Source organism: Nocardia sp. NPDC051833 (genome assembly GCF_040681225.1).
In the GTDB taxonomy this organism is placed as follows: Bacteria; Actinomycetota; Actinomycetes; order Mycobacteriales; family Mycobacteriaceae; genus Nocardia.
In genome coordinates this window covers 338,173-451,273 of sequence record NZ_JBFAYK010000004.1, presented here as the reverse complement: position 1 = coordinate 451,273, position 113,101 = coordinate 338,173, and the positions used below count along the sequence as shown (strand labels likewise).

The 113,101-nt window shown below is 70.2% G+C and carries 109 protein-coding genes and 1 tRNA gene (2 of these 110 running past the window's edge); 48 read left to right on the top strand and 62 right to left on the bottom strand.

What is annotated here, in order from left to right; genetic code table 11:
* The 3 genes in view from AB0L91_RS30515 to AB0L91_RS30505 are tightly spaced (at most 53 nt apart) and all read left to right on the top strand, a layout consistent with a single transcriptional unit that may run on beyond the window.
* Positions 1-823, top strand: the 3' portion of a protein-coding gene (locus AB0L91_RS30515; protein WP_365015889.1) for a hypothetical protein. 56 nt of this gene lie to the left of the window's left edge; only the last 823 of its 879 coding nucleotides appear in the window; its start codon lies beyond the left edge, outside the window; its stop codon occupies positions 821-823.
* Between the two features lie 53 nt (positions 824-876).
* Positions 877-1,962: an S-(hydroxymethyl)mycothiol dehydrogenase gene (locus AB0L91_RS30510; protein WP_365015887.1), complete on the top strand. Its 1,086-nt coding sequence runs from the start codon at positions 877-879 to the stop codon at positions 1,960-1,962.
* Positions 1,959-2,585 carry an MBL fold metallo-hydrolase gene (locus AB0L91_RS30505; RefSeq protein ID WP_365015885.1) on the top strand — a complete coding sequence of 209 codons (627 nt, stop codon included), beginning with the start codon at positions 1,959-1,961 and terminating at the stop codon, positions 2,583-2,585. Before AB0L91_RS30510 ends, AB0L91_RS30505 begins: the two co-directional genes overlap by 4 nt.
* A 134-nt stretch (positions 2,586-2,719) precedes the next feature.
* Here AB0L91_RS30505 and AB0L91_RS30500 read toward each other — a convergent pair whose 3' ends face one another.
* On the bottom strand, positions 2,720-3,112 hold the full coding sequence (locus tag AB0L91_RS30500; RefSeq protein WP_365015883.1) for a DUF6223 family protein: 393 nt from the start codon (positions 3,110-3,112) through the stop codon (positions 2,720-2,722).
* A 212-nt stretch (positions 3,113-3,324) separates the two neighbouring features.
* Between AB0L91_RS30500 and AB0L91_RS30495 the strand changes: the two genes are divergently transcribed.
* Both AB0L91_RS30495 and AB0L91_RS30490 read left to right on the top strand, forming a co-directional pair.
* Positions 3,325-4,425, top strand: coding sequence for a sensor histidine kinase (locus AB0L91_RS30495; RefSeq protein ID WP_365015881.1), 1,101 nt, complete (start codon positions 3,325-3,327; stop codon positions 4,423-4,425).
* Positions 4,422-5,090: a response regulator transcription factor gene (locus AB0L91_RS30490; protein ID WP_365015880.1), complete on the top strand. Its 669-nt coding sequence runs from the start codon at positions 4,422-4,424 to the stop codon at positions 5,088-5,090. Before AB0L91_RS30495 ends, AB0L91_RS30490 begins: the two co-directional genes overlap by 4 nt.
* An 18-nt stretch (positions 5,091-5,108) precedes the next feature.
* Here the strand turns inward: AB0L91_RS30490 and AB0L91_RS30485 are convergent, their stop codons facing one another.
* From AB0L91_RS30485 to AB0L91_RS30465, 5 genes are read right to left on the bottom strand one after another with little or no spacing between them, the layout of a single operon-like run.
* Positions 5,109-5,708 (bottom strand): isoprenylcysteine carboxylmethyltransferase family protein, encoded by a 600-nt coding sequence (locus AB0L91_RS30485; protein WP_365015878.1) that lies wholly within the window; start codon positions 5,706-5,708, stop codon positions 5,109-5,111.
* 15 nt (positions 5,709-5,723) lie between these two features.
* Positions 5,724-6,395: a cation transporter gene (locus AB0L91_RS30480; RefSeq protein ID WP_365015877.1), complete on the bottom strand. Its 672-nt coding sequence runs from the start codon at positions 6,393-6,395 to the stop codon at positions 5,724-5,726.
* Complete coding sequence (locus tag AB0L91_RS30475; RefSeq protein ID WP_355278857.1) at positions 6,395-6,724, bottom strand: metalloregulator ArsR/SmtB family transcription factor; 330 nt, start codon at positions 6,722-6,724, stop codon at positions 6,395-6,397. Before AB0L91_RS30475 ends, AB0L91_RS30480 begins: the two co-directional genes overlap by 1 nt.
* 43 nt (positions 6,725-6,767) lie before the next feature.
* Positions 6,768-7,247 (bottom strand): DUF1772 domain-containing protein, encoded by a 480-nt coding sequence (locus AB0L91_RS30470; protein ID WP_365015876.1) that lies wholly within the window; start codon positions 7,245-7,247, stop codon positions 6,768-6,770.
* A 17-nt stretch (positions 7,248-7,264) separates the two neighbouring features.
* Positions 7,265-7,657: a nuclear transport factor 2 family protein gene (locus tag AB0L91_RS30465; RefSeq protein ID WP_365015874.1), complete on the bottom strand. Its 393-nt coding sequence runs from the start codon at positions 7,655-7,657 to the stop codon at positions 7,265-7,267.
* Between the two features lie 76 nt (positions 7,658-7,733).
* Between AB0L91_RS30465 and AB0L91_RS30460 the strand changes: the two genes are divergently transcribed.
* On the top strand, positions 7,734-8,318 hold the full coding sequence (locus AB0L91_RS30460) for a TetR/AcrR family transcriptional regulator (RefSeq protein WP_365015872.1): 585 nt from the start codon (positions 7,734-7,736) through the stop codon (positions 8,316-8,318).
* A 48-nt stretch (positions 8,319-8,366) separates the two neighbouring features.
* Here AB0L91_RS30460 and AB0L91_RS30455 read toward each other — a convergent pair whose 3' ends face one another.
* On the bottom strand, positions 8,367-8,972 hold the full coding sequence (locus tag AB0L91_RS30455) for a TetR/AcrR family transcriptional regulator (RefSeq protein ID WP_365015870.1): 606 nt from the start codon (positions 8,970-8,972) through the stop codon (positions 8,367-8,369).
* An 87-nt stretch (positions 8,973-9,059) separates the two neighbouring features.
* On the opposite strand from AB0L91_RS30455, the gene AB0L91_RS30450 reads away from it, so the two are divergent.
* Positions 9,060-9,953, top strand: a complete 894-nt coding sequence (locus tag AB0L91_RS30450; protein WP_365015868.1) for a sterol desaturase family protein — start codon at positions 9,060-9,062, stop codon at positions 9,951-9,953.
* On the top strand, positions 9,950-10,477 hold the full coding sequence (locus tag AB0L91_RS30445; protein WP_365015866.1) for a DoxX family protein: 528 nt from the start codon (positions 9,950-9,952) through the stop codon (positions 10,475-10,477). Before AB0L91_RS30450 ends, AB0L91_RS30445 begins: the two co-directional genes overlap by 4 nt.
* Here the strand turns inward: AB0L91_RS30445 and AB0L91_RS30440 are convergent.
* Positions 10,474-13,710 carry a BTAD domain-containing putative transcriptional regulator gene (locus tag AB0L91_RS30440; protein ID WP_365015864.1) on the bottom strand — a complete coding sequence of 1,079 codons (3,237 nt, stop codon included), beginning with the start codon at positions 13,708-13,710 and terminating at the stop codon, positions 10,474-10,476. The two genes, AB0L91_RS30445 and AB0L91_RS30440, sit on opposite strands and share 4 nt — an antisense overlap.
* A gap of 110 nt (positions 13,711-13,820) precedes the next feature.
* Between AB0L91_RS30440 and AB0L91_RS30435 the strand changes: the two genes are divergently transcribed.
* From AB0L91_RS30435 to AB0L91_RS30425, 3 genes are all read left to right on the top strand, one after another.
* Entirely contained in the window at positions 13,821-14,717 is an 897-nt protein-coding gene (locus AB0L91_RS30435) for an alpha/beta hydrolase (protein WP_365015862.1), read from the top strand.
* A complete protein-coding gene (locus AB0L91_RS30430; RefSeq protein ID WP_365015861.1) occupies positions 14,717-15,298 on the top strand; it encodes an NAD(P)H-dependent oxidoreductase in 582 nt (193 codons plus the stop codon). The genes AB0L91_RS30435 and AB0L91_RS30430 overlap by 1 nt, the downstream gene beginning before the upstream one ends.
* A 69-nt stretch (positions 15,299-15,367) precedes the next feature.
* Positions 15,368-16,234, top strand: coding sequence for an alpha/beta hydrolase (locus AB0L91_RS30425; protein WP_365015860.1), 867 nt, complete (start codon positions 15,368-15,370; stop codon positions 16,232-16,234).
* Between the two features lie 12 nt (positions 16,235-16,246).
* On the opposite strand, the gene AB0L91_RS30420 is transcribed toward AB0L91_RS30425, so the two are convergent.
* From AB0L91_RS30420 to AB0L91_RS30400, 5 genes are all read right to left on the bottom strand, one after another.
* The gene (locus AB0L91_RS30420; RefSeq protein ID WP_357347881.1) at positions 16,247-16,456 is read right to left on the bottom strand and encodes a TOBE domain-containing protein; all 210 of its coding nucleotides are present in this window, start codon (positions 16,454-16,456) and stop codon (positions 16,247-16,249) included.
* A gap of 143 nt (positions 16,457-16,599) precedes the next feature.
* On the bottom strand, positions 16,600-17,826 hold the full coding sequence (locus AB0L91_RS30415; RefSeq protein WP_365015858.1) for a serine hydrolase domain-containing protein: 1,227 nt from the start codon (positions 17,824-17,826) through the stop codon (positions 16,600-16,602).
* A gap of 207 nt (positions 17,827-18,033) precedes the next feature.
* A complete protein-coding gene (locus tag AB0L91_RS30410; protein ID WP_365015856.1) occupies positions 18,034-18,231 on the bottom strand; it encodes a hypothetical protein in 198 nt (65 codons plus the stop codon).
* A gap of 216 nt (positions 18,232-18,447) precedes the next feature.
* On the bottom strand, positions 18,448-19,602 hold the full coding sequence (locus tag AB0L91_RS30405) for a S8 family serine peptidase (protein ID WP_365015855.1): 1,155 nt from the start codon (positions 19,600-19,602) through the stop codon (positions 18,448-18,450).
* Between the two features lie 11 nt (positions 19,603-19,613).
* Positions 19,614-20,633 (bottom strand): trypsin-like peptidase domain-containing protein, encoded by a 1,020-nt coding sequence (locus AB0L91_RS30400; RefSeq protein WP_365015853.1) that lies wholly within the window; start codon positions 20,631-20,633, stop codon positions 19,614-19,616.
* Positions 20,634-20,910: 277 nt separating this feature from the next.
* On the opposite strand from AB0L91_RS30400, the gene AB0L91_RS30395 reads away from it, so the two are divergent.
* Positions 20,911-21,732: a sterol desaturase family protein gene (locus tag AB0L91_RS30395; protein WP_365015851.1), complete on the top strand. Its 822-nt coding sequence runs from the start codon at positions 20,911-20,913 to the stop codon at positions 21,730-21,732.
* Positions 21,733-21,813: 81 nt separating this feature from the next.
* Positions 21,814-22,578 (top strand): ABC transporter permease, encoded by a 765-nt coding sequence (locus tag AB0L91_RS30390; protein ID WP_365015849.1) that lies wholly within the window; start codon positions 21,814-21,816, stop codon positions 22,576-22,578.
* Positions 22,579-22,688: 110 nt separating this feature from the next.
* On the opposite strand, the gene AB0L91_RS30385 is transcribed toward AB0L91_RS30390, so the two are convergent.
* Positions 22,689-22,761 (bottom strand) — tRNA-Asn (locus AB0L91_RS30385).
* A 214-nt stretch (positions 22,762-22,975) separates the two neighbouring features.
* Here AB0L91_RS30385 and AB0L91_RS30380 point away from each other — a divergent pair.
* Positions 22,976-23,221: a hypothetical protein gene (locus AB0L91_RS30380; RefSeq protein ID WP_355278813.1), complete on the top strand. Its 246-nt coding sequence runs from the start codon at positions 22,976-22,978 to the stop codon at positions 23,219-23,221.
* A gap of 1 nt (position 23,222) precedes the next feature.
* Here the strand turns inward: AB0L91_RS30380 and dnaG are convergent, their stop codons facing one another.
* From dnaG to AB0L91_RS30360, 4 genes are all read right to left on the bottom strand, one after another.
* Positions 23,223-25,157, bottom strand: coding sequence for a DNA primase (gene dnaG / locus AB0L91_RS30375; protein ID WP_365015847.1), 1,935 nt, complete (start codon positions 25,155-25,157; stop codon positions 23,223-23,225).
* Positions 25,158-25,182: 25 nt separating this feature from the next.
* The gene (locus AB0L91_RS30370) at positions 25,183-26,436 is read right to left on the bottom strand and encodes a deoxyguanosinetriphosphate triphosphohydrolase (protein WP_355278807.1); all 1,254 of its coding nucleotides are present in this window, start codon (positions 26,434-26,436) and stop codon (positions 25,183-25,185) included.
* A gap of 6 nt (positions 26,437-26,442) precedes the next feature.
* On the bottom strand, positions 26,443-27,135 hold the full coding sequence (locus tag AB0L91_RS30365; protein WP_365015844.1) for a YdcF family protein: 693 nt from the start codon (positions 27,133-27,135) through the stop codon (positions 26,443-26,445).
* Between the two features lie 762 nt (positions 27,136-27,897).
* Positions 27,898-28,575 (bottom strand): MBL fold metallo-hydrolase, encoded by a 678-nt coding sequence (locus tag AB0L91_RS30360; protein ID WP_365015842.1) that lies wholly within the window; start codon positions 28,573-28,575, stop codon positions 27,898-27,900.
* Positions 28,576-28,647: 72 nt separating this feature from the next.
* On the opposite strand from AB0L91_RS30360, the gene AB0L91_RS30355 reads away from it, so the two are divergent.
* Both AB0L91_RS30355 and AB0L91_RS30350 read left to right on the top strand, forming a co-directional pair.
* Entirely contained in the window at positions 28,648-30,666 is a 2,019-nt protein-coding gene (locus tag AB0L91_RS30355; protein ID WP_365015841.1) for a TPM domain-containing protein, read from the top strand.
* 45 nt (positions 30,667-30,711) lie between these two features.
* The gene (locus AB0L91_RS30350; protein WP_365015839.1) at positions 30,712-31,530 is read left to right on the top strand and encodes a MerR family transcriptional regulator; all 819 of its coding nucleotides are present in this window, start codon (positions 30,712-30,714) and stop codon (positions 31,528-31,530) included.
* A gap of 18 nt (positions 31,531-31,548) precedes the next feature.
* Here the strand turns inward: AB0L91_RS30350 and AB0L91_RS30345 are convergent, their stop codons facing one another.
* Complete coding sequence (locus AB0L91_RS30345) at positions 31,549-32,820, bottom strand: acyltransferase (protein WP_365015838.1); 1,272 nt, start codon at positions 32,818-32,820, stop codon at positions 31,549-31,551.
* A 149-nt stretch (positions 32,821-32,969) separates the two neighbouring features.
* Positions 32,970-34,355, bottom strand: a complete 1,386-nt coding sequence (locus AB0L91_RS30340; protein ID WP_316573924.1) for a glycine--tRNA ligase — start codon at positions 34,353-34,355, stop codon at positions 32,970-32,972.
* Between the two features lie 205 nt (positions 34,356-34,560).
* Between AB0L91_RS30340 and AB0L91_RS30335 the strand changes: the two genes are divergently transcribed.
* The 10 genes from AB0L91_RS30335 (at position 34,561) to AB0L91_RS30290 (ending at position 42,295) form a co-directional block, all read left to right on the top strand.
* Positions 34,561-35,466: a hypothetical protein gene (locus AB0L91_RS30335; protein ID WP_365015836.1), complete on the top strand. Its 906-nt coding sequence runs from the start codon at positions 34,561-34,563 to the stop codon at positions 35,464-35,466.
* An 82-nt stretch (positions 35,467-35,548) separates the two neighbouring features.
* Complete coding sequence (locus tag AB0L91_RS30330) at positions 35,549-35,899, top strand: metalloregulator ArsR/SmtB family transcription factor (RefSeq protein ID WP_355278787.1); 351 nt, start codon at positions 35,549-35,551, stop codon at positions 35,897-35,899.
* A 4-nt stretch (positions 35,900-35,903) separates the two neighbouring features.
* On the top strand, positions 35,904-36,353 hold the full coding sequence (locus tag AB0L91_RS30325; RefSeq protein WP_355278784.1) for a Fur family transcriptional regulator: 450 nt from the start codon (positions 35,904-35,906) through the stop codon (positions 36,351-36,353).
* Between the two features lie 127 nt (positions 36,354-36,480).
* The gene (locus AB0L91_RS30320) at positions 36,481-36,771 is read left to right on the top strand and encodes a type VII secretion target (RefSeq protein WP_365015834.1); all 291 of its coding nucleotides are present in this window, start codon (positions 36,481-36,483) and stop codon (positions 36,769-36,771) included.
* Complete coding sequence (locus AB0L91_RS30315) at positions 36,771-38,627, top strand: alpha/beta hydrolase (RefSeq protein WP_365015832.1); 1,857 nt, start codon at positions 36,771-36,773, stop codon at positions 38,625-38,627. Before AB0L91_RS30320 ends, AB0L91_RS30315 begins: the two co-directional genes overlap by 1 nt.
* A gap of 20 nt (positions 38,628-38,647) precedes the next feature.
* Positions 38,648-39,127, top strand: coding sequence for a hypothetical protein (locus AB0L91_RS30310; protein ID WP_365015831.1), 480 nt, complete (start codon positions 38,648-38,650; stop codon positions 39,125-39,127).
* 128 nt (positions 39,128-39,255) lie between these two features.
* Positions 39,256-39,840, top strand: coding sequence for a DUF3558 domain-containing protein (locus tag AB0L91_RS30305; protein WP_365015829.1), 585 nt, complete (start codon positions 39,256-39,258; stop codon positions 39,838-39,840).
* 10 nt (positions 39,841-39,850) lie between these two features.
* Positions 39,851-40,231 carry a hypothetical protein gene (locus AB0L91_RS30300; RefSeq protein WP_365015828.1) on the top strand — a complete coding sequence of 127 codons (381 nt, stop codon included), beginning with the start codon at positions 39,851-39,853 and terminating at the stop codon, positions 40,229-40,231.
* A complete protein-coding gene (locus tag AB0L91_RS30295) occupies positions 40,228-41,538 on the top strand; it encodes a hypothetical protein (RefSeq protein ID WP_365015827.1) in 1,311 nt (436 codons plus the stop codon). Before AB0L91_RS30300 ends, AB0L91_RS30295 begins: the two co-directional genes overlap by 4 nt.
* On the top strand, positions 41,525-42,295 hold the full coding sequence (locus AB0L91_RS30290; protein ID WP_355278765.1) for an ESX secretion-associated protein EspG: 771 nt from the start codon (positions 41,525-41,527) through the stop codon (positions 42,293-42,295). The genes AB0L91_RS30295 and AB0L91_RS30290 overlap by 14 nt, the downstream gene beginning before the upstream one ends.
* A 6-nt stretch (positions 42,296-42,301) precedes the next feature.
* Here AB0L91_RS30290 and AB0L91_RS30285 read toward each other — a convergent pair whose 3' ends face one another.
* Entirely contained in the window at positions 42,302-43,177 is an 876-nt protein-coding gene (locus tag AB0L91_RS30285; RefSeq protein WP_365015824.1) for a hypothetical protein, read from the bottom strand.
* Positions 43,178-43,287: 110 nt separating this feature from the next.
* On the opposite strand from AB0L91_RS30285, the gene AB0L91_RS30280 reads away from it, so the two are divergent.
* Positions 43,288-44,898 carry an FAD-dependent oxidoreductase gene (locus AB0L91_RS30280; protein WP_365015822.1) on the top strand — a complete coding sequence of 537 codons (1,611 nt, stop codon included), beginning with the start codon at positions 43,288-43,290 and terminating at the stop codon, positions 44,896-44,898.
* A gap of 18 nt (positions 44,899-44,916) precedes the next feature.
* Here AB0L91_RS30280 and AB0L91_RS30275 read toward each other — a convergent pair whose 3' ends face one another.
* The 3 genes from AB0L91_RS30275 to AB0L91_RS30265 all read right to left on the bottom strand — a co-directional run bounded on the left by AB0L91_RS30275 (position 44,917) and on the right by AB0L91_RS30265 (position 47,566).
* On the bottom strand, positions 44,917-45,435 hold the full coding sequence (locus AB0L91_RS30275) for a MafI family immunity protein (RefSeq protein ID WP_365015820.1): 519 nt from the start codon (positions 45,433-45,435) through the stop codon (positions 44,917-44,919).
* Positions 45,436-45,451: 16 nt separating this feature from the next.
* On the bottom strand, positions 45,452-46,456 hold the full coding sequence (locus AB0L91_RS30270; protein WP_365015819.1) for a DUF1152 domain-containing protein: 1,005 nt from the start codon (positions 46,454-46,456) through the stop codon (positions 45,452-45,454).
* A gap of 141 nt (positions 46,457-46,597) precedes the next feature.
* Positions 46,598-47,566, bottom strand: coding sequence for a hypothetical protein (locus AB0L91_RS30265; RefSeq protein WP_365015818.1), 969 nt, complete (start codon positions 47,564-47,566; stop codon positions 46,598-46,600).
* Between the two features lie 103 nt (positions 47,567-47,669).
* On the opposite strand from AB0L91_RS30265, the gene AB0L91_RS30260 reads away from it, so the two are divergent.
* Both AB0L91_RS30260 and AB0L91_RS30255 read left to right on the top strand, forming a co-directional pair.
* Positions 47,670-48,278, top strand: coding sequence for a TetR/AcrR family transcriptional regulator (locus AB0L91_RS30260; protein WP_355278751.1), 609 nt, complete (start codon positions 47,670-47,672; stop codon positions 48,276-48,278).
* Between the two features lie 105 nt (positions 48,279-48,383).
* The gene (locus tag AB0L91_RS30255; RefSeq protein ID WP_365015817.1) at positions 48,384-49,127 is read left to right on the top strand and encodes a hypothetical protein; all 744 of its coding nucleotides are present in this window, start codon (positions 48,384-48,386) and stop codon (positions 49,125-49,127) included.
* 3 nt (positions 49,128-49,130) lie between these two features.
* Here AB0L91_RS30255 and AB0L91_RS30250 read toward each other — a convergent pair whose 3' ends face one another.
* The 5 genes from AB0L91_RS30250 to AB0L91_RS30230 form a co-directional block, all read right to left on the bottom strand.
* Entirely contained in the window at positions 49,131-49,484 is a 354-nt protein-coding gene (locus AB0L91_RS30250) for a YbjN domain-containing protein (RefSeq protein ID WP_355279261.1), read from the bottom strand.
* Between the two features lie 74 nt (positions 49,485-49,558).
* The gene (locus AB0L91_RS30245) at positions 49,559-50,371 is read right to left on the bottom strand and encodes an isoprenyl transferase (RefSeq protein ID WP_355278746.1); all 813 of its coding nucleotides are present in this window, start codon (positions 50,369-50,371) and stop codon (positions 49,559-49,561) included.
* Positions 50,372-50,440: 69 nt separating this feature from the next.
* A complete protein-coding gene (recO, locus tag AB0L91_RS30240) occupies positions 50,441-51,211 on the bottom strand; it encodes a DNA repair protein RecO (protein ID WP_365015815.1) in 771 nt (256 codons plus the stop codon).
* Between the two features lie 54 nt (positions 51,212-51,265).
* Positions 51,266-51,868 carry a TetR/AcrR family transcriptional regulator gene (locus AB0L91_RS30235; RefSeq protein ID WP_365015813.1) on the bottom strand — a complete coding sequence of 201 codons (603 nt, stop codon included), beginning with the start codon at positions 51,866-51,868 and terminating at the stop codon, positions 51,266-51,268.
* Positions 51,855-52,721, bottom strand: a complete 867-nt coding sequence (locus AB0L91_RS30230; protein WP_365015811.1) for an alpha/beta hydrolase — start codon at positions 52,719-52,721, stop codon at positions 51,855-51,857. The genes AB0L91_RS30235 and AB0L91_RS30230 overlap by 14 nt, the downstream gene beginning before the upstream one ends.
* Positions 52,722-52,872: 151 nt before the next feature.
* Between AB0L91_RS30230 and AB0L91_RS30225 the strand changes: the two genes are divergently transcribed.
* The gene (locus tag AB0L91_RS30225) at positions 52,873-54,300 is read left to right on the top strand and encodes an amidase (protein ID WP_365015809.1); all 1,428 of its coding nucleotides are present in this window, start codon (positions 52,873-52,875) and stop codon (positions 54,298-54,300) included.
* Position 54,301: 1 nt separating this feature from the next.
* Here AB0L91_RS30225 and AB0L91_RS30220 read toward each other — a convergent pair whose 3' ends face one another.
* The 12 genes from AB0L91_RS30220 to hrcA all read right to left on the bottom strand — a co-directional run bounded on the left by AB0L91_RS30220 (position 54,302) and on the right by hrcA (position 69,373).
* Positions 54,302-55,885: a protein kinase gene (locus tag AB0L91_RS30220; protein WP_365015807.1), complete on the bottom strand. Its 1,584-nt coding sequence runs from the start codon at positions 55,883-55,885 to the stop codon at positions 54,302-54,304.
* Positions 55,882-57,090, bottom strand: a complete 1,209-nt coding sequence (locus AB0L91_RS30215) for a hypothetical protein (protein ID WP_365015805.1) — start codon at positions 57,088-57,090, stop codon at positions 55,882-55,884. The genes AB0L91_RS30220 and AB0L91_RS30215 overlap by 4 nt, the downstream gene beginning before the upstream one ends.
* On the bottom strand, positions 57,077-58,744 hold the full coding sequence (locus AB0L91_RS30210; protein ID WP_365015803.1) for a serine/threonine-protein kinase: 1,668 nt from the start codon (positions 58,742-58,744) through the stop codon (positions 57,077-57,079). The genes AB0L91_RS30215 and AB0L91_RS30210 overlap by 14 nt, the downstream gene beginning before the upstream one ends.
* Positions 58,745-58,902: 158 nt before the next feature.
* On the bottom strand, positions 58,903-61,734 hold the full coding sequence (locus AB0L91_RS30205) for an ABC transporter substrate-binding protein (protein WP_365015801.1): 2,832 nt from the start codon (positions 61,732-61,734) through the stop codon (positions 58,903-58,905).
* Positions 61,735-61,824: 90 nt separating this feature from the next.
* A complete protein-coding gene (gene era, locus AB0L91_RS30200) occupies positions 61,825-62,730 on the bottom strand; it encodes a GTPase Era (protein ID WP_357347953.1) in 906 nt (301 codons plus the stop codon).
* Positions 62,723-63,058, bottom strand: coding sequence for a cytidine deaminase (locus AB0L91_RS30195; RefSeq protein ID WP_355278718.1), 336 nt, complete (start codon positions 63,056-63,058; stop codon positions 62,723-62,725). Before AB0L91_RS30195 ends, era begins: the two co-directional genes overlap by 8 nt.
* The gene (locus AB0L91_RS30190) at positions 63,051-64,424 is read right to left on the bottom strand and encodes a hemolysin family protein (RefSeq protein WP_365015799.1); all 1,374 of its coding nucleotides are present in this window, start codon (positions 64,422-64,424) and stop codon (positions 63,051-63,053) included. Before AB0L91_RS30190 ends, AB0L91_RS30195 begins: the two co-directional genes overlap by 8 nt.
* Positions 64,421-64,975 (bottom strand): rRNA maturation RNase YbeY, encoded by a 555-nt coding sequence (gene ybeY / locus AB0L91_RS30185; protein WP_189033070.1) that lies wholly within the window; start codon positions 64,973-64,975, stop codon positions 64,421-64,423. The genes AB0L91_RS30190 and ybeY overlap by 4 nt, the downstream gene beginning before the upstream one ends.
* A 63-nt stretch (positions 64,976-65,038) precedes the next feature.
* Positions 65,039-66,100 carry a PhoH family protein gene (locus tag AB0L91_RS30180; RefSeq protein ID WP_336083603.1) on the bottom strand — a complete coding sequence of 354 codons (1,062 nt, stop codon included), beginning with the start codon at positions 66,098-66,100 and terminating at the stop codon, positions 65,039-65,041.
* Positions 66,101-66,308: 208 nt separating this feature from the next.
* Positions 66,309-67,049, bottom strand: a complete 741-nt coding sequence (locus AB0L91_RS30175) for a 16S rRNA (uracil(1498)-N(3))-methyltransferase (RefSeq protein WP_365015797.1) — start codon at positions 67,047-67,049, stop codon at positions 66,309-66,311.
* A 4-nt stretch (positions 67,050-67,053) separates the two neighbouring features.
* The gene (dnaJ, locus tag AB0L91_RS30170) at positions 67,054-68,208 is read right to left on the bottom strand and encodes a molecular chaperone DnaJ (RefSeq protein WP_355278709.1); all 1,155 of its coding nucleotides are present in this window, start codon (positions 68,206-68,208) and stop codon (positions 67,054-67,056) included.
* A gap of 130 nt (positions 68,209-68,338) precedes the next feature.
* A complete protein-coding gene (hrcA, locus tag AB0L91_RS30165) occupies positions 68,339-69,373 on the bottom strand; it encodes a heat-inducible transcriptional repressor HrcA (protein WP_218717363.1) in 1,035 nt (344 codons plus the stop codon).
* Between the two features lie 318 nt (positions 69,374-69,691).
* Between hrcA and AB0L91_RS30160 the strand changes: the two genes are divergently transcribed.
* Both AB0L91_RS30160 and AB0L91_RS30155 read left to right on the top strand, forming a co-directional pair.
* Positions 69,692-70,057 (top strand): hypothetical protein, encoded by a 366-nt coding sequence (locus AB0L91_RS30160; RefSeq protein WP_365015795.1) that lies wholly within the window; start codon positions 69,692-69,694, stop codon positions 70,055-70,057.
* A complete protein-coding gene (locus tag AB0L91_RS30155) occupies positions 70,054-72,003 on the top strand; it encodes a hypothetical protein (RefSeq protein WP_365015793.1) in 1,950 nt (649 codons plus the stop codon). The genes AB0L91_RS30160 and AB0L91_RS30155 overlap by 4 nt, the downstream gene beginning before the upstream one ends.
* A gap of 90 nt (positions 72,004-72,093) precedes the next feature.
* Here AB0L91_RS30155 and AB0L91_RS30150 read toward each other — a convergent pair whose 3' ends face one another.
* The 4 genes from AB0L91_RS30150 to AB0L91_RS30135 all read right to left on the bottom strand — a co-directional run bounded on the left by AB0L91_RS30150 (position 72,094) and on the right by AB0L91_RS30135 (position 74,829).
* Positions 72,094-72,318 (bottom strand): hypothetical protein, encoded by a 225-nt coding sequence (locus AB0L91_RS30150; protein WP_355278702.1) that lies wholly within the window; start codon positions 72,316-72,318, stop codon positions 72,094-72,096.
* A 201-nt stretch (positions 72,319-72,519) separates the two neighbouring features.
* Positions 72,520-73,062 carry a DinB family protein gene (locus AB0L91_RS30145; RefSeq protein ID WP_365015791.1) on the bottom strand — a complete coding sequence of 181 codons (543 nt, stop codon included), beginning with the start codon at positions 73,060-73,062 and terminating at the stop codon, positions 72,520-72,522.
* Between the two features lie 42 nt (positions 73,063-73,104).
* A complete protein-coding gene (gene hemW / locus AB0L91_RS30140; protein WP_355279259.1) occupies positions 73,105-74,292 on the bottom strand; it encodes a radical SAM family heme chaperone HemW in 1,188 nt (395 codons plus the stop codon).
* A gap of 108 nt (positions 74,293-74,400) precedes the next feature.
* Positions 74,401-74,829 carry an SgcJ/EcaC family oxidoreductase gene (locus tag AB0L91_RS30135; RefSeq protein ID WP_365015789.1) on the bottom strand — a complete coding sequence of 143 codons (429 nt, stop codon included), beginning with the start codon at positions 74,827-74,829 and terminating at the stop codon, positions 74,401-74,403.
* Positions 74,830-75,263: 434 nt separating this feature from the next.
* Here AB0L91_RS30135 and AB0L91_RS30130 point away from each other — a divergent pair, with 434 nt between their 5' ends.
* The 5 genes from AB0L91_RS30130 to AB0L91_RS30110 are packed head-to-tail and all read left to right on the top strand — an operon-like array spanning position 75,264 to position 80,827.
* Positions 75,264-77,054 (top strand): nitrite/sulfite reductase, encoded by a 1,791-nt coding sequence (locus tag AB0L91_RS30130; RefSeq protein WP_365015787.1) that lies wholly within the window; start codon positions 75,264-75,266, stop codon positions 77,052-77,054.
* Positions 77,055-77,074: 20 nt separating this feature from the next.
* The gene (locus tag AB0L91_RS30125; protein ID WP_365015786.1) at positions 77,075-77,794 is read left to right on the top strand and encodes a phosphoadenylyl-sulfate reductase; all 720 of its coding nucleotides are present in this window, start codon (positions 77,075-77,077) and stop codon (positions 77,792-77,794) included.
* Complete coding sequence (cysD, locus tag AB0L91_RS30120) at positions 77,791-78,750, top strand: sulfate adenylyltransferase subunit CysD (protein WP_365015785.1); 960 nt, start codon at positions 77,791-77,793, stop codon at positions 78,748-78,750. The genes AB0L91_RS30125 and cysD overlap by 4 nt, the downstream gene beginning before the upstream one ends.
* The gene (locus AB0L91_RS30115; RefSeq protein ID WP_355278692.1) at positions 78,750-80,045 is read left to right on the top strand and encodes a GTP-binding protein; all 1,296 of its coding nucleotides are present in this window, start codon (positions 78,750-78,752) and stop codon (positions 80,043-80,045) included. The genes cysD and AB0L91_RS30115 overlap by 1 nt, the downstream gene beginning before the upstream one ends.
* The gene (locus AB0L91_RS30110) at positions 80,045-80,827 is read left to right on the top strand and encodes a sirohydrochlorin chelatase (RefSeq protein WP_365015784.1); all 783 of its coding nucleotides are present in this window, start codon (positions 80,045-80,047) and stop codon (positions 80,825-80,827) included. Before AB0L91_RS30115 ends, AB0L91_RS30110 begins: the two co-directional genes overlap by 1 nt.
* 10 nt (positions 80,828-80,837) lie before the next feature.
* Here the strand turns inward: AB0L91_RS30110 and AB0L91_RS30105 are convergent, their stop codons facing one another.
* Complete coding sequence (locus AB0L91_RS30105) at positions 80,838-82,343, bottom strand: hypothetical protein (protein ID WP_365015782.1); 1,506 nt, start codon at positions 82,341-82,343, stop codon at positions 80,838-80,840.
* Between the two features lie 107 nt (positions 82,344-82,450).
* Between AB0L91_RS30105 and AB0L91_RS30100 the strand changes: the two genes are divergently transcribed.
* On the top strand, positions 82,451-83,095 hold the full coding sequence (locus tag AB0L91_RS30100) for a hypothetical protein (RefSeq protein ID WP_365015781.1): 645 nt from the start codon (positions 82,451-82,453) through the stop codon (positions 83,093-83,095).
* A 110-nt stretch (positions 83,096-83,205) separates the two neighbouring features.
* Complete coding sequence (locus AB0L91_RS30095; RefSeq protein ID WP_365015779.1) at positions 83,206-84,144, top strand: hypothetical protein; 939 nt, start codon at positions 83,206-83,208, stop codon at positions 84,142-84,144.
* Positions 84,145-84,207: 63 nt separating this feature from the next.
* Here AB0L91_RS30095 and AB0L91_RS30090 read toward each other — a convergent pair whose 3' ends face one another.
* Positions 84,208-84,816: a TetR/AcrR family transcriptional regulator gene (locus tag AB0L91_RS30090; RefSeq protein WP_365015777.1), complete on the bottom strand. Its 609-nt coding sequence runs from the start codon at positions 84,814-84,816 to the stop codon at positions 84,208-84,210.
* A 103-nt stretch (positions 84,817-84,919) separates the two neighbouring features.
* Between AB0L91_RS30090 and AB0L91_RS30085 the strand changes: the two genes are divergently transcribed.
* Together AB0L91_RS30085 and AB0L91_RS30080 are read left to right on the top strand one after the other, a co-directional pair.
* On the top strand, positions 84,920-86,338 hold the full coding sequence (locus tag AB0L91_RS30085) for an MFS transporter (RefSeq protein WP_365015776.1): 1,419 nt from the start codon (positions 84,920-84,922) through the stop codon (positions 86,336-86,338).
* Positions 86,339-86,348: 10 nt separating this feature from the next.
* Entirely contained in the window at positions 86,349-87,038 is a 690-nt protein-coding gene (locus AB0L91_RS30080; protein WP_365015774.1) for an SGNH/GDSL hydrolase family protein, read from the top strand.
* 44 nt (positions 87,039-87,082) lie between these two features.
* On the opposite strand, the gene AB0L91_RS30075 is transcribed toward AB0L91_RS30080, so the two are convergent.
* Entirely contained in the window at positions 87,083-88,021 is a 939-nt protein-coding gene (locus AB0L91_RS30075; protein ID WP_365015772.1) for a YafY family protein, read from the bottom strand.
* A gap of 91 nt (positions 88,022-88,112) precedes the next feature.
* Between AB0L91_RS30075 and AB0L91_RS30070 the strand changes: the two genes are divergently transcribed.
* Positions 88,113-88,535 (top strand): VOC family protein, encoded by a 423-nt coding sequence (locus tag AB0L91_RS30070; protein WP_365015770.1) that lies wholly within the window; start codon positions 88,113-88,115, stop codon positions 88,533-88,535.
* A 4-nt stretch (positions 88,536-88,539) separates the two neighbouring features.
* On the opposite strand, the gene AB0L91_RS30065 is transcribed toward AB0L91_RS30070, so the two are convergent.
* Entirely contained in the window at positions 88,540-89,340 is an 801-nt protein-coding gene (locus AB0L91_RS30065) for an HAD hydrolase family protein (protein WP_355278666.1), read from the bottom strand.
* Between the two features lie 263 nt (positions 89,341-89,603).
* Positions 89,604-91,886 carry an Hsp70 family protein gene (locus tag AB0L91_RS30060; RefSeq protein WP_365015768.1) on the bottom strand — a complete coding sequence of 761 codons (2,283 nt, stop codon included), beginning with the start codon at positions 91,884-91,886 and terminating at the stop codon, positions 89,604-89,606.
* A gap of 526 nt (positions 91,887-92,412) precedes the next feature.
* Here AB0L91_RS30060 and AB0L91_RS30055 point away from each other — a divergent pair.
* Positions 92,413-93,174 (top strand): SDR family oxidoreductase, encoded by a 762-nt coding sequence (locus AB0L91_RS30055; RefSeq protein ID WP_365015766.1) that lies wholly within the window; start codon positions 92,413-92,415, stop codon positions 93,172-93,174.
* Positions 93,175-93,231: 57 nt separating this feature from the next.
* Here AB0L91_RS30055 and AB0L91_RS30050 read toward each other — a convergent pair whose 3' ends face one another.
* The 8 genes from AB0L91_RS30050 to AB0L91_RS30015 form a co-directional block, all read right to left on the bottom strand.
* Positions 93,232-94,818: an FAD-dependent oxidoreductase gene (locus AB0L91_RS30050; protein WP_365015764.1), complete on the bottom strand. Its 1,587-nt coding sequence runs from the start codon at positions 94,816-94,818 to the stop codon at positions 93,232-93,234.
* A gap of 12 nt (positions 94,819-94,830) precedes the next feature.
* Positions 94,831-95,835, bottom strand: a complete 1,005-nt coding sequence (locus AB0L91_RS30045; protein ID WP_355279256.1) for a diiron oxygenase — start codon at positions 95,833-95,835, stop codon at positions 94,831-94,833.
* 327 nt (positions 95,836-96,162) lie between these two features.
* Positions 96,163-97,560 carry an FAD-binding oxidoreductase gene (locus AB0L91_RS30040; RefSeq protein WP_365015763.1) on the bottom strand — a complete coding sequence of 466 codons (1,398 nt, stop codon included), beginning with the start codon at positions 97,558-97,560 and terminating at the stop codon, positions 96,163-96,165.
* A gap of 172 nt (positions 97,561-97,732) precedes the next feature.
* Complete coding sequence (locus tag AB0L91_RS30035; protein ID WP_355278652.1) at positions 97,733-98,728, bottom strand: TOBE-like domain-containing protein; 996 nt, start codon at positions 98,726-98,728, stop codon at positions 97,733-97,735.
* Entirely contained in the window at positions 98,725-99,531 is an 807-nt protein-coding gene (gene cysW / locus AB0L91_RS30030) for a sulfate ABC transporter permease subunit CysW (RefSeq protein WP_355278650.1), read from the bottom strand. Before cysW ends, AB0L91_RS30035 begins: the two co-directional genes overlap by 4 nt.
* On the bottom strand, positions 99,528-100,379 hold the full coding sequence (gene cysT / locus AB0L91_RS30025; RefSeq protein WP_355279253.1) for a sulfate ABC transporter permease subunit CysT: 852 nt from the start codon (positions 100,377-100,379) through the stop codon (positions 99,528-99,530). The genes cysW and cysT overlap by 4 nt, the downstream gene beginning before the upstream one ends.
* A 92-nt stretch (positions 100,380-100,471) precedes the next feature.
* Positions 100,472-101,524, bottom strand: a complete 1,053-nt coding sequence (locus AB0L91_RS30020) for a sulfate ABC transporter substrate-binding protein (RefSeq protein WP_355278647.1) — start codon at positions 101,522-101,524, stop codon at positions 100,472-100,474.
* Between the two features lie 212 nt (positions 101,525-101,736).
* Positions 101,737-101,826: an Ms4533A family Cys-rich leader peptide gene (locus AB0L91_RS30015; protein WP_019045829.1), complete on the bottom strand. Its 90-nt coding sequence runs from the start codon at positions 101,824-101,826 to the stop codon at positions 101,737-101,739.
* 74 nt (positions 101,827-101,900) lie between these two features.
* Between AB0L91_RS30015 and AB0L91_RS30010 the strand changes: the two genes are divergently transcribed.
* A complete protein-coding gene (locus tag AB0L91_RS30010; protein ID WP_357348002.1) occupies positions 101,901-102,950 on the top strand; it encodes a M48 family metallopeptidase in 1,050 nt (349 codons plus the stop codon).
* 81 nt (positions 102,951-103,031) lie between these two features.
* Here AB0L91_RS30010 and AB0L91_RS30005 read toward each other — a convergent pair whose 3' ends face one another.
* A complete protein-coding gene (locus AB0L91_RS30005; protein WP_365015761.1) occupies positions 103,032-103,295 on the bottom strand; it encodes a hypothetical protein in 264 nt (87 codons plus the stop codon).
* Positions 103,296-103,402: 107 nt separating this feature from the next.
* Here AB0L91_RS30005 and AB0L91_RS30000 point away from each other — a divergent pair, with 107 nt between their 5' ends.
* Entirely contained in the window at positions 103,403-105,370 is a 1,968-nt protein-coding gene (locus AB0L91_RS30000) for a glycoside hydrolase family 15 protein (protein ID WP_357348006.1), read from the top strand.
* A 3-nt stretch (positions 105,371-105,373) separates the two neighbouring features.
* On the opposite strand, the gene AB0L91_RS29995 is transcribed toward AB0L91_RS30000, so the two are convergent.
* On the bottom strand, positions 105,374-107,176 hold the full coding sequence (locus AB0L91_RS29995) for a hypothetical protein (RefSeq protein WP_365015759.1): 1,803 nt from the start codon (positions 107,174-107,176) through the stop codon (positions 105,374-105,376).
* A gap of 60 nt (positions 107,177-107,236) precedes the next feature.
* A complete protein-coding gene (locus tag AB0L91_RS29990) occupies positions 107,237-109,165 on the bottom strand; it encodes a hypothetical protein (RefSeq protein ID WP_365015757.1) in 1,929 nt (642 codons plus the stop codon).
* A 278-nt stretch (positions 109,166-109,443) separates the two neighbouring features.
* Here AB0L91_RS29990 and AB0L91_RS29985 point away from each other — a divergent pair, with 278 nt between their 5' ends.
* Genes AB0L91_RS29985 through AB0L91_RS29975 form a run of 3 tightly spaced genes read left to right on the top strand, consistent with a single transcriptional unit; the run spans position 109,444 to position 111,805 of the window.
* The gene (locus AB0L91_RS29985; protein ID WP_365015756.1) at positions 109,444-109,815 is read left to right on the top strand and encodes a hypothetical protein; all 372 of its coding nucleotides are present in this window, start codon (positions 109,444-109,446) and stop codon (positions 109,813-109,815) included.
* Positions 109,816-109,850: 35 nt separating this feature from the next.
* On the top strand, positions 109,851-110,543 hold the full coding sequence (locus AB0L91_RS29980) for a response regulator transcription factor (RefSeq protein WP_365015754.1): 693 nt from the start codon (positions 109,851-109,853) through the stop codon (positions 110,541-110,543).
* The gene (locus tag AB0L91_RS29975; protein ID WP_365015752.1) at positions 110,540-111,805 is read left to right on the top strand and encodes a HAMP domain-containing sensor histidine kinase; all 1,266 of its coding nucleotides are present in this window, start codon (positions 110,540-110,542) and stop codon (positions 111,803-111,805) included. Before AB0L91_RS29980 ends, AB0L91_RS29975 begins: the two co-directional genes overlap by 4 nt.
* 8 nt (positions 111,806-111,813) lie before the next feature.
* Here the strand turns inward: AB0L91_RS29975 and lepA are convergent, their stop codons facing one another.
* A protein-coding gene (lepA, locus tag AB0L91_RS29970) for a translation elongation factor 4 (protein ID WP_357348020.1) crosses the window boundary here: on the bottom strand, positions 111,814-113,101 show its 3' portion. 560 nt of this gene lie beyond the right edge of the window; the window shows 1,288 of its 1,848 coding nt (coding positions 561-1,848); its start codon lies off the right edge, out of view — the gene reads right to left on this strand; it ends in the stop codon at positions 111,814-111,816.

Genomic DNA, 113,101 nt, shown 5'->3' with positions numbered 1-113,101 from the left:
TGACTCGGTGCGCTTCCGTCCCGACGACCCAACCCTGTGGGACCGGGTGGGCGGCCCGCACCGGGTGAAGCGCAATGCCTCCGGTGCCGCGCAGCTGCGCCTGGACGGCATCGACTCGCTGGAGACCCACTACACGCCTCGCCACGGCACCCGCACCCATCAACCGCTGCCGTTGGCGCGCTCGGCGGCTGCGGAGCTGCTCGCCTGGCTCGGCTTCACCGGCGTCGTGCGGGACGCGAACGAGACCGTGACCAGCACCGATCAGACCGCGGTGCCCGGGTTCATCCTGACCAGGGGCGCCGATCTGCACGGCCGCTGCGTCGCTTTCGCCGGGCGCGGCGCGTCCCCCGGCAGCGCGGGCACCGAGATGTTCGTCGACGTGGCCCTACTGCGGCTCACCCTCAACCACCACCAGCTGGCGACCGGCCTGGCCTACCCGACGTTCTATCGCAGCCTGTTCCCCGCCCTGCGCGCCGAATTCGCCGCCGTCGCCACGGCCGCCGCGACCGCGCCGACCCCGCTCGGCGTCTGGGCGGCCGACGCCACCACCAGCGGCGCCGCGATCACCACGCCGACGTCGCTGTCCGACGACGTGGTGATGCTGCCGAAGCTGTTCCGCCGCCTCGCCGACTACCTCGCCCTCGGCGACGGCGATCTCTCGCTCGACGGCTTCCCCGCCTTCCTCGCCCAGGCCGCCGACCGCTTCTTCATCCTCTCCGCCGGCCACTCCACCACCGGCCTCGACGCGATCACCGTGGTCGACGGCCCGACCGTGCGCCTGACCCACCCGCCGACCGATCTGGTCTTCGACGAGAAGGTGTGATCGGTGGCTGGACCCCGCTAGCGTTGGCGGCGACGTCAACCTAGGAGGTCCGCATGCCCGACACCGTCCGCGGAGTCATCGCCCGCGCGAAGAACGCGCCGGTCGAAACCGTCGACATCGTGATTCCCGATCCGGGGCCGCACGATGTGGTCGTCCGCGTGCAGGCGTGCGGGGTCTGCCACACCGACCTGCACTACCGCGAAGGCGGCATCAACGACGAGTTCCCGTTCCTGCTCGGGCACGAGGCGGCGGGTGTCGTCGAGTCGGTCGGCGCGGCGGTCACCCATGTCGCCGAGGGCGATTTCGTCGTCCTGAACTGGCGCGCGGTCTGCGGCGAATGTCGGGCCTGTCGGCGCGGTCGCCCCTGGTACTGCTTCGACACCCACAACGCCAGCACGCCGATGACGCTCACCGACGGCACCCCGCTCACCCCGGCGCTCGGCGTCGGCGCGTTCGCCGACAAGACGCTGGTGCACGAAAAGCAGTGCACCAAGGTCGATCCCGAGACCGATCCGGCGGTAGCGGGCCTGCTCGGCTGCGGCGTGATGGCGGGTATCGGCGCGGCGGTGAACACCGGCGCGGTCTCGCGCGGCGACAGTGTCGCGGTGATCGGCTGCGGCGGCGTCGGTGACGCCGCTATCGCCGGCGCCCGTCTCGCCGGCGCGGGCACGATCATCGCGATCGACCGCGACCCGCGAAAGCTGGAGTGGGCCAGCGACTTCGGCGCCACCCACACCATCGACGCGAGCAGCACCGACGTGGTCGAGCGGATCAAGGAGCTCACCGACGGTTTCGGCGCCGACGTGGTGATCGACGCGGTCGGCCGTCCGGAGACCTGGAAGCAGGCCTTCTACGGCCGCGACCTCGCGGGCACCGTGGTGCTCGTCGGCGTCCCGACCCCGGACATGACCCTCGACATGCCGCTGATCGACCTGTTCTCGCACGGCGGTTCGCTGAAGTCGTCCTGGTACGGCGACTGCCTGCCCGAACGCGACTTCCCGATGCTCGTCGACCTGCACCGCCAGGGCAGGCTGCCGCTGGATCGCTTCGTCACCGAGCGCATCGGCGTCGACGAGGTCGAGCAGGCGTTCACCGCCATGGGCGAGGGCAAGGTGCTGCGCTCGGTGGTGGTCTGGTGAGCGCCCGCGTCGAGAAGGTCGTCACCTCGGGTACTTTCGCGCTCGACGGCGGCACCTGGGACGTCGACAACAATGTGTGGCTGATCGGCGACGACACCGAGGTGCTGATCGTCGACGCCGCCCACGACGCCGACACCATCGCCGCGGCGGTCGGCTCCCGGCACGTCACCGCCATCCTGTGCACGCACGGCCACAACGACCACGTGACCGTCGCGCCGGAGTTGTCGCGGCGCCTCGACGCCCCGGTGCTGCTACACCCCGGCGACGAGCCGCTATGGCGGATGACCCACCCCGACGCCGCCTACCGCTCGCTGGCCGACACCGGCCGGATCACGGTGGCGGGCACCGATATCGATGTGCTGCACACCCCCGGCCACTCCCCCGGCTCGGTGTCACTGCACCTGCCGGAACTGTCGGCGTTGTTCACCGGCGACACCCTGTTCGCGGGCGGACCAGGCGCGACCGGCCGCTCCTTCTCCGATTTCGGCACCATCATCGATTCCATCCGCGACCGCCTGTTCGCCCTTCCGGACGACACCACGGTGCACACCGGCCACGGCCCCGACACCGCCATCGGGACCGAACGGCCCGCGCTCGCGGACTGGATCGCCCGCGGCCACTGAGTCGGTCCAGGAGTGTCCGCCACGCCTGTCCGCGGGCACTCCTGGCACCGAACCTGCCCCACCGTCGACCGCCACCGGCGCGTCGCCACGGGCGGTCCGCCTCGAATTCCGCGGCACCGCAGCCAGCGCGGCGATCAGCCTGCTCGACGGACGCGGACCAGCCCCAGGCCACCCAGCGCCGCGCCGAGGACACCGAGGACCAAGGCGATATACCCGCCCGCGATCCCGTTGCCGGTGCCGAGACCACCGTCGGCGGTGACCACCACGAACACCCCGACCACGGCGGCGAGCACCCCGGCGCCCGTCGCGAACGCGGCCAGGGAGATCGACGGCCGCGCCAGTGCGACGCCGCCCAGGATCGCCCCGAACAGGGCGAGGAAGGCGGCCGAGGTCGCGATCGCGCGGTCGGCGGTCAGTCCGTAGGCGTCCGCGACCAGGACGGTCGAGGCCGAGGCGGGCGCGGCCGCGACGAGACCGGCGGCCAGGACGGCGGCGACGGCAGCGGGGAGGTGACGAAAAGACGACATGACGTGCTCCTTCGATCGGCTGTCTACCGCTCGATCTTCGGCCAGGGCTCCCAGTCCGGTCGTCGTGCGACCGTGGACAATTCGCGCTGCCACGCCCGCGGTATCGGCTGCCGCCGAGGCGGTAGGACCGGCGCGGATACCGCGGGCGCGGTAGTCGCGAGATCAACCCGTCGGCGGACTCGCCGCGCCGCGCAGCGGGCTAGGGTGCTGACATGAGCAGGGCATGGATCGGCGACGCGGCGATCGCGGTCGGCGTCGCGGCCGTGCTGCTGGTCACCGCGCTGACCCGGCAACCGTCCCCCGACGACCTGCGCCCCCTCGGGTACGCGCTGCTGGTCGCCGGTGGGCTGGCGCTGGCGGCCCGCCGCCGGGCGCCGGTGGCCGTACTGGTGGTGACCGGCGCGTGCGCGCTGGGCTCGCAGGCACTCGGGTTCGATGTGCCCGCCGTGGCTTTCCTGTTCGCGGTGTACTTCGCCATGCGCGCGGGCCACCGCTGGATGACGCTCGCCGCCGGGCTACTGCTCCTGGCGACCCTGCCGTTCGCCGCGATGCTCTCGCTGCACGACACCGCCGCCGCGCTCGCCCGGTCCCGCGACGCGCTCGAGATCGCCTGGCTGATCGCCGCCGCCGCGGCCGGGGAGGCACTGCGGCAGGCCGAGCGCCGCGCCGACGAGGCCGAACGCACGCGCGAGGAGACCGCGCGCCGCCGCGCCGACGAGGAGCGCCTGCACATCGCCAGGGAACTGCACGATTCGCTCACCCATCAGATCTCGGTGATCAAGGTGCAGTCCGAGGCGGCCGTGCATGTGGCGCGCAAACGCGGCGAGGACGTCCCCGAGGCGCTGCTCGCCATCCGGGATGCCGGACGCGAGGCGGCCCGCGAACTCCGCGCAACCCTGGAAGCGCTGCGCGATGACGGCGCGCCCCGGCCCGGTCTCGCTCAGGTCGCCGAATTGGTGGAGCGAGTGCGCCTTTCGGGGATCGAGACGACCTTGACCATCGCGGGCACCCGCACCGATGTGCCCGCCGCGGTCGACCGGACCGGCTACCGGATCGTGCAGGAATCGCTCACCAATGTCACCCGCCACGCGAACGCCGCCACCGCCTCGGTGCGCATCGACTACGGCCCCGACACGCTCGTGGTCGACGTGGCCGACGACGGTCGCGCCACCACCGCCGACGCGCCACCGCCCGGCGTCGGTCTGCTCGGGATGCGCGAGCGGGTGACCGCGCTCGGTGGGCACCTGCGCGCGGCGCCCCGCGCGGGTGGCGGATTCGCCGTGCACGCCGAATTGCCGGTGGTGCGATCATGATCCGGGTCCTGCTGGTCGACGACCAGCCACTCATCCGCAGCGGATTCCGCGCGCTGCTCGAAATCGAGGACGATATCGAGGTCGTCGCCGAGGCGGCCGACGGCGGCGACGGTGTCGAGCTGGCCCGTCGCCACCTGCCCGACATCGCCCTCGTCGATATCCAGATGCCGGTGGTCGACGGCATCGAAGCGACCCGCCGCATCGCGGCCGATCCGGTCCTGGCGGGGGTGCACGTCGTCATCCTGACCAACTACGGCCTCGACGAATACGTCTTCGACGCGCTGCGCGCCGGCGCGGCGGGCTTCCTGGTCAAGGACATCGAACCCGAGGACTTCCTGCACGCGATCCGGGTGGCCGCCCGCGGTGACGCGCTGCTCGCCCCGTCCATCACCCGGCGCCTGATCGCCCGCTACGTCACCCAGCCGCCGCACGCACCCGCCGCGGATTCGGCGCTGCGCGAACTCACCACCCGCGAACGCGAAGCCGTCGCCCTGGCGGCCCACGGGCTGTCCAACGACGAGATCGCCGCCCACATGGTGATCAGTCCGCACACCGCGAAGACCCATATCAACCGCGCGATGGCCAAACTCCACGTCCGCGACCGGGCTCAGCTCGTCGTCGTCGCCTATGAATCCGGGTTGGTCACGCCGCGCACGCGACCGTGATCGCGAACGGCCCCGGGACTAGCGTCCGATGCCCGGGACGAATCTGCCTGTCGCGGCGCAGTACTCGCGGTAGCCGGCGCCGTGGACGCGGGCCAGATACGGCTCCTCGACGACCCGGACCTGGAGCTCGATCGTCGCGAGCAGCAGGACGAACCCCGCGATGGCCACGATGTTCGGGATGATCAGCGCGATACCCGCCCCGAAGACGAGCATCGCGGTGAAGATCGGGTTGCGTACCAGCGCGAACACGCCGGTGCGCACCAGCGCCGTCGTCTCGTCGGCATCGACCCCGATCCGCCAGGACTCGCCCATCTGGACCTGGGCGAGGAGAGTGGCGCCGATGCCGACGACGGCCAGCACGATCCCGATCAGCTGAATCGGTGTGGCGGTGAGGAATTCGAGCGGGTCCAGGACACCGCTCAGCTGGAGCGCCACCCCGGCCAGGCCGACGACGATCGCCGCGACGAAGCCGACCCCGGCCAGCCATTCGAGCGAGCCGGGCCGCCCGCTGATGCCACGGAACCCGGTGGAACCCGTCGTCCGATACTGCCGCCAGCTGCGCCACCCGAAGCCGAGCGCGCCGAAGATCACGTACAAGACCAGTGCCGTGACAGCCATGGCCGGTGTCCTTTCTCATTCATCGCAGCGGTCGCGGGTCGCGACCGTGCCGAGCGGCGGTGCCGGACAACAGGTGTCGCCCCGCCAGGCATCGCGCCCTTCCTTGACGGCGATGACCGCGATCACCAGCGCGGCGATCGGGTCGGCCCACGACCAGCCGAGCAGCGCGTTGAGGACCAGCCCGACCAGCAGCACCGCGGACAGGTAGGTGCACAGCATGGTCTGCCGGGAATCGGCCACCGCCGAGGCCGACCCGAGTTCGCGGCCCGCCCGGCGCTGCGCGGTCGACAGCACCGGCATGATCACCAGGCTCAGCGCCGCCAAGGCGATGCCGACCGGTGAGTGCCGCGCGTCGTCCGCGCCGGTCAGCGCGCGGATCGCGTCGACGGTGACATAGGCGGCCAGGCCGAAGAACGAGAACGCGATGATCCGCAGGGCGACCCGCTCCCGCGCGTGCGGATCCCGGCCGGCGAATTGCCAGGCCACCGCCGCCGCGGACGACACCTCGAGCACCGAATCTAGCCCGAACCCGATCAGCGCCGTCGAGGACACCCGCGTTCCTTCGGCCAGCGCGATGCTCGCCTCGACCACGTTGTAGGTGATCGTCGCCGCCACCAGCCGGCGGATCCGGGTCGCGAGCGCCCGGCGCCGGTCCGGAAGCAGCAGCGGCACACCGAGATCGGCCATCAGCAGCAGTCCTGCGTGGCAGCTGCCGGACAGCAGGCCGGGTCGACCGCGAGCACCAGTCCGACCAGGTCGTCGAGGGCGCGCCCGATGCGCGGATCGGCCAGTTCGTAGCGGCTGCGCCTGCCCTCGGGCACGGCGACGACCAGCCCGCAGCCGCGCAGGCAGGCCAGATGGTTCGACAGGATCTGCCGCGACACCCCGATCTGGTCGGCCAGCTCCGAGGGATACCCGGGCGCGGAGCGCAGGCTCAGCAGGATGCGCGTCCGGGTCGGGTCCGAGAGGGCGTAGCCGAAGCGGGACAGCGCGTCGCCGTGCATCGCGGTGCTCATGCTCCGAATAGTACAGCTGATTCTGTATTCAGAAAAGGATGTATCAATTCGGCCGGTCGGCGCGTCCATCGGCCGACTGCCACAGTCCCACAACCAGCGCGATGACCAGGGCGAACGCCGCGAAAGCCGTTCCGGTGCGCAGGAAATGGAACAGATCCCATCGGGTGAGGATCGCGGCGTAGTCGGCCGGCGGCCCGTCGATCACCCACTGGTTGATCCGGTGATTGATCGGCACATTGCCCAGGCGGGTGATCAGGAACGAGGCGACCACCAGCACGGTGGCGACCGCGGCGACGACCCGGCGCCGCCCCGAGGACAGCACCGCGAGAACCAGACAGCTCAGCGCCGCGGCGGCCATGGTGGCCTGCATGCTGATGCTGTTGTTCTGCATGAGTTCGGTATGGAACTCCAGGCGCATCCGCAGCGGGACGCGATGGAAGGTCGGGACCAGATTGGCGGCGCCGTAGCCGAAGGCGCCGGCGAGCAGGCCGGTGGTGAACAGGGCGAGCGAGCGGATGAGCACGGGTCCTCCTCGGCCGATCACGCGGCCGCGACGGGACGGGTGAGCTGGTCGGCGCGCAGGAGCTTGCCGTCCGGCGTGAACTCACCGAACAGGAAGACCTCGGTGGCCACGGTCCCCGTCGTGCGCATCGTGGCGTGGATGGTCAGGCGGGCGGCCATTCTGGCACCGTCGGCGATCACCTCGTGCACCTCGAAGCGATAGTCGCGCAGGTTCTTTCGCATGGGCCGCAGGTGCGCGACGAGCCGGTCGCGGTCGAGCCGGATCCCGTCGGCGATCTGGACCACCTCGGGCGCGTGGAACCGGTCGACCACCTCGGCCGGATCGGCGTCGGCCGCGAGGGCCGCGGCGGTGAATTCGGTGAAGAAGTCGGCGATGAACCGCTCGGGCGAGCGGGGGGATGCGGGATCCATGACACTCCAGTCGTAGAATTCTTACAGCGATGTAAAGGTTAAACTCGATCGGATAACTTTGACAAGGGTGTAAGATTTGACCGGATCACGGGAACCGAAGCGGCGCGCCGACGCCACCCGCAGCCGGGCGGCTGTCCTCGACGCCGCCACCCGGCTGCTCGCCACCCAGCCGGACGCCGGCATGGCCGCCATCGCCGCCGAGGCGGGGGTGACCCGCCAGACCGTCTACGCCCACTTCGCCTCGCGCGACGACCTGATCAACGCGGTCGTCGAGCGCACCACCACCCGGGCCGCCGAAGCCATGCGCGCCGCTGACCTCGACAACGGCCCGGCCACCGCCGCCCTGCTCCGGATGCTCGACGTCGGCTGGCAGTTCTTCCGCGTCTCCCCGCTGGCCCACCACGTGGGCGCATTCGCCCGGCAACGCGACGAGGACCGCCAGCTCCCCATCAACCACCGCCTGCTCCGCCTCGTCACCCGCGGTCAGCAGGCAGGCGAATTCACCGACGCCGTCACCCCCGAGTGGCTGGTCACGGCGATCGTCGCGGTCAGCCACGCGGCGGGCGACGAGGTCAGAGCAGGCCGGATGACCCAACCCGAGGCCCAGATCGTGTTGCGCGACAGCGTGCTCCGCCTCGTCGGCGGCGTCGACCAGACGTGAGGCGATCCGGCCCACCCGCGACATTCCCGGCGCGGGGCCGGGTGCCGTTCAGCGGGTGACGGCGGCGACCAGCGCCTCGATCAGGCGGTGGCTGCGCGCGCTCATCTGCGCGGCGGACTGATCGGGGTGCCGTAGCCACCACTGGATCAGCGAGGTCACCGAGCCCATCCAGACATCGGTCAGCGCCGACAGATCAGCGGGATCGGTGAGCTCGACCGTACCGAGGACATCCGCGACTCCCCTGGCCGCCTGAGCCGCGATCCCCCGCCGGGCCGCACGGGCAGCGTCGGCGGCCTCGCCGTCGTCCGGATGGGATCGATCGAACACGACGCTCCAGTCGTGCGGGCGCGGTTCCAGTGCGGCGAAGATCGCGTCGAGGGTCCGTCGAGCCATCGACAGGTCGTCACCGGCGGTGATGGCCGACTCGATCGCCGCGTGCAGGAGGGCGGCAGCGCGCGTCACACACGCGATGTACACCTCGTCCCTGGATCGGAAGAACGTGTAGACCAGCGGCTTGGACACGCCGGCACGCTGGGCGACAGCGGTGAGCCCGAGCCCGGCGTAGCCGACCCGGCCGATCTCGGCCACGGCGGCGTCGAGGATCAGCTGTTCGCGCTCGGCGCGGGGGACGCCCTTGGTTCCGGCAGTGCTCACTCCCCCATCCAACCATCGCCGGCGTCGGCCATTGACTCCAAATTGACCATTTAGTAAATTACCCCTACGTCTATATTAGGAGCCGGTATGTTCTCCGCGGTCTGGGACCACATCAACAACCCCCTGCTCTACGCAGTCCCGTTCTTCGTCGTCTTCATCGCGATCGAGGCGGTGAGCCTGCGGCACGCGAGCGCCGACGCCGGCCCGCGCGCGTACTCGCCGATCGACACCCGCACCAGCCTCAGCATGGGCTTCGGCGCGCTGGGGGCGATGGCGCTGTTCAAACTGCTCACCCTGGTCCTGTTCGTGATCCTGTGGACCGAGCTGGCGCCCTGGCATCTCCCGACAACCGTATGGTGGTACTGGCCGGTGCTGATGCTCGTCGTCGACCTCGCCTGGTACTGCAATCACCGGTTCTCACACCGCGTGCGCATCGGCTGGGCCGCGCACCAGGCGCATCACTCCAGCGAGTACTTCAACCTCGGCACCGCGCTGCGGCAGAAGTGGAACCCGTGGTCGGAGGCCATCTTCTGGGCGCCGCTCCCGCTACTCGGCTTCGCGCCGTGGACCATCTACGTCGCCTTCGCCCTGAATCTCATCTACCAGTTCTTCACCCACACCGAGACCATCGACAAGCTGTGGCGCCCGGTCGAATTCGTGTTCAACACACCGTCGCACCACCGGGTCCACCACGGCAGCGACCCGGAATACCTCGACCGCAACTACGGCGGCATCCTGATCGTCTGGGACCGGATGTTCGGCACGTTCCAGCGGGAACTGCACACCCCGTCCTACGGACTCACCACGCCGGTCGGCACCTACAACCTGCTGCGCCTGCAGTACCACGAATACGGCAACATCATTCGCGATGTCCGCGGCGCCACGCGATGGCGTGATCGGCTCGGTTACGTGTTCGCCCCGCCCGGCTGGCAGCCCGCGGGCCGGACCTCCGCCTCGGCCGCGCGAAAGCAGGCGGCGTGAGTTCGGCCGACCTCGCGGCACTCGTCCTGCGCTTGACCCTCGGCGCTGTCCTGCTGGCCCACGGCATCAATCACGCCTGGGGCGGCGGCGGGCTGGCCGGCACGGCGCGCTGGTTCGGCTCGATCGGCCTACGCCCGGCGATACCGCACGCGGTCCTCGCCACGGCGACCGAGATCACCGCCGGAGCGCTGCTCTCGGTCGGGCTGTTCACCCCCTTCGCCGCGGCGGCCGTCGTCTCGACGATGACCGTCGCCCTGATCACCGCACACCGACGCAACGGGTTCTTCGTCTTCCGGCCCGGCCAGGGCTGGGAATACACCGGCGTCCTCGTCGCGACCGCGGCGGCCGCCGCCACGCTCGGACCGGGTCGATGGTCGGTGGACCACCTGCTCGGCATCGCCGCGGACGGCGGTGCGGCGCTGACGATCGCGCTCGGGCTCGGGCTGATCGCCGCGACCCTGCTGCTCGGCGTCTGCTGGCGTCCACCACGCGAAGAATCCCGCGCCGCGGCGACGTCCGCCTAGGTCGCGGGTGACGCCGCGACCGTGTCGACGAGTGCGCGCGCAGCGGTGGCGGTCAGGGCGAGTCCGGCGGTGTGGGCGGTGGTGAAGGCGGTCGCCCCCAACCCGGCGCGAACCATGGCGGTGGCGCGGTCGATATCGGGTCGTTCCGCGGGCAGCAGCGGCATGCCGGCCTTGCTCCGTAGGGCCTCGGTGGCGCCGAGCAGGCGCGCGGCGGTGTCGAATTCGCCGAGGGCGGCGGTGGCGGCGGCCGCGCCGCCGAGGGCGAACGCGGCGTCGCGGGGGGCATCCATGCGCTGGGAGCCGTCGAAGGCGCGCAGGTGTTCGGTCAGGCCCGCGGCGGGTTCGCCGCGCTGTTCCAGCAGATAGCCCAGCTCGACCTGGAGCATCGGGACGAACAGCGGGATCTCCTCCTCGGCGGTGGGGTCGGTGGCCGCGTCGGCGAGCAGGGCGCGCACCAGCCGCTCCGCCTCGTCGGGACGACCGTCCCGGCGCGCGGTGAAGGCCAGCACGATCGAGGCGAACAACCGGCCCGCGCCGTCGCCTTGTTCGGACGCGAGCACCATGGCCTGCTCGGCGAAATCGCGGGCCGCGTCGAACTCGGTGTGCTGCATGGCGATCCAGCCGAGCCAGCACAGATGCGAGGCCGCCTGCCCCCACAGTTCCAGCTCTCTGGCCAGCACCAGGGCTTCCCGATGGATCTCGGCGGCACCGGCCAGATCGCCGGTCAGCTCGGCCAGGCCGCCGAGCCACTCCGCGGCTTGCAACCGGCCCCACCGATCGCCGAGCTCGGCGAACAGCCGCGCGCCCTCCTTCGCGTAGCGGTCCAGGGCCGCCACGTCGGCCCGGCTGTGCGCGGACTTCGCCAGCGCCACCTGAATGGTCGCGACACTCCAGCGGTCACCGAGGTCCCGGCACTGCGAGAGCAGCTCGCGCACCGAGGTTTCCAGGTCCTGGTCGGCGCCCGCGTCCAGCGCCGAGATCAGCAGGACGACTTCGGCTCGCACCCGCACGGCCGGGTCGTCGAGTTCCGCGAGCCCCGCCGACACCGCGGCGCGGCGCGCGCTCGCGTCGGTGAAGTCGCCCTGCTGGAAGGCGGCGGTGAGCTGCCACGCCGCGACCGGTGCCCGACGACGCGCGGTTCCGCCCAGCGCGAGTACCGCGTCGAACCACCGGCGGGCGAGGCCGAGCCTGCCGCGCAGCAGCCAGTACCACGCCAGCGCGTCGGTCAGCCGCAGTCCCGTCTCGGCGTCACCCTCGCGCAGCGCGTCGTCCAGCGCCATCCGCAGATTCGCGTCCTCGCTGTCGAGCTGCACCAACCATCGGTGCTGGTCGGCACCGTAGAGTTCCGGCGCGGCGCGCTCGGCCAGCGCGAGGTAGTACGCGTGATGCGCCCGGCGCACCGCGACGTCCTCGCCCGCCTCGGCCAACCGGTCCAGGCTGAACGCGGCCACCGACTCGAGCAGCCGATACCGGCGACCGCTCTGCTGGACCAGCGATCGGTCCACCAGCCGCGCGATCACATCGGCGATCAGCGCGGGCGCGACCGGTGCCGGAGCGCCGTCGACCTCGGCGGCGCACACGGACTCGGCCGCGTCGAGCGTGCACCCGCCCGCGTGGACGGCCAAGCGGCGCAGCACGACTCGCTCGTCCTCGTCGAGCAGCCCCCAGCTCCAATCGATCATGGCGGCGAGGGTCTGCTGACGCGGCGGAGCGCCACGATGCCCGGTCGCCAGCAGCCGGAACCGGTCGTCGAGCCGGGCCACCATCTCGTGCACGCCGAGGGCGCGCACCCTGGTGGCGGCCAGTTCCAGGGCCAGCGGGATGCCGTCGAGCCTGCGGCACAGCGTGGCGACCGCGTCGGCGTTCCCGGCGTCGAGCGCGAATTCCCTGGCACCGGCCTGCGCGCGCGTCACGAACAGCCGCACCGCGTTCGACTCGGCGATCGCGGTCACGTCGCTGCCGGGCGACGGCACGGTGAGCGGTTCGACGGTGACGACGTCCTCGCCCGCCAGGCGCAGTTGTTCGCGGCTGGTCGCCAGGATGCGCAGCCGGGGGGCCGCGCCGAGCAGCGCCTCGGTGAGGTCGGCCACCTGCTCGACGATGTGTTCGCAGTTGTCCAGGACCAGCAGCATGTCCTGCTCGGCCAGTGCCTCCCCCAGCGCGATCGCCGAGCCTGCGCCGTCCTCGAGCCGCATGCCGACGACCTGCGCCACGGTATCGGCGACACGATCGGTGTCGGTGGTGGCCGAGGCCAGCGGCGCGAGCTCGACGAGCCAGGTTCCGTGCGGATGGCGTTCGGCGCGGCCCGCCGCCGTCGCCGTCGCGAGGCGGGTCTTGCCGACGCCACCCGGACCGATCAGGGTCACCAGCCGTGACCCGTCGACGGCCCGGCTCAACGCGTCGAGATCGGCTGTCCGGCCGATCAATTCGGTGCGCGGCGCGGGGATGTTGGTCGTGCGTCTGCGGACGACGGCGCGCGGGCGGGTGACCACCAGGCCGGGGTCCTGGCCGAGGATCGACCGGTGCAGGTCGACCAGTTCCGGGCTCGGGTCCAGCCCCAGTTCGTCGGCGAGTTGCCTGCGCAGGTCCTCGTAACTGTCGAGCGCGTCGGCTTGCCTGCCCGCGCCGTACAGTGCCCGCAGTTGGGCCGCGCGCAGCCGTTCCCGCAGTGGGTGTTCCGCGACGAAGTGGGTGAGTTCGCCTACCACCGCACCGTATTCGCCCTCGGCGAGCCGGGCCTCGGCCAGCTCCTCGACCGCGACCAGGCGCAGTTCTTCCAGCTGGGCGACGGCCGAGCGGGTGAACTCCGCGTCGCGGAAGTCGTCGAAAGCCGGTCCGCGCCACAGTCCCAGCGCCTCGGTCAGCGTCGCGATCCGCGGTCCGGTGTCGGTGTGGGTGCGTGCTTCGGCCAGCAGTGCCCGGAACCGCTGCGCATCGACCGCGGTGGTGGCCAGGCGGTATCCGGGCGGCGGCGACACCACCAGATCGCGGCTGCCGGGTTCGGCGTCCTCGAGCGCGCGGCGCAGTTGCGAGGCCTTGGCGGCGAGGGTGCCCGCGGGGTTGCCGGGCGGGTCCTCGCCCCAGATGTCATCGATCAGCCGGTCGGCCGACACCGGCTGACCGGCGGCGAGCAGCAGATCGGCCAGCAGGGCCCTGACCTTGGTCCCGGGAACCGCGACGACGTCACCACCGTCGGTCCACACCGTCAGCGGACCGAGCACACCGAAACGCATAACCGCACCCTAGCGGGTTCCGGGCACACCGGAATCCGACCGTAAACAAACCGGAAGGCCCCGGGCGCACTGTTGGTCCCAACGAGATCGACACCCCACAGGAGAACGACATGAAACTCACCGCCCTCGCCCTGATCGCCGGGATCGCCGCCACCGCGCTGCTCACCGCCTGCGGCGCCGACCAGGCCCCCGCGCCCGCGTCGCCCGGCGCCTACGCCGAGGTCAACGGCCTGCGCATGTACTACGAGCGCCACGGCGTCGCCACCGAGCAGCCGCCGCTGGTGCTGCTGCACGGCGCGCTCTCCGGCATCGGCACCGACTTCGCCGAGCTGATCCCCGAGCTGTCGAAGACCCGCGAGGTGATCGCGATCGAACAGCAGGCACACGGCCGCACCGCCGATATCGACCGTCCGCTGCGGACGCCGCAGATGGCCGACGACACCGTCGCGCTGCTCGGTCAGCTCGGGATCCGGCGCATCGACCTGCTCGGCTACAGCATGGGCGCCGGCGTCGCGCTCGACATCACGCTGCGCCACCCGGAGTTGGTGCGCAAGCAGATCCTGCTCTCCGGCGGGCTCGGCGCCGAGGCCATGCACCCCGGCCTGATGGAAGGAATGGACGAACTGCAGCCCGAGCACCTGCACGGCTCCACCTTCCACACCGACTACCTGGCCAACGCGCCGCGCCCGGCGGACTTCCCCCAGCTGGTGGCCCGGGTGATCGACCACGACGTCAACGGCATGCCGTCGGTCTCCCCGGAAGCCGCCCGCACGATCACGGCCCCGACACTGACCGTGATCGGCGACTCCGACATCGTCCGGCCCGAGCACGCCGTGGAGATGTTCCGGCTCTTCGGCGGCGGCATCATGGGCGACACCCCCGCCGGCCTGCCCAACGCCCAGCTCGCGATCCTGCCCGGCACCTCCCACATCACCGCGCCGCATCGCCCCGAGCTGCTGCTGCCGATGATCCCGGCCTTCCTCGACGCGCCGGTCGAGGACGCCTGATGCGCGAGCCGATGCGGGTGGCCCTGATCGTCGGGTCCACCCGCACAGGCCGTTTCGGTCCGCTGGTGGCCGACTGGTTCGCCGGTCGCCTCGCCCGCCGCCGTGACCTGAGCCTCGACCGGATCGACCTGGCCACCGCCGCTCTTCCCCACCAGCTCCCCGACTTCGACGAAGAACATCCGGACACGGTGCGCGCGTTGGGTTCCCGGCTCGCAGCCGCCGACGCGTTCGTGCTCGTCACCCCCGAGTACAACCGCAGCTTCCCGGCCGCGGTGAAGAACGCGATCGACTGGTTCGACACCGAATGGGCCGCCAAGCCGGTCTGCGTCGTCACCTACTGCCGCGACACGGAGGGCGGCCACGGCGCCGCGCAGCTCCGGCAGGTCTTCGGCGAACTCAACGCCGTCCCGATCCGCCGCACCGTCACCGTCACGAAAGCCTGGCAGCGCTTCGCCGTCGACGGATCCTGGCCCCGCCGCGACGCCGAACTCGACGACACCGTCGAGTCCACCCTCGACCAGCTCACCTGGTGGGCCACCGCCCTGCGCACCGCCCGCACCGCCGCCCCGTTCGTACCGTGACGACCACCGATGAATTCCGGGGGTGGGAGCCGTCTGTTCCAGGGAGACGCAATCAGCAGAGGAGTCGTCATGCCATCTCCCGTCCGACAGTCACCCGAGCGGCTGGTCTCCGTCGGCGATGCCGACCTGTGTGTGACCACCTTCGGTGACCGGCGGCACCCCGCGATCGTGCTGCCGTGCACCGCGCGGCTGTTCTGGGAGGACTCCTGGTGCGAACAGCTGGCCGACGCGGGCCGGTTCGTCCTGCGCTACGACATCCGCGACACCGGCCGGTCGACCGCCTACCCGACCGGCTCCCCCGGCTACACCCTCCGCGACCTGGTCGCCGACCTCATCGGCCTGCTGGACGCCCTCGACCTGCCGCGGGCCCAGCTCGTCGGCTACTCCCTGGCCGGGTGGATCTGCCAGCTCGCCGCCCTCGACCACCCCGACCGGGTGTCCGCCCTGGCCCTGATCAACACCCGCCCGGCCGCGCCCGGCCCCATCGACCCTGACCTGCCCGAACATGCCGACCGGGTCATGGCGTTCTTCAAACGGACCGCGCCCCCGGACTGGTCCGACCGAGCGGCGGTGATCGACTACCGCGTCGAACAGGCCCGGGTACTGGCAGGCACCCACGGATTCGACGAACCGACGGCACGGCTGCACGCGACCCGGATGGTCGACCGCACGACCGACATGTCCGCCAGCGTCCTCAACCTGGCCTACGTCGACTCCGGCGACCGCTGGCGCGAGCGACTGGGCGAGATCACCGCGCCGACCCTCGTCGTCCACGGCACCGACGACCCCTTCTTCCCCTACGGCAACGGCCTCGCCCTCGCCCGGGAGATCCCCGGCGCCGAACTGCTCCCCCTGGACGGCATCGGCCACGAGCTCCCGGCTATCACCTGGGACCGGGTGCGCACCGCCCTCGTGGCACAGCAGCCGGACAGTTGACCGCGCCGCCGATCATTCGATCCCCAGCGTCACCTCGGTCGACTTGATCAGCACCTTCACCACCGACCCCTCGGCCAGCCCGAGATCGTCGACGGCGTCCCGGGTGATCGACGAGGTGATCTCGTCGCCACCGGCGAGGCGCACCCGCACCACCGCCATCGCCTCCCCGCGCGTCACCGAGACCACCGTGCCGTCGAGTTGATTCCGTGTGCTCAGTCGCATGCACCGCAGCCTAGATCGATCACCTGCGGTTTCGGGCCGACACGCGTCGGTGGGTGCCGATCTCGTCAGAAGAGGAAGAGCATCGGCCCGAAGAGGGTCTCTCCGTCGGATTCCCGGCATCGCCGCCGATGCCGGGTTTCGGGTCAGACCGCCAGCGGCAACTCGACCGGATCGCCGGCTTCCGCACCCGCGCCGCGCACCACCGCGGCCAGCAGACCGAGCAGGACGAACTGATCGCGCGGCAGCAGCAGGGCCTCGGGCGCCCAGTTGTGCACGAACCCGACGGCCAGGCCCGAGGCGGGATCGGCCCAGCCGCCGGAGCCGACGAAGCCGATGTGCCCGAAGGCATTTCGCGCGCCGGGCACCGGCATCGAGTGGTAGCCGAGCCGCCAGCCCATCGGCAGCAGCAGGTTACGGTCCGGCAGGACCGATTGCAGGCGTGCCATGGCGCGCACCCGCTGTCGCGAGAACAGGGGCGATTCGGTGGCGATCGCGTTGTAGACGGCGGCCAGGGAGCGAGCGGTGAACACCCCGTTCGCGCCGGGGAGTTCACCCCGCAGGATGGCCGGGTCGGCGCCGTGGGCCAGGCGGTCGATGCCCTCGGTGTAGATCGATCGCAGGAAGCCCGCGCCGGGGACCGGGGTTCGCGCGGCGAACCGGATCATCATCTCGGCCTGGGGAATTCCGAGCGGAGTGGTCGATCCGTGCGTCGCCGCCACCGTGGCGCGCGCATCGGGACCGGGAGCCCCGAGGTGCAGACCGTCCACCCCCAGCGGTTCGGCCAGCTCCGTGCGATACAGCTCGCCCATGCTCTTGCCGGTGACCGCTCTGGCGATTCCCGCGATGATGGTTCCGTACGAAATCGCGTGGTAGGCGGGGATTCCGCGGAATCGGTCCGGCGCCGCGGCGGCGAGGCGTTCCTCGATCAGCCGGTGGTCGGCGAGGTCGTCGGCGGTGTGGGCGAAGACGCCGATCCGCGACAGCCCGGCCCGATGACTCATCGCCTCCGCGACGGTGATCCGCGCTTTGCCGTTCACACCGAATTCCGGCCAGTACTCCGCGACCGGCGCCCGGTAGTCCACCAGCCCGCGCTCGGCCAGCACGTGCAGCACCGTCGAGGTGACGCCCTTCGACGTCGAGTACGACAGCGCCGCGGTGTTCTCCTGCCACGGCGTCGCACCGGTGGCGTCCGCGTACCCGGCCCACACGTCGACGACCCGCCGCCCGTGCTGATAGACCGCCAGCGCGCCGCCGCCTCGCTCGCCGTCGAACAGCCGCCCGAACCGATCGATGGCTTCCTGGAACTGGGGTGCGGCACTACCGCGAATCGCGGTGGTCGGCGGCCCCGGACGAGACGATGCTCCAAGCATTAGAAAACCTCACATGTCACCATTGACAGACGAATTCCGGATCACCGTCCGCAATCAGTCGGAGGGTTTACGTTACCCGAGATCAACAGGCATTTCGAGACTGCGAGGCCGGTTCGATACCCGTCCGTACGCATTCCTCTCGAACGGAGAATTTCACCGGCGAAATTTGTCTCAGACGACCAACTAGTCGCCATGTCGCGACGTCGGCTACCGCCCGGAGCCGCTCTCGATGAACTCACGTACGAAACACAACGGGCAGATGGGATCGAACGGAGCCGTGATCGCGGTCGCGGCGGTGGGGGCCGATCCCGACGCGTCCGAGGCCGCCGCCGCAACCGTCGGCTGCGCGGCGATGGCCAGCGCGATCGCCCCGACGGCGGCGATCTCGAGCATCTTGCGAGTCATCCGATCCTCCACGTTCGGCGATGTGCCGCCACGATATCAAACGCCTATGATGCGGGCTCGCCGATGCCGACGGCAACGGCCCCACCAGTTGAGTTGCAGCTCAGCACAATTCGGATCGACACTCGACGTCGCCGATCCATCCGATCACGCTGTCGGATCGCTGCGCCGAGCGCGGGTCGACCCCGCGCCCGGCGCTGCGATCGGCGTTCACGGTGGTCAGGCCCTGGAACGGTCGATGCCCGCTTCGATCAGTGCCGTCCGCGCGACGTCCTTCGCGCACGCGGTGAGCGCACCGAACGCGCTGATCCGGCTGAACGTCTGCCCGGTGTGCACGACATTGTCGTGCTCGTCGTCGCCGTCCACGATCGGCACGGCACCGGCCAGCAGCCACTTGCGGACGTCGGCGACCGACGGCATCGTCCCGGTCGCCCGCAGATGCAGCTGCTGCACCAGCAGGATGACCCCGGCGACCACGGGCGTGGCCTGACTGGTGCCGTGCTGGATCGACTCACCGGTGTCGTTGCGGATTCCCGACGAGGTCGTCGGGGCACCGGGCGCGAAGATGTCGGTCGCGCAGTCGCCGCCCGCGGTCGCGTGCAGGCGCTGCGAGAACGGCGTGATCCGGTCCGGTGCCGTGGACAGGGCGGTCGCCCCCGATCCGTAGCTGAACGATCCCTCGTCGGCGTCGTACACGGCGCCGACACTGATCGTCTGCCGGAAGATCGCCGGGTAACTCATCCCCTGGGCACTGCTGTGCCCGAAGTAGTCGTTACCCGCCGCGACACAGCAGGCGACCCCGGCGTCGGTGAGTTTGCGCAACTCCACGCCGACGCCGTCCCCCGCGAATCCGGCGTCGGTGGTGTTGTTGTCCGAGGCGCCCAGCGACATACAGACGACGGAGATCCCGAGCGCCGCCCGATTGGCCAGCACCCAGCGCAGGGCATCGCGGATCGCGAGAAAGCTACCGCCGCCGGAGTTGTCGAGCACCTTGACCGGCACGACATTCGCGCGCGGCGCCATCCCGGTGTGCACGCCGCCCGCGCAGATGATGCCCGCGACATTGGTGCCGTGGCCCTGCCCGTCTTTCGCGTCGGTGGGTGAACCGTTGTTGTCGGTGGTGAAATTCCGGCTCGCCTTGACCCGTCCGGCGAAATCGACGTGGGTGGTGCGCAGACCGGTGTCGAGGACGGCGACCGTCAGACCGGTTCCGTCGACATTGAACTTGGCGCGCGCCTCGGCCGCGCGAACCAGCAGATCGACCTCGAGCAGTTCGGGCAGCACCGACAGGTCGGACTGCAACGGCTTCTCGACGGGCACGACCGTATCGAACGCGACGCCGGCTTCCGGCTCGGCGGAAATGATGTCGGACATGATGATTCCTCCTACAGCGCCGAGTACTCGACGATGAAGTCGAAGACGTCGCGGGTCATCCGCCTGCCGAAATTGGGCTTCGAGTTGTCGCCGATCGCACCGGTGGCACCGCGCAGCACGCCGACGACATAGGGCCAGCCGTCGGTGTCGTAGACGTAGAGGCCGGAACCGCTGTCGCCGTACCACGCGTCCATGAAGAAGTTGATGTACTGGCCGTTGAGCAGGCCGTTGCCCTCGTTGCCCCAGATCTGCGGCTGCGCCTTGTCACTCGGGTGCCCGTACAGATACATCCGGTTGCCGGTCACCACATTGTCGGGCGCGACCCACAGGCCCTTCCATCCAGACGCCCGGCCGGGGAAGTCACCGTAGCCGGAGAACTCGATGACGGCGTAGTCGAAGCGTGCGTCACCGCCGGCGTTGTTGACCCAGCCGCCGGGCACCGTCACGTTGTAGCCACCGTGGCTGCCGAACGGCATCGGGGTCGCGTCCTGACGGTCGGTACCGGGCGCGAAGGAGGCGAACGGCAGCCAATTCGTCCCGTTGTGCACGACGTGTGCCGCGGTCAGCGCGGTCGACGGCCCGATCATCGTCCCGGACCCGGAGTAGCTCCCACCCGGCAGCGCGAGATAGGTGACCGTGCTCATCGGATACGCGGTGTTGTCGCGTCGCACGACCCGGTTGTCGGGGCCGATGATGCCCGAAAGCGCGTGCAGCGACTTCGAATCGATGAGTTCGGACTCCGAGCGCGGCAGCGCGGTGTAGGACGACGTCTGCCGGGCGCGGTCGGCCCGCAGCAACTCGACGAGCGAGGTGTTCGGCGCGTCGGTCGTGTACTCCTTGCCCTCGTTGTAGATCACCGGCCGCAGCGCTTCGGCGAGCTCGTAGTCCGACAGTTCGAGAACGGAGCCGAGCTCGTCGCCGTACGGCGGCTCGACGCGGGGGTACACCGAGTTCGGTGACACCTTCGCGTCGCCGACCAGCGTCAGCGGTTTGCCTTTGGGCGAGGTCAGGGTGGTCATGGCGGTAGACATGCGGACTCCTCGGTTCCGAGCGGCTTCCGATGCCCATCGCCACGTCAGCCGCGGATTGTTTGGCCGCTCTCAACGTACGAAGTTGCGCGCCGGGCAACGCGAGTACACGGCTACCCCAATTCCCGGGCGTACTACCTGCGTACTACGCGACCGGATCATGCGGCCCGGCCCGGCAACGAGGTGGCTATCGGCCACCCCTTGGGTACCTGGTCCGGTGCGGCGCCGTGGACGACAGTTGACCTATGACTGGAACGACATCGACCCCCCAGGTGTGGTGATGGACGTCTCGACCCTGCTGATCTGGCTGGCGATCCCGGTGTTCGTCGTCGCCGTCGTGGCGGAAATCGTGTACCTGAAGTGTCACGGCAAGTCCTACGACTTCCGTGACTCGGCCACCTCCCTCGCCGCCGGCCTGGGGTACCAGCTCCTCAACATTCCCTGGGCACTGGTGGAGCTCGCGATCTTCGCCGCTGTCTCCTCGCTGGTGCCGTGGCAGCTCGAGGGTTGGGTCGCGTGGGTCGTCGCGCTGATCGGGGTCGACTTCGCCTACTACTGGTTCCACCGCGCCCACCACGAGATCCGGGTGTTCTGGTCGGTCCACGTGGTGCACCACTCGAGCGAGAGCTTCAACCTCACCACCGCACTGCGGACGCCGTGGCTGGTCGTCACCTCGCTGCCGTTCCTGGTGCCACTGGCCCTGACGGGAATCGACGGCAGGATCATCGCCGCCGCCTACGCGATCAACCTCCTGTACCAGTTCGGCATCCACACCGAGGTCATCGACAAACTGTGGGCGCCTGTCGAATTCGTGTTCAACACTCCGAGCCACCACCGCGTGCACCACGGCTCCAACGCCGACTACCTCGACCGCAACTACGGTGGCGTGCTCATCGTCTGGGACCGCGTCTTCGGCACCTTCGAGCCGGAGGGCGAGCGGGCGGTCTACGGCCTCACCAGCAACGTCGACACCTACAACATCGCGAAGATCAACGCCCGCGAGCTGATCGCGATCTGGCGGGACGTCCGGAACGCGTCGTCCTTCTCGGACAGGCTCGGCTACCTCTTCCGTGGGCCAGGGTGGCAGCCACAGCCGACCTGAGCCGCCGGGATCCGATCCGGCGATCCCAGCCCACGCCGCACGATCCGTAGGATTCGGGTGATCTCGCGGTGAGGAGACAGCATGGTGGTCACGCCCGGTCTCGGCCTTGCCCTGCTCTGCCTGGGACTGGTGGCCGCCGCGGCCCTGGTCTACCGGCTGGCCCACCTGGGTGGACCGGCCGTGGTGCCCGCAGCGGCGGGACGAGCAGTACTGCAACTGGGCGCGGTCGCGCTGATTCTCGCCGCGGCCGTGCGGCACGTGTGGTCGGCGGTGCTCGTGGTGCTCGTCATGTTCGGCGCGGCGGCCGTCACCGCCGCGCGACGCGCCGAGGCGGGCCGGTCGGGATCCTGGCTCGGACTGGCCATCGCCGCCGGTATCACCGCGGTGCTGCCCGCGACACTGCTCAGCGGAGTCGTCCCGATCCACGGAGTCACCCTCGTAGCGATCGGCGGCATCCTGCTCGGCGGCACCATGACCGCGACCTCGCTGGCCGCCCGCCGGGGCCTGGACGCCGTCACCCGACGCCGGGGTGAGGTCGAGGCCGCGTTGAGCCTGGGATTCGGCGCCAGGACGGCCCGCCTGGTGGTCCTCGGCGACACCGCGATCGACGCGCTGATCCCCGGCGTCGACCAAGCCCGCACGGTCGGATTGGTCACTCTCCCCGGCGCTTTCATCGGCGTGCTGCTCACCAGCGGATCGGCCGTTCAAGCCGGCGCCGTACAAATCCTGGTCCTGATCGGATTGATGCTGTCACAGGCCTGTGCGGTAGCGGTGACGGTCGAACTGGTCGCCCGGGGTCGGGTGCACCGCGACCATCCAGGCAAGTCCGGCAGCCGCCTGTCGTGAGACTGCCGCGGCCGGGAAATTCGCACCGGAATTCTCGGCATTCCGCTGGATCACAGCCCATAAACTGAAACAGGCCAGGCACGATAATCGCGCCTGGCCTGGTGGTTATGCTCCCCCATCTGGACTCGAACCAGAAACCTGCCGATTAACAGTCGGCTGCTCTGCCAATTGAGCTATAGGGGAATACTCTCCTGAACCGTTAGACTCAGGCGGTCTGCCTTGGCGGGCTGACCGAGATGAAACTTTAGCGCATGGCATCGCAGGTTCCCAAATCGGGCCGCTACCTGCGGACATGCGGCGTATAACGATGTGCTGACGAACGGTGGCCGGATCGACAGGGGTGGGGCCACTGGGGCAGGATGGAGCCCGCACACAGACGTGGGAGGAGCTCCAGGAGATGCTGCGGTTGATCATCGGCGTAGCGGCCGGTTATGTGCTGGGCACCAAGGCCGGGCGCGCGCGCTACGAGCAGATCAGTGCGGCGACGCGCGCCGTCGCGGGGAGCCCGGTGACGAAGAAGCTGGTGTCGGTGAGCCGGCAGAAGCTGTCCGACAAGTTGAGCACGCAACCGAAGCTGGAGCCGATGACGCCGATCGACGAGCGCACCACGGTGCTGGTGCCGCACAACCAGCTGCGCCGCTGACTCAGGCGCCCGCCGCGAAGCCTTCGCTGCCCATCGCCTGGGCGGCGAGGCTCTTGCGGTACTGCTCGAGCGCGACCAGGTCGCCGAACAGGGTCATGTAGGTGTCGGGCTCTTCGCTGGCCGACAGTCGCTGCAGCTTCGACTTCAGCTCGGCGATCTGACGGCCGACCCAGGCTTCCTGGGTGCGCGCCAGCACGCCGGTGATGAAGCGCGGGATGTCGTTCTGAGAGCGCACCGGCAGCTGCTCGTTGGCGAGCTCGGAGACCAGCGCGCGCGTCATCAGATCGTCGGTGTGGTCGGCCACCGCCGCGACCCACTCCGCGCCGCCGAGCCCGGCCGCCGTGCCACCGGCTTGCGCGATCATGATGCGCACGGCCACATAGGCCGGATGGGTGAACGCGGCGGTGTCGATGGAGTCGAACACCACACCCGCGATGCCGGGGTATTGCAGTGCGGCGCTGAGGGTTTGGCGCTGCGCGAGCAGCACCGGGTCGTTGGGCGCCGGGCGCACCGACGAGCTCTCCTCGACCCGCGGCGCGGAAATCGGTTCGGCGCTCACCTTTCCGGCCTGCTTGCCCGGACCGGCGGCACCGCCCATCCGGTTCTTCTTGGCTTCCTCACCGACGCGACGGACGACGAGCTGGATGTCGTCCCAGCCGACCCAGCCGGCCAGTTTGGTCGCGTAGCCCTTGCGGGTCGCGTTGTCCTTGATCTGGGCCACCACGGGCACGGTGCGGCGCAGCGCCTCGACCCTGCCCTCGACGTCGTCGAGGTTGTGTTCGGCGAGTAGGCCGCGAATCACGAACTCGTAGAGCGGGGTCCGGCGCGCGACCAGATCGCGGACCGCGGCGTCGCCGGAGTGCTGGCGCAGTTCGCACGGATCCTGGCCGTCGGGGGCGACGGCGATGTAGGTCTGGCCGGCCAGGCGCTGATCGCCGCTGAACGCCTTCAGGGCGGCGGCTTGGCCCGCCGCGTCACCGTCGAAGGTGTAGATGATCTCGCCGCGCCAGAAGTTGTCGTCCATCAGGAGCCTGCGCAGCACCTGGAGGTGCTCCTCGCCGAAGGCGGTGCCACAGGAGGCGACGGCGGTCTTCACTCCGGCCAGGTGCATCGCCATCACGTCGGTGTAGCCCTCGACGACGACGGCCTGATGCCCCTTGGAGATCTCGCGCTTGGCGTGGTCGAGCCCGAAGAGCACCTGGGACTTCTTGTACAGCAACGTCTCCGGCGTGTTCACGTACTTGCCGGGCATGGTGTCGTCGTCGAAGAGCTTGCGCGCGCCGAACCCGATCACCTCGCCACCGAGGTTGCGGATCGGCCACAGCAGCCTGCGGTGGAACCGGTCGATCGGCCCGCGCTTGCCCTGCTTGGACAGCCCGGCCGCTTCCAGCTCCTTGAACTCGAAACCCTTGCGCAGCAGGTGCTTGGTGAGCGCGTCCCAGCCGCCGGGCGCGTAGCCGCAGCCGAACTGCTGGGCGGCGGCGCCATCGAAGTTGCGGTCGGTCAGGTACTTGCGCGCGGTCTCGGCCTCGGGCTCGCGCAGCTGCGCCATGTAGAACTCGTGCGCGGCCGCGTTGGCGGCGACCAGCCGGGAGCGGGTACCGCGGTCGCGCTGGACCGAGGTGCCGCCGCCCTCGTAGTTGATCTGGTAGCCGATGCGGTCGGCCATCTGCTCGACGGCCTCGACGAAGCCGATGTGCTCGATCTGCTGCAGGAACTTGTAGACGTCACCGCCCTCACCACAGCCGAAGCAGTGGAACAGGCCGTGGTTGGGCCGCACGTGGAACGACGGCGACTTCTCGTCGTGGAAGGGGCACAGGCCCTTGATCGAGTCGGCGCCCGCGCGCTTGAGCGCGACGTACTCACCGACGACATCTTCGATCCGGACCCGGTCACGGATCGCCGCGATATCGCGATCTGGGATTCGTCCGGCCACGATCAGTGAGTCTAGTCGGGCCGGCTCAGCGGCAGTCCAGCGAGGCGGCGACGCGCTCGAAGCGGCTCTCGGTGTAGGAGGCGATCTGGTCGATCACCACGCGCACCCTGGCGGTGTCGTCGGTGGCGGCGTTCCACCAGGGCAGCATCTGGTCGTCCAGGTGGGCGGGCGCGGTGGTGAGCAGGCGGTCGGCGACGGCCTGCACCCGTTCGCGCTGGGTCTGCTGGCGGGCCAGGTGGCCGCGGTCGGACCGCACGTAGCGCAGGGCGACCGTCTTGAGGACGGCCACCTCGGCGGCCACGATCGGCGGCACGATCAGGTCGGCCTCGTAGCGGATGAGCGGGCCCGGCCCGTACCGCTCGTGGGTGGCGGCGATCGCGGCCGTCGCGAACCGGCCGACCAGCTCGCTGGTGAGCCGCTTGAGCGCCACCGAGGCGGCGAAGGTGCCGTCGTAGTCCACCGCATCGGCGACGACGTCGAGTTCGGACAGGCGCTGCGCGGCGGCGGCCAGCGCGTCGATCGACTGGTCCGGGTGCTGGCCGTGGCCCTGTTCGGCGAGGGCGGCCTGTTCGCTGGGGTCGGCCAGGGCGCGCAGGTCGATCCGGCCGACGATCACGCCGTCCTCCACGTCGTGCACCGAGTAGGCGACGTCGTCGGACCAGTCCATGATCTGGCATTCCAGGCTCTGCTTGCGGTCCGGCGCGTCCTTGCGCACCCAGGCCAGGCGCTCGAGGTCGTCCTCGTAGGCGCCGAACTTGGTGCCGGAACCGCTTCTGCCCCAGGGATATTTGAGGGTCGCGTCCAGGGCGGCGCGGGTCAGGTTGAGCCCGGCGCTCTCCCCCGCCGGGTCGAGCACCTTCGGTTCGAGGCGGGTCAGGATGCGCAGGTTCTGCGCATTGCCCTCGAAACCGCCGTATTCGTCGGCGAATTCGTCGAGGGCGCGTTCGCCGTTGTGGCCGTAGGGCGGATGGCCGATGTCGTGGGCGAGGCCGGCCAGGTCGACGAGATCGGGGTCGGCGCCGACGCCGTCGGCGATGCTGCGGCCGATCTGGGCGACTTCGAGCGAATGGGTGAGCCGGGTGCGCGGGGTGTCGCCCTCGCGCGGGCCCATGACCTGGGTCTTGTCGGCGAGGCGGCGCAGCGCCGCCGAGTGCAGCACGCGGGCCCGGTCGCGCGAGAACTCACTGCGGTGGCCCTTGTCCGCAGCGCCCGGCCAGGCGGTCTTCCCCGGCTCGTGGACCATCCGTTCCCGGTCGTGCGGGGTGTAGCTGTCGCTCATCGAATCTCACTGTCCCGCCGTGTAAGAGAAGTCTGCCGAGAAATGGGTCAGCTGGTACCAGAGCAGCGCGCCGGTCTCGCGGGCGATGCCGTGGAACTGCGATTCCCTGGTGTAGACCGCCGGTCCGGTGCGGGTCGGCGCGGTCCACGCGTCCAGTCCGGCGTCGCGAGCCATCGTCCTGGTCCGCAGTGAATGCCACGGATCGCTGACGAGTACGGCCGATGACATCCCGCGCGCCTGCATGGCGGTCGCGACCGCTTCGACGCTGCGCAGCGTGTCCGATCCGGTCTCCACCGCGAGGATGTCCTCGCTGGGGACGCCCTTGTCCTCGAGGTAGCGCTTGCCCGAGGCGGCCTCGGTGTAGAGGTCGCCCTCCTGTTTGCCGCCGACGGTGATCACCCGGGGCGCGACGCCGACCTCGTAGAGCCGCCACGCCTGGTACAGCCGTGCCTCGAAGACCGACGAGGGGGTGCCCGAGTACTGCGCGGCGCCGAGCACCACGATCGCGTCGGCCTTGGTGTAGTCGTCGATGCGGGCGACCTGCCACACCCGGAAGGCGGTCCCGGCCACCAGGACCACGCCCATCAGCACCGCACCGGCGATCAACCGGCCGATCCATCGCGAGACCGACGACGCGAGCCCGTGCGGGCGACGAGCATCCGGGGCAGGTGCGGCCGTGCGCGGGAAACCCGATTTCATCCTGATCAGTGTGCCAGGTCCGGCCGACGACCGATCATGCCAGCGGTCACCACCGGATTCCGGTCCGGTGAACGACCGACAGCGGGACCGTCCGCCCAGGCGATCCGCGCGGCGATCTCGACCATCGAACGGACCAGCGGGCTGTGTGTCGACCAGCCCGGCAGGGGGTAAGTTTCGCGCCGAATGCCGCGGTGTCCGGCGCCGGTGTGGTCACGGCTGTGGCGGGAACGAGCGCGCCGCTTCGATTCGAGTAGTCCAACTACTCGACAATTGCCTGGTCAGGGGCGTGTACTGAAAAAGGTGGCCTGCTACGACACCAGGACACCTCTGCTGGGTGGTCCGGGCAACCGGGTGTCCCTCCCACGGTCGCCCGCGCACCGGGCGGCATCGGTCGATCCCCGCGGACCGGCCGCAGAAGGTTCCACATAAGGGTTTCCCACAACCAGGATGCGCGAACCTGATTTGTTGTGTTTTTCACGGCTCCTCGAAGGGGGTGCCCGCCCTAACAGGTAAATCTCCGCGCGACCTCCCCGAATCTCCATTCCGGAGCGGCCACGTGACCCAGCTAGACAACGAGACCTTCGCGGTGACGGTGTCCCGCGGAGATTCAGTCATCTTCCACTGGATATTCCGTCCCCGGACCATCAAGAAGGTCCATCGGGTCGGCGGTGTGATCACCGTTTTGGAGTAGGCGGCGTCAGAACCGTCGGAGCAACGGCATCAGGGCCCGGGCCTGGTGCCGTTGTTCCGTCTCGGGCCGGTTCACCAGCCTCGTTCCCGCCATTCGGCGAGGTGCGGGCGCTCGTCGCCGAGCGTGGTGTCGTCACCGTGGCCCGGATAGACGACGGTGTCGTCGGCGAAGCGGTCGAACAGCTTGGTGGTGACGTCGGTGAGCAGGGTGTCGAAATCGGCCGGGTTGTGGGTCTTGCCGACGCCACCGGGGAACAGCGAGTCGCCGGTGAACAGGTGGGCGCGGCCCGCGCCGTCGACGAGCGCCAGGGCGATGGAACCGGGCGTGTGGCCGCGCAGGTGGATCGCTTCGAGGACGATATCGCCGACCTGGACCGTGTCACCGTCGGCGAGCAGCCGGTCGGGCCGCACCGGCAGGGGGTCGGCGTCGAGGGGGTGGGCCGCGGTCTCGACACCGAGCGAGTCGGTGACCTCGGACAGTGCCTGCCAGTGGTCGGGGTGCTGGTGGGTGGTGACGATCAGGTCGATCTGGCCGGGGGTCTCCTGACCGGTGAGCTCGAGGATGCGGGCGGCGTCGTTGGCCGCGTCGATCAGGATCGCGGCGCCGGTGGCCGTGCTCTGCACGAGGTAGGTGTTGTTGTCCATCGGACCGACCGACATCTTCACGATGCGGGCGCCGGGGACATCCCGCTGCTGGGCGGCTCCGGTCGCGGTGACATGCCCGGTGTAGAGACGATCGACTGTGGCCATCCGCCGATCGTAGAAGGCACGCTGCGCGCTGTCGTACCCGCGTGGTTGCCGTGCGCCCGTTAGATTCGACACATGCGGCAGTCGAGGAAGAGTTCGGCCCCACGATCGGTCCCGGTGCGCGCCACGGCCGGTGTGTTCTGCGCGGTGCTGGCCGCGTTGAGCCTGCTGTGCGCGGCGGGCGCGACCGCCGAGCCACCCGCGCGGATGGGACCGCAGGTGGTCGACACCGCCGAGGTGCTCAGCGGCGCCGACGAGGCCAGGGTGCTCGCGGCCGTCGATCAGCTCTACCGCGATCACCAGGTCAAGCTCTGGGTGATCTACGTGCGGAACTTCGCCGCGCAGGCGCCGCGGGACTGGGCCGCCCGGACCGCCGAGCTCTCCGGCTTCGCCGACCGCGATCTGCTGCTCGCGGTCGCCGTCGACGATCGCGGCTACTGGCTGCACGGCACCCTGCCCGACGGCGTCACCGACGGCGAGCTGGACACGCTGCTGGCGAGCACGGTGGAACCCGATCTGCGCGACCGCAAATGGGCGCAGGCCGGGGTCGACACCGCCGACGGCATCGGCGCGGCGATGCGCGGCGCCGGCGTGCCGTGGGGCTGGCTGGTCGGCATCGGGCTGGTGGTCGTCGTCGGGGTGGGCGGGCTCATCCTGTTCTCCCGCAAGCGTCGTCGCGATCGGGACCGGGCCGAACTGAGCAATGCCCGCGCGGTCGACCCGGCGGATTCGGGTGCGCTGGCGAAGCTGTCACTGCCGACGCTGCACGCGCTCTCACGCGAACGGCTCGTCGAGATCGACGACGCCGTGCGCACCAGCACCGAGGAACTGGCCTTGGCCACCAGCGAATTCGGCGAGACCGCGGTGACACCGTTCCGCACCGCGCTCGACGCCGCCCGCGCCGCGACCGCGAAGGCATTCACGATCCGCCAGCAGCTCGACGACGCCGTCCCGGAAACCCCGGACCAGCAGCGCGGCATGCTGATCGACCTGATCTCCACCGCGGGCAAGGCCGACCGCGAACTCGACGCCCAGGTGGCCGATTTCGACGCCATGCGCGATCTGCTCATCGACGCGCCCGCCCGGTTGGACGGGCTGACCCGCGACATCGTCGACCTGACCGCGCGCACACCAGCGTCCGACACCGAACTGGCCCGGCTGGATTCGGCCTACCCCGCCTCGGTGCTGGCGCCGATCCACGACAACGTGCGGATGGCGACGGAACGGATCACCTTCGCCGAGCAGAACATCGACACCGCCCGCACCGCGCTGACCCAGCCGGTCGGGCAGCAGGGCGGCGCGGTCGCGGCGATCCGCGCGGCCGAGGGCGCGATCGGCCAGGCCCGCACGCTGCTCGACGCGGTGGACCAGGCCGCGACCAACATCCAGCAGGCGCGCGACGGCCTGCCCGCCGCCCTCGACGAACTCCGCGCCGACCTCGCGGCCGCGGCGGCCCTGACCGAGTACGGCGGGCCCGAACTGGCCGCCGCCGTCGGCGCGGCCACCACGACGCTGAACACGGCCGCCACCGGCGCCGAATCCGATCCACTCGACGCCTTCCACGACGCCGTCACCGCCGACGCCGAACTGGACCGGGCCATCGCGGCGGCCTCGGATCGCAAACTCGCCGTGGAGGATCTGCGGCGCAGGCTCGATCGGACGCTCACCGACGCGGCCGCCCGCATCGACGCCGCGTCCTCGTTCATCACCACCCGGCGCGGTGGCGTCGACGCCGAGGCGCGGACCCGGCTCTCGGAGGCCCAACGTCATCTCGCCGAGGCCCGCGGGCTCGCGGCCACCGCGCCGGAGCGCGCGCTCGTCAGCGCGCAGACCGCCGCCGATCTGGGTGGACAGGCCTTGCAGCAGGCGCAGGCCAGCGTGCGCGCGTGGGAGTCGCGACAGCCCGTGGCGGGCAGTTCGCAGGCCGGTGCGGTGCTCGGCGGCATCCTGCTCGACGGGTTCCTGCGCGGCTCGATCGGCGGCGCGACCCGGCGCGGTGGCGGCGGTTTCGGTGGTGGCGGCGGCGGGTACCGGCCGGGTTCCTACGGCGGCTCGTCGGGGTCGCGCCGGGTCAGCCGGGGCGGCCGATTCTGAGCGCTTGACCCTCACACCGTGTGAGGCCGTACACCGGAAGGCGTCATGTTCAGTATCGGAGATTTCGCCAGACACGGTCAGGTGTCGGTGCGCATGCTGCGCCACTACGACGCCGTCGGATTGCTGCGGCCGGCCCGGGTCGACCCGGCCACCGGCTACCGGTTCTACGCGGCCGCCCAGCTGGCCCGGCTCAACCGGCTCGTCGCGCTCAAGGAGCTCGGGTTCACGCTCGAACAGGTGGGCCGGATGCTCGACCCCGGCCCCGGACCCGACGAGCTGCGCGGCATGCTCGCGGTGCGCCGGGCGGAGCTGGAGCAGCGGATCGCGGCCGACGGCGCCCGGCTGACCGAGGTCGAGGTGCGACTCCGCATCATCGAGAAGGAGGGCGTCATGCCCGATCAGGATGTCGTCGTCAAGTCGCTGCCCGCGGTCCGGGTGGCCGAATCGACCGGGGTCGCCGCGGGATTCGAGCCCGCCGCGATCAGCCCCGTGATCCAGCCGCTGTTCGGCGGGCTCTGGGAGAAGATCACCGAGGCCGGGATCCCCGTGGTCGGGCCCGCCATCGCGTACTACCGCGAGCTGCCCGACGGCACCGTCGGTATCCACGCGTGCGTGCCGGTCGACGTGGAACCCGATGCCGCGCCCGGATTCTCGATCGTCGACCTGCCCGCCCAGGGCCGGGTGGCGACCACCATCCACCGCGGCAGTGTCGACGGGATCGGCGCGGCCTGGCAGGCGCTGGGCCGCTGGGTGGAGGACAACGGGTACCGCACCGCGGCCCCGGTCCGCGAGGTCACCCTGGAGTGGACGCCCGACCCCGCCGGATGGGTCACCGAGCTCCAGGAACCGATCGCGCCGCGCTGATTGCCGCGGAAGGCCCGGTCAGGCGCTGGCCGCCTCCGCCGCCGCGGGGCGGCCGGTCAGCTCGGCGGCGAGCGCGGGCAGCAGTTCGCTCGCCCGCGGTCCGCCGCCGAGCCTGGCCAGGGTGAGCCGGCCGAGGTAGGTGTAGACGAGGAAGGTCACGGCCGCCGAGGCGCCGGTGGACGGGCGGGGGTGGGCCGAGAGGTAGACGATCTCGTAGTCGTCGAGGATCAGCCCGGTCGGCGCGCGGAAGGTGGGCACGGTGCCGGTATTGGTCAGGGCGATGTGCCCGGCGGTGGAGTGCACGCGGGTGGGACCGAAGAAGTCGGGGAAGTGCAGTACCGACTGTTCGATCACACCACCGGCCAGGTCGTCGTGCAGCGCGGTGCCGATCCGGCGGGCCAGCGCGACGATGTCGTCGGTCTCGGTGACGTCGGTGGTGAACGCGGCCAGGCCGGAGATGTTGGTGCCCGCGGCGGCGGCGAGCGGCGGGTCGAGGCGCCTGCGCATATCGACCGGGTAGAGACAGCCGACCTGCGCGACGTCGTAGAGCGCGGCGAAGGCGCGCAACGCCGCCGCGGTGACCAGCCCGTTCACACTCACCGCGTGGGTGCGCGCCAGTTCCAGGACCCGCGCCGTCTCGATGGGGTCCAGGTGGATCCGGTCCGGCCGCGCCAGCGCGGGCGTCGCGGGTGGCGAGGGTTCGACGACCCCGACCGCGTCGGCGACGACCAGCGGCCGGATCACGGCTTCGAGCCCCGACTTCGGTCCGCGGGTGGTCCCCCGCCGTGCCAGCAGCGACTCCAGCGACACCGGGTACTCGCGGGCGGCGGCCGCGATGGTGCCGGTCTCCACGTGGTCGGTGTAGTACCCCCACAGCCGCTCGAACAGCTCCACACAGTGCCCGGCATCGGCGACACTGTGGTGCACGAACAGCGTGACCCTGGCCCGATCCTCTTCGGCGAGAACCACATCCAGATAGCCCAGCTGGGCGCCGGGATCCATCGACTCGGTCGGGATGCGCACCTCGTCCGGATCACCGAAACTCACCCAGGCGCCGACCGGCTCGATGTGCCCGGGGCGCACCAGGATTCCGGTCTCGGTGTCGTCCTCGACGATCCGGCAGACCAGGATCGGGAAGGCGTGTTGCAGGGCGGCGAAGGCCGCGCCGAGGGCGGCCGCGTCGAGTTCACCGCGCAGGGTCACCGAGCGTCCGGTGAAGGTGGCGTGCCGAACGAATCGTTGTTCCGACGGGTCGAGCTCCCGCAGCACGTCTTCCGGTTCCCACAGCACAACGGAAAGAGTGAGGCACGCGGCCCACCGACGCAAACCGCCGGGTACGCACTGTGATCACCTGCACGCCGCCGCGCGTGCGCGATCGTCGCGTGGGAACGCGCGGAGCCCGCGTCGCACGTGGCGACGCGGGCTCCGGGCGGTCGGTATCAGGCGCCGAGGAGGCGGGTGGCGAGGTAGGACTCCACCTTGTCCAGGGCGATGCGCTCCTGCGCCATCGAGTCGCGCTCGCGGATCGTGACGGCCTGATCGTCGAGGGTGTCGAAGTCGACGGTGATGCAGAACGGGGTGCCGATCTCGTCCTGGCGACGGTAGCGGCGGCCGATGGCACCGGCGTCGTCGAAGTCGACGTTCCAGTGCTTGCGCAGCTGCGCGGCGAGGTCCTTGGCCTTGGGCGTCAGGTCGGCGTTGCGCGACAGCGGCAGCACCGCGGCCTTGACCGGCGACAGCCGCGGGTCCAGCCGCAGGCTGATCCGCTCCTCGGTGGTGCCCTTGGCGGTGGGCACCTGGTCGACGGTGTACGCGTCGACCAGGAACGCCATCAGCGAGCGGGTCAGACCGGCCGCCGGCTCGATGACGTACGGGATGTAGCGCTCACCGGAGGCCTGATCGAAGTAGCTCAGGTCGGTGCCCGAGTGCTCCGAATGCGTGCGCAGGTCGTAGTCGGTGCGGTTGGCGATGCCCTCGAGCTCGCCCCACTCGCTGCCCTGGAAGCGGAAGCGGTACTCGATGTCGGTGGTGCCGGCCGAGTAGTGCGACAGCTTTTCCTTGGGGTGGTCGTAGAGGCGCAGGTTGTCGGGATCGATGCCGAGGTCGGTGTACCAGGCCAGGCGGGTCTCGATCCAGTACTTGTGCCACTCGGCGTCTTCGCCGGGCTTGACGAAGAACTCCATCTCCATCTGCTCGAACTCGCGGGTCCGGAAGATGAAGTTGCCGGGGGTGATCTCGTTGCGGAAGCTCTTGCCGATCTGGGCGATGCCGAACGGCGGCTTCTTGCGCGCGGTGGTCTCGACGTTCTTGTAGTTGACGAAGATGCCCTGCGCGGTCTCGGGGCGCAGGTAGTGCAGGCCCTCTTCGTCGTCGACCGGGCCGAGGAAGGTCTTGAGCAGGCCGGAGAAGTTCTTCGGCTCGGTCCACTTGCCCGGCTGGCCGGTCTCGGGATCGTTGATGTCGGCCAGGCCGTTGGCCGGCGGGTGGCCGTGCTTCTCCTCGTACGCCTCGAGCAGGTGATCGGCGCGGTAGCGCTTGTGCGTGTGCAGCGACTCGACCAGCGGATCGGAGAAGGTCTCGACGTGGCCGGAGGCCTCCCAGACCTGGCGCGGCAGGATCACCGAGGAGTCGAGGCCGACGACATCGTCGCGGCTGGTGACCATGGTCCGCCACCACTGCCGCTTGATGTTCTCCTTCAGTTCGACGCCAAGCGGACCGTAGTCCCACGCCGACTTGGTGCCTCCGTAGATCTCACCGCACGGGTAAACCAGGCCCCGGCGCTTGGCGAGGTTGGCAACGGTGTCCACCTTCGACTTGGGTGCCACGCGAGATTTCTCCATCCCTTGGGAGTCGGACAAGTATGTCGACAAGGGTATCGGCACCGGCCAACCGGTTTTGCACCGCACGGGCGAAGTAGCGCCGCGACGGCCGCTCGGCGCCAGGTTCGGCACTTTCTCGGACAACCGGCGGGCCTGGTGTCCGCCGATGTTCTTCAATGGAGGCAGTCGAGTTCGAACCGGGGGGTTCGTCATGCATCAGCTGCCACCTGATCCGTTCGATGCCGCGGCCCCGCGTCGCCCGGCCGAGTCCGTGCGCCCGCGGTCGAAACGGGCGGCCGCCGTCGCCGTCCTGACACTGGTGGCGACACTGCTGCTCGCGGTGACCCTGGTGCTGCTGTGGATGGACCGCGGCTCCGCGCCCACGCTGGTGCTGCCGACGGTCCCCGAGCGAGCCGCGATCGATCCGGCGCGGCCGTTCCTGAATACGCCCGCGATCACCTGGGCCGAAGGCGAGGCCGGAATCGTCGTCGCCCCGGCGACACCGGTGGGCCGGTATCCCGCCGAGCAGGTGGCCGCGGTCATGGAGCGGGTGCGGCAGGTGATCGTCGCCGCCCGGTTGAATCGCCATGTGCTCGAATCCCATGACGCCGAGCCGGTACTCGCGCTGCTGTCGGCCCAGGCGGCCACCGGCGCGCGCGAGCTGATCCGGCCGGGCAACGAGGCCGAGACCTGGTGGGTGTCGGCCAAGATCGCCGAGGGCTACTCGCTGCTGCCCGCGACGCCCCGGGTGATCGGCACGATGACGGCGCGCGTCGGCCCCGACGGCGAACTGGTGATCAGCACCAACTACCTGGTGGCCTACGCCTTCGAGGCCTGGAACGTGACCCAGCTCGACGATCCACTCGATATCGTGGCCGTCGACCGCTGGGAGGTCGACTACGAGTGGGTCGAGGATTCGCGGTACGCCGAGGAGTCCCAGGGCCTGCACCTCGGCGCGACGCGCGGGTTCACCTTCGGCGCCAATTGCGCGATGGTCCGCGCGGGGTTCCTGGCGCCGGGCTACAGCGACACCGGCCTGGCCACCGGCCCGAGCAGCCAGCCGGTGGAGGCGTACTTCGATCCGAACGCGCCGCTGGACGAGCACAGCAACTGCTGATCGTCCCAGCTCAGCGCGCCACGTTCGACATGCGCACGTCTGCATGTCAAAATGGCATCGGTTTCCATTAAGGAGTTGGTTGATGACCACCGATGCCACGGCCGCACACGCGCACAGCCCGTATCACTCCCCCGCCCCCGCTACGGTGCCCGCGCGCCAGGTGCTCGAGGACGCGGGCGAGCTGCTGCGCGCGCTGGCCGCTCCGGTGCGGATCGCGATCGTGCTGCAGCTGCGCGAGTCGCCGCGCTGTGTGCACGAACTGGTCGACGCCCTCGGGGTCACCCAGCCGCTGGTCAGCCAGCACCTGCGCATCCTCAAGTCGGCGGGCGTCGTGCACGGCGAGCGCTCGGGCCGCGAGGTGCTCTACGAACTCGTCGACGACCATCTGGCACACATCGTCGTCGACGCCGTCGCCCACGCCGAGGAAGGGTAATCCGGTGGCAGACAATCCCTCCGGCAAGCAGGTCGGGATCCGCAGCACCCGCCAGCGCAGCGCGATCTCGGCGCTGCTCAGCGATATCGACGAATTCCGTTCCGCCCAGGAACTGCACGACGAGCTCCGCAAGCGCGGCGAGGGCATCGGCCTGACGACCGTCTACCGCACCCTGCAATCACTGGCCGACGCGGGCATGGTCGACGTGCTGCGCACCGACTCCGGCGAGTCCGTCTACCGCCAGTGCTCGAGCGGGCACCACCACCACCTGGTCTGCCGGCACTGCGGCCGCACCGTCGAGGTAGAGGGCCCGACGGTCGAGGCGTGGGCCGCGACCATCGCGGGCGAGCACGGCTTCACCGAGGTCAGCCACACCCTGGAGATCTTCGGCACCTGCCGCGAGTGCGTCGACGCCCGCGCCCGCGCCGAGAAGGACGAGACCGCGACGGTCTAGCCATGTGACTCACGTCACATGATGGAACCCCCGGTTCGACTGCCCCGTCCAACCTTCACGAAGAGACCGATCCGCGCGGTGGTACCGACGGCCCCTGGCCGCCTCGGCGCCGAAGGAGGGGGCAATCGTGAGCACACTCGGTGTCGAACCCGATCAACTGAAATCCCTGGCGACGACGTGGCGGCAGGAGGCCGACGCGGTCGGCACGCTCGCCTGGTCGGCCATGGGCGAGGCCACCGGCGACGGCAGCGATGTCCTCGCCACCGTCCGCGCCATGACCGACCCCGCGCAGCAGGCGATGTCCTCGATCTCGACCAGGTACACCACCCTGGCCGACCTGATCGACAAGTTCTCCGCCGACATCCAGGCGAAGGACGCCGAGATCGCGGGCGAGATCGGGAAGCTGGGTTCCCGCTGATGCGCCCGACCCTCCCCCAGCTCGACGGCTGGAACCTCGACGGCCTGCACCGCGCCGCCGAGGCCGCACGCGCCAATGCCGATGTCGTGTCCACCTCGGTCGACGACTGCTCGCGCGCCATCGCCACGGCGGGCGGCTGGCACGGCCGGACCAGGGACGCGGCGGGCAGCCGGATCGACGAGGAAGTCGACCACGGCTACGAAGTACGCACCGTGCTGCTGCGGATCGCCGACGACGCCGAAGACGCGTACCAGGGCCTGAAGCACGCCCGCACCTACGTCCTCGACCAGCGAACCTCGGCCGTTGGCCAGGGTTTCCAGGTCGAACCCGACGGCCGGGTCTCGCACTCCGATCCCGCGAAGGAGGGCGCGGCGGGTGTCTTCCAGCTGAACCTGTTCGGCGGCCTGGACGAAATCGAGCGCCTGGACAGCCAGTTCGGTACCCGTCTGAAGGAATCGCTGGCCGACCTGACCGCGATCCGCGACGGCCAGCCCGACATCACCCTCGCCGACGGCACCGTCCGCGACCCCGATGCCGTGGCGATCCAGCTGGCCGCGATGTCGGACGACGAGCGCGCGACCTTCCTGGCCGGGCTGAGCCCGGAGGCGCAACGTCAGCTGGTGATCGCCGCGCCGGAGAAACTCGGCAATCTCAACGGCGTGCCGTTCGCCCTGCGGATCGAGGCCAACGAGATCAACATCCGCAACGCGCTGACGACGGAGAAGGCGAAACCGGATCCCGACGAATCACGGGTCAAGCAGTTGGAGGCGATGCTCGCGCCGATCCCGAATCCCGAGGGCACCGGCACGCTCACCGCGGCCGCCGCCGCGACCGGCGACAACGCGACGCCCCGGCTCGACATGGTCGACCGCAAGTTCGTCATGTTCAGCACCGAGGGCAACGGCCGGATGATCGAGATGCTCGGCTCGATGAAGGCGGGCTCACCCGGTGTCGGCGTGTACGTCCCCGGCACCTCGACCAACCTGAACGGGTCCGGTTCCAATCACGTCGCCGCGTGGAATCTCGCCGACAAGACCAGCAGCCCCGTCTTCCTCTATATGGAAGGCGATTTCCCGCAGAGCCTGACCAGCCTCTCCGACGGTGCGCCGAGCCCCCGGTTCGCCGCCGACATGGCACCGAAGCTGGTGGAGTTCGGTCAGGAGATCGACCGGGAGGTGGCCGCGAGCACCCCCGGCACTCCGGTGACCTACGTCGGCCACTCCTACGGCGGTTCGATCGTCGGCTCCGCCGAGCAGCTCGGTCTGCGCGCGGATCGCATCTTGCACGCCTCCTCCGCGGGCACCGGCGTGTTCGATACCGGCTGGAACAACCCGAACCCGAACGTGCAGCGGTACTCGATGACGGCGCCGGGCGATCTGATCGGGGTGGTGCAGTCGTATCCCGAAGGGGGACTGAACATTCCGGGCGGAATCCACCTCCCAGGCAATCCGCACGCGTCCGAGGCGCTGGGTGGGGATCCGGACGAGGCCCCCGGGGTGATCCGGCTCGACACCGGGTACTACAGCCGAACCTCCACCGACGAACCACCCGAGGTCATCTTCGGAACCAACGGCCACGGACGGTACTGGGACGATCCCGGCTCGACCGCCTTCCGCAATATCGTCGGTGTCATCGAGGGATCGTCGGCGGCCGCCTACGTCGAACGCGGGATCGAGACCCCCTATGTGGATATCGGCTTGGGCGACAACGGAAACGGCGGCAAGGAGTCCTTCGATGCCGCGAAGGCCGCCGCTGCGGAACAAGCAGCCGCTGTGCTCGGCATCGATATCGACCCCGACGCCAGCCCACGGGTCACCGACAATCCGGACACCGGCGCGCAGATCGGGATCCGGTGAAGGCCGCCGCACTACTGGTCATGGCGGCGGTAGTGCTGTCCGGTTGCACGATTCTGGAAGAGCAGGGCCCGACGAACGAGGACGTCTTGAAAGGGACCGGCCTGACCGTCGCGGCGGCCAAGCCGATCGTCGCGGACAATTTCGAACTCATCTGGCCCGCGCCACTGTCCGTCGACCCGGAGACGGTCAGTGTGCGCACCGGCTGCCGATCCAGCATGACCTCCATCAGCGGTGAAGGTCCGCCATGGCGCCCGAGATACGAGCGAGAGGTGGTCGATCCCTCGCAGGAATTCATCGACCGCGCCATGGCGAATCTCGAGGCGATGACCGCCCGCGGCTTCACCCTCGTGCCCAGCCAGAATCCCTCCGAAGACCCGGTGAGCAGGTACTACCGGGACTCCCGCGGGTTCTCGGTGGCGTCGTCGCGGACGCGGGTCGGCAAGAACAACGAGGAGGTGCGGTTCATCATGGCCTCCACCTCCCCGTGCGCGGCGGAGTGACGGCCGACCGGCCGGGCACCGCACCGCGCGCCATCGGACGACCCGGCAGTGCGATCGAGGTTCGGACTAGACTCTGCACAGCCGTCATCGCTCGGGCACGAGCGCACAGCTGTCTACACCAGGAGGGGATGGTCGAGATGACAGTGGGAGGCCATGTGTGGAAGGCCGTCGGCATCGCCGCCATCGGGCTGGTGGTCGCCGGTTGCGGAGACAGCGGAGGGGGGACCGCCGCGCCGACGACGACCGCGGTGAGCGTGGCGGCGAGCCCGACTTCGGTGGATGCCGAGGCGAAGGTGTGGGATCCGTGTTCGCTGCCGGATTCGGCGATCAGCGGGGTGGGGCTGAATGCCAGCAGCAGGAAGAAGGACGTCGCGGGCGTGGACTTCACCGGGTGGAAGGTCTGCAGCTGGACCGATTCGGACAAGAAGTACACCTTTGCGGTCATGGCGTCGGAGCACACACTGGCCGAGTCCCGACAACGAACCAGCGAATACACCGGGTGGACCGAACTCGAGATCGGATCGCACAAAGCACTCGAGTTCCGGCCAATCGGTTCCGCCAATGATGTGGCCTGCTACGTCACCGTCGAGGTACCCAACGGTTCGGTCGACTTCAAGGTTCAGAATCGCGTCAGCGCGGTGGGAGCCGCCGAGCCGTGTGGTGAGACTCGGCGACTGAGCACGGCACTGGTCCAGTACCTTCCTGCGAACTGACGGAGAGCAGATGGTTCTCGGAATCAACCCAAATCAGTGGAATCAGCTACTCACCCAAGCGAATGCTGGTGAGCTGTCACTCGATCCTGAGATCGGTAGGGACCTGGATCGAGTGTGCGACGACCATCTGGACCGACTCGAAGAGGTCTACGAGCTCGTCGACCGTGTGAAACGCATTGACGGGTTCGGCTCTTTCAATTCGAGTCAGACCCTGGCGAGCAAGTTCTCCCAGACCGCGTCCGGCGGCGACCGAGCACTGGACACAGTCCTCCGCCAGCACATCGAAGCTGTCCAGACCGCGAAAGAGGTTGTCGCCAAAGCGATTGCCAACTTCGTCGCCCAGGACGGCGCCCTCGCCACCGAGATCTCCGCGACAGGAGAACCGCAGTGACCTACGACGAGTACAAGAGCAGGGTCATCGCCGCGCAGCAGCAGTGGAACGACGAGCGCACCCGCATCTACGACCGGCAGCAGCAGGGCAACTACGCCACGATCTTCGGCGGCGACACCCAGCCCCCGCACATCACCACGCCCGACAGCTACGACAGCATGTCGCTCGCGCAGATGCAGGCCGCGGTGGCGGCGATGAAGCCGAAACTCGTCGACGACGCGGTGACGGCGTGGGCCAATATCGGGATGAACCTGATGGGGACGTTCTACAAGTTCAATCAGGAGTTCGCCCGCACCGTCACCGGCGCGAACGGGCACAGCGGGTGGACGGGCGCCGCCGCGTCGGCGGCGGTGACCGCGGTGAACAACTATGCGGAGCAGTCGATTCCGCTGTCCCAGGCGGCGACGGCGATCAGCCTGAAACTGTCCGAGATGCGGACCGGGATCGAGGAGACCCAGGCGCTCATGCCGGGTCTGACCGCGCGGGAGTCGGTCACCGGCAAGACCCTGCCCGGCGACGGGGTGATGAAGGTCGACGAGCACAACCAGAAGGAAGCCGAGGACGAGGGTCGCCGGATCCTGCGCACCGTCTACGGTCAGGTGGCCGTCCAGACCGACAACGGTGTCCCCTTTCTGCCCTCCGCGCCGACGATCACCAGCGGGACCGGTGACACCGGCGTGACGGGCGGCAACGGCGGCACGAATACCGGTGGGACCCAAGGCGGGACCACGACCGACGGTGCGACCACCGACGGCACGGTGCCGGAGACGCCGGGTGAGGGCACCTCCCCCGAGGACACCGACACCTCGTCGTCGACCACGCCGTCGTCCACCGACGCCGGGTCGACCACGGCGCAGAGCACCACGCCGCAGTCCACCACGCCGAACACCACAACCCCGGGTTCGACCACCCCGGGAACGACGACCGCTCCCGGGACGACGACCCCGGGCACGACCACGCCGGGAACAGGTCGCCCCACCGGCACCGGGCGCGGCTCGGGCGGTTCACCCGGCGGCGGGTCGCCGTCGACGCCGGGAACGGGTCGCAGTACTCCCGGCAGCCAGTCCCCCGCCGCCGCGGCCGCCGCGGCGGGTCGCGCGGGTGCGGCGACCGGGGCGCGCGGTGCGGCGGGCATGGGCGGGATGGGTGCGCCGGGCGCGGGTCGCGGCGGATCCGACGACGAACGGACGAAGGGCGTCCCCGACTACCTGATCACCCAGGAAAACGGCGAACTACTGATCGGCACGGACGGGCTCCGGACCGTGCCCCCGGTGATCGGCGGAGACAGCGACAGTGCAGCGGGCTGAATTCACCGGCATCGAGTTCGAGATCCTGTGGTCGGGTTACGGTCGGGACCGGCTGCCCTACCCGTTGCAGTACCGCACCGACATCACCGACTTCGACGAGTTGAAGCGGCACCGGGAGGCGGCGGTCGAGAAGCTGCTCGGCAAGTACGACCCCGCCGTCGAATACGCTCTGGCCGTGCTGCTCGAACCCGAGGCCAGGGTCGAATCCAAAGGCTATGTCGGGCAGGACGACTCGAATGTCGTGCGCTTCCACGGCGCGATCCGCGGCCGCGCGGGCGCGACCCTGACGCAGGCCCGCGGTCCGGCCGAGGACATCGGCGGCGACGTCGTCATGACGTACTGCACCGCCGATCAGGTCGCCGCCCTCGCGGTCGCGGCCCTGCCCCGCGCGAAGGCGGGGACCAAGCCGCCGGTGGAGGTCCGGCGCGAACAGCTCGCCGCCGAAGAGGAACACTTCGAATACCGGGCGGGCCAGCTCAGCTCGGCCGACCAGCTCAATCGCGTCTTCCGCCGCAAACGCCACGCCTTCGGCGAGATCTCCGCCTTCTCCGGACCCGCCGTGGACGCCCGGCCCGGTCCCGGCCGCACCTTCTGGTGGATGGACTACGACGACGGCCGCTACTACGTGAAAACCGGCGACCCGATCATCGCCGAACCGCTGCCCACCGACCGGATGATCGCCGGCATCCGCCGCATGCTCGCCCGGGCCCAGCGCTACCACCAGGAATTCGGCGAGCCCGACGAACGCCTCGCCTGAGCGCCGTCACCACCCACCGTCGAACAGTGCTTGCAGCGCGGGCAGCGGTTCCGCGACCGTCGTCGTATTCGCCACCGCGACAACGGCGAACACCACGGCCAGCCCCATCGCGAGCAACCCGAGCCCGGCGAGCACCGCCCGCTCCCCCGACGACTTCCCCGCCCGCCGTGTCCACAGCACCATGGTCGCGATGCCGAAGCCCACCGCGACCACGGACGAAATCACCACCATCGCCACGTGATAGCGCGTGAAGTCATCGATCATCACCTCGAGCGCGGGCGAGGAACCCACCTCGGCCGACACCGCCAACTGCTGATTCACCTCCGCCAAGGTCCCGGCCAATTCGGGCCCGACGGGATCGTCGAACAGCATCGGCAAGACCGACGCGTAGGGCGCCACCGCGCCTTGCGCATTCGCCATCACCGCGAGCAGGGCGAGCACCGCGAACAGCGTGACCACCGCACCGGCCGTGCCGAGCACGAGCCGACGCACGCACCCCGCATCGCTGTCCCGCCCGACGGCATCCCACAGCACCGCGGCCAGCACCGCCAGCACCCCCAGCAGCACAACGGCGATCAGCCCTTTGACCAGGTGGTACCGAAACCAGTACTCGACCACGTCGTTCAGCGCGGGCGAGAACTCCCCGTCCCCGGAACTCCAGTACCCGGCGAAGGCCACCCGCAGCGCCCGTCGCAGCTCTCCTTCACTGCCGATCCCGCCCTCGGATCCCCATCCCGCCACGATCCCCGGAACGAGCACGAACGCGATGCCGAGCAGCACCGCCACCCCACCGAGCCCCGCGACCCCACGCCCGGACAACCGCATCCCGCGCGGCGCCACCGCCACACCACCCACGACGATTCCTCCGATCAGAATCGGCAACTACGACACCGTCGGTCGCCCACTCCGATGCTAGCGAGACGTTCCCGACGCGAGGGAGATCGCGATAGAATTCGGGGTTCGTAGAGGTCGACTCCTGACCGGAGAACACTGTGACCGAAGCCGACTACATCGTCGTGGGAGCGGGGAGCGCGGGCTGTGCGGTCGCGCGCAGGCTCGCCGACAGCGGCGCGGCCGTGGTGCTGATCGAGGCGGGTACGGCCGATGACAAGGGTTGGGCGAAGGCGCTCTTCCGGATTCCCGGCGCGATCAATGTCATGCACTCGACGCCGCAGCTGAAGAAGCTGTTCGACTGGGGCGACAAGTCGACACCGCAGCACCATGCGCTCGATCGCCGGATTCCCATGACACACGGCCGGGTGCTGGGCGGGTCGAGTTCGGTCAACGGCATGCTCTTCGTCCGGGGTAACCGGAAGAACTTCGACGACTGGGCCGCCGAAGGCTGTCGCGGGTGGGCCTACGAGGACGTGCTGCCGTACTTCCAGCGGATGGAGGACTGGGAGGGCGGCGCGAACGCGTGGCGTGGGGCGGGCGGCCCGATCAAGGTCACCCGCCAGCACCGCATCACCGACGCGGCACGTGCCTTCATGGACGCCACCGTGGCACGCCTGGGTGTGCCGGAGCTCGACGACTACAACGGGGCGAGCCAGGAAGGTGTCGCGGTCTTCCAGCAGAGCGCCGCGCACGGTGTGCGGTACTCCGCGGCCAAGGGCTACCTGCACGACGATTCGGTGCCCGGTCTCGTCGTGCTCACGGAGACGACGGTGACGAGGATCGTCATCGACGGCTCACGGGCGACGGGGGTGGAGATCCTGGTCGACGGCGGTACGCGGGTGATCGGGGCCTCGCGCGAGGTCATCGTCTCGGCGGGCACGTTCGGGTCGCCGCAGATTCTGCAACTGTCGGGAATCGGCCCCGCCGCGCACCTGGCCGAGCACGGCATCGCCGTCGTCGCGGATCTGCCGGTGGGCGACAACCTGCACGACCATCTGTTCGTCCCGCTGTCGTTCCGGATGCGGTCGGCGTTGCGTAAGCCGACAGCGCCCTATTTCCTGCGCGGATTGGCGGCCGAACAGCTGCGTCCGGGATCGTCGTGGGCGGCCGGTTCCTCGTTCGAGTCCGTCGCCTTCGTGCGCACCTCGCACGCGCGCGAGATCCCCGACCTGCAACTGCTCAGTCTGTACTGGGTGTATCCGTCGCCGAATCAGGACTCCGACAAGCGCGTCGTCCCGGCGACCAAGAAGCCGGGTCAGAGCGTCTTCCCCGCGCTCATCTACCCCGAGAGCCGGGGCACCGTCCGCTTGGCCTCGGCCGATCCGGGGGCCGCGCCACTCATCGATCCGGCCTATCTGACGGCGCCCGCAGACACCGAGGTGCTCCTGGAAGGCATCGACATGGTCCGCGCGATCATGGCGGGAACCGGCGACAACCAGGGCGAGATCATCCCGGGCGCGGACTTCACCGACCCGGCCGCGATGCGCGCGGAACTACCGAACCGCATCCACACCGTCTATCACCCGGTCGGCACGGTCCGCATGGGTGTCGACGACCGCGCGGTCGTGGATCCCGACCTCCGCGTACGCGGCATCGACGGCCTCCGCGTCGCCGACGCCTCGATCATGCCGACCGTCACCGGCGGCAACACCAACGCCCCCACAATCATGATCGGCGAGAAATGCGCCGCCCTGATCCTGAACAGCTGAGACGGCAGAAGTTCCGGACTAGTCGCGCTTCGCATAGGGAAGCGCGATCTTCGCCGACTTCATCATGTCCTCGTACGAGGTCTGTAGACCGTGCATCGTTCGAGTCAATTCGCCGAGGACGAAGGTGGCCTCCTCGATGTCGCCGGTGTTCAGGAGGTCTTTCAGTTCGGCGAGGGTCTCGTTCAGGACGCTGAGCGTGTCACCCTGAACGAGCAGACCGGGAAACTTGCGTCCGAACCATCTGAGCAGCGCGTAGTCGCCGCGTGTGGCCATCGCTTCGATGCTCGTGTCGGCTATCAGTTCGCACAGGCCATCGGTAGTTCGAGGAAGGTAGAGCGACTTCGCCGCAGCCTGGAGCCGCTCGAAATACGCACGAGTGATCTGGTGTTCGTCCTCGTACAGCGACGAACACAGAGTGTCGAAGGCGATTCCGTACTCGCCCGCCCCGACCAACTCCCGAATGTCGTCACGGATCGCGGACGAGGTGATCGGTGAGTCGTCGACCAACCCGAGCAGCATCGTGTCGTCTTCGTTCATCGCAGCTCCATGGGTGTCAGACGGGGAGGTCGCGCCAGGGGCGGAGGGGGATGGTGGTGCGGAAGGCTTCGATGGCGGCGGCGACCTCGAAGGGGGTGGTGGCGTGGGTTAAGTGGTCGGTGTAGAGGACCCGGCTGGCGACGGTGTCGAGGTCGAAGCCCCAGGTCATCGACATCAGGGGGTTGATGAAGAGGTCGGAGTTGTTGGTGCGGGTGCGTTCCAGGGAGTGGTGATTGCCGAATGCGCCGCGGGCGGCGTCGGTGATGGACGCGCTGACGATGCTCTCGCGGCCGGGGGTGTGGCGTTGGGTCCAGGCGACGGCGTCGAGCCAGGCGTCGACGGCGGGTGTGCCGGGGGTGAGGGCGAAGACGCCGTGGTAGGCGCCGAGTTCGGCCAGGGCGGCGACGTTTTCGAGGAAGTGGGCGTGGCAGACGCCGTGGTAGGTGTCGATGCCGAAGCCGACGCAGGTGGCGAGTTTGACGGGGAGATCGAGGGCGGCGGCGGCGAGCAGGCTGGTGACGTCTTCCACCGGGGTGCCGAGGCCGGCTTCGTCGCCGGTCATCAGGAGATCGGTGCCGCCGTCGACGAGGACGACGGCGTCCAGGCGCAGTTCCCGGGCCAGCCATGCGTAGGCGGCGCGCACCGCCGCCGGTCCACCCTTGCGGATCAGATAGACCGTGTCGGGGTGGCCGTGGTCGGCCAGCCAAGTGGCGACGTGTTTCTCCGGGAAGTAGTGCTGCTGGCCTTCCGTGTCGGCGTCGACCTCGAACACCCCGGGCGCGACGGGTTTCGCCGTGGTGCGGGTGGCGGCGGTGAAGGTGAGGTTCGCCAGGAAGACGGTCTTGCCGCGTTCGTGGAGGGCGAAGGCGATCGGCAGACCGCTGAGGAGGTCGAAGCCGCCGCCCGCACCCGCGATCAGGATTCGCTCGGAGTCGCGGAGCGGGAACAGGACCGAGGAATCGAGGAGGGAGGGGGATGCCGTCGCGTGGGTTGATGCGGGTCGGTTCCGGTCCGCACTCATGACTTCCCCCTCGGACTCCGCTTTCTTCGCCACCGTAGCCAAGTCGATCCCGGCGTGCCACGGCTGCATCGACGTGCGGACCGCTGACACGGCGATGCTCCGCACGAAAGTCGTTCGTGCGGAGCATCTTCGCGAGGGATCTCAGGCGGGAACGGCGACCGGTGCCGGGGTGGCCTCCGGGGCGGCCGAGGAGCGCAGTGCGCCGATTCCGAGCAGGGCGAGACCGGCCGCCGACCAGGTGAGCAGCACCGCGAGCGGAGCCGGCGCGCCCGCACCGTCGAAGTAGGCGACCGAGCGCAGCAGCGACGCGGCCGCGCCGGGCGGGCACAGCTGGCCGATGGCGCCCCAGGGCTGCGGCAGGAGTTCGGGGGCGGAGGTGGCGGCCGAGAACGGGTTGCCGATGAGGAGCATGAGCAGCGCGCCGAGGCCGATACCGGGGCGGCCGATGGCGGCGGCCAGGCCGACGATGGTGGCGGAGACCGCGAAGGCGGCCAGGCCGGCGATCGCGGCGAGTTCCAGGTAGGAGCCGGGGACGATCGAGAGCCAGGTGTGGAAGACCAGGGTGCTGAGCAGACCACCGGCGACGCCGAACGTGAGCAGGCCGGCGAGGCGGCCGCCGAGGCCCGGGATCAGCAGGGTGAGCAGGACACCCGCCGCGATGCCGGACATGACCAGCGGCAGCACCATCGAGCCGAAGCCCGCGCCACGCGGGTCGTCGGGGTCGGTGGCGACGACGTCCTGGACCGGCGCGGCGGGGGCACCGCTGAGCTGCTGGGCCAGGGCGGTGAGCTGCTGGGCGACCGCGGGTGAGGCGGCCGAGGCGACCAGGACCTGCGGCGCGCCCTCGCCGGTGACGACGGCGCCGTAGATCTCGTTGTCGGTGAGCGCCGCCCGGGCGGCGGCACCGTCGGCGAGGGTGGTGATCTCGAAGGCGTCGGGACTGCGCTGCTGCAACTGCTGGGTGACCTGCGCGGACTGCGGACCGGTGACGGCGATGGGCAGGTCGCGCGGGGCGAGGTTGACGGCGGGCCAGGCGAAGGCGATCAGGAGCAGCGCCTGCAGCAGGGTGGCTGCGAGGCCGAGAGCCACTGCTCGTCGGGTGATCGACATGACATTCTCCCTTTAAAGCGAATGTTCGTTCTTTTTGATGGCTTCACGGTCCCATCAGCGGGGCATCCTTGTCAAGAACGGATATTCGTTTTATTTTTGACCCATGCCCCGAGTCAGCGAAGAACACCTGGAGCGCCGCCGGAAACAGATCCTCGAGGCCGCGCAGCGATGCTTCACCCGCAAGGGCTTCCACGAGACGTCGATGCAGGACGTGTTCGCCGAGTCCGGACTGTCCGCGGGGGCGGTCTACCGCTATTTCGCCAGCAAGAACGACATCATCTTCGCGCTGATCGTGGAGACGATGACCCCGTTGCGCGGCCGGATGGCCGAGATCATCCGCAGCGAGACCCCGCCGACGCCCGCCGAGGTGGTGCGCATGGTGACCGCCGAGGTGATCGAACGCGGCGGGCCGGACGGTCCCCTCCGGCTGGCGCCGCAGGCCTGGGCGCTGGCGATGGTCCAGCCCGAAGCGAGCGTTCCGGTGCGCCACGCGATCGCGTCCATGCGTGATCTGTGGCGCGAGTACGCGGTGCGGATGCGGGACCTGGGCTGGATCGCGCCCGACGCCGACGTCGACGCGCTGGCCAAGGCGATCATCGGGGTGCTGCCCGGTTTCATGCTGCAGCACCTGCTGCTCGGCGACGCCGACCCGGACACCTTCGCCCGTGGCATCGACGTGCTGATGACGATCGAACCGGGCGGTGCGGGTTAGAAAGCTCACTGTTACGCACGCGGTCGAGCGGGTAGGTTCGGGTGCGGTGCCGGTCGGGGTCGAGCGCCGAAAACACCGAACAACGATTCGACCAGGGAGTTTCCTGTGGCATTTCACCGACGAACCCTTCGATCGCGCGGGATCGCCGTCCTGGCGGCCGCGGCCGTGCTGCCGCTGGCCCTCGCGGGCACCGCGCAGGCACGCAAGATCGGCGACTTCGAGGTGGGCGGCGCGATCGAGATCGAATACGACCAGGCGGGCGGCGCCGCGCTCGGTGACCCCACCTCCCCCGAATCCGACGCCGCGGCGGGCGGCAAGTACCAGACCTTCGCCAACAACGCGGCGATCTACTGGCATCCCGACACCAACGCCAACACCGTCGCCGGGCAGATCCGCGACAAGTTCGCCGAGCTCGGCAACGAGGGCGGCAAGCTCGGCTACCCGGTCAGCCGCGAGGAGTCGACCCCGGGTGGCAGCGGCCGCTACAACCACTTCCAGAAGGGCTCGATCTACTGGTCCGTCGGCACCGGCGCGCACCAGATCAGCGGCCCGATCCGGGACAAGTGGGCCGCGCTCGGCTGGGAGTCGAGCCCGCTGGGCTTCCCGCTGAGCGACGTCTCCAAGGCGGGCAAGGGCGACGGCCAGTTCTCGCTGTTCCCGACCGGCGCCATCTACTGGTCCTCGACGACCGGCGCGCACGCGGTGTGGGGCAGCATCCAGGCCGACTGGATCCGCGCCGGTTCCGAAGGCGGCCGCTACGGCTACCCGACCAGCGACGAATACGACTACCAGGGCGGCAAGGCCCAGGATTTCCAGGGCGGCAAGATCACCTGGAAGCCGTCGAACTGACGCCTACGGCGCGAGCAGGCCCTGCCTGGCCCTGCTCGCGCCGGTCAGCGTGAGCAGCAGCATGGTGGTGAGGGCCTGATCGTCGAGGCCCTCGGCGGGGAACGTGTAGCGCAGGATGACATCGCCCAGCTTGCCGCGCCCGATCAGGGTGACCGAGCCGAACTGGATCTCGTTGTTGCGCTCGGCGACGCGCTTGTGCAGCTGCGGCTTGAGCGGCCGGTCCCAGGCCAGCACGCTGGTCAGCGACAGCACCGTGAGCCCGGGCGCGAGGGTGACGGCGCGGATCGAGCACAGCGCGCCGTCGTATTCGAAGCCGAGCGAGCCGTCGGCGTCGACGCGGATGTCGATGTCCTGCATCTGCAGGCAGGCGCCGGTGCGCGCCTGCAGGTCCAGTTCGGGCGTGACCACCGCGTCCATGTCGGCTCCGTCGCTCATTTGGTACCGCCGAAGCGGCGATCGCGCTTGGCGTATTCCAGGCACGCGTCCCACAGGTTACGCCGATCGAAATCGGGGAAAAGCGTGTCCTGGTAGACGAATTCGGCGTACGCGGCCTGCCAGATGAGGAAGTTCGAGCTGCGGAACTCGCCGGAGGGACGCAGGAACAGGTCGACGTCGGGCATATCGGGTTCGTCGAGGTACCGGGCGACGGTCGCCTCGTCGATCTTCTCCGGATCGATCTCGCCCGCGGCCACCCGGCGCGCGATCTCCCGTGCGGCGTCGGCGATCTCGGCGCGGCCGCCGTAGTTGACGCACATGGTCAGCGTCATCACGTCGTTGTCCTCGGTGAGCTCCTCGGCGACCTCGAGCTCCTTGATCACGCTGCGCCACAGGCGCGGTCGGCGCCCGGCCCAGCGCACGCGCACGCCCATCTCGTGCATCTCGTCGCGGCGACGGCGGATCACGTCGCGGTTGAAGCCCATCAGGAAGCGCACCTCGTCGGGGCTGCGCCGCCAGTTCTCGGTGGAGAAGGCGTAGGCCGACAGCCACTTGACGCCGATCTCGATACAGCCTTCGACGGCGTCCATGAGCACGGCCTCGCCGCGTTCGTGACCGGCGGTGCGCGGCAGGCCACGCTCCTGCGCCCAGCGGCCGTTGCCGTCCATCACCAGCGCGACGTGGTTGGGGACGAGCTCCGGCGGGATCGCGGGCGGCCGCGCACCCGAGGGGTGCGGCGACGGTGGGCGAACGGTGCGGGCCGTCTTGCTCGCGGTGGAAGAGTCACGACGCAGGATCACGGCTTCCATCCTGCCTGATCGTCTCGCGCGGCCCGCACGGGCTCCGGCATCCGCACGGGCGACCGGCGCCCGCTGTCGTCAGCCGACGCGGTCGACCACGGGGGCTGCGGCGTCGGTCCGCGAGCGCTCGATCAGCGGCAGGGTGCGCAGCTGCCGTTCCAGGTGCCACTGCAGGTGGGCGGCGACCAGACCGCTGGCCTGACGGCGGACATTGTCGGGGACGCCGGCGATGTAGTCCCACTCCCCCTTCAGCAGGGCGACGAGCAGATCGAGGACACCCGCGGCCGGGGTGCTCGCGCCCGGCGGCCTGCAGTGCACGCAGACCGCGCCGCCCGCCGCGACGTGGAACGCGCGATGCGGGCCCGGCGTCGCGCAGCGGGCGCACTCGTCGAGGGCGGGCGCCCAGCCCGCGAAACCCATGGCGCGCAACAGATAGGCGTCGAGGACGAGTTCGTGCGGGCGCTGCTTGGCGGCGATGGCGCGCAGGGCGCTCGCGGTGAGCGCGTGCAGTTTCGGCGCGGGCGCGCGTTCCTCACCCGCGAGGCGTTCGGCGGTCTCGAGGATCGCGCAGGCCGTGGTGTAGCGGCCGTAGTCGTCGATGATGTCGGCGGCGAACGCCTCGACCGTGGTCACCTGGGTGACGATGTCGAGCGTGCGACCCGGATGCAGCTGCACGTCGATGTAGGCGAACGGCTCGAGCCGCGCCCCGAACTTCGACTTGGTGCGCCGCACCCCCTTGGCGACCGCGCGCACCAGACCGTGTTGCCTGGTCAGCAGCGTGACGATGCGATCGGCCTCGCCCAGCTTGTGCTGACGGACCACCACCGCCTCATCCCGATACAACCGCACGGCCCCAGTCTTCCACGTCGACCCGACACCGCCACCACGGACACGGCGGGCCGGTCAGTCCCGGCGCAGCAGACCCGCGATGAGCAGCAACAGGGATTGCTGGGTCTCGGCGCGGGCGCGCTCGGTGTCCTCGGCGTGGGCGACGATGAGCGACGCCTCGGTGATGGCGCTGAGCAGCAGTTGCGCGAGGACCGGGACGGGGACGGCCGGGACCAGACCGGCGTCGACGGCACGTTGCAGTTCACCGGTGATCAGGCCGAGACCGTGCCGGGATTCGAAGTCGCGGAAGGCGGGCCAGCCGAGGACGGTCGGGGCGTCCATCAGGACGATGCGCAGCATCTCCGGGCGGCCGCAGATGTCGAGGAAGCAGGCCAGACCCGCGGTCATCCCGGCCATCACATCGTCGGGGTCGACCGCCGCGACCGCGCGCGCGATCTCCGCGGTGGCCTCGGTCTCGACCTGTTCGAGCACGGCCAGGAACAGCCCGCGCTTGTCGCCGTAGTGGTGGTGCAGCGCGCCGCGGGTGACGCCGGCGGCGGCCACCAGCTGTTCGGCGGACGTCGCGGCGAAGCCGCGCTCGGCGAACAGGCCGCGGCCTGCCTGCTCGAGCGCGGCTCGGGTGGTGCGGGAGCGATCCTCCTGACTACGGCGCTGCATGCAGCCGAGTGAACTCCACGATCAGTTCGGCGAGCAACTCCGGCCGGTCCTCGGGCAGGAAGGTGTAGGAGTCGTCGACGGTGCGCAGACTCGCCTTCGGCAGGGCGGTGACGAGCCGCTGCGCCAGTGTCATCGGGAACAGCCGGTCCTCGGTGGACCACACCACGAGCACCGGGACATCGACCTGACCGAAGCGCTCGGCGGCCGCCTGGGTGACCCGGTTGTCCACGCCCGCCGCGAAGCGGCGCAGGTCGGCCCGGATCGCGGCATCACGCTGGGCGGGCCGCAGGTAGGACTTCGCGATCTCCTGTGGCAGAGGGTGTTTGGTCACCAATCCGAAGGCGAGCGGCAACCGCTGCAGGGGCCGCCACCCGAGCGGCGCGAGCAGCGCGGCGATGGCGCCGGGCAGCTTCGCGACCTTCAGCAGACCCGCGAACGGCTGCGGCGGGAAGACCTCGAAGCAGTCGACGGCGGCCAGCACCACCCGGCCGATCCGTTCCGGCCTGCGGGTCATCAGGATCTGGGTCAGCGCGCCGCCGGTGTCGTTCGCGACGAGGGTGACATCGGTCAGGTCGAGCGCGTCGAGGAACTCGGCGATGAGGTCCGCGATGCCGGTGGGCGTGAGGTCGGCGTCGGGCAGCGGGATCGAGTGCGATCCGAGCGGCCAGTCGGGCGTGAGGCAGCGGTGTCCGGCGGCGACGAGGCCGGGCACCACCCCGCGCCAGAGGTCGGCGTTGACCAGCAGGCCGTGGACGAACACGACCGGCGATCCGGTGCCGGTGTCGTGGTAGCGGATACGGCCGGACGACAGGGCGATCTCGCGCGCCGGACCGAGTGCTGAGCTGATTCCCATGGGGTCCTCCCCTGGTTCGAATGCTGGGCCTCACCACTGTTACATACATACGGTATGTATGTCTATAGCCGAGAAATCCACCCAGGGTATGTGGACGGGTGACCAGCTCGACGCTACCGTCGACCCCACTACCTGCAGAGACGGAGTTCACATGTCCGCGCCCGACCGCATCGCGCCGAAGCCATCGGCCGACCTCGGCCTCTCCGAAATGTCCGCCGCGATCGCCGACGGCAGCCTCTCCTCCGTCGCCGCCGTGACCGCGGCGCTCGACCGGATCGAGGCCGCCCAGCCGACGCTCAACGCCTTCCGCGTCGTCCGCAGGGAGGCCGCGCTGCGCGAAGCCGCCGACGCCGACGCGCGCCTGGCCGCCGGTGCGCGGCTGCCGCTGCTCGGCGTACCGATCGCGGTCAAGGACGACACCGACATCGCCGGGGAGATCACCGCCTTCGGCTGCGGTGGCGAGTTCACGCCGAAGACCGAGGACGCCGAATCGGTACGCAGGCTGCGCGCCGCCGGTGCGGTGATCGTGGGCAAGGCCAATACCTGTGAGCTGGGCCAGCTCCCGTTCACCAGCGGCGACGCCTTCGGCCACACCCGCAATCCCTGGGATCGCACGCGCACCCCCGGCGGCTCCTCGGGCGGTTCCGCGGCGGCGGTCGCGGCCGGGTTGGTGCCCGCCGCACTGGGTTCCGACGGCGCGGGCTCGGTGCGCATCCCGGCGTCGTGGAACAACCTGGTCGGGATCAAGCCGCAGCGCGGGCGCATCTCCACCTGGCCGCACGCCGAGGCGTTCTACGGCCTCACCGTCAACGGGCCGCTCGCGCGCACCGTCGGCGATGCCGCCCTGCTGCTCGACGTCGCCGCCGGGCCACACCGCGGTGACCTGCACACCCCGGCGCCGATCGACGCGAGCGCCGCCGTGGGACGTGACCCCGGCAAGCTCAGAATCGCACTCTCCCTGCGGATTCCGTTCACCGCGACCAAGACCGCGCTGGACCCGCAGATCGCGGCGGCCGTGCACGCGCTGGCGACGACGCTGCGCGGCCTCGGGCACACCGTCACCGTGGCCGACCTGCACTACGGCCTGATGATCGGCGCCTCGTTCCTGCCGCGCTCGATGGCCGGGATCACCCGGGTGCGCCGGGCGATGCCGGAGGCCGTCGTCGACCCGCGCACCACGGCCAATGCCCGGCTCGGCGGCGTCCTCGGCGGTCCCGTGCTCGCCGCCGCCCGGCGCGCGGAGCCGTTGCTGCACAAGCGGATCGGCGGGTTCTTCGACGACTACGACCTGGTCCTGGCCCCGACCACCGCCACCCCGCCACCGCGCGCGGAGGAGATCGACGGCATCGGCGTCGGCGCCACCAACAACCTGATCACCGCCGCCTGCCCGTACACCTGGCCGTGGAACGTCCTCGGCTGGCCGAGTGTGAACGTGCCCGCCGGTTTCACCGAGGCCGGGCTGCCGATCGGCGCGCAGCTGATGGGCACCGCGAACACCGAGCCGATGCTCATCTCACTGGCGGCACAGCTGGAAGCCGAATTGCGCTGGGAACGAGAGCGACCCACGCAGTGGTGGTGAGTCACAGCGGCGCGACGGGCCACCAGCGGTCGTAGAGCTCGGCGCCGTTGGTGGCGCCGAAAACGCTGAGCAGGCAGAAGTTGCGCGAGGTGTCGTCGAATTGGACGACGAGTCCGCCCGATGTCGTGCCTGCCCGCAGGCCCGGCATGTCCTGGACGATGACCTTGCCGCGGCCCGAGGAGCGCTCCCAGTTCTCCTCCCGGACCGCGGTCGCCTCGAGGAACGGGCGCGCGCTGCTCGGCGTGCGGTCGCCGTTGCAGTACACCGTCATCCGCTCGACGGGATCGCGGTCGCCGTTGCAGCTGAGCCTGCCGACGCCGTCGTGCCGGTCGAGCGCGATCGGCCGGTGTTCCTTGTCGACGGCCGCGCACCGGATGCCCTGGAAGCCGCTGGCGAACGGCGTGCGTGGGAGCAGACCGGGAAAGGCACGAACGATGTATTCGTGGACACCCCATGCCGATTCGACGGTGGTGGTCGGCGCCACCGAGGACGCGGGCGCGGCGCTCGGTGACTGATCGCGATTCAGCGCGACCACACCGACCGCGACCAGCGCGATCGTGAGCACGGCCGTCACCCCGGCGACCAGGGGCCATCGGCGGGACGGCACGACCCGGCGTGGTTCCTGAGCCGAGGAGACGACCGGGACCGTGGTCGCCTCGGCCAGAACATCGGGCGCGAAGCCCGGGCGACCGGCCGGTTCGCGCGACGTACCCGGCTGGGCCACGCGCGTCGTCGGCGGCACCGGCGCACCGAACGCGGCGGCCGCGGCCGCGGCCAGCGCGCCGCAACTGGAGTACCGGTCGTCGGGATTCTTCGCCATGGCCCTGGCGATCACCGCGTCGATGGCGCGCGGCAGGTGCGGGTTCACCTGTGTCGGCCGGGGCGGCGGTTCGGTCAGGTGGGCGTTGATCACCGCGGCGACGGTGTCGCGGGGAAACGGCTTGCGCCCGGTGAGCAGTTCGAACAGCGTGCAGCCCAGCGAATACAGATCGGCCCGGCGATCCACGGCATCGAGCCGGATCAGTTCCGGCGCCGCGTAGGCGAGGGTGGCCAGAAAGGCGCCGGGTTCGGTGAGCGCGGTGCTGTCGGCGCCGGATTTGGCGATACCGAAGTCGGCGACGAGGACCCGGTCCGGCTCCCCCGGCCGCGTCTCCAGCATCAGATTGGCCGGCTTCACATCGCGGTGCAGCAGCCCGGCGCGGTGCGCCGCGTCCAGCCCGGCGGCCGCCTCGGTGACGATGTGCAGCGCGTACTCCGGCCGGGGCACGCCGGCGCGCAACACCGCCGCGGCGTCGGTCCCCGCGACGTACTGCATCGCGATCCACAGCATGCCGTCGACCAGGCCGCGATCGTGCACGGCCACCACGTTCGGGTGATCGATGCGGGCCGCCAGTTCGGCTTCCCGGATGAACCTGGCCCGGAATTCCGGTGCGCCGCTGTGCGCTTCGCTCAGCACCTTGATCGCGTCAAGGCGGGGCAGCCGCGGATGCCGCGCGGCGTAGACGGTGCCCATCCCACCACTGCCGAGCACCCGCTCGATCACGTAGCCCGCGAAGACCGAGCCGGACCGCAGCTGTGCGGTCATCCGGCGCGCACCAGCAGGCTGTACTGGGCGGCGGCCTTCTGTTTGATCTGCTGCTCGCGCGGCGCGAACACGGTGGCGACATAGCGTCCGTGCAGTACCCGGCAGGCGAAGCGCACCGCGGGCTGGCCCGCGTCGTCGTCGAGGCACTGGACGTCGGCCAGACCGGCCGGACCGGCGACGGTCCGCAAGCCGTCGGCGGCCAGTGACCGGGTCCCACGATCGAAGGCGCGGCGCGCTTCGACGGCATCGGGATACCGCATCAGCCCGTCGAAGCCGATCATCGCGAAGGCGTCGGCCGTGGATCGCTGCTGCCGGGTTCCGTTCAGATAGGCCACGTTCGGCCCGTAGACCACGCCGCTGGCGTGCACCAGCGTCTTGCCCCCGGCGAGCTGTTCGCGATCGATGAGCAGCACGGCGGGCCGCGACCAGCGGCCCAGCTTCTCCGGAACCAGCCGGGTCAGCATCTGCTCGCCGTCGAGCGGCAGGCGCGCGAGCTGGTCGACCGGGGTGGCGACGAAACGGTCGAGTTCGGGCAGTTGCGCGTCGAAGGCCTTGCCGATCAACCCGGTCAAGGCCACGGCGTCCGGCGTCGGGTGCGCGACCAGCGCGCTCACCACGAACGAGCCGCGCGCGACGGTGGCGGCCATACTCGCCACGGCGGGCCGCCAATGCGCCCGCGCCGTGGGATAGTTCGGGATCGCGACGGCGACATTGTCGCGGCTGACCGCCGCGTCGGTCGCGTCGAGGTCGACGGCGGCCTTGGCGGCGGCCTCCGGATCCGGCATGCGCAGCGCCAGCAGCGACAGCCCCCTGGTGCGGACCGAGTCGGTGCCCGCGACCTGGAATCCGGCGATCATGCCGTACTTGTCGAGCACGGCGCGCGCCTGCTCCGACAGCACACCGGACACCTTGGCCGGGGTCGGCAGCGGGACCGTGGGTTTGGCGTCGGCGGGCAGGGACAGGGCGGCGTCGGCCTTGGCCGGGTTGATCATCACCTCGCCGATCCGCACCGACTCCAGCACCCGGCCCGAGTACTCGTCGCCGTCCGGCGCCACCAGCGGAACATGCTGGTAGGTACCGTAATCCAGCATCGACAGGTCGGCGTCGGCCGGTTCCGGCGTGCCCGCTACCGTGCAGCCGGTCAGCGCGAGGACGGCGAGCAGGGCGGCCGTCCGCACGGCAGCGCGGGGATCACAGCGGCGCATCGGCCCACCACTTCTCGCGCAGTTCGGCGCCGTTGTCGCCGCCGTTGACATCGATCCGGCAGAACGAGCGCGCCGGTTCGTCGAAGTAGACGTGCAAGAAGCCGGTCTGGGTCTTGTCCAGGCCGATATTGCTGCCCCAGTGCAGGTTCCCGGTGCCCGTCGGGCGGCGCCATTCCTCGTTGCCCTCGACCTGATCGGTGCTGGGCTGCGCCAGCATGCGGGAGCGGTCGGTATTGCAGACGATCGTGATCCCGACGGCGGGATCACGGTTTCCGCTGCAGCTCATCTTCGCGATCGGTTCGGCCTTGTCCGTCGGCGCGAAGTTCCACTTCTCGTCGAACATGTAGCAGCCGGTCAGCTCCTGGTAGCCGACGCCGAACTGGAAGGCGGGCAGCAGGTCGGGGAAGGTGTCGGCGACGAAGCTGTAGGCACCCCACGCGGTCGCCGGTGGCAGTGGCGGCAGCGTGGTGGACGCGGCCGTGCGCGACGCCGAGTCGTCGGGTCCGGCGGCGACCAGCGCCGCCGTCGTGCCGGACCCGAGGACGACGACCACCGCTGCCGCCACCCAGAAGCCACGGCGGCGGATCAGTCTGCCCCACGGCGTCCGGCGGCGCAGCAGGGCCGCGGTGAACGGGTCGGCCTCGAGCATCGGGGCGGGTGGCCATGTCCCGCCGAAGCCCGGTCCGGCGACGGGCAGTGGCAGCACGGACGGTTCGTGCGGCGGGGCGTCCTGCACCGATGGCTGTGCCCGCGTCTCCGCGCTCGTCGTCGCGGCGGGGAGCGCGGGGGTCGCCGCGGTCGGTGGCAGCGCGCGCCCGTCCGCCGCGGCACGAGCGGCCGCCGCCAGGTCACCGCAGGAGGCGAACCGGTCGGCGGGGTCTTTCGCCATGGCCCGCGCGATCACGGCGTCGAACGCGGCGGGCAGCTCCGGCCGGAGCGCCGACGGCCGCGGCGGTGGCTCGTGCAGGTGCGCGTACATCAGCGCCGCGGGCGTCTGCCGGACGAACGGCACTGTGCCGACCAGCAATTGGAACAGCGAGCAGCCGAGCGCGTAGACGTCGGCGCGCAGGTCGACCCGGTCGCCGCCGAGTTGTTCGGGCGCCACATAGGACAGCGTCGCGACGAGTCCGCCGCCCGCCGACAGCGTCGCGGTGTCCTCGGCCCGGCGCGCGATCCCGAAGTCGGTGACCAGTACCCGGTCGGGATGACCCGCCTCCTCGGCCACCAGGATGTTGGCCGGCTTCACGTCGCGATGCAGGAGCCCGGCCCGGTGCACCGCGTCGAGTCCGCGCGCCGCCTCGCCGACGATGTGCACCGCCCGCGCCGGATCGAGCCCCGACGGCGCGTCGCGCACGAGTTCGGCCGCGTCCGACCCGGCGACGTACTGCGTGGCGATCCAGAGCTTGCCGTCGGTCTCCCCGCGATCGCGCACGGCGACGAGGTTCGGATGGGCCAGCGCGGCGGCGAGTTCGGCCTCGCGCAGGAACCTGGCCCGGAACTCGGGATCGGCGGCGTGGTCGTCGGCCAGGATCTTGAGCGCGTCGTGGCGCGGCAAGCGGGGATGGCGGGCCAGGTAGACGGTGCCCATGCCACCGGCGCCCAGTCGCCGCTCGATCAGATACCCGGCGAACTCCGCGCCCTCTGCGATACTCACCCGCCCCGGTCTCCCACGGTCACAGTGCTACCGGGACCCTTCCGGCAGCGTCTCCGAATCGGTCGCCGCTGAAGCCGGTCCCCACCCGGAGGTCATGTTCGAGCGACTATAACAGCACGAATCCGGTAGTGCGGTCCGGGAATTCCGACATCTCCGCACTACCGCCCCGGTTCGGTCCAGCCCTCGAGATCGCTCTTCGTCCCGGCCGGGCAGCCGTCCTGACCGGTCCGGCGCGGGAACATGATCAGGCAGCGTTGCGGGCCAGGACCGCCGACCGCGGTGGTGACCAGCACCGCGATCGACGAACCGTCGGCGACGCGACGCGTCGAGAAGCCCAGGGTGCCGGTGACGCCGCGATAGTCGCTCTCCCGCAACTGCACCGCGATCGCGGTCCGGTTCGGCGGCAGGTCGGCGAGGACGCCGCGGCTGGCCCGGACCGCCTGCAGGAACAGGCCGCTCACGTCGAACGCGAGCCCGGTGCGATCACCCGCCCAGGTCGGGCGGTAGTCGGCCAGGTCCGGGTAGCCGCGCAGGTCCTCGATCAGCCCGGCCAGTTCGACGCACAGCTGCTCGTGTTCGAACGGCACCGGCTGATCGCCGAGTTTGCCGACGCCGCTGACACAGTCGGCGCCGCCGAGCATCACCGGCGCGGCCTTGGACACGTAGCGCACCGTCAGGTTGGCCGGCAGGGCGGCGGTGGCCTTGGGGTCGGTGATCAGCCGGGTGACCGCGTCGTTGCCGAGGATCGCCGGTCCGGCGCCACTGAGGCAACCGCGGCTGACCGCCTTGGCGAAGGTGGGGAAATCAGCGTTGCGGCCCGCGAAGAACAGCAGGGTGCGCCGGTCGGCGCCCTCGGTCTCGCACGGCGCGGGGAACCGGTACAGCTCCTGCTGTTCGCGCCAGCTCAGACTCTGCTGGGCGACACCGCGTCCGGCGAGCTCGGCCTGCAGATCGGCGACCAGGGTCGTCACGTACAGGTCGTCGGCCGCCTCGGGGTGGTAGATCGTCACCTTGTCGTAGCGCTGGGCACCGTTCGGCTCGCGCGCGCCCTGGACGTAGTCGGCGACCAGCCGGGCCTGCACGGTATTGCTCGGCGCCGCTTGGAAGTACAGGGGCGAGGCCCGGTCCAGGCCGTCGGCCGACAGCGTCGTCGCGACCGCGGGCACGCCGAGTTCACCGAGCCGGGCGATCGCCGTGCGGGTCTCGTCGGTACTGCGATCGATGCCGACCACGCCGAGCACGCTGGGGTCATCGGCCACCAGGCCGCGCAGCGCGTGCTCGACCACCCAGCTCGCCTGGCGCATGTCCGAGCCGCCGTTGGCGATGACGACGCGCAGCAACGGTTCCGACTCGTCGGAGGCCAGCAGCGCGCGGCGCTGCTGCACCGCGAGCCCGGCCAGTTCCTCGACCTGGGCGTGCGGGTAGCGCACATTGGTGTCGGCGTAGCTGAGGCCGGCGAAGTACACCAGCGAGACCAGCGGCCGGTCGGGGTTGCTCGCGCGGGCCTTCGTGGCCTGCTCGTTGAGCCGGAACACCTCGCGCTGCATGGCCGTCAGCTCGGGATCGTCGGCGAAGAGCTGCGCGGGGTTGTCGCTGTAGCCGACGCACTCACCGTCGCGCAGGGCCACCGAGACACCATCGGTCCACGGCCACTGCGAGCACGGCGCGCCACGCAGCGGCGGGAAGTAGACCAGCGCGGCGGCGACGGCCAGCGCGACCGGGATGAGCACGCACAGGCCGACGAACCAGCTGCGCGCCGCCATCGGCGGTGCGGGCGGCAGGGCGAGACCGCGGAAGCGCGGGTCGCTGATCCGCGGCGGTGTGTCCGGGGGCAGCAGCGCGCGCAGCGGCAGGAACCACGCGTCGGCCTGGCGGTGGGTGCGCCGGTTGTCGATCTCCCTGACCCAGCTCTGCAGCGGGTCCGGCGGTTGCGGCGAGGGCTGCTCGGCCAGGCTCTCCAGGGTGCGCAGCGTGCGCAGCTCCCCGATGTCACCGAGCTCACCGACCTCGCGGTTCGGGCCCTCGTCCCGGAAGGCGACGAGCACCAGCGGGTCGAAATGCCCGGTCTCGTTCCTGATCTCGTTGATCCAGGTGAGGATGCGGGCACCGTCACTGCCCTCGGCGAGACCACCGAGCAGCGCGACCGGATAGGCGGTGCGCCGCCAGCTCGACGGCCGCCAGATCCGGCGCCGGTACGCGTCGCGCAGGTCCTCGAGGAACGCGTGGATCAGCAGTTTGGCGACCTGCTCCTCGTTCTCGTCGACCCGGTGCGAGGCGGTCAGGCGAGACGCGAAACCCAGGAAGCTGCCGGACAATTCGGGCGCCAGATAGCGCTGGTGCAGGAACCACCTGGTCACCTTCGACATCCCGGGGATGCGCCCGGACACCCACAGCCACAGCCGCAGCACCGGCCACAGCGCGAGCACGCCGAAGACCACGCGCGAGATCGTGTCCCCCGCGACACCCTCGGCGGTGTCGGAGCGGCTGGTCGGCGATCCGCTGCGCAGCAGCTTCGGCAGCCTGCGGCGCAGTTCGTCGGGGGCCTCGGACTCGTCGCTGGTGACCCGCTGGCGTGTCAGCCAATCGGCGGTGCGGTAGCGCGGGAACTTGATCGCGCCCATCGCGGTGTCGTCGGCCGCGAAGCCGGCGACCAGCTGCTGGATGATCGGCAGGCAATGCCCGGCGATCTCCTGATCGTCGTGCGAGCTGACCGCGGTGAGGTCGGGCGTGAGCGCGGTGCGCGGCAGATCCGGCGCGTGCAGATCGACCTTGGCCCGCGGGGTCGCGCGGCGGCCGCCCGATTCACTCAGCCAGCTGTAGAGGTCGGCGACCAGCGCCGCGTGCCCCTGCACGCCGACCAGTTCGACGATCGGCCGGGGCAGTGTGCGGCGCCCCCGCAGCAGCGTGCGCAGCACCCGCGGTTTGGTGTCGGGGATCTCCAGCGCCCGCAGCAACTCCAGCAGCTTGCCGACATCATTGGCATCGGGCACTTCGACGGCCTCCCCGGGCGATCAGCGAGCACACCGAACACCGTCGGCGTATTCGCCGAACGATACCCCGTACCGCCGACGCTCAAACGGTCAAAAGCCCAGCTTCCCCAGCTGTTTCGGGTCGCGCTGCCAGTCCTTGGCCACCTTCACGTGCAGGTTCAGGTAGATCCGGGTCCCCAGGATGTGCTCGATCTGCTTGCGAGCGTTGGTGCCGACCTCCTTGAGGCGGGAACCGTTCTTGCCGATGATGATCGCCTTCTGGCTCGGCCGTTCGACGTACAGCAGGGCATGCACCTCGAGCATGTCCTCGTTGGCCTCGTACGGCTGGATCTCCTCGATCACCACGGCCAGCGAGTGCGGCAGTTCGTCGCGCACACCCTCGAGCGCGGCCTCGCGGATCAGCTCGGCCATCAGGGTTTCCTCGGGCTCGTCGGTGATCTCGCCGTCGGGGTAGAACGCCGGGCCCTCGGGCATCTGCGCGGCGATCACGTCGACGAGCACCTCGACCTGCTCACCCTTGACCGCCGACACCGGCACGACCTCGGCCTCGGGCCCGAGCAGCTGCGAGACCGCCATCAACTGGTGGGCGACCTGGTCGCGGCTCACCTTGTCGATCTTGGTGACCACGCCGAGCACGGTGGTCTTGGGCGCCATCATCTTGATCTGCTCGACGATCCAGCGGTCACCGGGGCCGATCTTCTCGTCGGCCGGGATGCACACGGCGATCACGTCGACCTCGGAGTAGGTGTCGCGCACGAGATCGTTGAGCCGCTGGCCGAGCAGCGTGCGCGGGCGGTGCAGGCCGGGGGTGTCGACCAGGATCAGCTGGGCGTGCTCGCGATGCACGATGCCGCGGATGGTGTGCCGGGTGGTCTGCGGGCGCGAGGAAGTGATCGCGATCTTGGTGCCGACCAGGGCGTTGGTCAGCGTCGACTTGCCGGTGTTCGGGCGGCCGACGAAACAGACGAAGCCGGAACGGAATTCCTTGTCAGCCACCGTGCACCTCGCTCAGCACGGCACCCGCGCGGTCGGTGCGGATCACCGCGGCCGACGGCGAGACCTCGCGAACCGCGGCGATGCCCGCGTCGTCGGCGTCACCGCCGACGACGACGGCCGCCTCGAAACCCTCGGCGCCGCTGGAGATCGCGGCGGCCACGGCGGCCTGCAGCGCGGTCAGCCGCAGCGCCGTCAGCGCGACCTCGCCGGCGGCGTAGGTGCGGCCGTCGGTGTCGCGGATGGCGGCGCCGCTCGCGCCACCGGTCCGGCCCAGCGCGCCCCGCGCCAGCACCAGCAGTTTGTTGTCCTCGGCGTCCAATTCACTCATCGGTATCTCCGTTGTCGTCGGGCACGGTGACCTCCGCGGGCTCGCTGCCGTTGGTGGTCTGCTCGGTGCCGTTGGTCTTGCCCCTGCGGGACTTCTCGGTCTTCTTGTCCTTCTCGGCGTCGCGGCGCACCAGCACGGTGTTCACCCGCATCCGCCCGCGCGCGTCGGCGCCGCCCTCGCCGCGCAGAACCAGCCCGTAGACGGTCACCTTCGAGCCGGGCAGCGGGACGCGCCCCAGTTCGTGGGCCAGCAGCCCACCCACGGTGTCGACGTCCTCATCCTCGATGTCGAGCCCGTACAGCTCGCCCAGATCCTCCACCGACAGCCGCGCAGACACCCGGTAGCGGCCGTCGCCCAGGTCTTCCACGGGCGGGGTCTCGTCGGTGTCGTACTCGTCGGCGATCTCGCCGACGATCTCCTCGAGCACGTCCTCGATGGTCACCAGACCCGCGATGCCGCCGTACTCGTCGACCAGCAGCGCCATGTGGTTGCGGCGGCGCTGCATCTCGTCGAGCAGATCGTCGAGCGGCTTGGAATCGGGGACGAACACGGCGGGCCGCATGACCTCGCGCACGGTCACCTTGCGGCTGCGATCGGCGTACGGGACAAGGTCTTTGAGGTACACCACGCCGAGTACGTCGTCGACGTTCTCGCCGACCACCGGAATCCGCGAGTGCCCCGACCGCACCGCCAGCGACATCGCCTGGGCCGCGGTCTTGTCGGCCTCGATCCACACCATCTCGGTGCGCGGCACCATCACCGCGCGGGCGAGGGTGTCGCCGAGTTCGAACACCGACTGGATCATCCGGCGTTCGTCGTCGGCGACCACGCCGCGCTCGCGGGCCATGTCGACCACTTCCCGCAGCTCGATCTCGGAAGCGAAGGGGCCGTTGCGAAATCCCTTACCCGGGGTGATCGCGTTGCCGAGCAGGATCAGCAGCCTGCTCACCGGCCCCAGCGCCGCGCCGATGATCTGCAGCGGCACCGCGGCGCCGAGCGCGATCGAATAGGCGTGCTGGCGGCCGAGGGTGCGCGGGCCGACACCGATCACGACGTAGGAGACGACCACCATCACCGTGGCGGTCACCAGCAGCGCCGTGCCCGCGCTCCACAGCGACAGGGCCGCGGCGGCGAGCAGGACGGTCGCGGTGATCTCGCACAGGATGCGCAGCAGCACCATGAGATTCACGTACCGCGGCCGGTCGTCGACGATCTTGCGCAGCCGCGCCGCGCCGGGCCGTTCCTCGCGGACCATGTCGTCGAGCCGGGCGCGCGACACCGTGTTCAACGCCGAGTCGACCCCGGCGAACACCCCACCGAGGCCGATCAGCACGATCGCCAGCAGGATTTGGGTCAGTGCGGTCACGCGGGGCCCAGGGCGTCACCCGGTGCGGTGAAACCTGCCTTGCCGAGCAGTTGGGCATCGCGCTCGGCCAGTTCGGCGCGCCGCTGTTCCTCGCGCAGGCTCACGTACCACTCCTCGAGCAGCTGGGCCTGCAGCGCGAACATCTCCTTCTCCTCCTCCGGCTCGGCATGGTCGTAACCGAGCAGGTGGAGCACGCCGTGCACGGTGAGCAGTGCCAGCTCGTGGTCGAGGGAATGGCCCGCCTTCTGCGCCTGCCCCATCGCGAACTCCGGGCAGAGCACGATGTCGCCGAGCATCGACGGGCCGGGCTCGGGGCTGTCGGGGCGACCGCCCGGCTCCAGCTCGTCCATCGGGAACGACATCACGTCGGTCGGGCCGGGCAGGTCCATCCAGCGCACGTGCAGGTCGGCCATGGTGTCGAGATCGACGAGCACCATCGACAGCTCGGCGGCGGGATGCACGTCCATCCGGCCGATGACGAAACGTGCGACGCTGACCAGGTCTTCTTCGGGGACGTCCATGCCCGATTCGTTGGCGATCTCGATGCTCACCTGTTCAGCCTACGGTGCCGACCCGACGCCGCCGGGAGCGGCATCGGGCCAGCGTGGCGTGAGTTACCCCCGGTTCGCGCGGCCGGCGGCGCGGCGCTGTGCCCGGTTGCCCGGGTAGTGCGGGCCGGGAACCGCGCGGGTGTCGGACTCGTACCGGTCGTAGGCGTCGACGATGTCGGAGACCAGCCGGTGGCGCACCACATCGGCGCTGGTGAGCTCCGAGAAGTGGATGTCGTCGATGTCGGTGAGGATCTCCGCGGCCGCCCGCAGACCGGAGCGCTGCCCGTTGGGCAGGTCGACCTGCGAGATGTCACCGGTGACCACCATCTTCGAACCGAAGCCCAGGCGGGTCAGGAACATCTTCATCTGCTCGGCCGTGGTGTTCTGCGCCTCGTCGAGAATGATGAACGAGTCGTTGAGGCTGCGGCCACGCATGTACGCCAGCGGCGCGACCTCGATGACACCCGAGGCGAGCAGCTTGGGGATCGCTTCCGGGTCCATCATGTCGTGCAGCGCGTCGTAGAGCGGCCGCAGATACGGGTCGATCTTGTCGTTGAGCGTGCCGGGCAGGAAGCCGAGCCGCTCGCCGGCCTCGACCGCGGGCCTGGTCAGGATGATGCGGGTGACCTGCTTGGACTGCAGGGCCTGCACCGCCTTGGCCATCGCCAGATAGGTCTTGCCGGTACCGGCGGGACCGATGCCGAACACGATGGTGTTGGCGTCGATCGCGTCGACGTAGCGCTTCTGGTTCAGCGTCTTGGGCCGGATGGTCTTGCCGCGGCGCGACAGGATGTCCAGGCTCAGCACCTCGGCGGGCGATTCGGACACGCCCTCGGTGAGCATCGAGACGGTGTGCCGGACCGCTTCGGGGGTGATCACCCGATTGCGGCCGGTCAGCGCCACGAGCTGCTCGATGACGCGCTCGGCCAGCGCCACATCGCCGGCCTTACCGGTGATGGTGACGGTGTTGCCGCGGACGTGGATGTCGGCCGGGAGCAGCTTCTCGAGCTGACGAAGATTCTGGTCGGCCGAGCCGAGGAACGGGAAAACAGACTCCGGGGCGAGTTCGATGCTGGAACGCACTGTTCGCGCCGCGGGACCCGCGTTGTTTCCGCCTGCGCCGATGCCTGATACGGGGTTGGTGGGGTCGCCGATCTCGCCTGAGTTCTTCAAAAGTGGCTATGGCCTGCTTCCGGTCTCGACTGTGTGTTCGATGAGCACAGTTTAACGCGCGGCACCGACACCGCCCAGCGATATAACGGCGGGATCGGCCGAACCGCGATCGACCGGTGATCGCAGGTCACGAGCGGGCGGCGGCCGCCGGGCGGGTGATCTACCAGCGCGGAGTGAGCGCGCCGAGGGCACCGAGTGCCACCGCGGCGGCCGTGGAGGTGCGCAGCACGGTCGGGCCGAGCACCACGTTGGTGGCCCCCGCCTCGGCCAGCGCGGTCAGTTCGGCGTCGTCGAGGCCGCCCTCGGGCCCGACGATCAGCACGACATCGCTCGCCTGGGCCAGCGGCAGCTCGGTGAACTTGCCCGCGCCGGACTCGTGCAGGGCGGCGACGATCGCGCCGTCCGCGCCGGCCTTCCGCACCAGCTCGATCAGATCGCGGGTGCGGTGCAGGTCGGTGACCTCGGGAATGTAGGCCCGCCGGGACTGCCGTGCCGCGGTCTTGGCGGCGGCCCGCCACTTCTCGACGCCCTTGGCGGCCTTCGCCTCCCAGTTCGAGACGCACCGCGAGGCCTGCCACGGCACGATGACGTCGGCGCCCGCCTCGGTCATCAGCTCGACGGCCAGCTCCGACCGATCCGACTTGGGCAGCGCCTGCACCACGGTGACCCGGGGCGTCACCGGCGCGGCGATCCGCCGGTGCCGCACCGCGAGTTCGAGCCGGTCCTTCTGGGCCGCAACGACTTCCGATTCGGCGAGCACACCGCGTCCGTCGGACAGGGTGATCGGCTCGCCGACCTTGATCCGGCGCACGGTGGCCGCGTGCCTGCCCTCCGGACCGTCGAGGACCGCGACGGCACCCGGTTCGGGCACCTCGTCGAGGTAGAAGACCGTCGCGGCCACGGCCTCAGCGTCCGCTGAAGGAGGCGCGCAGCCGGGCGAACAGGCCGCTGTTGTGCTCGGACTGCGCCGACATCACCTCGGCGCGGTCCTTGTCGCGCATGCCCTTGAACTTGCGCAGCAGATCGGTCTGCTTCCCGTCCAGCTTGGTCGGGACGATGATGTCGAGGTGCGCCAGCAGGTCGCCGCGGGCGCCCGAACGCAGCCGGGGCATGCCGTGGGCGCGCAGCTGGATGACCTCGCCGGGCTGGGTGCCCGCCGCGATGGTCAGCTCGGTCGGGCCGTCGAGGATGGTGTCGACGACGACCGTGGTGCCCAGGATGGCGTCGACCATCGGGACCCGGACGGTGCAGTGCAGGTCGTCGCCGTCGCGGACGAAGGTGTCGTGCGGCTGCTCGACGACCTCGACGTAGAGGTCACCGGCGTGGCCGCCACCGGGGCCGACCTCGCCTTGGGCGGCCAGCCGCACCCGCATGCCGTTGGCGACACCGGCCGGGATGGGCGCGGCGATCTCGCGACGCGCGCGGACGCGCCCGTCGCCACCGCACTTGTGGCAGGGATCGGGGATGGTCTCGCCCGCGCCACGGCAGGTCGGGCAGGGACGCGAGGTGAGCACCTGGCCCAGGAAGGACCGCTGCACCGACTGCACCTCACCGGCGCCGTCACAGGTCTCGCAGCGCACCGGCTTGGAGTTGCCGTTGGTGCCGGCGCCCTGACAGATGTCGCAGAGGATCGCGGTGTCTACGGTCAGGTGCTTGGTGACGCCGACCGCGCACTCGGCCAGGCTCAGCCGGGTACGGATCAGCGAGTCGGCGCCGGGCTGGACGCGGCCGCGCGGCTTGCGCGCGCCACCACCCTGCCCGCTCATGCCGCCGAAGAACGCTTCGAAGACGTCGCCGAGACCGCCGAAACCCGCGCCGTTGAAACCGGCACCGCCGCCGCCACTTTCGAGCGGGTCACCGCCGAGGTCGACGATCCGGCGCTTCTCCGGATCGGTCAGCACCTCGTAGGCGGTCGAGACTTCCTTGAACTTGGCCTGTGCGGCCTCGTCCGGGTTCACGTCGGGGTGCAGTTCGCGGGCCAGCTTGCGGTAGGCGCGCTTGAGCTCCTGGTCGGTGGCGTTCTTGCCGACGCCGAGCAGTCCGTAGTAATCCCGTGCCACTGTGAGTTCTCTAGTCCTTGGTCGCTGTGGTCCAGCCGAGCGCCGGGCGCATCCTTAGTCGAATCCACTCAACTTTACCGGCCGAAGTATCGACCTTAACAGTTGCGGGTCGGGCCGATCCCGGCCCGCGTCATCTTTCGGCGAGTACCTCGCCGATGTAGCGGGCGACGGTCGCCACCGAGGCCATCGTTCCCGGATAGTCCATCCGGGTGGGGCCGAGTACACCCATGCCGCCGAGCACGGCGCCCGCCGCGCCGTAGCCGGTGGACACCACCGAGGTGCCGCGCATCTGCTCGACCTGGGTCTCCTCGCCGATCTGCACCATCACCTGGCCCGGTTGCTGCGCCGCGGCCAGCAGTTTCAGCACGATGACCTGTTCCTCGAGCGCTTCCAGCACGGTCCGCAGCGAGCCCGGGAAACCGAAGTCGGCGACATTGCGGGTGAGGTTGGCCGTGCCACCGAGGACCAGCCGTTCCTCCGGGTGCTCCACGAGGGTTTCCACCAGCACCGTGGAGACCCGCACGAGCACGTCCTTGATCTTGGCGGGCGCCCGCTCCGGCAGGCCGGCCACCGACGCGCTAGCCACCGACAGCAGCTTGCCGTCCATGGCGCCGCCGAGCAGCCCGCGCACCGCGGCGAGATCGTCGTCGGAGATGACGGCGCCGAGATCGACGATGCGCTGATCGACCCGGCCGGTGTCGGTGATCACCACCAGCAGCAGGCGGGCCGGATTGAGCGCGACGACCTCGATGTGGCGCACGATCGACGCCGAGACCGTGGGGTACTGCACGACCGCGACCTGGCGGGTGAGCTGGGCCAGCAACCGCACCCCGCGACGCAGGACGTCGTCGAGATCGACGCCGGATTCCAGAAACTCCATGATCGCGCGCCGCTCGGCGCCCGAGAGCGGCTTCACCTCGGCGATCCGGTCGACGAACTCGCGATACCCCTTGTCGGTGGGGATGCGGCCCGAGCTGGTGTGCGGCTGGGTGATGTACCCCTCGGCCTCCAGCACGGCCATGTCGTTGCGGATCGTGGCACTGGAAACACCCAGGTGGTGCCGTTCCACGAGCGACTTCGAGCCGATCGGTTCCTTGGTGGCGACGTAGTCCGCGACGATCGCTCGCAGGACCTCGAACCGCCGATCCTCGGTGCTCGACGCCATCGACCCCACCTCCTCGCTCGTGCCGGGTACGTCATCGGCCCGTGTACCGCTGTGTTCGACGCACAGACTCGCACGCGGACGCTCGGAGCGTCTCGTTCTCCAGTCTAATTGTCCGGTCCGAGATCGCCCGCTCACATGGTCGCGACGGAGTGGAGTTGTCCACAGGCCGTGGTTTGTCCACAGGTGGCGCGCCGGCTCTGGTACCGCTGCGCACAGCGGCGTACGTTCGGCACTGATTCAGCTGTTTACCAGCGTTTTTCGGGTGTCGACGGCGGGGGGCATGTGGTGCGGCGAGACGGCAGTGATACGGCCACGGCGGTGGCGCTGAATCCGGCGGAGTTCGCCGGATTCGATCGGGGATGCGCGGAGTTCCTGCGGGTGATCGGATCGCTCATCGCGCTGGCCGGCGAGATCGGCGACCAGGCGCGGTGGGGTCTGGGCGAGGACGACCCGCGGCTGATCTCCGCGACCACGGTGGTCGCCCGGCTGCGCGCCAAGGCGGACTCCGGCGCGAACAGTGTCGCCGCGGTGCTGGCGGCCCACGCCGACGCCGTCGCCGAACTCCGGCGCGCGTACCGAGCCGCGCGGGATGAACTGGTGCGCACGGACGACGAGGGGGCCGGTCGGCTCCACGCGGTGGAACCCGCGGCGGGACAACCGATTTCCGGGAAGTCTCTGCCATGACCGGATACGAGCCACGAGCGATTCCCGATGGTGGCGAGAATGCGTGGCACTGGCGGCACGCGGAGATCGCGCGGGCGTTCACGGCGCTCGAGGTGACCGATGCGATCGCGCAGGCAGACCGGTTCGACCGGATCGCGGTGCGGTGGACGGAGGGGCTGGACGCCTTCGCCCGGACCATGCGGGAAACACTCGCGACAGCCTGGGCGGGTGTCGGGGCCGACGCGGCCGGTGCCGCTGTCAGCGCGTATGTGGCGCGAGCGCGGGAACTGACGCCCGCACTGGTGGAGCTACCCGGCCTGGTTCGGGCCGCCGCCGAGGCGATTGTCGCCACGAAGTACGCGATTCCCGAACTGGTCTTCGACGAGCCGAGATCGGCATTGTCGCCGTCGAGCGGGGCGGCGGCACATCGTGTGGCCGCCGCCGCGGAGGAATCCGCGCGCCTCGCGATGCGGGAGCGGTATGTGCTGCCGTTCAGCGCGATCGACGACCGGATTCCTGTGCTGCCCACGCCGATTCGGCCGGTCGGGTCGGAAGCGGATTCCGGCCGACAACGTGCGCGCGCCTGGAGTGCGGACGGCACGCACACACTGTCGGCAGGTAGACACCACCAGCCGTTGACGGACCATGATCACGCACTGCGGAGGGGCGGCGACGAACAGCCGTCGACCGACAACGACCGTGCTCTGCCCAAGAGCTTCAACCCATTCCCATCGACCAACTGCGATCACCCACAGCGGATGGGCTCCAACCAGCCGCCGTCGGTGGACAGCGACCACGCACTACCTACGGGCGGCGATCACCGGCCGTCGGCAGGACGTGTGAACGCGCAGTCGACGGGCGATGCGGCGAGCGGCGTGGTGAATACCTCGGCGGCAGTTCGAGGCGAACCTTGTCAGGTCTCGTCACCGGATGTTGGGCAACTCGAGGACAGCACAGCGGCGAGCGGTGGATCGATCGCCACCGGCCTGGCTGTGGCGGACTCGAGTGCACGTGAATCGGTCGGCGAGGGGATGTCGGACGGGGAGTCGGCGGCGAGTTCAACGGTGGTGTCGTCGTCGACTACGGGCGTCAGCACCCCGTCGCTCTCGGCTGCGCCTGGCAGCCATGAGTTCTCTGCGCCCGGTAGCACCGGATTCCACACACCCGGCGGCCCAAGAACCGCTGCGCCGAGCAGCCCCGGGCCCGCTGTGCCAAGTGGCACCGAACTCCACACACCCAGCGGCCCAAGGTCCGCTGCGCCCGGCAACATCGGACTCCACACGCCCAGCGGCCAAGGGTCCGCTGCGCCCGGCATCACCGGACTCGACACGCCCGGCGGCCATGGGACCGCTGCGCCCAGTAGCCACGGGTCGGCTGGACCCAGTAGCCATGGGTCGGCTGGGCCGAGTGGCCACGGGTTCCATGCGCCAGGCGGCGTGGGATTCCATGCGCCCGGTGCGCAGCGGTTCCGTGCGATCGGTGGATCGGAGTTCGCGGCACATTCGGTGCCTGCGCTGCCGGGTATCGGGGCGTCGGTGGCAGGGCTCGGCCGGGCGGCCGCGGATCTCGGCGACATCGGGCCGGGCTCGGGTGGGCCGACGGCAGCGGTGGGAGATCGGGGGGCGGCGGGTGGGATGCCCTACCGGTCGGGGCTCGAGGGCGACTTCGGTCGGCCGGAGGCGGGGCGCAGTGTGCCCGGGGCGGTGGGGCCGGTCATCGGGGCGAATCCGCCGGGGGTTCCGGCGCCGGCCCGGGTGATCGATCGGCTGTTCCACTACGCCGCGCCGTTCGGTCAGGCGCAGGCGCCGGGTGGTGGGGCAGAACGCGCGGTGCCGGCGTATCTGATCACACGGGCGAATACCGATGCGCTGCTCGGCGAAGGGCGACCTACGGTCGCCGGGGGTGTGATCGGCGGTGCGGCGGAATCCGGGCCGGACGCGCAGCACGGATCCTCGGCTCGGGGCTGATCGTGTCGGCGAGCCGAGAGCTACGAGCGGGTGCGGCCGATCGGATCGGCCGCCGGTGCGGACCGCCCGCGAAGGGCGGTCCGGCCCGATTCAGCGTTGGGCGGCGGTGGAGGCCGCGCCCACCTGCTTGCCCGCGAGGGCATCCAGGCCGAGCATCGCCAGCAGCGATACGCAGTCTTCCGCGTCGTGAGAATGTGACGCGACCGTGCGAGCGGCGACCGCGCACTGCCGCGCGTTCTCCGCCTTCTCCGCAGAGCGCGCCTCGGCGAATTCGCTCTGCTCTTGGACGAGGGTGATGTGCCGTTCGGTGGACATATAGCTCCCTAGGATCGAGCCGAAGCCTACGCCCCCAATCGTTATCTTCGGCCCCGAACCCACCGAACCCCGCCCTCGACGACCCCGGTGCGCGGTCCCCCCGGTGAGGTGTGCATCACGCCTTCTCATGGCGCTGACCGGGCGATCATCGATGTCGCCCGCGCCACTGTCCGACCCCGGAATTCCGGTCACGAATCGGTGTCAAGCGACCTGGGTCGTAGCCGCCCGCAGCAGTCGCAGCTGACCGATCTCGGCCACGTTCTTCATCAGTTCGGCATCGACCCAGGAGACCAGATGAGCGATCGTCAGCCCGGCGTCGGCGGGCCAGGGATAGGCCGACGCCGCGTCCAGTTCGGCATCGTCGAGCGCGTCGACGATCGCGATCCAGTCCGCCCGCAACTGACGCAGCCAGGCGATCGTCGGCGCTCCCGGCCCCGGCCAGGCGATGTCGGCCCGCTCCCGTGGCGTCCGGCGGCACACGTGGTCGATGGCCACGCTCCACCACCAGCCGATATGCCAGCTCAGCCAGGCCACCGTCGGGACCGGGATCGGATCGGGCTCGGTGTCGGCCCAGTCCGCGACCCAGCCGCCGGTGTCGTCGGGCCGCATCGTCCAGCACAGTTCGGCGGGCTCCCAGAGGAAGTCCGCCGCCGTCAGCCGATCCAGGTGGTACTCGAACAGCGACCAGGTCAGGTCGAACTGCCAGCGCGCCAGCTCATTCCGCGAAGGAGACACGCTGCGCATCGTGTCACGGCCGCCGCGCGACCGATACCGAATATTCGCGGGTCAGTCGAGCAGGTCGCGGACCACGCCGTCGGCGAGGAGGCGGCCGCGGTCGGTGAGCACGAGGTGATCACCGGTGATCTCGGCGAGCCCGTCGGCCAGGATGCGGTCCAGCGCGGGGCGCGCGGTGGGTGCGAGAGTGGCCAGCGGCAGACCGGTCCGGAGACGGACGGTGAGCATGAGGTGTTCGGTGTAGCGCTCGTCGTCGGTGAGGGCTTCCCAGCCCGCGGCGGGCAGGCCGCCGAGGGCGACGCGGTCGGCGTAGCGCGACGGATGCTTGACGTTCCACCAGCGAACACCGCCGACATGGCTGTGCGCGCCGGGGCCTGCGCCGAGCCAGTCACCACCGTCCCAGTAGCCGAGGTTGTGGCGGCACCGGGCGGCGTCGTCGGCCGCCCAGTTGGAGACCTCGTACCAGGACAGGCCCGCGTCGGCGAGGCGAGCATCGATCCGTTCGTAACGGGCGGCGAGGACATCCTCGTCGGGAGCGGGCAGTTCACCGCGACGGACCTTGCGCGCCAAGGCGGTTCCGTCCTCGACGATCAGCGAATAGGCGGAGACGTGGTCGACACCGGCGGCCAGCACGGCGTCGAGGCTCGCGTCCAGATCGGCGTCGGTCTCGCCGGGCGTGCCGTAGATGAGGTCCAGGTTGACGTGGTCGAACCCGGCGGCCCTGGCTTCCTTCGCCGCCGCGACCGCGCGGCCGGGCGTGTGGGTGCGGTCCAGGATCTTCAGCACGTGCTGGGCCGCGGACTGCATGCCCAGCGACACCCGGGTGTAGCCGGCGGCCCGGATACGCTCGAAGAACTCCGGCGCGGTGGACTCCGGATTGGACTCGGTGGTCACCTCGGCGTCGACGGCCAGGGTGAAGTTCGCGCGCACCGCGTCCAGGACCGCGGCCAGTCCGTCACCGCCGAGCAGCGACGGGGTTCCCCCGCCGACGAAGACGGTCGACACCGGCGGCGTCGCGCTCGGCAGCGCCGCGAACTCGGTCGCGGCGGTCGCGAGCTCACCGCGCAGTGCCTCGAGCCACGACTGCGGCGACGCCGAGGTCCCCAGCTCCCCCGCCGTGTAGGTGTTGAAGTCGCAGTACCCGCACCGGGTGGCACAGAACGGCACGTGCACGTAGACCCCGAACGCGCCGCCCCCGAAATCGCGCAGCACCGGCCGATCGGCATCGGCCGGTGTCACGCCGGGAGCCCCGGAAGCAGCGCTGATAGTCACCCCTCCAGTCTGCCGGGCTCCCGTCGGCTCCGGCACGCAGGGGCCGACCGGGGTCCCGGATCGACCGGTCGGCGATCAGTCGGCCACCACGGGGGTGTTCTGATTGGCGGTGAGCACCCAGGCGCCGTCCTCCTTGGTCATGACGTACATCGGCGTGCCCTGCCCAGACAGCTCGCCGTCCAGGGTGAAGTAGCGCTGCCGGATCTTGACGGCGGCGACATCGGGCCGCAGGAACAGCACGTGCTCGATCGCGTAGGTCGCCTTGCCGTGGGTGGTGGCGCCGGGCAGCACCTGGGCGGTGAACTCGGCGATGGCGGGTCTGCCGAACAGCCGCTTTCCGTGGCCGGTGGTCCAGATCGCGTCCGCCCGGAAGACGGCGGTGAACTCGTCGATCAGTTCGTTGTCCTGGGCGTGGGCGATGGACTCGACGACGGCGGTGATGGCCGCGAGTTCGGTCTCGAGATCGGCGGGCGTCTGCCCCGCCACGGTGGCGTCGTTGCTCATGCCACCACTGTGCAACCTCAACGACGCTCCAGGTCAACGCGCTGTGCCGCACCGCACATCCGGGGTCCATGACGAATCACAAGTCGCTTCCGGCCGGGGAACTATGACCCCCGTCACAGAACGGGACGGCCGTCCAGGGAATTTCCCCCAAAAGTGCGGGAAATATCTCCTTGCGGTCGGAACGACCCGGCTGACATGGCACAATAGGCCCATGCACGCAACTGGAGTACGACTCGTGGCCCGGCGCCACGTCGACTTCCAGCGTGTCTGCAGCGCCTGTTGTCGGCCCGGTTTCCACCGGTAGCGCAGCGGCGTCCACGCCCGGGTCTCCCCCGGTGCCATCGACTTTCATCGGCCCGCTGACCACCTGACGCGAGCCAGCCCCTCGCGCCTTCAGCACGGATGTACCACCCACCCCGCAGGAGCGACCCCACATGACGTCGAGCACCGACGCCGCTTCGACCGAACAGTCGACACCGGCCCGCCCCGAGCGCCCGGCAGCCGAACGCCGCGTCCGGCCCGATCGGCCGCGCAGCGAAGCCCCCGTCGCGCCGCGCGAGCGCACCGGCAAGCCGGTCCGCCGCCGCTCCGAAGGCCAGTGGGCCCTCGGCTACCGCGAGCCGCTGAACCCGAACGAGCAGTCCAAGAAGGACGACAACCCGCTCAACGTGCGCGCGCGCATCGAGAACATCTACGCCAAGGGCGGCTTCGACTCGATCGACAAAGCCGACCTGCGCGGCCGCTTCCGCTGGTGGGGTCTCTACACCCAGCGCGAAGAGGGCTACGACGGCACCTGGACCGACGACGACAACATCGACATCCTCGAAGCCAAGTACTTCATGATGCGGGTGCGCTGCGACGCGGGCGCGCTCAACGTCGCCCAGCTGCGCACCATCGGCGGCATCTCCACCGAGTTCGGCCGTGACACCGCCGACCTGTCCGACCGCGAGAACGTCCAGTACCACTGGATCGAGGTCGAGAACGTCCCGGAGATCTGGCGGCGGCTGGAGTCGGTCGGCCTGCACACCACCGAGGCCTGCGGTGACTGCCCCCGCGTCGTCCTCGGTTCGCCGCTGGCCGGTGAGTCGCTCGACGAGATCATCGACCCGACCTGGGCCATCGACGAGATCGTGAAGCGCTACATCGGGAAGAAGGAGTACTCCAACCTTCCCCGCAAGTTCAAGACCGCGATCTCGGGTCAGCAGGACGTGGTGCACGAGATCAACGACGTCGCCTTCGTCGGCGTGAACCATCCCGAGCACGGCCCCGGCCTCGACCTCTGGGTCGGCGGCGGTCTGTCGACCAACCCGATGCTGGCCAAGCGGGTCGGCGCGTGGGTGCCGCTCGACGAGGTGCCCGACGTGTGGGAGGCCGTGGTCTCGCTGTTCCGCGACTACGGCTACCGCCGCCTGCGCACCAAGGCCCGCCTGAAGTTCCTGATCAAGGACTGGGGCATCGAGAAGTTCCGCCAGGTGCTCGAGGACGAGTACCTCGAGCGCAAGCTGATCGACGGCCCCGCGCCGGAGCAGCCGGCCAAGCCGATCGACCACGTCGGCGTGCAGAAGCTGCGCAACGGCCTCAACGCCGTCGGCTTCTCCCCCATCGCCGGTCGCGTCTCGGGCACCATCCTGAGCAAGGTCGCCGACGCCGCCGAGAAGTACGGCTCGGACCGCATCCGGTTCACCCCGTACCAGAAGCTGATCATCCTCGACATCGCCGACGATCAGGTCGACGCGCTGATCGATGAGCTCGAGCCGCTGGGTCTGCAGGCCCGTCCGTCGATCTGGCGGCGCAACCTGCTCGCCTGCTCGGGCATCGAGTTCTGCAAGCTGTCCTTCGTCGAGACCCGCAAGCGGTCGCAGGTGCTCGCGCCGGAGCTCGAGCAGCGCCTGGCCGACATCAACGCCGAGCTCGACGTGCCGATCACCATCAACATCAACGGCTGCCCGAACTCCTGCGGCCGGTCCCAGATCGCCGACATCGGCTTCAAGGGGCAGCTCGTCGACGACGGCGACGGGAATCAGGTCGAGGGTTTCCAGGTTCACCTGGGTGGCAGCCTCGGTCTGGATTCCGGATTCGGCCGCAAGCTGCGTCAGCACAAGGTGACCAGCGTGGAGCTCGGTGACTACATCGACCGCGTCGTCCGCAACTTCGTCAAGAACCGGGAAGCCGGTGAGCGATTCGCGGTGTGGGCCGTGCGCGCCGACGAGGCCGACCTCCGCTAGTGGATGAGGGGATCTCAACTGTGACAACGAATCTCGCCGCGAAGCTGTCCGAGGACGAGCTGCGGGCCATCGCCGAGCAAGGCGCGGCCGAGCTCGGCACCGAGGCCTCGGCCGCCGACCTGATCGCCTGGACCGACCGCACCTTCGGCACCAACTACATCGTCGCCTCGAACATGCAGGACGGCGTGCTGGTGCACCTGGCCGCGCAGGCTCGGCCCGGCGTCGACGTGCTGTTCCTCGACACCGGCTACCACTTCGCCGAGACCATCGGCACCCGCGACGCGGTCGAGGCCGTCTACGGGGTGAACGTGGTCAACGTGCGCCCCGAACACAGTGTCGCCGAACAGGATCAGCTGCTCGGCAAGGATCTGTTCGCCCGCGACGCCGCGGAATGCTGCCGGTTGCGCAAGGTCGTTCCGCTGAAGAAGTCCCTGGCCGGCTACAACGCCTGGGTCACCGGCATCCGCCGCGTCGAGGCGCCCACCCGCGCCAACGCGCCGCTGATCTCGTTCGACGAAGCCTTCGGACTGGTGAAGATCAACCCGATCGCGCCGTGGTCCGACGACGAGATGCAGGCCTACATCGAGGCCAACGGCATCCTCGTCAATCCCCTGGTGGAGGAGGGTTATCCGTCCATCGGCTGCGCGCCGTGCACGCGCAAGCCCGAGCCGGGGTCCGATCCGCGCAGCGGCCGCTGGGCCGGCCTCGCCAAGACCGAATGCGGATTGCACCAATCATGACCATCACCACCACCGGGAGTGAGCCTGTGAGTACCAACACCACCGAACGCGATCTCGGCCTGACCGAGTTCGACACCCTCGCGGCGCTGGAATCCGAGGCGATCCACATCTTCCGTGAGGTCGCGGGCGAATTCGAGCGGCCGGTGATCCTGTTCTCCGGCGGCAAGGACTCGACCGTGCTGCTGCACCTGGCGCTCAAGGCCTTCTGGCCCGCGCCGCTGCCGTTCGCGCTGCTGCACGTCGACACCGGGCACAACCTGGACGAGGTGCTCGAGTTCCGCGACAAGGTGGTGGACAAGTACAGCCTGCGCCTGCACGTCGCTTCGGTCGAGGAGTACCTGGCCGACGGCCGGCTCACCGAGCGCCCCGACGGCATCCGCAACCCGCTGCAGACCGTCCCGCTGCTCGACGCCATCACCGAGCACCGCTTCGACGCGGTCTTCGGCGGCGGCCGTCGCGACGAGGAGCGCTCGCGCGCCAAGGAGCGGATCTTCTCGCTGCGCAACGCCTTCGGCCAGTGGGACCCGAAGCGCCAGCGCCCCGAGCTGTGGAACCTCTACAACGGCAAGCACGCGCCGGGTGAGCACGTGCGGGTGTTCCCGCTGAGCAACTGGACCGAGCTCGACATCTGGCGCTACATCGCCCGCGAGGACATCGACCTGGCCAGCATCTACTACGCCCACGAGCGCCCGGTGTACCAGCGCGACGGCATGTGGATGACCCCCGGTGTCTGGGGTGGCCCGGCCGAGAACGAGGTGCTGGAGACCCGCTCGGTGCGCTACCGCACCGTCGGCGACGGTTCCACCACCGGCGCCATCATCTCCGACGCGGCCGACAACGAGGCCATCCTGGCCGAGGTCGCCGCGTCCCGACTGACCGAACGTGGTGCTACTCGCGGCGACGACCGTGTGTCGGAAGCCGCCATGGAAGACCGCAAGCGAGAGGGTTATTTCTGATGTCCGACCTATTGAGGCTGGCCACCGCCGGTTCTGTCGACGACGGTAAGTCCACCCTGGTCGGACGGCTGCTCTACGACACGAAGTCCGTGCTGGCCGATCAGATCGACGCCGTCACCCGCGCCTCGGTCGACAAGGGTCTGTCCACCCCGGACCTGTCGCTGCTGGTCGACGGGCTGCGTGCCGAGCGCGAGCAGGGCATCACCATCGACGTGGCGTACCGCTACTTCGCCACGCCCAAGCGGTCTTTCGTGCTCGCCGACACCCCAGGTCACGTGCAGTACACCCGCAACACGGTGTCCGGCGCGTCCACCGCGCAGCTGGTGATCCTGCTGGTCGACGCGCGCAAGGGCGTCATCGAGCAGACCCGCCGCCACGCCGCGGTGCTGGCGCTGCTCGGCGTGCCGAAGCTGGTGCTGGCCGTGAACAAGATCGACCTGGTCGACAATCCGGCCGAGGTGTTCGCCGCGATCTCCGCTGAGTTCAACTCGCTGACCGCGAAGCTGGGCTGGGCCGACGAGGACGTCCTCGAGATCCCGGTCTCGGCACTGCACGGCGACAACATCGCCAGCCGGTCGGACAACACCCCGTACTACGACGGCCCCTCGCTGATCGAGCACCTGGAATCGGTGCCGGTGGACGCGGATTCGACCGGAGCGCACGCCCTCGGCCTGCGTTTCCCGGTGCAGTACGTGATCCGGCCGCGCACCGCCGAGTACCCCGATTACCGCGGCTACGCGGGCCAGATCGCGGCCGGTTCGGTCTCCCCCGGTGACGAGATCGTGGTGCTGCCCTCGGGCAAGCGCACCACCGTCGAGCGCATCGACACCCCCGACGGCGAACTCGCCGTCGCGCAGGTGGGCCGCAGCGTGACGCTGATCCTGGCCGACGAGGTCGACATCTCGCGCGGCGACATCATCGCCTCGGTGGCCGACGCGCCGGAGGCGATCGACACCTTCGACGCGACCGTGTGCTGGCTGGGCGACAAGTCGCTGCGTCCCGGCGCCCGGCTGCTGCTCAAGCACGGCGCCAAGACCACGCAGGCGATCGTCGGCGCGCTCGTGGAGCGGTTCGACGAGCAGACCCTGACCGCCGAGCCGAGCCCGGAGACGCTGGAGCTCAACGACATCGGCCGGGTGTCGCTGCGCCTGGCCGAGCCGATCCCGGCCGACGACTACCGCACCAACCGGCACACCGGGTCGTTCCTGCTGATCGACCCCGCCGGTGGCAACACCCTGGCCGCCGGCCTGGTCGGCGATGTGCTGACCTCGGTCGAGGTCGGTACCGCGGTCTGATGACGTCGGTGCTCGCCCCGCTGCGTGGTGCCGCCGTGGCGCCGCGCGGCGGGCGCGAGCCCGCGCTGATCCTGGTCGCCCACGGCAGCCGTGACCCGCGTTCGGCGGCGAACGCGGCGGCCGTGCGCGATCTGGTCGCCGCGCAGCGACCGGACCTGACCGTCCGGCTCGCCTTTCTCGATCTCAACGCGCCGTCGGTCGACCAGGTCGTCGACGCGGTCGCCGCGCAGGGCCACACCGGCGCGATCGTGGTGCCGATGCTGCTCGGCAGCGCGTTCCATGCCCGCGTCGATCTGCCCGGACTGCTCGACGTGGCACGGCGCAGACATCCGCTGCTCCAGCTGGATCAGGCCGACGTCCTCGGTCCCGATCCACGCCTGATCACCGCTCTGTGCGACCGGATCGTCGAGGCCGTCCCCACCGGGGCGGGCCGGATCGGGATCGCCGTGGCCGCGGTCGGTTCCTCGCGCGCCGGCGCCAACGAGCGCACCGCCGAGGTCGCAGTCGAGGTGGCTCGGCGCACCGGACTGCGCACCGAGATCTGCTTCGCGACCAGCGAACCCACTGTTCGGGAGGCGGCCGAGCGACTGCGTGCCCGCGGCGCCGAACGCCTCGTCGTCGCGCCGTGGTTCCTCGCGCCCGGCCTGCTCACCGACCGGTTGCGCACCGCCGCACCGGAATTCGTCCATGTCCCGGCGCTGGGCGCGTACCCGCTGCTCGCCGCCGTCGTGTGGGATCGCTACGACGTGGCCGTCGGCGCGGAGTGGGAACTGACCGCCTGAGCGATCCGCCTCAGGGGTGCGCTACCCCGGAGTCCGGTACCGGCGCGATATCGGGGACGAACGAGTCCGGCGCGGCCGCACCGGTTTCCACCGGCACTCCCTGCGGAGCCGGAATCGAGGGGGCATCGATCGGTACCCCTTGACCGGGATCGGCGGGGATACCGCGCGTTTCGAGTGGGGCCTGCGCCGGGATCTCGACTGTCAGCGTCCACGGCACCTGGTCGGACGGCACGCCGTGCCCCGGCGTGGCCGAGTCCGGTGTCGTCGGCGGATAGGCCACGGAGACGCTCGCCGAGCTCTCGACGAATCCGGTGGGCTCCGCTCTCGTGGATCCCACCGACGAATCCACAACCGCCCGGTCGGGCGTCCGCTCGTCGTGATCAGCCACCGAGGGGTCCGATGGCGACAGGTCCGCGTTCTCGGGTCCACGTGGGGTCCAGCGGCTCGCCGGAACGACCGGCAGTGCGTGTTCCGGCCCGGAAACCGGTGCCGCGCCGACGTGCTCGCCGGGCACCGCGGGCAGCGCCCGCCCGGGTGCCGCCACCAGCGCACCGCCACGCCCGTCGTCGGCGCGCAGCAGCCCCAGCGCGACCGAGAACAGCAGCGGCACCGCGATCGCGGCGGCGACGAGCGCACCGCGCGAGATCAGCCGACGGACCGGAACCAGTACGGTGCCTGCGGCCGCGCGCCGCGCGCCGAGCAGCGCCGCGCCCCGGGCGATGGACTCGCCCGGCACCGGTTCGCGCAGGACCGGACAGCGCAGGGCGTCGGCCAGCGCGTGCGCCACCTCGACCGGGGACGCCGCACCGCCGACGAGAAGCACCGCGTCGAGGCGCCCGGCGGAAAGCCCCGCGGTACGCAGGCATTCGTGCACGAGGGGCAGTGAATCCCGGACGAGCCGATCGCGGACCGCGAGCGCGTGCCCCGGATCCGGAGCGGCGGGTTCCTCCTCCTCCGCCAGATCGTGCGCGGTGACCGCCAGCGCCGCGGCGGTCGACCGGCCACCGAACGCATAGGACCGAGCGGGCCGACCCGCGATCCGATGCCCCAGCCCGTCCCGCACGACCACCGCGAGATCGAGCGAGGTCGCACCCAGGTCGTACACCAGCAGCGTCGCCGGATCCGGTGCGGCAGCGGCGGTCTCGTCCGGCCGATCGAGCACCGCGGCGGCCGCGATCGGCTCGGCCACCAGCTCGACCTCACCCAGCCGTGCCCGTCCGAGCTCACGCCGGAGCGCGGCGAGGTGCCGCTCGTCGTAGACGGCGGGGACGGTCAGCACGGTGTGCTCGGCGACCGCGCCGTGCGCGGCCATCGCGTCCCCGAGCACCCGGACGACCAGTTCCTCGGCCGGGGGTTCGAGCGACAACCCACCGGCGATGGTCAGGTCGGCGAAACCGAGGATCCGGTCCGCCCGGGAGCCGGTCCGGTCACGCCGCACCACCGGATCGCCGCCACCGCCGAGCACCGCGCAGACCGTGTTGCGCGCACCGATGGACACTCCCCAGCCGACCGCCATCGCACACCCATCTCTCTCGGCCGAGCGGCCGGGAACGTCTTTACCCGACCCGAAGAAATAGTTTAGCCTCTCCTAATCTTTTGCTGGAACACCGGGTGGAGGCCTCGATGGCGGAGAACTTGCTGGTCATTCGACCTGAAGCGGCTGTAGCGCCGACGATCTGGGGCACACTCCATGCCCCGGCGCCACGCGGCGGCCGCTGGCCCGCCCCCGAACCCGAGCGGCCGATCGGCCTGCTCGATTCCTGGTGGCTCATCGGCGCCGCGGCACTCGGATCGACGGCACTGCTCGGCGGCGTCCTATGGGTGGCCACCCACGTCCACCCGGACCCCGCGCTGCACACCGCCGGACTGTTCGTCCACCTGGCGGGGCTGACCCTCGGATTCGGCGGGGTACTCATCGCCGACTACCTGACCGCGCTGTGGCTGACCGGGCGCAGCACCCTGGCCGAGGCGATGGCCGGCGTCTCCCGGATGCATGGACCGATCTGGCTCGGTCTCGCGACGCTCGTCGTCAGCGGTACCGTGCTCGAGCCGAATCTCGGTTCGCCGCTGACCCAGACCAAGATGGTGCTGACCGCCATTCTCACCGTCAACGGCTTACAGGCGACGGCACTGAGCAAGCGACTGGCCGAACGGACGACCGCACCGCTCCCGCCGCGATTGCTGCTGTGGGGTGCCGCCTCCGGCACGATCTCCCAGATCTGCTGGTGGGGCGCCATCGCCATCGGCTTCTGGAACGCCCGGCACTGACCCGAGACCCGTCTTGCGTGACCCAGTTCACAGGTCACCCCTCTTCACTGCATACCCCCTGGGGGTATATGTTCGTAGCAACGCACAGCGAACAGAAAGAGGCGATCACGATGACCACCAACGCCCACGCCGGACACCACACCCACGCCGGACACGCTGACACCGCGCACGCGGCACATCAGAACAACCACGCGGACAACGGAATCGATACCGCCGCGCACGCGGCACACCAGGGACACGGCAAGCACGCGGCCGCCGACCACGGCGACGCCCACGCGGGCCACGCCGCGGGCGCGCCGGGCGGCCTGCTGGTCACCCAGGACGGGTACACCCTCGACCTCGACACCACCATCGCCGCGCCCGGCGCCATCGACTTCCGGTTCCGGATCCTCGGCCCGGACGGGGCGGCGGTCACCGAGTTCGACCCCATCCACGACCGCGAACTACATCTGATCGTCGCGCGCCGGGAGCTGACCGGGTTCTGGCACGTCCATCCGGTGCGCGAGGCCGACGGCACCTGGGTGATCCGCCTCGACCTGCCCGAGGCGGGCGCCTACCGGGTCTTCACCGATATCGCGCCGCGCGCGCTGGGCCGCACGATCACCCTCGGCGCCGATCTCGCGATCGCGGGCCACTATGCGCCGCAACCGGTTCCGGCGGTCGGGCGCACCGCGACGGTCGACGGGTACGAGGTCACCGTCGACGGCGAGCTGCGCGCCGAGGGCGATCTGCTCACGCTGACCGTCCGCAAAGACGGTGCGCCGGTGACGGATCTGCAGCCCTACCTGGCCGCCTTCGGCCACCTGGTGATCCTGCGCGCGGGCGATCTCGCCTACGTGCACGTGCATCCGAACGGCGAACCCGGCGACGGCGTCACCCCGGCCGGACCCGAGATCACCTTCCACACCGCCGTTCCCGGTCCGGGCACCTACCGCCTGTTCCTCGATTTCCGGCACGGCGATGTGGTCCGCACCGCCGCGTTCACGCTCACCGCGGGCATCGCGACGCCGCGGCACGCCGAGCACGCCGGACACGCACACCACCACTGAGTCGCCGATCGATGGCGTCGTTCCCCGCACCAGGGAACGACGCCATCGGCGTTCCGGGGCCGGTCAGGTCGCGAGCAGGCGCGTGGCGATGGCGCGCGCGGCGTCGACCCGCGCCGAATCCCCGATCTGGCGTGCGATATTGGCCGCGCTCACCACCGCGTCGAGCTCGAACACCAGCTGCTCCGGGTCGGCGCCGGCGAAATCACCGAGCTCCTGCGCCTTGCGGATCTCGACGGCCAGCAGCGCCAGCCACTCGTCGTGGTCGGCCACCACGGCATCGCGGACCGGACCCTCCTTGCTGCTGTACTCGGTCAGCGTCGCGACGCGAAAACAGCCACCGGGGAAGGGCGGATCCTCGATGTGCGCGAACCAGCGGTCGATCAGCGTCCTGATCCGGCCCGCGCCACGGGGCTCCCTCAGGCTCGGCGCGATCACCCGTTCGATGAACACGTCACGGGCGGTCGCCACGGCGGCCAGCTGCAGCGCCTCCTTGGTGCCGAACAGCGTGGCGATGCCGCTCTTGCTGATCCCCAGATCGGTGGCGAGCATGCCGATGCTGATGCCGTCCAGCCCTTCGATGGAGGCGAGTTCGGCGGCGCGCCGCGCGATCGTGGCCCTGGCGCGGGCGCCCTTGGCCAGTCGTTGGTCGCCGGACTCGGTCAGCTGGGTCATGAACTCCATTGTTCCACCGCCTCTTGCATGAGTGAACGATCGGTCGTACTTTTATCTACGAACGATCGTACGTTCTTATTTCTCCTCCGTGAAGGAACTTCCCATGACCGACGTTTCCGCTCGGCCCGAAGATTCGCCGACCAGCACGCCACCCGACACCGGCGCCGCGGGCCGCACCCTGGCCGTGTCGGCGGGTGCCGCGTTCATCGCCTTCCTCGACCTGTCCGTGGTCAACATCGCGTTCCCCACCATTTCCTCCACCTACCCCGGCACCGCGACCAGCACGCTGACCTGGATCGTCAGCGGCTACGCGATCGCCTTCGCCGCCCTGCTGACGCCGGCGGGCCGGCTGGCCGACGTGCTCGGGCGGCGCCGGATGTTCGCCCTGGCACTGGCCGGATTCGCCGTCACCTCGCTGCTGTGCGGACTCGCGCCGAGCGCGGGCTGGCTCATCGCCGGACGCGTGTTGCAGGGCATGACGGCGGCGTTCATGGTGCCCGCCGCGCTGGCGCTGGTGCTGGCCGCCACACCCAGGGAGAAGATCGGCTCCGCCATCGCCGTCTGGACGGCCGCGGGCGGCTTCGCCGCGGTGGTCGGCCCGGCCATCGGCGGCGCGCTCGTCGAGAGCCTGGGCTGGCGGGCGGTCTTCCTCGTCAACGTGCCGATCGCGCTCGCGCTGATCGTGCCCGGCCTGCGACTGCCGAGCACCGACGACACCCGCCGCGACGCCGCCCTGCCCGATCCGCTGGGCATCCTCGCCGTCGCGATCGGCCTCGGCGCCGTCGTCGCCGCCATCACCGAGGGACAGACCTGGGGCTGGACCGCGCCCGGCACGCTCGCCGCGCTGATCGGCGGCACGGTGCTGGTGGCGTTCGCGCTGGTGCGCTCGGCACGGCACCCCGATCCGGCCGTGGCCGTAGCGCTGTGGCGGGACCGGCAATTCGCGCTCGCCAACGCGGGTTCGCTCCTGTTCGGCGCGACCATGTTCGCCTGGCTGCTCGCCGGACCGATGTTCCTGGACGCGCTCTGGGGCTACTCAGTGCTCGAATCGGCGGCGGCGCTGACCGTCGGCGCGGCGGCGTCGATGGTGACCTCGGTGATCGTCGGCCGGATCACCGCGCCGCAGGGGCAGCGCTGGGCCGGGGTGATCGGCGCGCTGATGTACGCCGCCTCGCTGGCCTGGATGAGCACCGACGCGTTCGGCCCCGACCCCGCGCTGTGGTCGGCGTGGGTGCCCGCCGGGCTGCTCGGTGGCGGCGGGATCGGCATCGTGGTCACCGTGCTCGGCACGGCGGCCGCGAGTTCGGTTCCCCCGCAGCAGTTCGCGGCCGGGATCGGCATGAACGTGACCGCCCGGCAGGTGGGTGGCGCGCTCGGGGTGGCGGTGCTCGCCGCCGTCTTCACCGCGATTCCCGGCGACGCGGTGCGCGCCTTCCACACGGTGTTCGCCGTCGGCGCGGTGATCGGTCTCGCGGTCGCGCTGCTGCTCGTCGTCCCGTCCCGTGCCCGTACCGACCGCTAGGAGTTGCGAGATGTCTTCCACCACACCGTTGTCCGAGCAGTACACCGAGGCCGACGATCCACTGCTGCTGCACCCCGACGAGGCGAGCGCGCTGCTGCGCGACGCGCCGTGGCAGCGCTTCGCGGTGCTGGGCGACTCGATCGCCGCGGGCACCGGCGACCCGAGCCCCGGCTACGCGCCGGGCGGGTGGGCCGACCGGGTCGCCGCTGTCCTGTCGTCGGTGAATCCCGCGCTGGTGTACCGCAATACCGGCCGGATCGGCGCGACCAGCACCCAGGTCAGGCAGTATCAGCTGCCCGAGATCCTGGACTTCACGCCGGATCTCGTGCACATCAGCTGCGGCGGCAACGATCTGTTCGAAGCGGGCGGCGACCCGAACCGGTTGCGGGACAACCTCTCGGCGATGTTCGCCGAACTGGCCGCGACGGGAGCGCGGTTGTCGGTGTTCACCGTGGCCGATGTGTGGGAGATCGAGCGGATGGCGCCGATGCGGCCCATGCGGTCGCGCATGGCCGAGATGAACGAGGTGATCCGCGCGGTGGCCGCCGACTACGACGCGGTGCTCACCGAGTTCTGGGATCACCCGGTGCGGACGCGGCCGGGCCTGATGAGTGCCGATCTCATCCACTTCACGACCAGCGGGCACGCGGTCGTGGCGACCGAGGTGATCCGCGCACTGGCCGCGCGCCTCGACAGCTAGTGCGCTGTGGTGTCGGCGGTAGCCCCGCCGGCACCACAGCGCGGTCAGCTGTTGCCGCGGACCAATTCGGTGCCGAGGGCCACGAGTTCGGTGCGGACTTCCGGCGGTCCGAGCACCTCGACATCGGCGCCCCAGCCCGCCAATTGCCGGGCGACCATCTTCGCGGTGTCGGCGGTGATCCTGGCCTCGACCCGGCCGTCCTCGGTGGGTCCGAGCAGGGTGCAGTTGCGGCCCTGCTGATCGGCCAGGATCGGTGCGAGCGCCGCCGACACCAGCACCGTCGCGGCGACGGCGGCCCGCCGTTCCTCCATCCGGGTGACGATCCGCGCCCATTCCGCGGCGAGATCGAAATCCGCAGGGCGATCGGCTGTTTCGGCCAGGATGGTGACCGCGCCGATCCGGTCCAGCCGGAACGTCCGGCGACCACGCTCGGTCCCCGCGACGAGGTACCAGACCGTCTCCTTCTCCACCAGTCCCCACGGATGCACGACGCGGACCGTGCGTTCCCCGGCCCGCGAGTACTCCATGCGGACCTGGCGGCGATCGACCACCGCCTGCTGCAACAGGGCCAGCGCCGCGGGCGGTTCCGGGTGAGGTCGGCCCCAGCGGGCGGGGTCGACGACGACCGCGTCGGCCGCCGCGGCCGCGTCCGCCCGGAAGGTCTGCGGCAGGGCCCGCACCAGCTTGCGCAGGGCGGACTTCACCTCCGGCGCTGCCTGCGCGGCCGGTCCGGCGAGCAGGAACAGCGCCCTGGTCTCGCCCGCGGTCAGCCCGGACAGATCGGTGCGCGCGCCACCGATCAGCGACCAGCCCCCACCCCGGCCCGCCTGCGGGTACACCGGGATGCCCGCCGCCGACAATGCCTCCAGGTCACGGCGGGCGGTCGCCACCGAGACCTCCAATTCGGTGGCGACCTCGGCGGCCGTCACCCGGCCGCGCGCCTGCATCAACAGCAGGGTGGCCACCAATCTGTCCGCTCGCATAGTTCCTGATTCTGCCCAATAAAGTGCTCGTTCGGTGAGCACTTTGACTGGCAGAGTCGTTCTCACCACAACGACGACATCGGGAGCAGACATGCTGCAGGGAATGGCGACCACCACCTACTACGCCGACGACCTCACCGCCGCCAAAAACTGGTACACCGAGTTCCTCGGCCTGGCACCGTATTACGAGGTGCCGGGCGGCTACTACGAGTTCCGGGTCGGGCCGAGGCAGGCCGAGCTCGGCATCATCAACCGCGCCTATGCTCCCGTGGGCGCCCACAACGCGCCCGGTGGTGGCGGTGTCGTGTTCTGGCATGTCGACGATCTCGCCGCGACCTTCGCCCGGCTGCTCGCCCTCGGTGCCACCGAGTACGAGCCGATCACCGAGCGCGGCGAAGGCGCGGGATTCGCGACCGCGGCGGTGCTCGACCCGTTCGGCAATGTGCTCGGGATCATGAGCAACCCGCACTTCGTCGCCATGACCGCCGAGCGGGACGCGGCGGCGTCGGCCTAGCCGGTCAGGCGGCGAACCAGCGCTCGAGGACGGTGGCGACACCGTCCTCGGTGACGTCGCCGGTCACTTCGTCGGCCAGGGCGAGGATCGAGTCCGGCGAGCCCGCCATCGCGACGGAATGGGCGGCCCAGCGCAGCATCTCGCGATCGTTGAAGCCGTCACCGATCGCCAGGGTGGCCTCCGGCTCGATGCCGAGCGCGAGCCGGAGCCGTTCCAGCGCCCAGCCCTTGGAGACACCGCGGCGCGAGACCGTGACCCACGGACCGAATTCGCCGTGCACCCACGAGGCGTCGGGCACCTCCAGTGAGACGAGCAGCTGCAGCATCTCCTCCACGGTGCCACCGGGCCACCAGCCGTTGAGCCGCGGTGTCGGCGAGCTGCCCAGCATCTGATGGTCGACGAGCAGGAACTCGCCGATGGAGAACTCGCCGGGCCCGTGCCCCGTCGCCCAGGTGCCCTCCCCCACCCGCTCGGCCGCGAAGATCATGTCCGGGAACAGCGCTCGCAGGGCGTGGATGGCGGGCGCCGGGTCGAACGACTGCACCGCGACCGGCTCACCCCGCGCCACATCGATGTGCACCGCGCCGTTGGAGCACAACGCGTGCCCCTCGGTGAGACCCAATTCCTTCAGCACCGGCCGTGTCGTCAGCAGGGTGCGCCCGGTGGTCACCACCACGTGCGCACCCGCCGCCACCGCGGCCCCCACCGCCGCCACGACCCGCGCGCTCACTTCGAACCCCGTCGCCAACAGGGTCCCGTCCACATCGAGCGCGATCAGTTTCGGCGCTCCCCCGAGTAATGCCATCTGCCCATTGTGCCCGTCCCCACCGACACCCACCCGAAAATCCAGCACCCCCTACCAGCCACGATCACCCGCAACCGATCCCACCCCGCCCCCAGCGCGGGCTGTCGACGTGCTGACACGACAGTCGGGACAAGTGGTCTCGCTGCTGCGGCCCGGTCGTCCAGTCGGATCGGTTCGGTACGAACGGACTTCAGGCAGGCATGGCGCGAGCCGCGGCCACCCCGTGTCATCGGATCGAGAAGGTGTGGACAGGGCGGCGCGGATCAGCGGCGCGAACCGCCACCACCACCGCCGCCACCACCACCGGTGGCTCCGCCGCCGCTCATGCCGCCGCTTTTGGACCCGCCGGATGAGGCGCCGCCGGACGCACCGCCACCGGAAGTGCCACCGCTCGAGGCACCGCCCGATGAGGCTCCGCTGGAGGCGGATCCGCCGGAGGATGCGCCACCACCGGAGGATGCGCCGGACCCGCCGCTGGATGCACCACCACCCGATGCGCCACCACCGGAAGCGCTACCACCGGAATCACTTCCGCCGGAAGCGCCACCGCTGGATGCACCACCGCCAGAAGCGCCACCACCGGACGCACCACCGCCAGAAGCGCCACCGCCGGACGCACCGCCACCCGAAGCGCCACCGCCGGAGGCACTGCCGCCCGAATCACCGCCGCCAGAAGCGCCACCACCGGACGCCCCACCGCCGGAGGTTCCACCGCCCGAATCGCTCCCACCGGAGGCACCGCCGCCGGAGGCACCGCCGCCCGACGCGCCACCACCGGACGCACTGCCGTCGGCCCCGCTCGACGTCCCGCCACCGGCGCCGCCGCCGGAAGTGTCTGTACCACCGGTCGTTCCGCCGCTGGGGGCGCTACCGCCGGTCGTGCCGCCGGAGGTCGAGCCGCCGTCCGTGGTTCCGCCGGTGCCGCCGGGGGTTTCGGTTCCGCCGGTCGTGCCGCTCGAAGGTGCAGTGCCCGTGCCGGTTCCGCCGGTCGGTGCCGAGGTTCCGGTGTCGGTGGACGGTGTGGTTGTCCCGCCGCCGGGAACCGAGGGGCTGGTGCCGGGTGCGGTCTCGCCGGGCGCGGTCGGTGTGCCCGGGGCGGGGGCCGAGGGGGTGCCCGAGCCGGGGGACGTGATGGGTCCGCCGGACGGGAGGCCGGGCGAACCCGGACCGGTCGGCAGGTCGGAGGGTTGGGTGGGCGTGCCCAGGTGGAAGGGCAGCGGGTTGATGAAACGGGCCGGGTCGCCGTAGGTCGAGAGGGCGAGAGCCGGTGGGCGACAGTCGTCGCGCGCGCCCTGGTTCGCGGTGCCGCCGCGCTCGGTACCGTCGGCGACCTTGCCGCGGCCCGCCGTGGCGGGGGCGACGATCATCTCGTAGGCGCTCTGCGCGATGGCGGCGCCCGCGACGCGGACCCGGCCGGTCAGCGGGTCGACGGCACCGAGCAGTCCGGTGCTCTGCGCGGCGACGAGGTCGGCGCTCATGTCGTAGAGCAGCGCGTCGGCGGGGGCGCCCAGGGCCGGGAACCGGTCGAGCACCGGGGTGAGGCCCGGATCGAACGGGCTGCCGAACACCGTCATCGCCGACATGGCGAGCGCGGAAACGACAGCGGCGCTGGAGAACACGGCGACGTGCGGCGCCGATGGCCCGCCCTGCTGCACCGGCGCGAAGGTCCGGGCCGCCAGCGCGGCGGCGCCTGCGGCGACCACCTGACCGGGATCGGCGACGGTGACCAACGGGACGCCGAGTTCGGCCAGTGTGCGCGCGACCTCCGGCGGTCGCGAGGCGCCACCGACGATCAGGATGCGCGAGAGGTCGGCCAACCGCAGGCCCGCCGCGGCCACACTCTTGCTGACCAAGGGGAAGGTGTCGCGGATGTGTTCGGCCCGCAGCGCGTCGGTGTTCACCATCGAGGTGAGGGTCGGCGTCGCGCGGCCCACCTTGCCCGACCCCGCGTAGCGGGCGACCATCTCCCCCAGCGGCTTGCCGCCGAAGTCCGTGGAGCGCACCGGAGTTCCGACCATCGGGTGGTGCGGCCAGTCCGGGCCGACCCGCAGCACGGTCAGGTCGAGGCTGTTGGCGCCAAGGTCGTAGACAAGCACGAAGCCCGGCGCGAGCGGGCCCTGGTCGGCTTCCAGCCATTCGGCCGCGGCGACCGGTTCCGGCGCGAGCAGCACCTGACCGGCGCCCGCCAGGTGCAGCGCCTGACCGAGCAGCGCGACCTGTTTGTCGGAATACACTGCCGGATAGGTCAGTACGGCACCGGCGGCCGGCTCCGCCAGCTCGATCAGGCCGGTGACGACCGCGGCGATCAGGTTGGTCGCCGAGTAGAAGCGGCCGCCGATCACCATCGGCTCCGGATCGCGGCTCAGATCCGCGAAATCCGTGATCGCCGAGGCGAATTCATTGATGGCTCCGATGCGGGACCGGCCCGCTTCATCGAAGGTGAGTGCGGTACGCCGTGTGCGCACCGTCGGCTTGGTCGGATCGTCGGCCACCATCGCCGAAATCGCATTGACCGTACCGATGCTTAAGCCCAGACCTCTGGTCATGTATTTGCTATCCCGTCAACGCACCGTGACCACGTCCAGCACGCGAGCGCACCATGTGGCCGCGGTCGTCTTCCAAACAGCTCGCACAGATTAACCGGCCCAAAGCCGAATTGCTGCCTGATTGATACGAAACACGTGACCTTTGGCCCTTGTTTGTGGATTCTCGCTGGTTGGCAGGTATACGGACGACCGTCCAGTCCCCTGAACGTTGCCAAAGCTACTGACAGACTCCGAGATACAGCTACCTGCGAGTAATCGAGTTGCGCGCCGGTCGAATACATTCTTGAGGTCTGTTTTGGGCCATCTTCAACCCACTTACCGACCGGTAATCAATTCTTTTGCTGCCTTCCGCAGTATCGAATTCGCCGAATTCAGGTGCCGCATACCGAAGTACCCGCCAAACACTATGACGCGTCAATGCAGCGGCCGATACCCGCCAGCACCGACCTCCAGACCACGGTTGACTCGAGGTACGGAGAGACACCGAGCTGTGCTCCGAAAATGTCAGGGAGAGAAGGGAATACAGATGTCCACTCGTTTCGCCGACCAGGTCGTCCTCATCACCGGCGCCGGTTCCGGCATCGGCAGGGCGGTCGCGCTGCGGGTCGCGGCCGAGGGCGCGGCGGTCGTACTCGGCTCGCGGGGCAAGGATCAGGGCGAGGAGGTCGCCGCGCAGATCAGGGCGACGGGCGGGCGCGCGCGGTTCGTCGCCACCGACGTCACCGTCGACGCCGATGTCGAGCGGCTCACCCAGGCGGCGCTCACCGAATACGGCAGGCTCGACGCGGCATTCAACAACGCGGGCGCGGTCACCGCGTTCGGCGGCGTCGCCGAGATCGACGACGCGGCCTGGCGCGCCGAACTCGACCTGAACCTCACCGGGGTGTTCCACGGGCTCCGGCACCAGGTGCCCGCGATCACCGCCTCCGGCGGCGGCGCGATCCTGAACAACGCCTCCAACCTCGGCGTGGTCGGCATGGCCTCGGTGGCGCCGTACGTGGCGGCCAAGCACGGCGTCGTCGGGCTGACCAGGTCGGTGGCGCTGGAGAGCGCGGCGGCCGGCGTGCGGGTCAACGCGCTGGTCTCCGGCGCGGTCGACACTCCCGCCTTCCGTTCCTCGATGGGCGCGACGCCCGAGGGCGAGGCGGCGATCGCGGCACTGCACCCCATCGGGCGGATCGCCAGGCCCGAGGAGATCGCGGCGCTGTGCGCCTTCCTGCTCAGTGGGGAGGCGTCCTTCGTCACCGGGGCCGCGGTCGCGGTGGACGGCGGTTTCACCGCGCAGTGAAACGCCGAAGGCCCGCCCCGGACGCCGGGGCGGGCCTTCGTGTCTGCGCCGGTCGCGTCAGCCGCGGGCCAGCAGGCGCTTGATCGGGCCCCCGTGGGGAACCGCCGCGCCACCGGCGCGCGCCTGGGGTCGGCGGGCGCGCACCAGTCGGTCGAACTCCCGCGCGTCGCGCGCGGGCGCGCGCAGCTTGCCCGCGTTGAAGTCGGCGGCCAGCTGCTGCACCGTCTCCTGCGCGCAGGACTTGTTGGTGCCGATGAAGCCGGTCGGACCACGCTTGATCCAGCCGGTCACATACGTCCCGGTGACGACCTCGCCACCGGGCGCGCTCAGCACCCGGCCCTGGTCGTTCGGGATGACGCCACGGGCATCGTCGAACGGCAGATCGTTCGTCGGCACCCCTCGGTAGCCGACCGAGGTGAGCACGACACCCGCTTCCAGCAGATCCGTGTCCCCGGTCGCCACCGCACTGGTGCGGCCGTCGGCGTCGGTGACCAGCTCGTTGCGCTCGACCCGCACTCCGGTCACCGTGTCGGTGCCGAGGATCTCCACCGGCGAGGACAGGTAGCGGAACACGATGCGCTTGCGCTCACCGAACGGACGCCGCGCGACGCTGTGCAGCAGCCGCAGCTTCTGCTCGACCTTGTACGGCAGCTCGGGCGTGATCTCGGGCAGCTCGCCGTCGATCGCGATGTCGATGTCGGCGGCCAGCAGGCCGACGAACTCGGGCACCGTGAAGGCCGACTCCGCCGGGCCACGCCGGCCCAGGATCACGACCTCTTCGATCTTGCTCTCGCGCAACGCCTTCAGCGCGTAGGGCGCGATGTCGGTGTCGGCCAGGGTGGCCGGGTCGACGGTCAGGATGCGGGCCACGTCGAGGGCGACGTTGCCGTTGCCGACGATCACGACGCGCTTCTGGTTCAGGTCGAACCGGTCCTCGGCGTGGTCGGGGTGACCGTTGTACCAGGCGACGAAGTCGGTGGCCGACACGTTGCCCGGCAGGCCCTCACCCGGAATGCCCAGCTTGCGGTCCGAGGACGCGCCCACCGCGTAGATCACGCCGTGGAAGTGCTCGAGCAGCTCGGCATGGCTGACATGGGTGCCGATCTCGACGTCGAGGTAGGTCCCGAAGTCCTCCTGCTTCGACATCACGTCGAACAGCTCGGCGACCTGCCGGGTGCGCTTGTGATCGGGCGCGACGCCGAGCCGGGCCAGACCGTAGGCCTGCGGCAGCCGGTCGAACATCGTGACCGCGACGCCGGGCTGGGTCAGCAGCTCGTCGGCGGCGTACATCGCCGACGGGCCCGACCCCACGATGGCGACGCGCAGCGGCGAACGCTGGGTGTCGATCGTGGGCGGCATCACCGGGCGAGCCAACGTCGGCCGGTCTCGCTGCACGCGGTAGAAGTCGGCGTTGATCTCGATGAAGGGCTTCTGCTCTTCGGTCAGCTTCTTCGAGGAGGTGATGGCGTCGACGGGGCACGCGGTGGCGCAGGCGCCACAGTCCACACATGCCGCCGGATCGACGTAGAGCATCTCCGCGGAGAGGAAGTCCGGCTCATCCGGGGTCGGATGAATGCAGTTCACCGGGCATGCGTACACGCACGAGGCGTCACTACAGCATGACTGGGTAACGACGTATGGCATATTGCTATCGTCTCAGGCCGCGTGCTTGGCGGAGCGCTTGGGCTCCGAGCGGTAACGGCTGGACGGGCCGTCGATGCCGAACAGCTTCCACACCTTCTTGGCGATCGGGTTCATCAGCCCGACCTCGTCGGCGAGCGCACGCACGTCGATGAAGTAGTCGGCGAAGACCTGCTTGGACTCCTTGGCGCCGTAGAACAGCTCCTTGCGGACGTCGGCGGGCATGTCGAACTGCTTGAAGAAGGTCTTCGGCGGGGTCGCGATGGCCCGGCCGAGGATGAACATGATCGTGGGCATCGCGATCGACAGCACGAACTTGTTGAACGGCCGCTGGGCGGGCACGTTCTTCTTCAGGAACTCGTGGGCGAAGGAGATGTGGCGAGCTTCCTCGGCCACGTGGATCGCCATCACGCCGCGCATGATCGGGTGGATGTCGTCACCCGAGCGCAGGATGTCCTTCTGGATGTGGTCGATCGGCTCTTCACCGGCCAGCACGGCCATGAAGAACAGGTTCGGCATCAGCGCGCCGACCGGAGCGGCCAGGTGGCGCAGCTGACGCACGAGCGGGTTCATGCCCGGCACGTCAGCGACGCGGTTCACCATCTCCTGGAACATCAGAGTGTGGTTGTGCTCTTCGATCATCTCGTGCGAGCAGTACCGGAACTCCGGGTCGTTGTTCTTCAGGTTGAAGATGTGCTGCATCATGCCGATGATCAGGATGGCCTCGAACTGCAGGCCGACCTTGGCGACATTGGCCTGGCGGACCTTGCCGATCTCGATCTTCTGATCCAGCGGCAGCGCCTGGTACCAGGGGTGACGGCCGATCGGGTCGGCCGAGGTGACCAGAACCCAGCGCTCGGGCTTGTGGTTCGGGTCGAACTCCGGGTTGTCCCAGTCGATGTCCTCGAACGGGTCGAAGTGCCGGTCGACCGACGCCTCCGACAGCATCAGCAACTTCTCGGCGTACGCCTGAGCCTCCGCGACTACGGGATCGACGTCAGGGGTGGTGGGCGCAGACATCGTCGTCACTGCCTCTCCTCAAGGGACGTTTACTGTTTCCAATAGTTACACCTACGAGGAGTCACGTCAACTCCCCACACCTCTCGATTTCGCGTGTTCGGCGCGTCGGAATGCCGTCAGGAAAAGCTACTCACCAGTAAAAATGGTTCTACCTGTGACACTGCGTCATGCACAGTTCGCCGACGGCCAGGGCGCGACCGGGAAAATTCGTGCGCCCGGATTCAGCGATTCGCCGAACGGACCGCCGGTACCGGCTACCCTGCGCGCGCACGACACGCGAGGACCACGCCGTACGCGCCAGCGAACGCCTCGACAACGTCGCCCGGCTCAGGGCACCACGGGGGTGATGTTGGCGTTGTGCCGGAACACGTTGGCCGGGTCCCACGCGGTCTTGACCGAGCGCAGTCGGTGGTACTTGGGGCCGTAGCTTGTCGCGACCTGCTCCTGGCCCGGGTCGGTCAGGAAGTTCACGTAGCCGCCGTCACCGCGGGCGAACGGGCGCAACTCGCCCCAGAACTCCCTGACCCACTCCCGCTCCGCGGCGAAGACGGCCGGGTCGGGGCAGGACGCGGAGATGTTCACCAGCAGGCCGGGGTCACGCGAGCCGCCGAAGGCGGTGTTGCCCTCGGGCACGTCGCAGAACCGGCCGCACAGCGGCATCGACGGCATCACCGACAGCGGCGAGTTCTTGCGGGGATACTGCTCGACCATCACCTCGGCCACCGCCGCGTCGATCCGGTCCAGGTAGAGCGACTTCTCGTAGGCGAAGGTGCCCCACGGGGCGATGTCGTCGAACAGCTGCTGCAGGGCCGCGTAGGGCATCTCGGCGACCAGTTCCCAGGCGGGTGTCGGGGTCAGCGCGCGCAGCGGGGCGACCGCGGCGGCCAGGTCGTCGGGCGAACCGTCGCCCGCGATGCCGATCACGAAGCCGGGTTCGCCCTGCCAGCGTTCGGGCACGAACGGTGCCGGTGGACCGCTGATCGCGTTGATCGTGCCGCAGTGCCGGACGGGCAGGTCCATCAGCACGGCATTGCCCTCGACCAGCGGCCCGACCGCCTCCGACGGCGGCCACCACAGCAGCGCGACCTGCACCAGCGGACCGAACTCGTGCAGCGCGAACTCGAAACTCGTGGTGATCCCGAAATTGCCGCCGCCCCCGCGCAGCGCCCAGAACAGGTCCGGATTCTCCTGCAGCGAGGCCGCGACGACGTGCCCGTCGGCGGTCACCACCTCCGCGGCGACCAGATTGTCGCAGGACATCCCGAACAGCGGGGTCAGCCAGCCGAAGCCACCGCCGAGGGTGAGCCCGCCGATGCCGGTGTCGCTGATGAAACCGCCGGTCACCGCGAGGCCGTGCCGGTTGGCGGTGCCGTCGAGCTCGGCCCAGGTCGCGCCGCCACCGCAGCGGGCGCGCATCCGCACCGGGTCGACCAGCACGCTGTCGAGCTTGCTCAGATCGAGCATCACCGCGCCGTCGGCGACGGCGTGCCCGGCATAGTTGTGACCACCGCCGCGCACCGTGAGATCGGCGCCGCCCGCCCGGATCGCGGCGACCGCCTCGGCCACCTCGGCGGTGTCGGCGGGCCGCACCACCGCGAGCGGACGGCGATCGATGGAGCCGTTCCACACCGCCCGCGCCTCGTCGTAGCCCGCGTCGGTGGGCCCGATGACCTGCGCTCGGATCGAGCGCCGTAACAGATCTACGCTGAACACCCCGGTCGACATGACGTCCACCTCCGGTCCGGGCGCCTCCGCCCAGCAGTGCCGACCCCCAGGTCCCCGACCACGGTCGACGCGACCCGCGCACACCCCTGGCGCGGGCCCCGCCCGGTTCGGTGCGACCGCACCGGATCCCATCGTCTCACCGGGTGGCCCCGGGCAACAGGGGTCGCCGGTCTCAGCTCTGCGGCAGATCCGGGATCCGGGTGGCGCGGGCGTAGACCGTCTCGCCCTCGCTCAGATGCAGCGCGACCGCGTCACCGCGGGTGATCTGCGCGGCGAACTGATCACCGGTGGCCGCGTTGCGCAGCTCGAGCCGCACCTCGAAACCGAGCCGCACGATCCGCTCGACCGTCGCCCTGGTGACGCCGGCGGACTCCGCGGTGCCCTCGTGCTCGGCCAGCGCCATGCTCGGATCGCGCCCGATCCGGATGTCGTGCGGCCGGACCAGGTGACCGTTGAGCCGGGCCACCGCGCCGAGGAACGACATCACGAACTCGTTGGCCGGCCGGTCGTAGACGTCCTCCGGGGACCCGACCTGCTCGATCCGGCCCTTGTTCATCACCGCGATCCGGTCGGCGACGTCGAGCGCCTCTTCCTGGTCGTGGGTGACGAGCACGGTGGTCACGTGGACCTCCTCGTGCAGCCGGCGCAGCCACTGCCGCAGATCGGTGCGGACCTTGGCGTCGAGCGCGCCGAACGGCTCGTCGAGCAGCAGCACCTGCGGGTCGACCGCCAGCGCGCGGGCCAGCGCCATGCGCTGGCGCTGGCCGCCGGAGAGCTGGGCCGGGTACCGATGCTGGAAGCCGTCCAGCCCGACGATGCCGAGCAGCTCGTCGACGCGCTTGTCGATCTCCTTCTTCGGCCGCTTGCGGATGGTGAGGCCGAAGGCGACGTTGTCGCGCACCGTCATGTGCTTGAACGCGGCGTAGTGCTGGAACACGAAGCCGATGTCGCGCTTCTGCGGCGCCACGTGGGTGACGTCGTTGCCCGCGATCCGGACGATGCCCGAGTCCAGCGATTCCAGACCGGCGATCGAGCGCAGCAGCGTCGACTTGCCCGACCCGGACGGGCCGAGCAGCGCGGTCAGCTCGCCGGAGGTGATGTCGATGCTGACATCGTCGAGAGCGGCGAAGGAACCGTAGTTCTTGCGCGCGTTGGTCACGGTGATCATTCGGTGCCCCGCTTGCGTTCGAGGAGAGTCATCAGGAGAAGAACAACCAGCGCCATCGCCATCAGCAGCGTGGCCGCGCTGTAGGCGCCGAAGGTGTTGTGGTCGTTGATATAGCGGCCGTGCACCAGCAGGGTCAGCGTCTGCGACTTGCCGGGCAGCGCGGTGGAGACCATGATCACCGCGCCGAATTCGCCGAGCGCGCGGGCGACGGTGAGGACGACGCCGTAGGTCAGGCCCCAGCGGATGGCGGGCAGGGTGATCCGCCAGAAGGTCTGCCAGCGCGAGGCGCCGAGGGTGGCCGCGGCCTGCTCCTGATCGTCGCCGATCTCGTGCAGCACCGGCTCCACCTCGCGCACCACGAACGGCAGCGTGACGAAGATGGTCGCGATCACCATGCCGGGCAGGCTGAAGATCACCTTGAAACCGAGCGACTCCAGGCCGCCGAACCAGCCGCCCGCACCCCACAGCAGGATCAGCGACACACCGACGACCACCGGCGACACCGCGAACGGCAGGTCGACGATGCCCTGCACCAGGCTGCGCCCGGGGAACTTGCTCCGCACCAGCGCCAGCGCCGTGATCACACCGAACACGACGTTCAGCGGGACGACGATGGCCACGATGATCATCGACAGCTGGAACGCCGAGATCGCCGCCGGCGTGGTGATCGAGTCCAGGAACGCGCCGATGCCGCGCTCGAAGGTGCGCCACAGGATGATCACCAGCGGCAGCACCAGCAGCACGAACAGGTAGCCCAGGGCGACCGTGCGCAGCGAGAGCCGGGTGAACAGCGACAGCTTCATCGGGCCGCCTCTTCCTTGCGTGCGGTGCGCTCGGCGAGCAGCCGCAGGACGAGCAGACTGGCGAAGGAGATGGCCAGCAGCGCCACCGACACCGCGGCGGCGTTGACCGGCCGGTCCACCTCGATCTGCTGCTGGATGTACTGCGAGGTCATCTGCGTCTCACGCGGGATGTTGCCGCCGATCAGCACGACCGAGCCGTACTCGCCGATCGCCCTGGCGAAGGCGAGACCACCGCCGGAGATGATCGCGGGCGCCAGCGTCGGCAGCACGATGCGTCGGAAGGTGATCCAGTTGCTCGCGCCCAGCGAGAGCGCGGCCTGTTCCACTTCCTTGTCGACCTCGATCAGCACCGGCTGCACCGAGCGCACCACGAACGGCAGCGTGACGAACGCCAGCGCCACCACCAGACCGGGCTGGGTGGCGTTGAGGTGGATGTCGATCGGGCTGTTCGGGCCGTAGAGCGAGAGCAGCACGATCGAGGCGACGATCGTCGGCAGCGCGAACGGCAGATCGATGAGCGCGTTGACGATCCCCTTGCCGGGGAACTCGTCGCGCACCAGCACCCAGGCGATCAGGGTGCCCATCACGACGTTGAGCACGGCGACGACCACCGAGACCAACACGGTGATGCGCAGCGAGTCCAGGGCCGCGGGCGCGGTGACCGCGTCCCAGAAGCCGGACCACCCGTCCTCGAACGAGCTGACGGTGAGCGCCGCCAGCGGCAGCAGCACGATGACGCTGAGCCAGAGCACGGCGATGCCGATGCCGACCGGGCCCACCGAACCGGTCACACGCAGCCACGACCAGCGGGGCTTGCGCGGCGCCGGCGCTGATTTCTCCAGTTTCACGGCAACGCCGGGATCGGAGGTTTCCCCGGTCCCGGCGTGCCCACTGCTGTCAGTCACAGTTGTCCAGTATCGCGTGTGTGCTGGATCACGGCCTACTTGGTGGCCTTGTCGTAGATGACCGCGACCTTGCCGGTGCCCTGCGCGAACAGTTCCTTGTCGACGGCCTTCCAGCCACCCAGGTCATCGATGGTCCACAGCTTGGCCGGGGTCGGGAAGTCCTTGGCGAACTCGGCCGCGACCTTCGGGTCGACCGGACGGAAGCCGGCCTGCGCCCACGCCTTCTGGCCCTCCGGGGTGAACAGGAAGTCGCGGAACGCGGTGGCCTTGGGCAGGTTCTTGGAGTTCTTCAGCACCGCGACCGGGTTCTCGATCTTGAAGGTGGTCGGCGGGTTGATGTGCTCGATCGGGTCGCCGTTGCGCTCGGAGAAGATGGCCTCGTTCTCGTAGCTCAGCAGCACGTCACCGGTGCCCTGCAGGAAGGTCTCGGTGGCCTCGCGGCCCGACTTCGGCTGCACCTTGACGTGCTCGGGCGAGATCAGCTGGGCCAGGTAGTCCAGGCCGGCCTGCTGGTTCTTGCCGCCGTCGCTCTTGGCGGCGTACGGGGCGAGCAGGTTCCACTTGGCCGAACCCGAGCTGAACGGGTTCGGGGTGACGACCTCGACACCGGGCTTGATCAGGTCGTCCCAGTCCTTGATGCCCTTGGGGTTGCCCTTGCGGACGACCAGGGTCACGACCGAGCCGAAGGGGATGCCCTTGCTCGCGTCGGCGTTCCAGTTCGACTCCACCAGGCCCGCGTCCACGAGGCGGGTGATGTCGGGCTCGACCGAGAAATTGACGACGTCGGCCTCGGCGCCGTCCTTGACCTTGCGCGACTGGTCGCCGGAGGCGCCGTAGGAGGCCTGGATCTGGACGCCCTTGCCCGCCTCGGTCTTGTTGAACTCGGGCACGACCTTGTCGAAGCCCGGCTTCGGGACGGCGTAGGCGTACAGGTTGAGACTGCCCCCGCTGCCGTCGGCCACGGTGGCGCCGCCGTCGGTCGAGTCGCTGGCGCCGCCGCCGCAGGCGGTCAGCGCGACCGCGGCGACAGCAGTGAGAGCGATGGCGGCGGCGCGGCGGCGCGAGCCGATCCAGGTGTTGCGAGACATCGGGGTGAACCTTTCGGGAAAGGACCTGCGGCGCAACGGCTTTCGCTGCGGCAGGGAACGCTTTGTCGATCGGTAGACCTGTCGTGTGCGGACGACACGACAGTTGGCGCGACTCGGGCCCGCTGGCCCCCGGAGTTACGGACTACGACTGCGAAAGGAAAAGCGCGCGCCAGTCTACTGGGCAGAAACGCGCAGACGAGTCCGGTGGCCGATCATCGACAGAGGATGTCCGCGACCGCGAGGTTGCCGACAGCGATCAACGCCAACTCATGGCGGATCTGCGGGGCGACACTCGACGACACAGGCAGACTGTAGCAGATTGCGACATGATGATTCGAATCGACGAGAGTTCTACTTCGAGGGGGGATTTGATCCTATGACTATGGCTCCAGACCGCGTGCGTGTGCGTTTCCCGGAGATCAGTACCCGCACGTGGGAGCATCCGGCCGACCGGACCGCCCTGGTCGCGCTCCGTGCCCTGAGCGGGTTCGACACCGTGCTGAAGGCACTGTCGAGCCTGCTGCGCGAGCGCCAGCACCGGCTGCTGTACCTCGCGACGGCCGTCCGGGTCGACGACCGTCAGTTCCGCACCCTGCACCAGTTGCGGGCGGATTGTGTCGGCGTGCTCGACGCCGAGTCGACGCCGGAGATGTACGTCCTGCAGGACCCGACGGTGAACGCCTTCACGATCGGGATGGACCGGCCGTTCATCGTGCTGACCACCGGCCTGCTCGACCTGATGGACACCGAGGAGCTGCGCTTCGTCATCGGGCACGAGCTCGGGCACGCGCTGTCCGGGCACGCGGTGTACCGCACGATGCTCATGCACCTGCTGCGGCTGTCCGCTTCGATCGGCTGGATGCCGGGCGGTGGCTGGGCACTGCGGGCGATCGTGGCCGCGCTGATGGAGTGGAGCCGCAAGTCGGAGCTGTCCGGCGACCGCGCCGGGCTGCTGTGCTGCCAGGACGTGGAGGCGTCGGTGCGGGTGCACATGAAGACCGCGGGCGGCACCTGGCTGACGGAGATGAACCACGGCGCGTTCCTCGACCAGGCCGACGACTACCTGCGCTCGGGCGACCTGCGCGACGGCGTGCTCAAGCTGCTGAACCTGGAGCTGCGCTCGCACCCGTTCTCGGTGCTGCGCGCGGCCGAGCTGCGCCGCTGGATCCAGTCCGGCGACTACGACCGGGTGCTCGGCGGCACCTATCCGCGGCGCGCGCACGACCGCAACGCCAGGATCAGCGACGAGGTGAAGGAGGCCGCCCGCAGCTACCGGGAGTCCTTCGACCAGTCCGACGACCTGCTGGTGCGCACGGTGCGCGACCTGGGCCGCGATGTCGGGGCCGCGGTGAGCACCGTCGGTCAGGAGGTCGGCCGGACCGTGTCCGATCTGGGCAAGCGCTTCGACGACTGGCGCCGGAACTAGCGCGTCAGCGGGTGAAGAACCACGCGATGACGACGAGCACGAGCAGGGCAACCAGCGCGAGCTGAACGCGAGAACGAGGCATCAGCGGGCACCGCTGCCGACGGTCGGGCGAACCGGCGCGGCGGCGGTGACCGGCACCGCCGTCGCGGCGACCGGCGTCGGCGGCTCGCTGCGGTCACCACGGCCGAGCAGGCGGAAGATCGCGCGCAGGGCGCGGTCGAGCACGAAGGCGATGGCGAAGCTGATCGGCACCATGCCGATCAGCACGACCAGGAACTGGGGGATGAAGGGCAGCCCGGCTACCCAGAGTTCGAAACCGTCCCACCAACCCGCGATGTTTTGCACGCCGACCAGCCTAGACGGTCACCGTGAACGGGCGAATTCCGTCGCTGTGAGCGGCACGTCGGCACCGAGCGGTGGACGAGCGCGGTGCCGGGCCCTGATGATGGGGTATGGAGTCTCCCAGTGCTGACAGCCTGCCGATTCTGAGCCCGGTCTCCTCCAGCGGCAGCCGCGGCGCCTTCCCGCCGATCGACGACTACGCGTTCCTGTCCGATTGCGAGACCAGCTGTCTGATCGCCAACAGCGGATCGGTCGAGTGGTTGTGCGTGCCGCGTCCCGACTCCCCCAGCGTCTTCGGCGCCATGCTCGACCGCAGCGCCGGGCACTTCCGGATCGGCCCGTACGGCAAGAACGTGCCGGCGGAGCGGCGCTACCTGCCGGGCGGAATGATCCTGGAGACCACCTGGCAGACCGAGACCGGCTGGCTGATCGTGCGCGACGCGCTGGTGCTCGGGCCGTGGCACAACAACATCCAGCGGTCCAAGACCCATCGCCGCACCCCGATGGACTGGGACGCCGAACACATCCTGCTGCGCACGGTCAAGTGCGTGAGCGGCACGGTCGAGCTGGAGATGAGCTGCCAGCCCTCGTTCGACTACCACCAGGGCGGCGCGAAGTGGGAGTACACCGGCAAGGTCTACGAACAGGCGACGGCCCGGCCCTTCCTCGATCCCGATGCCGGGCCCGCGCTGGTGCTCACCACCGATCTGCGCCTCGGGCTCGAGGGCAGGGAGGCCCGCGCCCGCACCCGGATGTCCGAGGGCGACGAGGTGTTCGTCGCGCTCACCTGGTCGGAGCTGCCCGCGCCCGCCACCTTCGCCGAGGCCGCGCAGAAGATGTGGGCGACCGCCGAATGCTGGCGGCGCTGGATCACCCTCGGCGATTTCCCCGACCATCCGTGGCGCGGCTACCTACAGCGCAGCGCCCTGACTCTGAAGGGCCTCACCTACGCGCCGACCGGCGCCCTGCTTGCCGCCGCCACCACCTCCCTCCCGGAAACCCCTGGTGGACAACGCAACTGGGACTACCGCTACACCTGGGTGCGCGACGCCAGCTTCGCCCTGTGGGGTCTGTACACCCTGGGCCTGGACCGGGAGGCCAACGACTTCTTCGCCTTTCTCAACGACGTCACCACCGGTGACAACGGCGACGCGCTCCCGCTGCAGGTGCTCTACGGCATCGGCGGCGAGCGCCGCATCACCGAGTACGAGCTGCCCGATCTGTCCGGCTACGACGGCGCCAGACCGGTCCGCATCGGCAACGCCGCCTACGACCAGGACCAGCACGACATCTGGGGCACCATGCTCGACGCGGTGTACCTGCACGTGAAATCGCGCGGGCAGGTGCCGGAATCGCTGTGGCCGCTGCTGGAACGCACCGTGCACGCGGCCATCGCCAACTGGCGCAAACCCGATCGCGGGATCTGGGAGGTGCGCGGCGAACCGCAGCACTTCACCTCCTCGAAGGTGATGTGCTGGGTGGCGCTCGACCGCGGCGCCCGGCTGGCCCAGCTGCACGGCCAGCACGCCCGCGCGGCCGAATGGTTCGACATCGCCGAGCAGATCAAGGCGGACGTGCTCGAGCACGGCGTGAACCACGAGGGCGTGTTCACCCAGACCTACGGCGGCGACACCCTCGACGCCTCGCTGCTGCTGGTGGTGCTGACCCGCTTCCTGCCGCCCGACGACCATCGCGTGCGCGCGACCGTGCTGTCGATCGCGACCCGGCTCACCGTCAACGGCCTGGTGCTGCGCTACCGCACCGACACCACCGACGACGGGCTCGACGGCGAGGAGGGCACCTTCACCATCTGCTCGTTCTGGCTGGTCTCGGCGCTGGTGGAGATCGGCGAGCTGGAACGGGCCACCCACCTGTGCGAGCGGCTGCTCGGGCTGGCCTCTCCGCTGCGCCTCTACGCCGAAGAGATCGACTCACGCACCGGGCGGCACCTGGGCAACTTCCCACAGGCGTTCACCCACCTGGCGCTGATCAACGCGGTCACCCACGTCATCCGGGCCGAGGATTCGCGCAACGCGGGCCAGTTCCAGCCGGCGCACACGCCGTCGCACCGGTCCTAGCCGTCAGTACGCGAGCCGGTCGGCGCGTTCGCGCAGGCCGGCCACGGTGCGCAGGCCCGCGTCGATCTCGGTGATCCGCAGCTCGCGATGGTCGCCGTAGCGCAGGCCGGTCTCCTCGGCCGCGCGCAGCGCCTCGTCGGCGGTGCGGCCCACCTCGGCGGCGATCTCGGTGTAGTGGTCGCGCAGCACCCGCTGCAGCGTGCGCAGGCGGTTGCGGGATTCCTTGCCCACCTGGAAGATCACGTCGTCGGCGAGCCGGGCGACGGCGACCTTGGCCTCGGCCTGCCTGCGCTGCTTGCGATTGCGGCGGTCGTCCCACAGCGCGTTCACGCCGAGCAGCACGCCCGCACCCGCGGAGTACCAGTTGACCAGCGACATCCCGAGCAGGCTGGTGGCCAGACCGACCATCAGGATGCCGCCGTAGGAGCCGCGCAGGGCCGACAGCGCCTGCTGTCCGACACTGGATTTCGCGCTCTCCAGCGTCTCCAGCGACTGCACCGGCTCGAGCACGTCGCCCGGATTGGTCAGGCGCAGCTCGGGCAGCGGCGGGGTGCGGTTGTCCGGCGGGAACTTCGCGGCGACCTGCTCGGCGAGCTCGACGGCGCGGTAGTGCGCCATCACGAAGTTCTCCTCGACGGCCTCGCAGATCCGCGCGTCCAGCTCGGTCGCGAATTCGGTCCATTTGCGGGCCGGATCGGTGCGCGAGATCTCCGCCTCGGCCTCGCGCACGAGGGTGCGTAGTCGATGCCGCAGATCGTGTTCGATATCGGCGCTCAGCTCGGAGCTACCGTCGACGAGGGTGACCTGCCAGGTCGCGGTGCGCTGACGCAGCTGATCGGCCGCGGTCCTGGCGGCCGCCAGCCGCTGGGTGATCTCGGCCCGGCTGCGCGGGTCGCGCAGCGCGGCGGCCTCGGCGCGCAGGGTGAGGGTGAGTTGATCGGTGACCAGCGCGATATCGCGCACGGCCGCCGCGACCGCGACCGAATCGGCCTGGGCGACAACGTAATCGTGTAGGTGATCGATGAGTTGCGGCACGCCCGACTCGATGTCGCGCTGCTGGTCGCCGTTCTCCTGTGCCTGCCGGTGCATCACCGCCGAGACGGGCGCGACCGCGAAGTTCAGGCCCGCCCCGTCGAGCAGCGCGCGGTTGCGGCGCTGGGTCAGCGACCAGTGCGGGTTGCGGTCGATCTTGGTGAGCACGCAGACCACCGACGAGCACACCTGCTCGACGCGGCGCAGGTAGTCCAGCTGCGCCTCGGTCAGCTCGGCGGCGGCGTCGGCGGCGTAGAGGACCACGTCGGCGGCGGCGATCATCGACCAGGCCGCGCTCTCGTGGGCGGCGGCGCCGGGCGCGTCCATCATCACCAGGCCGTCGGCCAGCAGCGGGCTCGGCTCGGCGAATTCGGCGCGCAGCACGCCGAGGGCGGTCAGCGCGGGTCCGGGGTTGAGCGGGTCGACCGACACGCGTTCGACACGACCGCGCTGCGCCGACTTCACCAGTGTCGCGGCGGGGTTGGGCCCGTACTCGACGATCACCGGAACGCTCGGCTTGCCGTCGGTGGCGCTGACCGGCGTGCCGACCATGCTGTTGACCAGCGTGCTCATGCCCGCCTGTGGTTCACCGACCACGACCAGGCGCACCCGGGGATCGCTGAGCCTGGCGCGCACCATGCCGAGTCTGGCGTCGAGGTCGTCACGACCGCCCGTGCGGACCAGTTCCCGCAGTTCGTCGACCAGGGAAACGACCGGAGCCATCACATCCGGATGCTTCACCGTCGCGGCCTGCAGTCCGGCAGCGGCTGACAACCTGTTCCTCACTCTCGTTGCATGAGTCCGTCCGAGACGCTGGGAGCAGACGTCGTCGTGTCAGACGACGAAGTCATACCCATGATGCTCGACGGGAAACGCGGCGGCCAGGTGATCTGCGCCGCCCACCCCGGAGTCGAACAGTCCGGCCGACACGCCATGGTAGCCGTCATCGGTGTAGCTGATGTCGGCGGCGATCGGCTTGGTGTCGATGACCGGCGGTTTCACCGGAACCTGGGTCGGCTGCACGGTGACCACCGGCGGCGGGGTGACCACGGTCGGCGGATCGATGTCGACGGTCGGCTGCTTGGTCGGCATCGTCGGCTGGTGGGTCGGCGCGGTCGGCTGCTGGGTGGGCACGGTCGCGGTCGGGTGCGACCCGGTCGGGTCGGGCACGTCGACGGTCGGGGTGCTGGGTGCGGTCGAGGGCACCGTGGCGCCGCCCGTGGTGCCCGGCTTGGTGATGACGACGTCATCGTCCGGAACCGTCGGCTTGGTGGGGCCGGTCGCGCCGGTCGGCGGCACGGTGACCGGCGCCTTGGTGGGCTCCGGCAGCTGCGCGGTCGGCTTGGGCAGATCCGGCAGCTTCACCGTGGTGGGGGTGTCGATGTCGACGGTCGGCTGCTTGGACGGCACGGTCACCGGGACGGTGGTCGGGGTGTGGCCGCCGGTGACGTCCGGCACGACCACCGGCTTGGTCGGCGTGGTCGGCGCGAACAGCGCGGGCACCGCGGCGGCGGGCGCGGTCAGCGGCGAGGTGGCGGCGCCCGCCCCACCGAAGACGTTGGCGATCGGCGTCGACGCGGCGTCGGGCTGGATGGTCGTCTGCAGCGGCGTGCTGACCACCGGATTGGTGGCCACCGGCGCGGGCGCGGCGGGCGCGACCGGCGCCGGGGCGGGCGCGATCGGCGCGGGCGCCACGGGAGCCGGGGCGGGGGTCTGCGCGAGTGGCGCGGCAGGCGCGGGCGCGGGTGCCGGAGCGGCGGCCGCGGGCCCGGTGGTGCCGGGCAGGCCGACACCGGAGGACGAGGATCCCGGCAGGCTCGGCCCGGTCGGCGAGGTCAGGCTGCCGCCGGTGCCACCGGCGGTCGTGTCGCCGGGCACCTTGATGCCGTCGCCGAGCCACTTGCCGTAGTCGTCGAGCTGGTCCCCGACCTGGCCGACCTGGGCGGTGACCTTCATCTGGGAGGTGAACCACACACCGTCCAGGCCCGCGTGCGCGTCGATCTGCCATTCGGTGTTCACCATCGCGCCGAAGCCGTCGAACATGTCACCGATGCCGTCGAACAGCCCGTCGCCGGGCTGGCCCGCACCGGGCGTGCTCGCACCGGGCAGACCGCCGGGCGAACCGGGCAGGCCGATCCCGTCGTAGCCGGGAATGCCGAGGCCGTGGCCGGGCAGGCCGTCGAACCCGGGGAGGCCGATCCCCTGACCGGGCAGGCCGAAGGCGGGCGTCTCCGGGAGGCCGAACGGGTTGTCGGTGTCGGCGCCGCCGAGACCGAGGCCGGGCCCGGCGGGCGTCTGCGCGTAGCCCGGGATGCCGTAGCCGGTGGAGTGACTGCTGTCGGAGCCGGGGATCCGCAGCTCCCGCTCGTCGTCGGCGCCGGGAATCTGTGGGCGCCACTCGGATTCGGTGGCGCGCGCGACCATGGTGACGTCGGCCGGAGCGGGCGCGTGCGGGGCGAACGGCGCGTGCGGCGCCTGATGCGGCGCGGGCACGTCCGACAGATCGGGGAAGGTCACGACCGGGCTCGGCGCGTCCGGGCTCGGGTCGGAGTGGTACTGCGAGGACCACCCGGCGACCCGGCTGTCGGCGTTGCTGGTGCCCGGCGTCGTGTCGGGGCCGGTGCCGTTCGCGGCGACCAGGGCACCACCGGTGACGTACGCGCCGGCGCGCGCTACCCGCGCGACACCGTTGGCGACCCGGTAGGCCGTGTCGGTCCCCTCCGCGCGCGCAGCATCGTCATCGAAAGGCAGATCACGCGTCATCAATGCTCCAACACTCGCATCACTGTCGGCCCCCCACCACGAACGAGGCGAAGTGAAGATCATCCAACACTACTACCGGAGGCCGAACTGTCGTTTCGTCCAGAACGGTTGGTACCACCTTATGGCGAGCAACAGATTTCGGCGACCCGGTGGAATCAGGGGGTTCACGATCCCAAGAGAACTCTAACGATTGCTCAACGGACCCTGAAGATCGGCTGCTTAGCGTCGGTTTCGCCGGTCGAGCCGATCGGCGAAACCCGTTCGGAGGAGTCCCGCCCATGACCGTATTCACCGCCCGCCGCCGGGCCCGTGCCGCCGCCCTGGTCGGCGGCCTCGCGCTGCTGACCGGCACGATCGCCGGTGTCGCCGGCGCCGCGTCCGCCGATCCCGCCGTGACCAGGGAGATCGGGCCCGAACGAACGCTGATCATCTGTTCGCCGGACGCGTCGGGCGCGCCCGCCCTGCCCCTGCCGCCGGAAGGCGCGCGCGTGCACATCGAGCGCTTCGACGGCGAGCCGGCGCGCCCGCTGCCGGTCCTGCCCGCGCTGCCGGGTGAACCGGCCGTCGACGTACCAGGGAACTGCCAGGACGTCGACCCGGGCGACGCGCCGGGCGGGGTCATCGTGGTCCGCCCGCCGCACGTACGCTGACCAGGGGAAACAGTGGATCGCACTAGGGTGAGCGGATGACCGGACAGCAGATCTTGGTCGTCGACGACGAGCTCAGGGTGCTGGCGTCGCTGCGGCGCGGCCTCGAGCTCTCGGGCTTCGACGTCGTCACGGCCGGTGACGGCGCCGCGGCGCTCGCCCTGGTGCGTTCCGCCACCCCCGACGCCATGGTGCTCGATGTGAACATGCCCGAGCTCGACGGCGTCGGCGTGGTGACCGCCCTGCGCGCGATGGGCAACGACATCCCCATCTGTGTGCTCAGCGCCCGCAGCGCCGTGAGCGACCGGATCGCGGCCCTCGAACGCGGTGCCGACGACTACCTCACCAAGCCGTTCGACCTCGGCGAGCTGATCGCCCGGCTGCGTGCCCTGCTGCGGCGCAGCGCGGCAACCGCTGCGCCGCAGGGCAAGACGGTGCGGGTGGGGCAGGTGGAGATCGATCCGGCCGGGCACCGGGTACACGCGGGCGGACGACAGGTCGACCTCACCAAACGCGAGTTCGAGCTGCTGGCCATGCTCGCCGAGAACGCCGGCATCGTGCTCGGGCGCGAGCAGATCCTGTCCGCCGTCTGGGGGTACGACTTCGCCACCGACACCAATGTGGTCGACGTGTTCGTCTCGTATCTGCGGCGCAAGCTCGAGGCCGACGGCGTCGACCGGGTCGTGCACACGGTGCGCGGCGTCGGATTCGTCCTGCGCGAGCGCCCGTGAGGACCGGGTCGTGGTCCCTGCGGACCCGGGTGGCCCTGGTGTCGGCCGTGGTCGCCGCGCTGGTGGCGATCACCCTCGGGCTCACCTACGCGGCGCTGCTGAAGGTGGCTGGCACCCGGCAGCTCGATCAGACGGTCTCGACGATGAATGTCCAAGTGGTGCAGCGCATCGACGGCGTACCCGCCCTGCCGATCCCGCTTCCGGCCGAGACGATGCCGTTCCCCGACGCTCCCGAACCACCGACGGTGGTGGCGCCGGGCAGCCCGTCCGACACCGCGCTGGCCAAGGTCAAGGGCGCGCCCGGCCTGCTGGTCCGGCTCGATCCCGACCGGGAGCTGGTCGACGCCGCGATCACCCGCAGCCAGCTGATCGGCCTCGGCATCGGGGTCGGCGGGGTGCTGGTGGCGGCCGGATTGGGTTGGGTGCTGGCCGGTTTCGCCGCGCGCCCGCTGCGCAGGCTGGCCACCGCGACCCACGAGATCGACACCCTCGACGAGCTGCCGCCGCTGTCCGGCCGCGGCGCCAGGGAGGCCGAGGAACTCTCCGACGCCATCACCCGGATGCTGGCGCGCCTGGAGACCGCGCACGGCGAGACCAGGCAGGCACTGGCAGGCGCCCGCGATTTCGCCGCGGTCTGCGCGCACGAACTGCGCACCCCGCTCACCGCGATGCGCACCGATCTCCAGGTCCTGGCCGGGGACGACCTGCCTGCCGAGCAGCGCGGCGCGGTCCTGGCCGACGTGCTGGCCGCCGAACGCCAGATCGAGCGCACCCTCACCGATCTGGAGCGCCTCGCCGTCGGCGAGCTCACCGACGCGGGCGCCTTCGAACCATTCGACCTGTGCGAGACCCTCGATCGCGCGGTCCAGAACGCCCGGCGCGCGCAGCCCGGGGTCGACATCACGCTGACCGCGTGCGACCCGGTCCCGATGACCGGCCTGCCCGGCGGGATCCTGCTGATCGTCACCAACGCCGTCACCAACGCGGTCCTGCACGGACACGCCACCGAGATCGCGGTCGCGGCCCGTTCGAGCGCGGACGGGATCGAGATCACCGTCGACGACAACGGCACCGGGATCCCGGAACACCTGTCCCCCACCGCCTTCGACCGCTTCGCCAAACGACCGGGCTCCCCCGGTTCCGGCCTGGGCCTGGCCCTGGTCCGTCAGCAGGCCGAATTGCACGGCGGCACCGCCGAACTCGCCGAAAGCCCGCTCGGCGGGACACGCCTGCTGGTGCGCGTCACCGCCGAGCCAGGGTAGGAACGGGACTACTTGCCCTTGGGCTTGTCCGACGCCGCGTCCGAGGACAGCGCGGCCACGAAGGCCTCCTGCGGCACGTCGACCCGGCCGATGGTCTTCATGCGCTTCTTGCCCTCCTTCTGCTTCTCGAGCAGCTTGCGCTTACGGCTGATGTCGCCGCCGTAGCACTTGGCGAGCACGTCCTTGCGGATCGCCCTGATGTTCTCGCGCGCGATGATCTTCGAGCCGATCGCGGCCTGGATCGGCACCTCGAACTGCTGACGCGGGATGAGTTCGCGCAGCTTGGTGGTCATCTTGTTGCCGTAGGCCTGGGCGGCGTCCTTGTGCACGATGGCACTGAACGCGTCGACCGCCTCGCCCTGGAGCAGGATGTCGACCTTCACCAGCGCGGACGACTGCTCGCCCGCCTCTTCGTAATCGAGCGACGCGTACCCGCGGGTGCGCGACTTGAGCGAGTCGAAGAAGTCGAAGATGATCTCGGCCATCGGCAGCGTGTAGCGCATCTCCACGCGCGTCTCCGACAGGTAGTCCATGCCGAGCAGCTCGCCGCGGCGGCTCTGGCACAGCTCCATGATGGTGCCGACGAACTCGCTCGGCGCGATGACGGTGCACTTGGTCACCGGCTCGAAGGTCTGGCGCACCTTGCCCTCGGGCCAGTACGAGGGGTTGGTGACGATGTGCTCGGTGCCGTCTTCCATGACGACCCGGTAGATCACGTTGGGCGCGGTGGAGATCAGGTCGAGGCCGAACTCGCGCTGCAGCCGCTCGCGGGTGATCTCCATGTGCAGCAGGCCGAGGAAGCCGCAGCGGAAGCCGAAGCCCAGCGCCACCGAGGTCTCCGGCACGTAGGTCAGCGCCGCGTCGTTGAGCTGCAGCTTGTCCAGCGCGTCGCGCAGATCCGGGTAGTCGGAGCCGTCGACCGGGTACAGGCCCGAGTAGACCATCGGGCGCGGTTCCTGGTAGCCCGCGAGCGCCGAGGTGGCACCGTCGCGCGCGGAGGTGACGGTGTCACCGACCTTGGACTGGCGCACGTCCTTCACGCCGGTGATCAGGTATCCCACCTCGCCGACGCCGAGGCCCTGGGTGGGCTTCGGTTCGGGCGAGACGATGCCGATCTCGAGCAGCTCGTGCTGCGCGCCGGTGGACATCATCTTGATCTTCTGACGCGGGGTCAGCTTGCCGTCGACCACGCGCACGTAGGTGACCACGCCGCGGTAGGTGTCGTAGACCGAGTCGAAGATCAGCGCGCGGGCCGGGGCGTCGGCGTCGCCGACCGGCGGCGGGACCTCGGCGATC

Excerpts from the sequence above, each read along its gene's own strand:
- AB0L91_RS30145 (WP_365015791.1), bottom strand. The coding sequence starts at position 73,062 with ATGCGCAGCGTGTCTCCTTCGCGGAATGAGCTGGCGCGCTGGCAGTTC.
- AB0L91_RS30010 (WP_357348002.1), top strand. The coding sequence starts at position 101,901 with ATGACTATGGCTCCAGACCGCGTGCGTGTGCGTTTCCCGGAGATCAGT.
- AB0L91_RS30500 (WP_365015883.1), bottom strand. The coding sequence starts at position 3,112 with ATGTCGTCTTTTCGTCACCTCCCCGCTGCCGTCGCCGCCGTCCTGGCC.
- AB0L91_RS30075 (WP_365015772.1), bottom strand. The coding sequence starts at position 88,021 with ATGCGAGCGGACAGATTGGTGGCCACCCTGCTGTTGATGCAGGCGCGC.
- AB0L91_RS30430 (WP_365015861.1), top strand. The coding sequence starts at position 14,717 with ATGCGCGAGCCGATGCGGGTGGCCCTGATCGTCGGGTCCACCCGCACA.
- AB0L91_RS30330 (WP_355278787.1), top strand. The coding sequence starts at position 35,549 with ATGACCACCGATGCCACGGCCGCACACGCGCACAGCCCGTATCACTCC.
- AB0L91_RS30370 (WP_355278807.1), bottom strand. The coding sequence starts at position 26,436 with ATGAGCGACAGCTACACCCCGCACGACCGGGAACGGATGGTCCACGAG.
- AB0L91_RS30045 (WP_355279256.1), bottom strand. The coding sequence starts at position 95,835 with ATGTCTGCGCCCACCACCCCTGACGTCGATCCCGTAGTCGCGGAGGCT.
- AB0L91_RS30395 (WP_365015851.1), top strand. The coding sequence starts at position 20,911 with ATGGACGTCTCGACCCTGCTGATCTGGCTGGCGATCCCGGTGTTCGTC.
- cysW (WP_355278650.1), bottom strand. The coding sequence starts at position 99,531 with ATGAAGCTGTCGCTGTTCACCCGGCTCTCGCTGCGCACGGTCGCCCTG.
- AB0L91_RS30230 (WP_365015811.1), bottom strand. The coding sequence starts at position 52,721 with ATGGGAATCAGCTCAGCACTCGGTCCGGCGCGCGAGATCGCCCTGTCG.
- AB0L91_RS30115 (WP_355278692.1), top strand. The coding sequence starts at position 78,750 with ATGTCCGACCTATTGAGGCTGGCCACCGCCGGTTCTGTCGACGACGGT.
- AB0L91_RS30035 (WP_355278652.1), bottom strand. The coding sequence starts at position 98,728 with ATGATCACCGTGACCAACGCGCGCAAGAACTACGGTTCCTTCGCCGCT.
- AB0L91_RS30065 (WP_355278666.1), bottom strand. The coding sequence starts at position 89,340 with ATGGCATTACTCGGGGGAGCGCCGAAACTGATCGCGCTCGATGTGGAC.
- AB0L91_RS30390 (WP_365015849.1), top strand. The coding sequence starts at position 21,814 with ATGGTGGTCACGCCCGGTCTCGGCCTTGCCCTGCTCTGCCTGGGACTG.
- AB0L91_RS30130 (WP_365015787.1), top strand. The coding sequence starts at position 75,264 with ATGACGTCGAGCACCGACGCCGCTTCGACCGAACAGTCGACACCGGCC.
- AB0L91_RS30310 (WP_365015831.1), top strand. The coding sequence starts at position 38,648 with ATGGCGGCGGTAGTGCTGTCCGGTTGCACGATTCTGGAAGAGCAGGGC.
- AB0L91_RS29985 (WP_365015756.1), top strand. The coding sequence starts at position 109,444 with ATGACCGTATTCACCGCCCGCCGCCGGGCCCGTGCCGCCGCCCTGGTC.
- hrcA (WP_218717363.1), bottom strand. The coding sequence starts at position 69,373 with ATGGCGTCGAGCACCGAGGATCGGCGGTTCGAGGTCCTGCGAGCGATC.
- AB0L91_RS30405 (WP_365015855.1), bottom strand. The coding sequence starts at position 19,602 with ATGTCCGACATCATTTCCGCCGAGCCGGAAGCCGGCGTCGCGTTCGAT.
- AB0L91_RS30155 (WP_365015793.1), top strand. The coding sequence starts at position 70,054 with ATGACCGGATACGAGCCACGAGCGATTCCCGATGGTGGCGAGAATGCG.
- AB0L91_RS30195 (WP_355278718.1), bottom strand. The coding sequence starts at position 63,058 with ATGAGTGAATTGGACGCCGAGGACAACAAACTGCTGGTGCTGGCGCGG.
- AB0L91_RS30450 (WP_365015868.1), top strand. The coding sequence starts at position 9,060 with ATGTTCTCCGCGGTCTGGGACCACATCAACAACCCCCTGCTCTACGCA.
- AB0L91_RS30425 (WP_365015860.1), top strand. The coding sequence starts at position 15,368 with ATGCCATCTCCCGTCCGACAGTCACCCGAGCGGCTGGTCTCCGTCGGC.
- AB0L91_RS30090 (WP_365015777.1), bottom strand. The coding sequence starts at position 84,816 with ATGACCCAGCTGACCGAGTCCGGCGACCAACGACTGGCCAAGGGCGCC.
- AB0L91_RS30420 (WP_357347881.1), bottom strand. The coding sequence starts at position 16,456 with ATGCGACTGAGCACACGGAATCAACTCGACGGCACGGTGGTCTCGGTG.
- AB0L91_RS30150 (WP_355278702.1), bottom strand. The coding sequence starts at position 72,318 with ATGTCCACCGAACGGCACATCACCCTCGTCCAAGAGCAGAGCGAATTC.
- AB0L91_RS30510 (WP_365015887.1), top strand. The coding sequence starts at position 877 with ATGCCCGACACCGTCCGCGGAGTCATCGCCCGCGCGAAGAACGCGCCG.
- AB0L91_RS30365 (WP_365015844.1), bottom strand. The coding sequence starts at position 27,135 with ATGAAATCGGGTTTCCCGCGCACGGCCGCACCTGCCCCGGATGCTCGT.
- AB0L91_RS30495 (WP_365015881.1), top strand. The coding sequence starts at position 3,325 with ATGAGCAGGGCATGGATCGGCGACGCGGCGATCGCGGTCGGCGTCGCG.
- AB0L91_RS30480 (WP_365015877.1), bottom strand. The coding sequence starts at position 6,395 with ATGGCCGATCTCGGTGTGCCGCTGCTGCTTCCGGACCGGCGCCGGGCG.
- AB0L91_RS30040 (WP_365015763.1), bottom strand. The coding sequence starts at position 97,560 with ATGTCGACCGGGGTGTTCAGCGTAGATCTGTTACGGCGCTCGATCCGA.
- AB0L91_RS30060 (WP_365015768.1), bottom strand. The coding sequence starts at position 91,886 with ATGACCAGAGGTCTGGGCTTAAGCATCGGTACGGTCAATGCGATTTCG.
- AB0L91_RS30490 (WP_365015880.1), top strand. The coding sequence starts at position 4,422 with ATGATCCGGGTCCTGCTGGTCGACGACCAGCCACTCATCCGCAGCGGA.
- AB0L91_RS30085 (WP_365015776.1), top strand. The coding sequence starts at position 84,920 with ATGACCGACGTTTCCGCTCGGCCCGAAGATTCGCCGACCAGCACGCCA.
- AB0L91_RS30465 (WP_365015874.1), bottom strand. The coding sequence starts at position 7,657 with ATGGATCCCGCATCCCCCCGCTCGCCCGAGCGGTTCATCGCCGACTTC.
- AB0L91_RS29980 (WP_365015754.1), top strand. The coding sequence starts at position 109,851 with ATGACCGGACAGCAGATCTTGGTCGTCGACGACGAGCTCAGGGTGCTG.
- AB0L91_RS30360 (WP_365015842.1), bottom strand. The coding sequence starts at position 28,575 with ATGGCCACAGTCGATCGTCTCTACACCGGGCATGTCACCGCGACCGGA.
- AB0L91_RS30080 (WP_365015774.1), top strand. The coding sequence starts at position 86,349 with ATGTCTTCCACCACACCGTTGTCCGAGCAGTACACCGAGGCCGACGAT.
- AB0L91_RS29990 (WP_365015757.1), bottom strand. The coding sequence starts at position 109,165 with ATGACGCGTGATCTGCCTTTCGATGACGATGCTGCGCGCGCGGAGGGG.
- AB0L91_RS30270 (WP_365015819.1), bottom strand. The coding sequence starts at position 46,456 with ATGAGTGCGGACCGGAACCGACCCGCATCAACCCACGCGACGGCATCC.
- AB0L91_RS30245 (WP_355278746.1), bottom strand. The coding sequence starts at position 50,371 with ATGGAAGCCGTGATCCTGCGTCGTGACTCTTCCACCGCGAGCAAGACG.
- AB0L91_RS30215 (WP_365015805.1), bottom strand. The coding sequence starts at position 57,090 with ATGCGCCGCTGTGATCCCCGCGCTGCCGTGCGGACGGCCGCCCTGCTC.
- AB0L91_RS30050 (WP_365015764.1), bottom strand. The coding sequence starts at position 94,818 with ATGCCATACGTCGTTACCCAGTCATGCTGTAGTGACGCCTCGTGCGTG.
- AB0L91_RS30250 (WP_355279261.1), bottom strand. The coding sequence starts at position 49,484 with ATGCAGGACATCGACATCCGCGTCGACGCCGACGGCTCGCTCGGCTTC.
- AB0L91_RS30275 (WP_365015820.1), bottom strand. The coding sequence starts at position 45,435 with ATGAACGAAGACGACACGATGCTGCTCGGGTTGGTCGACGACTCACCG.
- AB0L91_RS30415 (WP_365015858.1), bottom strand. The coding sequence starts at position 17,826 with ATGCTTGGAGCATCGTCTCGTCCGGGGCCGCCGACCACCGCGATTCGC.
- AB0L91_RS30350 (WP_365015839.1), top strand. The coding sequence starts at position 30,712 with ATGTTCAGTATCGGAGATTTCGCCAGACACGGTCAGGTGTCGGTGCGC.
- AB0L91_RS30135 (WP_365015789.1), bottom strand. The coding sequence starts at position 74,829 with ATGAGCAACGACGCCACCGTGGCGGGGCAGACGCCCGCCGATCTCGAG.
- AB0L91_RS30400 (WP_365015853.1), bottom strand. The coding sequence starts at position 20,633 with ATGTCTACCGCCATGACCACCCTGACCTCGCCCAAAGGCAAACCGCTG.
- AB0L91_RS30300 (WP_365015828.1), top strand. The coding sequence starts at position 39,851 with ATGGTTCTCGGAATCAACCCAAATCAGTGGAATCAGCTACTCACCCAA.
- AB0L91_RS30335 (WP_365015836.1), top strand. The coding sequence starts at position 34,561 with ATGCATCAGCTGCCACCTGATCCGTTCGATGCCGCGGCCCCGCGTCGC.
- AB0L91_RS30440 (WP_365015864.1), bottom strand. The coding sequence starts at position 13,710 with ATGCGTTTCGGTGTGCTCGGTCCGCTGACGGTGTGGACCGACGGTGGT.
- AB0L91_RS30105 (WP_365015782.1), bottom strand. The coding sequence starts at position 82,343 with ATGGCGGTCGGCTGGGGAGTGTCCATCGGTGCGCGCAACACGGTCTGC.
- AB0L91_RS30315 (WP_365015832.1), top strand. The coding sequence starts at position 36,771 with ATGCGCCCGACCCTCCCCCAGCTCGACGGCTGGAACCTCGACGGCCTG.
- AB0L91_RS30055 (WP_365015766.1), top strand. The coding sequence starts at position 92,413 with ATGTCCACTCGTTTCGCCGACCAGGTCGTCCTCATCACCGGCGCCGGT.
- AB0L91_RS30355 (WP_365015841.1), top strand. The coding sequence starts at position 28,648 with ATGCGGCAGTCGAGGAAGAGTTCGGCCCCACGATCGGTCCCGGTGCGC.
- AB0L91_RS30410 (WP_365015856.1), bottom strand. The coding sequence starts at position 18,231 with ATGACTCGCAAGATGCTCGAGATCGCCGCCGTCGGGGCGATCGCGCTG.
- AB0L91_RS30220 (WP_365015807.1), bottom strand. The coding sequence starts at position 55,885 with ATGACCGCACAGCTGCGGTCCGGCTCGGTCTTCGCGGGCTACGTGATC.
- AB0L91_RS30070 (WP_365015770.1), top strand. The coding sequence starts at position 88,113 with ATGCTGCAGGGAATGGCGACCACCACCTACTACGCCGACGACCTCACC.
- AB0L91_RS30100 (WP_365015781.1), top strand. The coding sequence starts at position 82,451 with ATGGCGGAGAACTTGCTGGTCATTCGACCTGAAGCGGCTGTAGCGCCG.
- AB0L91_RS30020 (WP_355278647.1), bottom strand. The coding sequence starts at position 101,524 with ATGTCTCGCAACACCTGGATCGGCTCGCGCCGCCGCGCCGCCGCCATC.
- AB0L91_RS30475 (WP_355278857.1), bottom strand. The coding sequence starts at position 6,724 with ATGAGCACCGCGATGCACGGCGACGCGCTGTCCCGCTTCGGCTACGCC.
- AB0L91_RS30110 (WP_365015784.1), top strand. The coding sequence starts at position 80,045 with ATGACGTCGGTGCTCGCCCCGCTGCGTGGTGCCGCCGTGGCGCCGCGC.
- AB0L91_RS30095 (WP_365015779.1), top strand. The coding sequence starts at position 83,206 with ATGACCACCAACGCCCACGCCGGACACCACACCCACGCCGGACACGCT.
- cysD (WP_365015785.1), top strand. The coding sequence starts at position 77,791 with ATGACCATCACCACCACCGGGAGTGAGCCTGTGAGTACCAACACCACC.
- AB0L91_RS30225 (WP_365015809.1), top strand. The coding sequence starts at position 52,873 with ATGTCCGCGCCCGACCGCATCGCGCCGAAGCCATCGGCCGACCTCGGC.
- AB0L91_RS30260 (WP_355278751.1), top strand. The coding sequence starts at position 47,670 with ATGCCCCGAGTCAGCGAAGAACACCTGGAGCGCCGCCGGAAACAGATC.
- AB0L91_RS30305 (WP_365015829.1), top strand. The coding sequence starts at position 39,256 with ATGGTCGAGATGACAGTGGGAGGCCATGTGTGGAAGGCCGTCGGCATC.
- AB0L91_RS30485 (WP_365015878.1), bottom strand. The coding sequence starts at position 5,708 with ATGGCTGTCACGGCACTGGTCTTGTACGTGATCTTCGGCGCGCTCGGC.
- AB0L91_RS30380 (WP_355278813.1), top strand. The coding sequence starts at position 22,976 with ATGCTGCGGTTGATCATCGGCGTAGCGGCCGGTTATGTGCTGGGCACC.
- AB0L91_RS30265 (WP_365015818.1), bottom strand. The coding sequence starts at position 47,566 with ATGTCGATCACCCGACGAGCAGTGGCTCTCGGCCTCGCAGCCACCCTG.
- AB0L91_RS30235 (WP_365015813.1), bottom strand. The coding sequence starts at position 51,868 with ATGCAGCGCCGTAGTCAGGAGGATCGCTCCCGCACCACCCGAGCCGCG.
- AB0L91_RS30000 (WP_357348006.1), top strand. The coding sequence starts at position 103,403 with ATGGAGTCTCCCAGTGCTGACAGCCTGCCGATTCTGAGCCCGGTCTCC.
- AB0L91_RS30435 (WP_365015862.1), top strand. The coding sequence starts at position 13,821 with ATGAAACTCACCGCCCTCGCCCTGATCGCCGGGATCGCCGCCACCGCG.